Origin of the sequence: Saccharopolyspora erythraea NRRL 2338 (assembly GCF_000062885.1) — a bacterium.
GTDB classification, from domain to species: Bacteria; Actinomycetota; Actinomycetes; order Mycobacteriales; family Pseudonocardiaceae; genus Saccharopolyspora_D; species Saccharopolyspora_D erythraea.
The window spans coordinates 1,833,419-1,948,231 of record NC_009142.1 but is presented as its reverse complement, the minus strand read 5'-3'; the positions used below and the strand labels follow the sequence as shown (position 1 = coordinate 1,948,231).

At 71.8% G+C, this 114,813-nt stretch carries 102 protein-coding genes, 1 pseudogene and 1 riboswitch (2 of these 104 only partly in view); of the genes and pseudogenes, 45 read left to right on the top strand and 58 right to left on the bottom strand.

Features of this window, described 5'->3' with window-relative positions:
- Positions 1-96, top strand: partial view of a hypothetical protein gene (locus SACE_RS08700; RefSeq protein WP_009947370.1) — the end only. Its footprint begins 204 nt before the window's first position; the window shows 96 of its 300 coding nt (coding positions 205-300); its start codon lies beyond the left edge, outside the window; it ends in the stop codon at positions 94-96.
- A gap of 8 nt (positions 97-104) precedes the next feature.
- Here the strand turns inward: SACE_RS08700 and SACE_RS08695 are convergent, their stop codons facing one another.
- The 4 genes from SACE_RS08695 to SACE_RS37475 are packed head-to-tail and all read right to left on the bottom strand — an operon-like array spanning position 105 to position 2,950.
- Entirely contained in the window at positions 105-863 is a 759-nt protein-coding gene (locus tag SACE_RS08695) for an SDR family oxidoreductase (protein ID WP_009947372.1), read from the bottom strand.
- 48 nt (positions 864-911) lie between these two features.
- Positions 912-1,844 carry an RNA polymerase sigma-70 factor gene (locus SACE_RS08690; RefSeq protein WP_009947373.1) on the bottom strand — a complete coding sequence of 311 codons (933 nt, stop codon included), beginning with the start codon at positions 1,842-1,844 and terminating at the stop codon, positions 912-914.
- Positions 1,845-1,853: 9 nt separating this feature from the next.
- A complete protein-coding gene (locus SACE_RS08685; RefSeq protein ID WP_009947376.1) occupies positions 1,854-2,552 on the bottom strand; it encodes a maleylpyruvate isomerase family mycothiol-dependent enzyme in 699 nt (232 codons plus the stop codon).
- A gap of 26 nt (positions 2,553-2,578) precedes the next feature.
- The gene (locus SACE_RS37475; RefSeq protein WP_143538095.1) at positions 2,579-2,950 is read right to left on the bottom strand and encodes a hypothetical protein; all 372 of its coding nucleotides are present in this window, start codon (positions 2,948-2,950) and stop codon (positions 2,579-2,581) included.
- 262 nt (positions 2,951-3,212) lie between these two features.
- Here SACE_RS37475 and SACE_RS38265 point away from each other — a divergent pair, with 262 nt between their 5' ends.
- Complete coding sequence (locus tag SACE_RS38265; protein WP_009947377.1) at positions 3,213-3,368, top strand: hypothetical protein; 156 nt, start codon at positions 3,213-3,215, stop codon at positions 3,366-3,368.
- Positions 3,369-3,405: 37 nt separating this feature from the next.
- Here SACE_RS38265 and SACE_RS08680 read toward each other — a convergent pair whose 3' ends face one another.
- The 4 genes from SACE_RS08680 to SACE_RS08665 all read right to left on the bottom strand — a co-directional run bounded on the left by SACE_RS08680 (position 3,406) and on the right by SACE_RS08665 (position 9,327).
- Positions 3,406-4,599, bottom strand: a complete 1,194-nt coding sequence (locus SACE_RS08680; protein WP_009947378.1) for an erythromycin esterase family protein — start codon at positions 4,597-4,599, stop codon at positions 3,406-3,408.
- An 85-nt stretch (positions 4,600-4,684) separates the two neighbouring features.
- Positions 4,685-7,516, bottom strand: a complete 2,832-nt coding sequence (locus tag SACE_RS08675) for a vitamin B12-dependent ribonucleotide reductase (RefSeq protein ID WP_009947379.1) — start codon at positions 7,514-7,516, stop codon at positions 4,685-4,687.
- A gap of 160 nt (positions 7,517-7,676) precedes the next feature.
- The gene (gene nrdR / locus SACE_RS08670; RefSeq protein ID WP_011873464.1) at positions 7,677-8,246 is read right to left on the bottom strand and encodes a transcriptional regulator NrdR; all 570 of its coding nucleotides are present in this window, start codon (positions 8,244-8,246) and stop codon (positions 7,677-7,679) included.
- A gap of 808 nt (positions 8,247-9,054) precedes the next feature.
- Positions 9,055-9,327 carry a LysM peptidoglycan-binding domain-containing protein gene (locus SACE_RS08665; RefSeq protein ID WP_009947381.1) on the bottom strand — a complete coding sequence of 91 codons (273 nt, stop codon included), beginning with the start codon at positions 9,325-9,327 and terminating at the stop codon, positions 9,055-9,057.
- A gap of 405 nt (positions 9,328-9,732) precedes the next feature.
- On the opposite strand from SACE_RS08665, the gene lexA reads away from it, so the two are divergent.
- From lexA to istB, 5 genes and pseudogenes are all read left to right on the top strand, one after another.
- A complete protein-coding gene (gene lexA, locus SACE_RS08660) occupies positions 9,733-10,455 on the top strand; it encodes a transcriptional repressor LexA (RefSeq protein WP_011873463.1) in 723 nt (240 codons plus the stop codon).
- Between the two features lie 984 nt (positions 10,456-11,439).
- A pseudogene (gene istA / locus SACE_RS08655) lies at positions 11,440-12,399 on the top strand (IS21 family transposase); the annotation flags it as partial.
- A gap of 49 nt (positions 12,400-12,448) precedes the next feature.
- The gene (locus SACE_RS08650) at positions 12,449-13,828 is read left to right on the top strand and encodes an IS256-like element ISSer2 family transposase (RefSeq protein WP_011872920.1); all 1,380 of its coding nucleotides are present in this window, start codon (positions 12,449-12,451) and stop codon (positions 13,826-13,828) included.
- 28 nt (positions 13,829-13,856) lie between these two features.
- Entirely contained in the window at positions 13,857-14,168 is a 312-nt protein-coding gene (locus SACE_RS08645; protein WP_009951672.1) for a Mu transposase domain-containing protein, read from the top strand.
- Positions 14,168-14,977: an IS21-like element helper ATPase IstB gene (gene istB / locus SACE_RS08640; protein WP_044547211.1), complete on the top strand. Its 810-nt coding sequence runs from the start codon at positions 14,168-14,170 to the stop codon at positions 14,975-14,977. The genes SACE_RS08645 and istB overlap by 1 nt, the downstream gene beginning before the upstream one ends.
- A 170-nt stretch (positions 14,978-15,147) precedes the next feature.
- Here istB and SACE_RS08635 read toward each other — a convergent pair whose 3' ends face one another.
- The 5 genes from SACE_RS08635 to SACE_RS08615 form a co-directional block, all read right to left on the bottom strand.
- The gene (locus SACE_RS08635) at positions 15,148-16,218 is read right to left on the bottom strand and encodes a hypothetical protein (protein WP_009943778.1); all 1,071 of its coding nucleotides are present in this window, start codon (positions 16,216-16,218) and stop codon (positions 15,148-15,150) included.
- Positions 16,215-17,585 (bottom strand): GTPase HflX, encoded by a 1,371-nt coding sequence (hflX, locus tag SACE_RS08630; RefSeq protein ID WP_231850044.1) that lies wholly within the window; start codon positions 17,583-17,585, stop codon positions 16,215-16,217. Before hflX ends, SACE_RS08635 begins: the two co-directional genes overlap by 4 nt.
- A gap of 200 nt (positions 17,586-17,785) precedes the next feature.
- Positions 17,786-18,646 (bottom strand): diaminopimelate epimerase, encoded by an 861-nt coding sequence (gene dapF, locus SACE_RS08625; RefSeq protein WP_009943780.1) that lies wholly within the window; start codon positions 18,644-18,646, stop codon positions 17,786-17,788.
- Positions 18,647-18,655: 9 nt separating this feature from the next.
- Positions 18,656-19,588, bottom strand: a complete 933-nt coding sequence (gene miaA, locus SACE_RS08620; RefSeq protein ID WP_011873459.1) for a tRNA (adenosine(37)-N6)-dimethylallyltransferase MiaA — start codon at positions 19,586-19,588, stop codon at positions 18,656-18,658.
- Positions 19,589-19,646: 58 nt separating this feature from the next.
- Positions 19,647-20,186: a class III extradiol ring-cleavage dioxygenase family protein gene (locus SACE_RS08615; RefSeq protein ID WP_011873458.1), complete on the bottom strand. Its 540-nt coding sequence runs from the start codon at positions 20,184-20,186 to the stop codon at positions 19,647-19,649.
- Positions 20,187-20,698: 512 nt separating this feature from the next.
- Between SACE_RS08615 and SACE_RS08610 the strand changes: the two genes are divergently transcribed.
- Positions 20,699-22,021, top strand: a complete 1,323-nt coding sequence (locus tag SACE_RS08610) for a DUF349 domain-containing protein (protein WP_009943784.1) — start codon at positions 20,699-20,701, stop codon at positions 22,019-22,021.
- Between the two features lie 142 nt (positions 22,022-22,163).
- Here SACE_RS08610 and SACE_RS08605 read toward each other — a convergent pair whose 3' ends face one another.
- Positions 22,164-22,673: an Rv2732c family membrane protein gene (locus tag SACE_RS08605; protein ID WP_044547209.1), complete on the bottom strand. Its 510-nt coding sequence runs from the start codon at positions 22,671-22,673 to the stop codon at positions 22,164-22,166.
- Positions 22,661-24,136 (bottom strand): tRNA (N6-isopentenyl adenosine(37)-C2)-methylthiotransferase MiaB, encoded by a 1,476-nt coding sequence (gene miaB / locus SACE_RS08600; protein ID WP_009943786.1) that lies wholly within the window; start codon positions 24,134-24,136, stop codon positions 22,661-22,663. The genes SACE_RS08605 and miaB overlap by 13 nt, the downstream gene beginning before the upstream one ends.
- Before the next feature lie 328 nt (positions 24,137-24,464).
- Here miaB and SACE_RS08595 point away from each other — a divergent pair, with 328 nt between their 5' ends.
- The 4 genes from SACE_RS08595 to SACE_RS08580 all read left to right on the top strand — a co-directional run bounded on the left by SACE_RS08595 (position 24,465) and on the right by SACE_RS08580 (position 27,711).
- Positions 24,465-25,193, top strand: a complete 729-nt coding sequence (locus SACE_RS08595) for an amino acid ABC transporter ATP-binding protein (protein ID WP_009943787.1) — start codon at positions 24,465-24,467, stop codon at positions 25,191-25,193.
- A 31-nt stretch (positions 25,194-25,224) separates the two neighbouring features.
- The gene (locus tag SACE_RS08590) at positions 25,225-26,124 is read left to right on the top strand and encodes a glutamate ABC transporter substrate-binding protein (protein ID WP_009943788.1); all 900 of its coding nucleotides are present in this window, start codon (positions 25,225-25,227) and stop codon (positions 26,122-26,124) included.
- A 67-nt stretch (positions 26,125-26,191) separates the two neighbouring features.
- Positions 26,192-26,839, top strand: coding sequence for an amino acid ABC transporter permease (locus SACE_RS08585; protein WP_029621434.1), 648 nt, complete (start codon positions 26,192-26,194; stop codon positions 26,837-26,839).
- On the top strand, positions 26,836-27,711 hold the full coding sequence (locus SACE_RS08580) for an amino acid ABC transporter permease (protein WP_009943790.1): 876 nt from the start codon (positions 26,836-26,838) through the stop codon (positions 27,709-27,711). The genes SACE_RS08585 and SACE_RS08580 overlap by 4 nt, the downstream gene beginning before the upstream one ends.
- A 48-nt stretch (positions 27,712-27,759) precedes the next feature.
- On the opposite strand, the gene SACE_RS08575 is transcribed toward SACE_RS08580, so the two are convergent.
- Positions 27,760-28,623, bottom strand: coding sequence for an SAM-dependent methyltransferase (locus SACE_RS08575; protein ID WP_009943791.1), 864 nt, complete (start codon positions 28,621-28,623; stop codon positions 27,760-27,762).
- A 258-nt stretch (positions 28,624-28,881) separates the two neighbouring features.
- A complete protein-coding gene (locus SACE_RS08570; protein WP_009943792.1) occupies positions 28,882-29,502 on the bottom strand; it encodes a transporter substrate-binding domain-containing protein in 621 nt (206 codons plus the stop codon).
- Positions 29,503-29,711: 209 nt separating this feature from the next.
- Between SACE_RS08570 and edd the strand changes: the two genes are divergently transcribed.
- On the top strand, positions 29,712-31,571 hold the full coding sequence (edd, locus tag SACE_RS08565; RefSeq protein ID WP_009943793.1) for a phosphogluconate dehydratase: 1,860 nt from the start codon (positions 29,712-29,714) through the stop codon (positions 31,569-31,571).
- Between the two features lie 43 nt (positions 31,572-31,614).
- A complete protein-coding gene (gene eda / locus SACE_RS08560) occupies positions 31,615-32,250 on the top strand; it encodes a bifunctional 4-hydroxy-2-oxoglutarate aldolase/2-dehydro-3-deoxy-phosphogluconate aldolase (RefSeq protein ID WP_009943794.1) in 636 nt (211 codons plus the stop codon).
- Between the two features lie 444 nt (positions 32,251-32,694).
- On the opposite strand, the gene SACE_RS08555 is transcribed toward eda, so the two are convergent.
- From SACE_RS08555 to recA, 3 genes are all read right to left on the bottom strand, one after another.
- A complete protein-coding gene (locus tag SACE_RS08555; RefSeq protein ID WP_011873454.1) occupies positions 32,695-33,363 on the bottom strand; it encodes an HAD family hydrolase in 669 nt (222 codons plus the stop codon).
- A gap of 110 nt (positions 33,364-33,473) precedes the next feature.
- Positions 33,474-33,974 carry a regulatory protein RecX gene (locus tag SACE_RS08550; protein ID WP_009943796.1) on the bottom strand — a complete coding sequence of 167 codons (501 nt, stop codon included), beginning with the start codon at positions 33,972-33,974 and terminating at the stop codon, positions 33,474-33,476.
- A 1,051-nt stretch (positions 33,975-35,025) separates the two neighbouring features.
- Positions 35,026-36,066 (bottom strand): recombinase RecA, encoded by a 1,041-nt coding sequence (gene recA / locus SACE_RS08540; RefSeq protein WP_009943797.1) that lies wholly within the window; start codon positions 36,064-36,066, stop codon positions 35,026-35,028.
- Between the two features lie 272 nt (positions 36,067-36,338).
- Here recA and SACE_RS08535 point away from each other — a divergent pair, with 272 nt between their 5' ends.
- On the top strand, positions 36,339-37,196 hold the full coding sequence (locus SACE_RS08535) for a DUF4383 domain-containing protein (RefSeq protein WP_011873453.1): 858 nt from the start codon (positions 36,339-36,341) through the stop codon (positions 37,194-37,196).
- 43 nt (positions 37,197-37,239) lie between these two features.
- Here the strand turns inward: SACE_RS08535 and SACE_RS08530 are convergent, their stop codons facing one another.
- A complete protein-coding gene (locus SACE_RS08530) occupies positions 37,240-37,434 on the bottom strand; it encodes a DUF3046 domain-containing protein (protein ID WP_029621436.1) in 195 nt (64 codons plus the stop codon).
- A 39-nt stretch (positions 37,435-37,473) separates the two neighbouring features.
- Between SACE_RS08530 and SACE_RS37465 the strand changes: the two genes are divergently transcribed.
- Positions 37,474-37,614 carry a hypothetical protein gene (locus tag SACE_RS37465; RefSeq protein WP_009943801.1) on the top strand — a complete coding sequence of 47 codons (141 nt, stop codon included), beginning with the start codon at positions 37,474-37,476 and terminating at the stop codon, positions 37,612-37,614.
- Between the two features lie 27 nt (positions 37,615-37,641).
- Here SACE_RS37465 and SACE_RS08525 read toward each other — a convergent pair whose 3' ends face one another.
- Positions 37,642-39,489: an Hsp70 family protein gene (locus tag SACE_RS08525; RefSeq protein WP_009943802.1), complete on the bottom strand. Its 1,848-nt coding sequence runs from the start codon at positions 39,487-39,489 to the stop codon at positions 37,642-37,644.
- 123 nt (positions 39,490-39,612) lie between these two features.
- Here SACE_RS08525 and SACE_RS08520 point away from each other — a divergent pair, with 123 nt between their 5' ends.
- The 8 genes from SACE_RS08520 to SACE_RS08485 all read left to right on the top strand — a co-directional run bounded on the left by SACE_RS08520 (position 39,613) and on the right by SACE_RS08485 (position 51,489).
- Positions 39,613-40,107 carry a DUF3291 domain-containing protein gene (locus tag SACE_RS08520; RefSeq protein WP_011873451.1) on the top strand — a complete coding sequence of 165 codons (495 nt, stop codon included), beginning with the start codon at positions 39,613-39,615 and terminating at the stop codon, positions 40,105-40,107.
- A 34-nt stretch (positions 40,108-40,141) separates the two neighbouring features.
- On the top strand, positions 40,142-44,704 hold the full coding sequence (locus tag SACE_RS08515; RefSeq protein WP_009943804.1) for an ATP-dependent helicase: 4,563 nt from the start codon (positions 40,142-40,144) through the stop codon (positions 44,702-44,704).
- Between the two features lie 175 nt (positions 44,705-44,879).
- A complete protein-coding gene (locus SACE_RS08510) occupies positions 44,880-45,470 on the top strand; it encodes a TetR/AcrR family transcriptional regulator (RefSeq protein ID WP_009943806.1) in 591 nt (196 codons plus the stop codon).
- Positions 45,467-46,645 (top strand): FAD-dependent oxidoreductase, encoded by a 1,179-nt coding sequence (locus SACE_RS08505; protein ID WP_009943808.1) that lies wholly within the window; start codon positions 45,467-45,469, stop codon positions 46,643-46,645. The genes SACE_RS08510 and SACE_RS08505 overlap by 4 nt, the downstream gene beginning before the upstream one ends.
- Positions 46,646-46,813: 168 nt before the next feature.
- On the top strand, positions 46,814-47,209 hold the full coding sequence (locus SACE_RS08500; protein ID WP_011873448.1) for a hypothetical protein: 396 nt from the start codon (positions 46,814-46,816) through the stop codon (positions 47,207-47,209).
- A gap of 243 nt (positions 47,210-47,452) precedes the next feature.
- The gene (locus SACE_RS08495) at positions 47,453-48,580 is read left to right on the top strand and encodes a PLP-dependent cysteine synthase family protein (protein WP_009943810.1); all 1,128 of its coding nucleotides are present in this window, start codon (positions 47,453-47,455) and stop codon (positions 48,578-48,580) included.
- Complete coding sequence (locus SACE_RS08490) at positions 48,580-49,830, top strand: MFS transporter (RefSeq protein ID WP_009943811.1); 1,251 nt, start codon at positions 48,580-48,582, stop codon at positions 49,828-49,830. The genes SACE_RS08495 and SACE_RS08490 overlap by 1 nt, the downstream gene beginning before the upstream one ends.
- A 354-nt stretch (positions 49,831-50,184) precedes the next feature.
- Positions 50,185-51,489: a phosphodiester glycosidase family protein gene (locus SACE_RS08485; RefSeq protein WP_011873447.1), complete on the top strand. Its 1,305-nt coding sequence runs from the start codon at positions 50,185-50,187 to the stop codon at positions 51,487-51,489.
- A gap of 890 nt (positions 51,490-52,379) precedes the next feature.
- Here SACE_RS08485 and SACE_RS39040 read toward each other — a convergent pair.
- Entirely contained in the window at positions 52,380-53,273 is an 894-nt protein-coding gene (locus tag SACE_RS39040) for a maleylpyruvate isomerase N-terminal domain-containing protein (protein WP_011873446.1), read from the bottom strand.
- The gene (locus SACE_RS08475) at positions 53,270-53,722 is read right to left on the bottom strand and encodes an SAV_6107 family HEPN domain-containing protein (RefSeq protein ID WP_009943814.1); all 453 of its coding nucleotides are present in this window, start codon (positions 53,720-53,722) and stop codon (positions 53,270-53,272) included. The genes SACE_RS39040 and SACE_RS08475 overlap by 4 nt, the downstream gene beginning before the upstream one ends.
- A gap of 307 nt (positions 53,723-54,029) precedes the next feature.
- On the opposite strand from SACE_RS08475, the gene SACE_RS08470 reads away from it, so the two are divergent.
- Positions 54,030-54,605, top strand: coding sequence for a GNAT family N-acetyltransferase (locus tag SACE_RS08470; RefSeq protein ID WP_009943815.1), 576 nt, complete (start codon positions 54,030-54,032; stop codon positions 54,603-54,605).
- Between the two features lie 331 nt (positions 54,606-54,936).
- On the opposite strand, the gene SACE_RS08465 is transcribed toward SACE_RS08470, so the two are convergent.
- Positions 54,937-56,613: a DUF885 domain-containing protein gene (locus SACE_RS08465; RefSeq protein ID WP_009943816.1), complete on the bottom strand. Its 1,677-nt coding sequence runs from the start codon at positions 56,611-56,613 to the stop codon at positions 54,937-54,939.
- Positions 56,614-56,692: 79 nt separating this feature from the next.
- Between SACE_RS08465 and SACE_RS08460 the strand changes: the two genes are divergently transcribed.
- The gene (locus tag SACE_RS08460) at positions 56,693-57,388 is read left to right on the top strand and encodes a DUF3153 domain-containing protein (RefSeq protein WP_009943817.1); all 696 of its coding nucleotides are present in this window, start codon (positions 56,693-56,695) and stop codon (positions 57,386-57,388) included.
- 42 nt (positions 57,389-57,430) lie between these two features.
- Here the strand turns inward: SACE_RS08460 and SACE_RS08455 are convergent, their stop codons facing one another.
- Positions 57,431-58,429, bottom strand: coding sequence for a helix-turn-helix transcriptional regulator (locus tag SACE_RS08455; RefSeq protein WP_009943819.1), 999 nt, complete (start codon positions 58,427-58,429; stop codon positions 57,431-57,433).
- 122 nt (positions 58,430-58,551) lie between these two features.
- Between SACE_RS08455 and SACE_RS08450 the strand changes: the two genes are divergently transcribed.
- Positions 58,552-59,589, top strand: a complete 1,038-nt coding sequence (locus SACE_RS08450) for a hypothetical protein (protein WP_029621438.1) — start codon at positions 58,552-58,554, stop codon at positions 59,587-59,589.
- Positions 59,590-59,765: 176 nt separating this feature from the next.
- Here the strand turns inward: SACE_RS08450 and SACE_RS08445 are convergent, their stop codons facing one another.
- The gene (locus SACE_RS08445) at positions 59,766-60,215 is read right to left on the bottom strand and encodes a phosphatase domain-containing protein (RefSeq protein WP_009943822.1); all 450 of its coding nucleotides are present in this window, start codon (positions 60,213-60,215) and stop codon (positions 59,766-59,768) included.
- 65 nt (positions 60,216-60,280) lie between these two features.
- Positions 60,281-61,165, bottom strand: coding sequence for a methylenetetrahydrofolate reductase [NAD(P)H] (gene metF / locus SACE_RS08440; protein WP_011873442.1), 885 nt, complete (start codon positions 61,163-61,165; stop codon positions 60,281-60,283).
- A gap of 179 nt (positions 61,166-61,344) precedes the next feature.
- On the opposite strand from metF, the gene SACE_RS08435 reads away from it, so the two are divergent.
- Together SACE_RS08435 and crtI are read left to right on the top strand one after the other, a co-directional pair.
- A complete protein-coding gene (locus SACE_RS08435; protein WP_231849950.1) occupies positions 61,345-62,472 on the top strand; it encodes a polyprenyl synthetase family protein in 1,128 nt (375 codons plus the stop codon).
- Positions 62,472-63,938 (top strand): phytoene desaturase family protein, encoded by a 1,467-nt coding sequence (gene crtI, locus SACE_RS08430; protein ID WP_009943825.1) that lies wholly within the window; start codon positions 62,472-62,474, stop codon positions 63,936-63,938. The genes SACE_RS08435 and crtI overlap by 1 nt, the downstream gene beginning before the upstream one ends.
- 24 nt (positions 63,939-63,962) lie before the next feature.
- On the opposite strand, the gene SACE_RS08425 is transcribed toward crtI, so the two are convergent.
- Both SACE_RS08425 and SACE_RS08420 read right to left on the bottom strand, forming a co-directional pair.
- Positions 63,963-64,577, bottom strand: a complete 615-nt coding sequence (locus SACE_RS08425) for a VanZ family protein (RefSeq protein WP_143538094.1) — start codon at positions 64,575-64,577, stop codon at positions 63,963-63,965.
- A gap of 403 nt (positions 64,578-64,980) precedes the next feature.
- Positions 64,981-65,346 carry an Rv2175c family DNA-binding protein gene (locus SACE_RS08420; protein ID WP_173401304.1) on the bottom strand — a complete coding sequence of 122 codons (366 nt, stop codon included), beginning with the start codon at positions 65,344-65,346 and terminating at the stop codon, positions 64,981-64,983.
- A 127-nt stretch (positions 65,347-65,473) separates the two neighbouring features.
- Here SACE_RS08420 and pknB point away from each other — a divergent pair, with 127 nt between their 5' ends.
- Positions 65,474-67,486, top strand: a complete 2,013-nt coding sequence (pknB, locus tag SACE_RS08415; protein ID WP_009943830.1) for a Stk1 family PASTA domain-containing Ser/Thr kinase — start codon at positions 65,474-65,476, stop codon at positions 67,484-67,486.
- Positions 67,487-67,710: 224 nt separating this feature from the next.
- Complete coding sequence (gene mptB, locus SACE_RS08410) at positions 67,711-69,276, top strand: polyprenol phosphomannose-dependent alpha 1,6 mannosyltransferase MptB (protein ID WP_009943831.1); 1,566 nt, start codon at positions 67,711-67,713, stop codon at positions 69,274-69,276.
- Positions 69,277-69,385: 109 nt separating this feature from the next.
- Here the strand turns inward: mptB and SACE_RS08405 are convergent, their stop codons facing one another.
- The 7 genes from SACE_RS08405 to SACE_RS08375 form a co-directional block, all read right to left on the bottom strand.
- Positions 69,386-70,774 (bottom strand): class II 3-deoxy-7-phosphoheptulonate synthase, encoded by a 1,389-nt coding sequence (locus SACE_RS08405; RefSeq protein WP_009943833.1) that lies wholly within the window; start codon positions 70,772-70,774, stop codon positions 69,386-69,388.
- 155 nt (positions 70,775-70,929) lie between these two features.
- On the bottom strand, positions 70,930-72,159 hold the full coding sequence (locus SACE_RS08400) for an acyltransferase family protein (RefSeq protein WP_021341806.1): 1,230 nt from the start codon (positions 72,157-72,159) through the stop codon (positions 70,930-70,932).
- Between the two features lie 254 nt (positions 72,160-72,413).
- Positions 72,414-73,091 (bottom strand): response regulator, encoded by a 678-nt coding sequence (locus tag SACE_RS08395; RefSeq protein ID WP_009943835.1) that lies wholly within the window; start codon positions 73,089-73,091, stop codon positions 72,414-72,416.
- The gene (locus tag SACE_RS08390; protein ID WP_009943836.1) at positions 73,088-74,341 is read right to left on the bottom strand and encodes a sensor histidine kinase; all 1,254 of its coding nucleotides are present in this window, start codon (positions 74,339-74,341) and stop codon (positions 73,088-73,090) included. The genes SACE_RS08395 and SACE_RS08390 overlap by 4 nt, the downstream gene beginning before the upstream one ends.
- Positions 74,342-74,469: 128 nt before the next feature.
- Positions 74,470-75,495 (bottom strand): 6-phosphofructokinase, encoded by a 1,026-nt coding sequence (locus SACE_RS08385; protein WP_009943838.1) that lies wholly within the window; start codon positions 75,493-75,495, stop codon positions 74,470-74,472.
- 117 nt (positions 75,496-75,612) lie between these two features.
- Positions 75,613-76,113 carry a polyadenylate-specific 3'-exoribonuclease AS gene (locus SACE_RS08380; protein ID WP_009943839.1) on the bottom strand — a complete coding sequence of 167 codons (501 nt, stop codon included), beginning with the start codon at positions 76,111-76,113 and terminating at the stop codon, positions 75,613-75,615.
- A 43-nt stretch (positions 76,114-76,156) separates the two neighbouring features.
- Complete coding sequence (locus SACE_RS08375) at positions 76,157-76,918, bottom strand: lysophospholipid acyltransferase family protein (protein ID WP_009943840.1); 762 nt, start codon at positions 76,916-76,918, stop codon at positions 76,157-76,159.
- 521 nt (positions 76,919-77,439) lie between these two features.
- Between SACE_RS08375 and SACE_RS08370 the strand changes: the two genes are divergently transcribed.
- Entirely contained in the window at positions 77,440-77,916 is a 477-nt protein-coding gene (locus SACE_RS08370; RefSeq protein WP_009943841.1) for a hypothetical protein, read from the top strand.
- A 213-nt stretch (positions 77,917-78,129) separates the two neighbouring features.
- On the opposite strand, the gene SACE_RS08365 is transcribed toward SACE_RS08370, so the two are convergent.
- From SACE_RS08365 to SACE_RS08340, 6 genes are all read right to left on the bottom strand, one after another.
- Positions 78,130-79,083 carry an ROK family glucokinase gene (locus SACE_RS08365; RefSeq protein WP_011873436.1) on the bottom strand — a complete coding sequence of 318 codons (954 nt, stop codon included), beginning with the start codon at positions 79,081-79,083 and terminating at the stop codon, positions 78,130-78,132.
- Positions 79,077-79,478: a hypothetical protein gene (locus tag SACE_RS08360; protein ID WP_011873435.1), complete on the bottom strand. Its 402-nt coding sequence runs from the start codon at positions 79,476-79,478 to the stop codon at positions 79,077-79,079. Before SACE_RS08360 ends, SACE_RS08365 begins: the two co-directional genes overlap by 7 nt.
- Before the next feature lie 5 nt (positions 79,479-79,483).
- Complete coding sequence (locus tag SACE_RS08355; RefSeq protein WP_009943845.1) at positions 79,484-80,686, bottom strand: ArsA family ATPase; 1,203 nt, start codon at positions 80,684-80,686, stop codon at positions 79,484-79,486.
- Positions 80,687-80,705: 19 nt separating this feature from the next.
- The gene (locus SACE_RS08350) at positions 80,706-81,149 is read right to left on the bottom strand and encodes an SRPBCC family protein (RefSeq protein WP_009943846.1); all 444 of its coding nucleotides are present in this window, start codon (positions 81,147-81,149) and stop codon (positions 80,706-80,708) included.
- Positions 81,150-81,259: 110 nt separating this feature from the next.
- Positions 81,260-82,048, bottom strand: a complete 789-nt coding sequence (locus tag SACE_RS08345) for a metallophosphoesterase family protein (RefSeq protein WP_009943847.1) — start codon at positions 82,046-82,048, stop codon at positions 81,260-81,262.
- 25 nt (positions 82,049-82,073) lie between these two features.
- On the bottom strand, positions 82,074-82,466 hold the full coding sequence (locus SACE_RS08340) for a polyketide cyclase / dehydrase and lipid transport (RefSeq protein ID WP_193755447.1): 393 nt from the start codon (positions 82,464-82,466) through the stop codon (positions 82,074-82,076).
- 312 nt (positions 82,467-82,778) lie between these two features.
- Here SACE_RS08340 and SACE_RS08335 point away from each other — a divergent pair, with 312 nt between their 5' ends.
- Positions 82,779-84,587 carry an AMP-dependent synthetase/ligase gene (locus tag SACE_RS08335; protein ID WP_011873434.1) on the top strand — a complete coding sequence of 603 codons (1,809 nt, stop codon included), beginning with the start codon at positions 82,779-82,781 and terminating at the stop codon, positions 84,585-84,587.
- 65 nt (positions 84,588-84,652) lie between these two features.
- On the opposite strand, the gene SACE_RS08330 is transcribed toward SACE_RS08335, so the two are convergent.
- The 3 genes from SACE_RS08330 to SACE_RS08320 all read right to left on the bottom strand — a co-directional run bounded on the left by SACE_RS08330 (position 84,653) and on the right by SACE_RS08320 (position 89,027).
- Complete coding sequence (locus SACE_RS08330; RefSeq protein ID WP_231849949.1) at positions 84,653-85,969, bottom strand: basic secretory family protein; 1,317 nt, start codon at positions 85,967-85,969, stop codon at positions 84,653-84,655.
- Positions 85,970-86,097: 128 nt separating this feature from the next.
- Positions 86,098-87,054 (bottom strand): C40 family peptidase, encoded by a 957-nt coding sequence (locus tag SACE_RS08325; protein WP_231849948.1) that lies wholly within the window; start codon positions 87,052-87,054, stop codon positions 86,098-86,100.
- Positions 87,055-87,160: 106 nt separating this feature from the next.
- A riboswitch (cyclic di-AMP (ydaO/yuaA leader) is annotated at positions 87,161-87,314 on the bottom strand.
- Positions 87,315-87,713: 399 nt separating this feature from the next.
- Positions 87,714-89,027, bottom strand: coding sequence for an NYN domain-containing protein (locus SACE_RS08320; protein ID WP_231849947.1), 1,314 nt, complete (start codon positions 89,025-89,027; stop codon positions 87,714-87,716).
- 487 nt (positions 89,028-89,514) lie between these two features.
- Here SACE_RS08320 and SACE_RS08315 point away from each other — a divergent pair, with 487 nt between their 5' ends.
- The gene (locus tag SACE_RS08315; RefSeq protein ID WP_011873432.1) at positions 89,515-91,233 is read left to right on the top strand and encodes a DEDD exonuclease domain-containing protein; all 1,719 of its coding nucleotides are present in this window, start codon (positions 89,515-89,517) and stop codon (positions 91,231-91,233) included.
- Between the two features lie 84 nt (positions 91,234-91,317).
- Positions 91,318-92,106 (top strand): maleylpyruvate isomerase family mycothiol-dependent enzyme, encoded by a 789-nt coding sequence (locus SACE_RS08310; RefSeq protein WP_009943854.1) that lies wholly within the window; start codon positions 91,318-91,320, stop codon positions 92,104-92,106.
- A 121-nt stretch (positions 92,107-92,227) separates the two neighbouring features.
- On the opposite strand, the gene qcrB is transcribed toward SACE_RS08310, so the two are convergent.
- From qcrB to ctaE, 4 genes are all read right to left on the bottom strand, one after another.
- Positions 92,228-93,886: a cytochrome bc1 complex cytochrome b subunit gene (gene qcrB / locus SACE_RS08305; protein ID WP_009943855.1), complete on the bottom strand. Its 1,659-nt coding sequence runs from the start codon at positions 93,884-93,886 to the stop codon at positions 92,228-92,230.
- Positions 93,883-95,013 (bottom strand): cytochrome bc1 complex Rieske iron-sulfur subunit, encoded by a 1,131-nt coding sequence (gene qcrA, locus SACE_RS08300; RefSeq protein WP_009943856.1) that lies wholly within the window; start codon positions 95,011-95,013, stop codon positions 93,883-93,885. The genes qcrB and qcrA overlap by 4 nt, the downstream gene beginning before the upstream one ends.
- Positions 95,010-95,816: a cytochrome bc1 complex diheme cytochrome c subunit gene (qcrC, locus tag SACE_RS08295; RefSeq protein WP_009943857.1), complete on the bottom strand. Its 807-nt coding sequence runs from the start codon at positions 95,814-95,816 to the stop codon at positions 95,010-95,012. Before qcrC ends, qcrA begins: the two co-directional genes overlap by 4 nt.
- Before the next feature lie 64 nt (positions 95,817-95,880).
- Complete coding sequence (gene ctaE, locus SACE_RS08290) at positions 95,881-96,492, bottom strand: aa3-type cytochrome oxidase subunit III (protein WP_081468251.1); 612 nt, start codon at positions 96,490-96,492, stop codon at positions 95,881-95,883.
- A gap of 148 nt (positions 96,493-96,640) precedes the next feature.
- Here ctaE and SACE_RS08285 point away from each other — a divergent pair, with 148 nt between their 5' ends.
- From SACE_RS08285 to trpD, 3 genes are all read left to right on the top strand, one after another.
- Entirely contained in the window at positions 96,641-97,036 is a 396-nt protein-coding gene (locus SACE_RS08285) for a hypothetical protein (RefSeq protein ID WP_009943860.1), read from the top strand.
- Between the two features lie 98 nt (positions 97,037-97,134).
- Entirely contained in the window at positions 97,135-97,545 is a 411-nt protein-coding gene (locus SACE_RS08280; RefSeq protein ID WP_009943861.1) for a hypothetical protein, read from the top strand.
- A gap of 28 nt (positions 97,546-97,573) precedes the next feature.
- Positions 97,574-98,620, top strand: coding sequence for an anthranilate phosphoribosyltransferase (trpD, locus tag SACE_RS08275; protein WP_037303213.1), 1,047 nt, complete (start codon positions 97,574-97,576; stop codon positions 98,618-98,620).
- 165 nt (positions 98,621-98,785) lie between these two features.
- Here trpD and SACE_RS08270 read toward each other — a convergent pair whose 3' ends face one another.
- From SACE_RS08270 to ctaC, 3 genes are all read right to left on the bottom strand, one after another.
- Positions 98,786-99,070, bottom strand: coding sequence for an Lrp/AsnC family transcriptional regulator (locus tag SACE_RS08270; protein ID WP_009943865.1), 285 nt, complete (start codon positions 99,068-99,070; stop codon positions 98,786-98,788).
- Between the two features lie 142 nt (positions 99,071-99,212).
- On the bottom strand, positions 99,213-99,611 hold the full coding sequence (locus tag SACE_RS08265; RefSeq protein WP_009943866.1) for a cytochrome c oxidase subunit 4: 399 nt from the start codon (positions 99,609-99,611) through the stop codon (positions 99,213-99,215).
- A gap of 43 nt (positions 99,612-99,654) precedes the next feature.
- Positions 99,655-100,587, bottom strand: a complete 933-nt coding sequence (gene ctaC / locus SACE_RS08260; RefSeq protein WP_009943867.1) for an aa3-type cytochrome oxidase subunit II — start codon at positions 100,585-100,587, stop codon at positions 99,655-99,657.
- Between the two features lie 351 nt (positions 100,588-100,938).
- Here ctaC and asnB point away from each other — a divergent pair, with 351 nt between their 5' ends.
- Entirely contained in the window at positions 100,939-102,867 is a 1,929-nt protein-coding gene (asnB, locus tag SACE_RS08255) for an asparagine synthase (glutamine-hydrolyzing) (protein ID WP_009943868.1), read from the top strand.
- Positions 102,868-103,457: 590 nt separating this feature from the next.
- On the opposite strand, the gene SACE_RS08250 is transcribed toward asnB, so the two are convergent.
- Both SACE_RS08250 and SACE_RS08245 read right to left on the bottom strand, forming a co-directional pair.
- Positions 103,458-104,135: a class I SAM-dependent methyltransferase gene (locus tag SACE_RS08250; protein ID WP_009943869.1), complete on the bottom strand. Its 678-nt coding sequence runs from the start codon at positions 104,133-104,135 to the stop codon at positions 103,458-103,460.
- 55 nt (positions 104,136-104,190) lie between these two features.
- Positions 104,191-104,847 (bottom strand): hypothetical protein, encoded by a 657-nt coding sequence (locus SACE_RS08245; protein WP_009943871.1) that lies wholly within the window; start codon positions 104,845-104,847, stop codon positions 104,191-104,193.
- A gap of 161 nt (positions 104,848-105,008) precedes the next feature.
- Between SACE_RS08245 and SACE_RS08240 the strand changes: the two genes are divergently transcribed.
- From SACE_RS08240 to SACE_RS08220, 5 genes are read left to right on the top strand one after another with little or no spacing between them, the layout of a single operon-like run.
- Complete coding sequence (locus tag SACE_RS08240; RefSeq protein WP_011873426.1) at positions 105,009-105,680, top strand: ATP-binding cassette domain-containing protein; 672 nt, start codon at positions 105,009-105,011, stop codon at positions 105,678-105,680.
- Positions 105,681-105,701: 21 nt separating this feature from the next.
- Complete coding sequence (locus tag SACE_RS08235; protein ID WP_231849946.1) at positions 105,702-106,676, top strand: ABC transporter substrate-binding protein; 975 nt, start codon at positions 105,702-105,704, stop codon at positions 106,674-106,676.
- Positions 106,669-107,451: an ABC transporter permease gene (locus tag SACE_RS08230; RefSeq protein WP_011873425.1), complete on the top strand. Its 783-nt coding sequence runs from the start codon at positions 106,669-106,671 to the stop codon at positions 107,449-107,451. The genes SACE_RS08235 and SACE_RS08230 overlap by 8 nt, the downstream gene beginning before the upstream one ends.
- Positions 107,451-108,977, top strand: coding sequence for an FAD-dependent monooxygenase (locus SACE_RS08225; protein WP_009943876.1), 1,527 nt, complete (start codon positions 107,451-107,453; stop codon positions 108,975-108,977). The genes SACE_RS08230 and SACE_RS08225 overlap by 1 nt, the downstream gene beginning before the upstream one ends.
- A 34-nt stretch (positions 108,978-109,011) precedes the next feature.
- Positions 109,012-109,923 carry a glutaminase gene (locus SACE_RS08220; RefSeq protein ID WP_009943877.1) on the top strand — a complete coding sequence of 304 codons (912 nt, stop codon included), beginning with the start codon at positions 109,012-109,014 and terminating at the stop codon, positions 109,921-109,923.
- Between the two features lie 201 nt (positions 109,924-110,124).
- Here SACE_RS08220 and SACE_RS08215 read toward each other — a convergent pair whose 3' ends face one another.
- The 3 genes from SACE_RS08215 to SACE_RS08205 form a co-directional block, all read right to left on the bottom strand.
- Positions 110,125-110,976: a M23 family metallopeptidase gene (locus tag SACE_RS08215; protein WP_009943880.1), complete on the bottom strand. Its 852-nt coding sequence runs from the start codon at positions 110,974-110,976 to the stop codon at positions 110,125-110,127.
- 108 nt (positions 110,977-111,084) lie between these two features.
- The gene (locus SACE_RS08210; RefSeq protein WP_011873423.1) at positions 111,085-112,665 is read right to left on the bottom strand and encodes a glycoside hydrolase family 13 protein; all 1,581 of its coding nucleotides are present in this window, start codon (positions 112,663-112,665) and stop codon (positions 111,085-111,087) included.
- A 112-nt stretch (positions 112,666-112,777) separates the two neighbouring features.
- Complete coding sequence (locus tag SACE_RS08205; protein WP_009943882.1) at positions 112,778-113,803, bottom strand: LacI family DNA-binding transcriptional regulator; 1,026 nt, start codon at positions 113,801-113,803, stop codon at positions 112,778-112,780.
- A 202-nt stretch (positions 113,804-114,005) separates the two neighbouring features.
- Here SACE_RS08205 and SACE_RS08200 point away from each other — a divergent pair, with 202 nt between their 5' ends.
- Positions 114,006-114,813, top strand: partial view of an extracellular solute-binding protein gene (locus tag SACE_RS08200; RefSeq protein WP_009943884.1) — the 5' portion only. The gene runs 431 nt beyond the window's last position; 808 of the gene's 1,239 nt are visible here — the first part of the coding sequence; the start codon lies at positions 114,006-114,008; its stop codon lies beyond the right edge, outside the window.

Here is a 114,813-nt window from a genome sequence, read left to right as displayed (position 1 = left end):
CACCCGCTGGCCAAGAAGGTCGGGGCGTGGCCGTCGGTGTTCACGGTGACCGCTGCGACCGCGGTCGCAGCGGGTGTGCTGGCGCGGAAGCGGTAGGGCGGCCTTCACGTCCGGGCGGCCAGGTAGTCGGCGAAGGTGACGCGACCGACGGCCCGCTCGGGCGCGAGATGTCCGCCGCGCCGGTACGCCGCCGAGATCGCGCCCGGTACCCGCACCGGCAACACCAACCGGCGGCGGCCGGTCGCGCGCAGGTACTCCCGCGTCAGGTCGCGGTGCGAGCGGATCTCCGGTCCGCCCATGTCCGGCACGCGCCCGGCGGGTTCGCCCACCGCCAGCTCCGCCAGGCGTACGGCCACCTCACCGACGTCGACCGGCTGGAAGGCGGCGCCGCCGAGCGTCAGGTTCACCGGTGAGCGCGCCTGCAACGACGCGATCCTGGCGATGAGGTCGTGGAACTGCGTCGTGCGCAGGATCGTCCACGGCAGGCCGGATACCGTGAGCATCCGCTCGACTTCCAGCTTCGCCCGGTAGTACGGCAACGGCACCCGGTCGACGCCGACGATCGAGATGTACACGATGTGGGGATTTCCGTGGCGCCGTGCGGCGTCTACCAGAGTCCGCGCGGTAGCGACGTCCGCACGTCCGAGCGTGGTGGCGCAGTGGACGATCGCGGCGACTCCCGACACCGCGGCATCCACGCCGGTTCCGCGCCGCAAGTCACCGGTCACCCGTTCGAACAAGCTCTGCTCGGGACTGCTGCGACGACTCAGCACGCGGACGTCACGACCCGCGTCGAGCAGCTCGCGCACCACCACCCTGCCGAGTGTGCCGGTGCCTCCGGTGACCAGGATCGGTTCTCGCACAGGTCTTTCCTCCCGGACGGCCGGGTTCCGCGACCCGGTGAAAATCGGTCACCTGTGAGAACCGGGCGACACCGCGGGATGTGACACGGCAGCGGACTGACGAGCGATGAACGCCAGCTTGTCCGGGTTCGCGATGATGCGCAGGGCGCTGATCCGCTCGGCGGAGAACTCCGGTACGAGCACCCCGCGCACAGCGCCGTCGACCAGCGCGAGTACCGCGGGGACGCCGTTCACCTCGTCGAACACGACGTCCACGCCGGCGGCGAACCGGGTGAGCCCGCCGGCGAGATAGCGGGCGACCCGGTCGCGTCCCAGCACCGGGCGCCGGGCCGTGCCGACCCGTCCGCCGCCATCGGCCCACGACATGACGTCCGCGGTGAGCAGCTGCTCGAGACCGCGGAGGTCGCCTGCGCGAGCGGCCGCCATGAACCGCGCGACGAGATCTCGCCAGCGCGCCCGGTCCTCGTCGGAGATCTCCGATGCCGAGGCAGCCTCCGCGTCTTCGAGCGACGCGCGTGCACGGCGGTGGATCTGCCGCGAGTTGGCCTCGGTGGTGCCGAGGACCTCGGCGACCTCGCGGTGGCCGTATCCGAACGCCTCCCGAAGGACGTAAACGGCACGTTCGGCGGGCTTGAGGCGTTCGAGGAGGACCAGCAGCGCCAGCGACACCGATTCCCGCTGCTCCGCCGTTTCCAGTGGTCCCAGCGCGCCGGTCGTCGTCAGCACCGGTTCCGGCAGCCACTGACCGACGTAGCGTTCGCGGCGCACCCGCGCGGAGGACAGCCGGTTCAGCGCGAGGTTGGTGACAACCTTGGCGAGCCAGGCCCACGGGTTCCGCACCGCCGCGCGGTCCGCGCCCTGCCACCGCAGGAAAGCGTCTTGGACGACGTCCTCAGCGTCCTGGGCCGAGCCCAGCAACCGGTAGGCCAGCCCGAACATGCGCGGGCGCAGCGCTTCGAACTCGTCGGTCTCCGGAGCCACCGGTGCGCCTCACGGCCAAGGGCCGAGCTGCGCGACCGCACCGCTGCTGCTGACCAGCGGTCCCGTCGGCGTACGGCCCGCCATCCACGCGGTCAAGTCGGTGAGCGCGCCGCGCACCTCGACCGGCTCGCCGCTGCCCCACTGCCGCCGCAGGTCGGAGTCGTCGGGGCGGAGGGTCAATGCCATGCCATCCGGTACCCGGGGAGCCAGGAAGTCCAGGGCGTGCGCGCAGAAGTCCGGGGACCAGTCGGCGACCCCGCGGCCGAGTGCCAGATCGGCGGCGTGGATCTCGACCTCGCGCCACCTGCAGTGCAGGACGTCGAGAAGCACGCCGTCGCGGTAGGTCACCGGACGCTGCCAGTCTTCGGAGTCCACCTGCTTCCAGGCGTTGTCGAGCTCATCGGCCGACTCGACGACCGCAGCACGCAGATCGGCCGCCGACCGTCCGGCGCCTGCCTCGATCGACGCGTTCCGCGCAGGACGGCCGCCCTCGTAGACCTCGACGAGGCGTCCCCGCAGCGCGTGTTCGGTCACCCGGGTGAACGCGCGGGCCAGGTCGGCGAGATGGGTGAGGACGTGGCCGCGCGACCAACCCGGCAGCGCCGAGTCGCCGCGCGCCTGCGCGTCGGTGAGCTCTTCCACGAGCGCGGCGATGCGGGCGTGGCCCTCGCGGACCTCGGCGACGACGTCTTCGGTGCTCAGGGACATCCGGGCTCCTGTTCAGCCTGCCGCCTTCACGAGTGGGCGGTGCATCCGAGAATAGCGATCAGTGGGGCCTGCCCGGTGCGGTTTCCGGTTCCTCCATCACGATCAGCGTTCGTCCACAGTGTCCTCATTGGCGTTTCGCCGCTCGGGCGAGCAGATAGCGCAGGGATCAGATGGTGCACGGGCACGAGGAGCGGCCAGAGGAAGCGGCTGGCACGGCGGTGGTGCTCGACGAACGTGGCTTGAACGACCGACGCCGGCCGCACGCGCAGCACGAGGTTTGCCCGCAGTCCGACGCGCCACTCCACTTCGAGGCGGATGCACTCCGGCTCGCTGTCCGCGATCCGCCACACCGCCACGTGCGCCGGCGAACCGCGCCGACCGAGCTTCGCGCCGAACAACCTCCAGCCGAACCGGACGAACGCCCTGACCGGCGCCGGAGCCCCTTCGAAGGCGTCGCGAATCCACCGTTGCGCGTCGGCCTGCCCGGCCTCGCCGACGCTGAGCCGACGTGTCCCGCGCGAACCTCTACCGCTACTTCACCAGCAAGCGCGACCTCTTCGCCGCGGTCTACCGGCGAGCGGCCGACGACCTGCTGGCGCGGACGAAGGTCGACCTCACCCGCCCGGTGGCCGAACAGGTGTCGACCTGCCCCAGGAGGTCGTGTCGGCCACCCTGCACGCCGGGCTGGTGTTCGTTCGCTCCATCTGCGTGGAATGGCTGGCGCACGAGAGCTTCTCACGATCGGAGCTGCGCGAGCTGTGCATCGGCGCGCTGTTCGGCGCCCTGCATGCGGTTGGCGGGGTTCAGCGGAGCTGACCGCTCCCAGTCGTCACGGTCGAGCAGCCCTTGCGGCTCAGCGTTCGGTGGGGTTGGCCGGACGGTCGGCCGCGCCGTGGGCTGGGGTGATCTGACGGACGTGGACGATGGCGTCAAACGCCTGCCGAGGGTCGAGGTCGACCAACACGTTCTGGGCGCACATGGCCGTGGCCGCGGCGATGGTCTCCGGCGGGATGCGGCGCAGGTCCACGAGGTGGTGCGGGAGCTCGGCCGCGTCCAGGACCGCGTCCAGGGAGTGGGGTGGCGGTGCGGATGCACCGTCCGGAGCGGAGAAGCGCCTGGACGGGTCTGCACCGAGGTCGAGATCGGGCACGGGCCCGGCCCCGCGGGTGGTGCCGATGACGACCAGGTCATCGCCCAACACGGGTGTCAGGAGGCTTCCGATCGGAGCGGTGCCGTCGAAGGACACCGCGCGTTGCAGGTGGACGTTGTGGGCGCCGACAACGATGCGGTCCTCCCGGTCGAGGATCCACCGGAGGTTCTCGGCCATGACCTCGTTGCGCAGGTTGCGGCCGGGGGCCGGGTAGAGGCCGTGCGCGAGGAACTCGACCACCCGCTGCGCGCCGCGGGCGCACTGCAACGCGAGATCGTCGCCGACCGCGCTCGCCCGCGCGGCGAGCTCGCCGATTCCGCGGGCAAGCCCTGCCGGCGCACCGGTCGCACCTCGCGCGTCCGGGGAGGGCGCACCGGTGGGTTCGCCCAGATCAGCGGCGGCCAGCAGTTCCCGATCCCCGGGCATGGGATCGAGTCTTGCGAGACAGGCAGCAACTCCGGGACCTGGGTTGGCGCACCAGCCCGGCACATCCATGCCGTAGAAGCCCACCGTGTGCCTGCCGGCGGCGTTCCAGTCCCGCATCCACCGCAGTTGGGCGTGCATCTCCTCACACCGGCCGAACGCGTAGGTGATGCCGCGGCGTGCGATCTCGGCGAGATCGCCGAGCCCTCCGCGCACCCAGTCGTCGACCAGCAGGCCCTCCGGCAGGCCTGACTCCAGGACGAACGCGGAGAACCCGAGCTCCCGCACGAGGAAACGCAGCACGCGGTCGCGCAGCCGGTAGAACTCAGAGGCGAAGTGCACGCTCTCGCCGAGGCAGACCACTCGCGCGTCGCCGACCACATCCCGCAGCACCTGCAGGTCCGAGTCGTCACCAGCGGCGGGGTCCAGGGTGTGCAACGGGAACACGACATCACGGATCGACGCTGCCGCCATCGCCCAGTCCAGTCCTTCCAGGCCGATGCGAGAGGGGAGCCGGCCAGATCGGCGGACTCCCCTCACACCGCACGTTATCCGGCTGTCAGCTGCAGCCGGAGGTCGAGCCGCAGCCCTCGCACAGGTAGCAGGAGCCCGACGGGCGCATCTTCGTGCCGCAGGTCATGCACAGCGGAGCGTCCGCGGCCTTGCCGAGCCGCAGCTCCAGCAGCTCGGTCGAGCTGCCGACGCGCTTGTCGTCGTCACCGTCCTCCTCGGACTCCCGGGCCTCCCTGGCCGAGGAGTCCACCGTGGACCGCAGCGTGTCCAGGTCGACGCCGTCGTCGTCCGAGGAACCGGACTCGTCGTAGCCGTTGACCTGCGCGGTGCGCTCCTCGATGGTGAAGATGCCCAGCTGCGCCCGCTTCTCGTACGGCAGGTAGTCCAGGGCCAGCCGCCGGAACAGGTAGTCCAGCACGCTGCTGGCCATCCGCACGTCCGGGTCGTCGGTCATGCCCGCCGGCTCGAACCGCAGGTTCTGGAACTTCGAGACGTAGAACTCCAGCGGGATGCCGTACTGCAGACCCACCGAGATCGACATCGAGAAGGCGTCCATCACACCGGCCAGGGTCGAACCCTGCTTGCCCAGCTTGACGAAGATCTCGCCGAGACCGTCGTCGGGGTAGGAGCCCGCGTGCAGGTAGCCCTCGGCACCACCGACGGTGAACGACACCGTCTGGCTCGGGCGCTTCTTCGGCAGGCGCTTGCGGACCGGGCGGTACTCGATCTGCTTCTCGACCGCCTTCTCCGACTCGCCCTTGTCGCCCTTGCCCGCCGACAGCGGCTGGCCGACCTTGCAGTTGTCGCGGTAGATCGCCAGCGCCTTCAGGCCCAGCTTCCAGCCCTCGAAGTAGATCTCCTCGACGTCGGCGACGCTGGCCGACTCCGGCATGTTCACCGTCTTGGAGATCGCGCCAGACAGGAACGGCTGCACCGCGGCCATCATCCGAACGTGGCCCATGGGAGCGATCGAACGCTGGCCCATCGCGCAGTCGAAGACCTCGTAGTGCTCCGGGCGCAGCCCCGGCGCGTCGACGACGTGGCCGTGCTCGGCGATGTACTCGACGACCGCCTCGATCTGCTCCTGCTGGTAGCCCAGCGCCTTCAGCGCCCGCGGCACCGTCTGGTTGACGATCTGCATCGAGCCGCCGCCGACCAGCTTCTTGAACTTCACCAGCGCCAGGTCGGGCTCGATACCGGTGGTGTCGCAGTCCATCATCAGGCCGATGGTGCCGGTGGGGGCCAGCACCGACGCCTGCGCGTTGCGCCAGCCGTCGCGGGCACCGATCTCCAGGCCCTCCTGCCACACCTTCGTCGCCAGCTTGTGCACCGCGACGTCGTTCTTGTGGTAGGTGCGCACCAGGTCGTTGGCCGCCGCGTGCTTGCGCATGACCCGCTGGTGGGCGTCGGCGTTGCGGGCGTAGCCCTCGTACGGGCCGACCGCACCGGCCAGCTCCGCCGAACGCTTGTAGGCGGTACCGGTCATCAGCGAGGTGATCGCCGCCGCCAGCGCCCGGCCGCCGTCGGAGTCGTAGGCGTGGCCGGTGGCCATCAGCAGCGCGCCGAGGTTGGCGTAGCCGATGCCGAGCTGGCGGAACTTGCGGGTGGTGTCGCCGATCGCCTCGGTCGGGAAGTCGGCGAAGGAGATCGAGATGTCCATCGCGGTGATGACGAACTCGACGGTCTTCTCGAACAGCTCCGCGTCGAAGGTCAGGTCCTCGCGCAGGAACTTCATCAGGTTCAGCGACGCGAGGTTGCAGCTGGAGTTGTCCAGGTGCATGTACTCCGAGCACGGGTTGGACGCCGAGATCCGGCCCGTCTCCGGCGAGGTGTGCCAGTCGTTGATGGTGTCGTCGTACTGGATGCCCGGGTCGGCGCACTCCCACGCGGCCTTGGCGACCTTGCGGAACAGCTCCCGCGCGCCGACCGACTCGATGACCGAGCCGTCGGTGCGCGAACGCAGGCCGAACTTGCCGTCGCTCTCCACCGCGCGCATGAACTCGTCGGAGACCCGGACCGAGTTGTTGGCGTTCTGGTACTGCACCGACGCGCTGTCGGCGCCGCCGAGGTCCATGTCGAAGCCCGCGTCCCGCAGCGCGCGGATCTTGTGCTCCTCCTTGGCCTTGGTCTCGATGAACTCCTCGATGTCGGGGTGGTCGACGTCGAGCACGACCATCTTCGCCGCCCGCCGGGTGGCGCCACCGGACTTGATGGTGCCGGCGGAGGCGTCCGCGCCGCGCATGAACGACACCGGCCCCGAGGCGGTGCCACCGGAGGACAGCAGCTCCCGCGACGAACGGATCCGGGACAGGTTCAGGCCGGCGCCGGAACCGCCCTTGAAGATCAGGCCCTCTTCCTTGTACCAGTTGAGGATCGACTCCATCGTGTCGTCGACGGAGAGGATGAAGCAGGCCGAGACCTGCTGCCGCGAACTGGTCCCGACGTTGAACCACACCGGGGAGTTGAAGCTGAACACCTGGTGCATCAGCATCCAGGTCAGCTCGTGCTCGAAGATCTCCGCGTCGGCCTCGGTGGCGAAGTAGCCGTGCTCCACACCGTTGCGGACGTAGGTCTTGACCACCCGGTCGATCAGCTGCCGGAGGCTGTTCTCACGCTTGTCGCTGCCCACCGCGCCGCGGAAGTACTTGCTGGTCACGATGTTGACCGCGTTCAGCGACCAGAACTCGGGGAACTCGACCCCGCGCTGCTCGAAGTTGACCGAGCCGTCCCGCCAGTTCGTCATCACCACGTCGCGGCGCTCCCACGTCACCTCGTCGTAGGGATGCACCCCCTCGGTGGTGTAGACGCGCTGCACCCGGATGCCCTGCTTCCGGGCACCTGTGTCCGGCTCCCCCGCAGCACCGACGGTCTCTGTCATGACCTGACCCTCTTCCTTGTCGCTCACTGGTCGTGCGTTGCCCCCGTCCGGGCTCCCCGTCCGGTTCGGTCGCGTCTCACTGTCGCGTCGCGCCCCACCGAGGGGCGCCGACCGCCGCCGGAGTCCCGCCGCCCCTCGGCGGGATGTCCGTCGGCGTGGCTTACTCACTGCTCTTCTCCGCCTTCACACCTTCGGGATCACCCGATCCAGCTGCCTGCCCGTTCCCCGCCTTGCTCTCGGGGCCGCCTTGGGCGGCTTCGGGACCCTCCGGGAGCCGCGCGGCTCCGCGCAGCGACCGCAGATCGGCGATCTCCTTCTCGAAGTCCTCCACCGAGGAGAACGCCCGGTACACGCTGGCGAAGCGGAGGTAGGCCACCTCGTCCAGCTCGCGCAGCGGTCCGAGGATCGCCAGCCCGACCTCGTGGCTGGGCAGCTCCGACACACCCAGCGAGCGCACGGTGTCCTCCACCTGGTGCGCGAGCTGCTGCAGCGCGTCTTCCTCCACCGGACGGCCCTGGCACGCCCGGGCGACGCCGCGGACGACCTTCTCCCGGCTGAAAGGCTCGGTGACGCCGGAGCGCTTGACCACCGAGAGCACGAGCTCCTCGATCGTGGTGAACCTGCGGCCGCAGCCAGAGCAGGACCGCCGTCGCCGGATCGCCTGGCCGTCCTCGACTTCCCGGGAGTCGACGACCCGCGAATCATCACCACGGCAGAATGGGCACCGCACCGGCACTCACCCCCCTTCCCCAGTACCACGCGCGCACGCCCGGAAGCGGTGCGCGACACTCACTGTCCGTGGACGGACAGATACCCCGCAGGCCCAACCTGTGGAGTAAACACATCGACGTAACTACTAGATGTTGTGGTCGACTCTAAACCTGCCCGAACGGCGAAGCAAACCGGGGTGACCTTCGCGCGACGGCCCGGCGAACAACGCCGACGACCCGGGGGAACGACCTGGAGGGGCGGTCCGGCGGGGGTCGCAGCGGCGGCCCGGAGGGGCGGGCCCGAGGGGCCGAGACAGTGGCCTGGAGGGCACCGAAGCGGCACCCCGGAAGGAAGGCGCGGGGGACCGACGCGGCGACCCGGGGCTCCGAGGCGGCGGCCGCAGCGGGGACCCGCAGTGCCGGATGGAGCGCGACCGAGGGCCCCCGGCGGAGGCCGGCAGGCGGCTCGCGGAGACTGGATCCCGGAAGGCGAACCGGCGCCGTGGAGCTCGGGCCCGATGGGGACCGCGAGAGCGGCGCGGAGGCAGACACCCGAGTGACTTGACGGTCGCGTACGAGGACGGCGCATCGGCGCTTGAGCGCCTGTGGACGGCCAGCCGGGACTGAGCGCGGAGTTTGCGAATCCGTCATCGGCACGGGCAGGGAACCGCGAACCCGCACTCGCCGACGCCCATCCGCCTGGCGAAGCTGGGCGCTACGACAGGGCGTTTCTGATCGAACTCCGAGCAACCGCACAGGCTGATCGGAACTGACGCTCCTCCTGTGCGCGACACACGTTCACGTGACACCCGATCGGGCGCAAAACCCTCACGGTCTTTCCATCGGCACCACCAGGGGCCGACCCACCTCCGCCGTCACGCCGTTCAGCCCGTTCATCTGCGCGATCCGGTCGACGACCAGGCGAGGGTCGCTGGCGGGCGCGAACCTCTCCGCCAACCCCCAGAGGGTGTCGCCCGTCCGCACCTGCACGACGGCGGTGCCGGCCGGCACCGGCTCATCACCCATCCCGCTACCGGGCCCGACGAGACCGACCAGCAGAACCATGAGGAACGTGAACGCACCGACCGAGGCCAGGCACATCCACTCCCCCGCGAGCCGAGACCCGCCCGCGGCGCGCGCACGCGGGAGCCGCCCAGTCCGAGAACGGCGGTCGTGGCGCGGTACGCCACGCCACCGGACGACAGCACGCCCCGATTCCGGCGGCGCACCACCCTCCTGACCAGCAGTTCGACCTTCGGCCGAGCGTGTCCGCGCCGTCGCATCGAGCAACACCGCCATGGCGCCTCCCGCACACGTTGATCAAGATCGAATGGATGTTCGATCGAACCTGCGTGCGATTGTGTACCAAGAGTGCCGCCAAAAGCGAGCCTTTCGAGCCAAAATTAACTCGAACAGGTGTTTGATCTCTGCCTATGTCCCGTCTACTGTGGAAACTGACACCAGCAAGGCGCAATCGACCCGCGAACACGAAACCTGGAGGCAGTGGTGGCGAGTGATGCGACCGGTTCGATCAAGGGCGCCGTGCGCGACGTCGACAGCGCGGAGGCCGACGTGCACACGCTGCCGGAGCAGCCGAACGGCACCGAGGAGCTCAGCGAGCGGCAGCTGAAGGTGCTCGACGCCATCCGCGACTGGATGCGCGACCACGGTTACCCGCCGAGCGTCCGCGAGATCGGTGACGCCGTGGGGCTCACCTCGACCTCTTCGGTGGCCTACCAGCTCCGGGTGCTGGAGCGGAAGGGCTACCTGCGGCGCGACCCGCACCGCCCGCGCACCGTCGGTGTGCTGGTGGCGGGCGGCGAGCAGAACGGCGGAGACCTGGGCGCTCAGACCAAGCCGACCTACGTGCCGGTGGTCGGGCGAATCGCGGCGGGCGGTCCGATCCTCGCCGAGGAGTCGATCGAGGACGTCTTCCCGCTGCCGAAGGAAATCGTCGGCGAGGGCTCGCTGTTCCTGCTGCAGGTCGTCGGCGACTCGATGATCGACCTGGCGATCACCGACGGCGACTGGGTGGCGGTCAGGCAGCAGCCGGACGCCGAGAACGGCGACGTCGTCGCGGCGATGATCGAGGGTGAGGCGACCGTCAAGACGTTCAAGCGGACCGAGGACCACGTCTGGCTCGTTCCGCACAACCAGGCCTACGAGCCCATCCTCGGCGACGACGCGACCATCCTGGGCAAGGTCGTCGCGGTCCTGCGCAGGCTCTGACGACCGCGGCCGTGCCGGGCACCGGCGGGTGCTGTGGGGGCCTGGCGGGGTGATGCCGGGCGGGTCGGTTGGCTGTCGGGCCGGTCGGCCGACGGGGCGGTGGATGGCGGGGCGGAGCTGAGGGGGCGGGGCTTCGCTGGGTTGGCTTGGGGCTGGCTTGGCGGAACCTTGGCCGGCTGAGGCTGGACTGAAGCTGGCTTGGCTGCACGAACTTGCAGCGGCTCGGCCGAATGGAGCTGGGGCGGGTTTCGCAGCGACTTGGCTGAACAGACCCGGGCGGACGTGGCAGCGGCCCGGCTGAACAGAGCTGGGGGGTCTATCTGGCACTGGGGCTGGGCTGGTCCGCATCGAGTTTGGCGGCGGCTCGGCTAAGGCGACCTCGGCGGCTTTCAGCGGCTCGGCTAGATAGAGCTGAGCTGGGTTGGCGGCGACTCGGCCGAGTCAAGCTGGGGCGGGTTCGGCAGCGACTTGGCTGAGCGGAGCTGGGCGGGTTTTCAGCTCGGCCAAACGAGCTGGGGCGAAATTCTACCTGGAGCTGAGCTGGGCCTCAGTTGGGTTTGGCGGCGGCTGAGCTGGGCTGACGCTGGGGGAATGCCGGTTTACCTGGGCTGGGAGTAGCTGGGTTGGGCTCGCTGGGTGGCTTTGGCTGGGGTTGACCTTCAGCGGCTCGGATCCGCTGGCCGGTGGGCAATGCTTTGTGGCCTTGTCATCGGAGCCGGCTGCGGAGCGCAACGCGCATGTTGCGACCTCGTGGGCATCGTTCGGTCCCGCGCCACTCTCTCGGCAGCGGCTTATGGACTTGCTGTGCCGGGCTAGCAGCGCCTATGAAGCTGCGCAGCAGCGGGCGAGCGCTCCCAGCTGGTGCAACTGCATCACGGTGCCGTGGTGGTACTGAGAGGTGCCGCGGTGGCGCGTGTCGCGGACGGGTGAATCCTGACCCGGTGTGGGCGGGCGAAATCGGACCCACTCCCTGACAAGTAGGGAGTGATCAGCGTGGAGGACTGGGCAGAGATCCGTCGGTTGCATCGGTGTGAGGGCATGCCGATTCGGGCGATCGTCCGGAAGCTGGGTGTCGGGCGGAACACGGTGCGGCGGGCGTTGGCTTCGGAGGGGCCGCCGCGGTATCAGCGGCCGTCGAAGGGCTCGGTCGTGGATGCGGTGGAGCCGCAGATCCGGGCGTTGTTGGCGGAGTGGCCGACGATGCCGGTGCCGGTGATCGCCGAGAGGATCGGCTGGCTGCGGGGCCTGACGGTGCTCAAGGACCGGGTGCGGGAGTTGCGCCCGTTGTTCCTGCCGCCTGATCCGGTGTCGCGGACGGTGTATCAGCCCGGTGAGCTGGCCCAATGCGACCTGTGGTTCCCGCCGGTCGATATCCCGCTGGGGTTCGGGCAGGTGGGGCGGCCGCCGGTGCTGGTGATGGTGTCGGGCTATTCGCGGGTGATCGCCGCGAGGTTGATCCCGTCGCGGCAGGGCCCGGATCTGCTGGCCGGGCACTGGGCGCTGTTGTCGGGGTGGGGGCGGGTGCCCAAGACGCTGGTGTGGGACAACGAGTCCGCGGTCGGGTTCCGCAAGGCCGGGCGGCCGGTGCTGACCGAGGCGATGAACGCTTTTCGCGGGACGCTCGGGATCGCGGTGATCCAATGCCGGCCGGGTGACCCGGAGGCCAAGGGTCTGGTGGAGCGGGCCAATGGCTATCTGGAGACCTCGTTTCTGCCCGGCCGCAGCTTCACCTCACCGGCTGACTTCAACGCGCAGCTGGCCGGCTGGCTGACGCGGGCCAACCGCCGCCACCACCGCGTCCTGGGATGCAAACCGACCGACCGGTGGGAGCACGACCGGCACGCCATGTTGGCCTTGCCGCCGGTGGCCCCGGTGGTGGGTTGGCATGCCGGTATCCGGCTGCCGCGTGATCACTACGTTCGGTTGGGCGCCAACGACTGGGCGTGTCAGGTGGGTTGTGTACAAGATCCGATAGTTGATGGAGTACGCACCGATGGGCACGCGTGATTCGCAGCAGCAGGAAGGACATCCGTTCGGGACGGCCGCACAGCCCTCGTCAGCGCGGGACGCGGTCAATGAGATGATCGAGGCAGGCCTGCTCGATGGGGTGATGGACACCGTCGACCGGGGCGGGCTGGCGTTGACCGGGCAGGGCGGGTTTTTGCCCGAGCTGGTCAAAGCCGTGCTCGAGCGGGGTTTGCAGACCGAGATGGCCGATCACCTCGGGTATGACAAGGGGGATCCGGCCGGGCGGGGCAGCCCGAACTCCCGCAACGGTGCCAGCGGTAAGACGATCTCGACCGAGGTCGGCGAGGTCGATCTGGAGGTGCCCCGCGACCGGGCGGGCTCGTTCGAGCCGCGGCTGGTGCCCAAGGGGTCGCGGCGGGCCGGCGGCCTGGACGAGATCATCATCTCGCTGTACGCGGGCGGGATGACCGTCCGCGACATCCAGCACCACCTGCAGCGCACCTACGGCACCGAGCTCTCCCACGAGACGATCTCCAAGATCACCGACACGGTGCTCGAGGAGGTCACGGCCTGGCAGTCGAGGCCGCTGGAAGAGATCTACCCGATCATCTACCTGGATGCCCTGGTGGTGAAGGTGCGTGACGGCCACCAGGTCCGCAACCGCTCCGCCCACATCGCCGTCGGTGTCGATCTCGACGGCGTCAAACACGTCCTCGGGATCTGGATCCAGGCCTCCGAAGGGGCGAAGTTCTGGGCCGGGGTGTGTGCCGAGCTGCGCAACCGCGGCGTCAAAGACGTCCTGATCGTCTGCTGCGACGGCCTGCCCGGGTTGCCGGAGGCGATCGAGGCGACCTGGCCGTCCTCGACGGTGCAGACCTGCACGGTGCATCTGATCCGGGCGGCGATGCGGTTCGTCTCGTATCAGGACCGCAAGAAGGTCGCTGCGGCGTTGAAACCGATCTACACCGCGCCCACCGCCCAGGCCGCCGAGACCGCCCTGCTGGAGTTCGCCGAGTCCGACCTCGGCCGCAAGTATCCGGCCGCCGTGCGGACCTGGGAAAACGCGTGGGAACGGTTCATCCCGTTCCTGGAGTTCCCGCCCGAAGTCCGCAAGATCATCTACACCACGAACTCGATCGAGTCACTGAACTACCAACTCCGCAAGATCATCAAAAACCGCGGGCACTTCCCCTCCGACGACGCGGTGATCAAGCTGTTGTGGCTGGCCATCCGCGACATCGAAGACAAACGCGCCCGACAACGCGACAAACAACGCGGACTACCCACCCACCAGCGCAACGCCCCCGCACGCCTGGTCGAAGGCGCCACCGTCCAAGGCTGGAAACAAGCCCTCGGCGCACTCGCCCTGCACTTCCCCGACCGCCTCGACCCCTACCTCAACTGACCCACCCAAAGTCCTATACACAAACCACTTGACAGGCTCCAACGACTACTCGGTGCACCCGTCGGCGATCGGTCACCGCGTCGAGATCACCGGCGATCTCGACACGGTGACCGTGACCTGCCAGGGCCGCCTGGTCGCCCGGCATGACCGGTGCTGGGCAGTGCACCAGAGCATCACCGATCCCGATCACGCCACCGCCGCGGCCAGGCTGCGTCACCAGGCCTGCCGGGCCAGCCTGCGTCCGGTCGACACACCCGTCGAGCACCGCGAGCTGGCCGACTACGACCGCGCACTCGGCCTCGACACAGCCGCCACCGCCGAGGGCCAAGGGGTGGCGTGATGCCCGGCAAACCCACTACCACCAGCAGCAACAGTCGCAACGTGGCTTCCGAGATCGCCTACTTCGCCCGGGCATTGAAGGCACCGTCGCTGGCCGGGGCGGTCGAGCGGCTGGCTGAACGAGCCCGGGCCGAGGACTGGTCCCACGAGGAGTTCCTGGCGGCCTGCCTGCAACGCGAGGTCGCCGCCCGCGAATCCCACGGCGGCGAGGGCCGCATCCGCACCGCCCGGTTCCCGAGCAGGAAGTCGCTGGAGGAGTTCGATTTCGATCACCAACGCTCCCTCAAACGCGACACGATCACACATCTCGGGACACTGGACTTCATCGCGGGCAAGGAAAACGTGGTCTTCCTCGGGCCTCCCGGCACCGGCAAGACCCACCTGTCGATCGGACTCGGGATCCGGGCCTGCCAGGCCGGACACCGCGTCTCGTTTGCCACCGCCGCCGGGTGGGTAGCCCGGCTCGCCGAGGCCAGCCACGCCGGACGACTCCAGCAGGAACTGGTCAAACTCGGCCGGATCCCGCTACTGATCATCGACGAGGTCGGCTACATCCCGTTCGAAGCCGAAGCCGCGAACCTGTTCTTCCAGCTGGTCTCCGCCCGCTACGAGAGAGCCAGCCTGATCGTCACCAGCAACAAACCCTTCGGCCGCTGGGGCGAGGTCTTCGGCGACGACGTCGTCGCCGCCGCCATGATCGACCGCCTCGTGCACCACGCCGAAGTCATCTCACTGAAAGGAGACAGCTACCGCCTCAAAGACCGCCAAGACCTCGGCCGCGTGCCCGCGGCCACCAACACCAACGACTAAACATCAACAACCAGGGTGGGTCCATTTTCAGCCGCCGCAGCCGGGTCCACATTCGGCCGCCGTTGACAGCGCGGTGCCATTACGGGCGTCGGATGACGGTGGCGATGGCGCTACAAAGCACGTGCCGGTGGTGTTCGTGCCACTGGCGGCGGACCGCCGCAGGATCCGCACTACTGTTTGCGGCGGGCTCTGCGGGTCAGGAAGACGAGGACGCCTGCCGCGCCGAGGCACAGGAGCAGCAGTTGGCCGTTCGACAGGTCTGCCCCCGTCGTCGATGGCGGCGGTACGGGTGGGGAGGCGTTGTCGCCGCTGCCTTCGCCGCCGCCGTCGCGTGTGGGGGTGGGTGGCGTGTCGGGTGGGTGGTTCCGTGCCAGGTCGGCCGCTCCCGCGAGTGCACGCACGGGCTCGCCCGTTCCTTCCGACGCCGTGAGGAGCGTGCCGTCGGGTTCCCAGGCGATGGCCTCGCCCTGGGGTTCGCCCGGCACCGACACGCGCACCGGCGGGCGCGCGAACGCCGCCGCCAGGTCGCCGTCCGGGGCGTCGAAGAGGTACAGCTCGGTGTAGGTGCGGATCGCCGCCACGGTGCCGTCGCGGCTGGCAGCACCGCCGGTGACCAGCACCGACCCGATGCTCCCCGAAAGCGGTCCGCCCGGCGTGTTCGTCGAGCGCAGCGAGATCGTGCCCACCCGTTCCATCGGCACGGTGCCGCCCGGAGCCAGCGCCCCGGCCGGCCGGTACACACCCGCCGGGCCGATGGGCTCCTTCGTCACGATGTAGGGCACGCCCGCGCGGTCCAGCAACAGCGCCTCGGCGTCGCGCGGGCCGTTCGGATAGGTCAGCCGGTACAAGGTCGAACCGCCGCGGGGCGACAGGGCGTGCAGAGCGATGGAGTCGCGGTCGCGGTCGTTGTCCCCGGTGTCGGCCAGCCAGAGCGTGCCGTCGGCGCCGAGGGCGAGGTCCTCGACGTCGTACGGGTTCGCCGACCCGGTCCGCACGTCGCGCACCGAGCAGTCCGCCGGGTCGAGTACGTAGACCTCCAGCGAGCTGCCGCCGTCGTTCACGGCGTACCAGGACCGGCCGTCGGAGGCCAGGCCGGACAACTCGTCGAGGTCGGAATCACCGACGCGGCACCGTTCCCGCGGCTCGGGAACGGGCTGCGCCTGAGCGCTCGCCACCGCGCCGGACGGCATCGCCAGCAGCAGTGCGACCGCGGCCGCACCGCCCCAACGGGCCGACCTCACCCAGCGCCCACGAACGGCTTCAGCGCGCTGGCCAGGTCGGAACGGACCTTCGCCCGCAGCCGGGTGCCCTCGGCGGTGTGCTCCTCGTCGACCAGTTCCCCTTCGGAGTGCACCCGCGCCACCAGCTCACCGCGCGTGTAGGGCACCAGCGCGTCGACGAAGACCTCCGGCCGCGGCAGGCGGTCGGCGATGATCTCCCGCAGCGCCTCGACGCCCTCACCGCTGTGCGCGGAGACGAACACCGCGCCGGGCAGCAGCCTGCGCAGCTCGGCCATCCGCGTCGGAGCCACCGAGTCGATCTTGTTGACGACCAGCAGCTCCGGCGGGACCGGCGCCCCGTGGTCCTCGGCGATCTCGGTGAGCACCTCGCGGACCGCCGCGACCTGCTCGTGCGGCGCCTGCTCCGCGCCGTCGACGACGTGGACCAGCAGGTCCGCCCCGGTGACCTCCTCCAGCGTCGAGCGGAACGCCTCGACCAGCTGGTGCGGCAGGTGGCGGACGAAGCCGACCGTGTCGGTGAGCGTGTGCGGCCTGCCGTCGGGGGTGTCCGCGCGGCGGGTCGTCGGGTCCAGGGTGGCGAACAGGGCGTCCTCGACCAGCACGCCCGCACCGGTCAGGGCGTTGAGCAGGCTGGACTTGCCCGCGTTGGTGTAGCCGGCGATGGCCACGCCGGGCACGGCGTTGGCCTCGCGACGGCCCCGCTTGGTGCCGCGGACCGTGCGCATCGCGGCGATCTCCTTGCGCAGCTTGCTGATGCGCTTGTGGATGCGCCGCCGGTCGGTCTCCAGCTTTGTCTCACCGGGACCACGGGTTCCGACACCGCCGCTCGCGCCGCCGGCACGGCCACCGGCCTGCCGGGACATCGCCTCACCCCAACCGCGCAGCCGCGGCAGCAGGTACTGCAGCTGCGCCAGCTCGACCTGGGCCTTGCCCTCCTTGGAGCTGGCGTGCTGGGCGAAGATGTCCAGGATCAGCGCCGTCCGGTCGATGACCTTGACCTTGAGCTTGTCCTCCAGCTGCCGGAGCTGGCCGGGCGAGAGCTCACCGTCGCAGATGACGGTGTCGGCGCCGGTGGCGACCACGACCTCGCGCAGCTCGCGGACCTTGCCCGAGCCGACGTAGGTGGACGGGTCGGGGCGATCGCGGCGCTGGACCAGCCCCTCCAGCACCTCCGAGCCCGCCGTCTCGGCGAGCCTGCCGAGCTCGGCCAGCGAGTCCTCGGCGTGCTGGGCGTCGCCCTCGGTCCACACACCGACCAGGACGACCCGCTCCAGGCGCAGCCGCCGGTACTCGACCTCGGTGATGTCGGCGAGCTCGGTGGACAGGCCGGACACCCGCCGCAACGAGTTGCGGTCGGCGAGCTCCATTTCACCCGTGGAAGGTTCCTCGGCGAGGATGGCTTCGTAGACGTCGGCTTCTGCCTGGCCGAACGCGGAGTCGTGGGGCACGGCCCCGTTGCTCTCGGCGGGGTGGAAGTCGGCGGACCTGATTGCGGATTTCTTCATATCAAGCCCATTGTCCCACGCCACGCGACTTGATTTCAGCCTTCGGACGTGGGAACCGCCGGTCACGCCAGTTCCCACCACAGCGCGTCGAGCCGGCCCGCGGCCACGAGCACGGCCGGTCCGGTGAGGGTGGAGGTCTGCTCGGTCACTTCCACCTCGACCGTCCCACCAGGCACGTCGACGATCCGGTGCCCCGTGGTGGCACCGTCGGCGTCCAGCGCGGCGACGGTGGCGGCGACGGTCCCGGTGCCGCAGGAGCGGGTCTCGCCGACGCCCCGCTCGTACACGCGCATCCGCACCCGGCCGGGCCCGGTGCGCTGCACGAACTCGATGTTCACCCCTTTGGGGAACACCTGCGGGTCGAACGGCGGCTGCGACGACAGGTCGAGGCCGTCGAGGTCCGCTTCGGTCACGCAGGCCAGGTGCGGGTTGCCGAGGTCGACGGCGACGCCGGGGAAGTTCTCCTTGCCGACCGCGGTGCGCGACCGGCCGAACAGGGCGGCGGGTCCCATGTCCACGGTCACCCGGCCGTCGGCGCGCGTCACGACCGGCCGCACACCTGCCCGGGTGCCGACCGGGATCTCCCCCGGTTCGGCCAGCCCCGCGTGGACCAGGTAGTTGGCGAAGACCCGGACGCCGTTGCCGCACATCTCGGCGACCGACCCGTCGGCGTTGCGGTAGTCCATGAACCACACGTCGCCCGGGACGGAGTCCGGCGCGTCCTCCAGGGCCGCGGTGCGCACGACGCGCAGCACGCCGTCGGCGCCGAGCCCGCGCCTGCGGTCGCACAGGGCCTGCACCCGGGAGTCGGTGAGCTTCAGCTCGCCGTCGGGGTCGGGCAGGATGACGAAGTCGTTCTCGGTGCCGTGGCCCTTGAGGAACAGCGGTCCCTCGCCGAACTGGGCCCCATCGGAGTAACGCACGCCGCCAGTCTACGTATCCAGCAGCGCCCGCACGTCGCCTGCCAGGCCCGGCCGGGCGGCGTCGAACCAGTGGATGCGCTTGTCCCGCCGGAACCACGAGCGCTGACGCCGGACGAACCTGCGGTGCAGCTTCGCGGTCTCGGCCGCGGCGGCGGCCATGTCGCCCGCACCGTCGAGCTCGGCGAGCACCTGCTGGTAGCCGAGGGCGCGGGAGGCGGTCCGGCCGCGCCGCAGGCCCTGCTTCTCCAGCTCGCGGACCTCCTCGACCAGGCCGTTGTCGAACATCCGCGTCACCCGCAGGTCGATGCGGTCGTCCAGCTCGGCGACCTCCCGGTCCAGCCCGACCAGCACCGCGCCGTAGCGGGGCGGGCCGGGCTTGGGCAGGTGCGCGGAGAACGGCCTGCCGGTGATCTCGATGACCTCGAGCGCGCGGACCAGGCGCCTGCCGTTGGTGGGCAGGATCGCGTCGGCGGCCACCGGGTCCAGCTCCCGCAGGCGCCGGTGCAGGACGGCCGCGCCGTGCAGGTGCAGCTCTTCCTCCCAGCGCGCCCGGACCTGTTCGTCGGTGCCGGGGAAGGCGAGGTCGTCCAGCACGGCCTGGACGTAGAGACCGGAGCCTCCGACGAGCAGCGGCGTGCGGCCCGCTTCCAGCAGCTCCTCGACGGCGTGGCGGGCGTGGCGCTGGTAGGCGGCCACCGAGGCGGTCTCGGTCACGTCGAGGACGTCGAGGAGGTGGTGCGGGACGCCGCGCCGCTCGGCGGTCGTCAGCTTGGCGGTCCCGATGTCCATGCCCTTGTAGAGCTGCATGGCGTCGGCGTTGACCACCTCGCCGCCGAGCTCCTCGGCGAGGTCGACGGCCAGCTCCGACTTGCCGGTGCCGGTGGGCCCGACGATCGCCAGCAGGCGCGGCGCGGACCCTCGGGATGAGGACACTGTGGACACAACTCGACCTTAGAACCTGTGGGGACGTAGTACTCGGGGCGGCGTCGGCGACTCCGCGCTAGAGCCGCGACCAGACGGCCACGTGGTAGGTCACGCCGAACGGCACGTCCGAGTAGAGCAGCTTGCCCCGCCACCGGCCGTCCTCCGCCGCTCCGGCCAGCGCGTGCAGCGCCGCCCGCCCCTCGACGCCGACCTGCGCGGCCACGGTGGCGTCCAGTTCCAGCAGGCGGTCGGCGTCGGCCTCGGCCAGAGCGGTGCGCAGCAGTTCGTCGACCGGCTCGGCGCGCTCGTGGGGCGGGTTCGGCGAGCGCTCCGTGCGGCAGTTCGTGCCGTCGGCCAGCACCAGCAGGCCCACCGGGTCCGGACCGGCGGCCAGTTCGCGGCCGTACTCCCGGCACCGCTGCGCATCGAGGTCCGGCGCGAGCAGGTGGGCCGTCGCCCGTGCCGCACCCGCCTGGGCACGCAGCCAGCCGGTGACCAGCGCGGGCAGCGGCAGCAGCGGGTCGGCACCTCCGGCGGGCGCCTGCGCGGCGCTCAGCGAGACCGGCACGTCGACCCCGAAGGAGGCGAAGGTGCCGGTCGTGGCGGGTCCGAGCACCGCGGGACCGAAACGATCTACGCCAACCGCCACCCATTCGGCCGCGACTTCCGTCAGACTGGACACGGCGCGCAAGCAGGCGCCCCGCAGTTGTGCTGTTTCCGCTCCGGACCGCACGGTCAGTTCCGGAATCAGCAACGGCGGGTACGGCACCACAGCGACACGGGTGATCACACCTGTCCACGGTAGAGGTCACGGACGAGAGTGAGCGGAGCAGGGACTCGGCGATCGGGCGACGCCGTGGCAGCGGCTTGTCGCCACCACCGTCTGCGACCTCGGACCCGGGCGATCACAATGAACGCCGTGCGGGTCACGAGTCCGGTTCGCCGCTTCGGCGCCCGGGGCGCAGCAAGCGCGCCTCGAGGTACCGGTTCGCGCCGCCACCTGTTTGAATGCGCCAGCGGAGGCCGGACCGGCAACGGGTTCGGGTCGACGCTTGCTGGGCCCCGCCGCGGCGGGGCGCCCGTGCTCGACACGGGCACCGGAGCGGGCACGCAAGGAGGAAGCCGGCCATGACGCACCAGGACACGACCCCGGAGACCGCCGCCAACAAGGCTGCGGACTCGACCACCGGCAAGGCCGGTACAGCCGGCACCGCGCCCGCAGTGCCTGCCGCGTCCGCCGATCCCTCGAAGTGGGGCCGGGTGGACACCGACGGCACGGTGTACGTCCGCACCCCCGACGGCGAACGCGCCGTGGGTTCGTGGCAGGCCGGTGACGCGGCGGAGGGGCTGGCGCACTACGCGCGCAAGTTCGACGACATGCTCACCGAGGTGGAGCTGCTGGAGACCCGCCTGGGCACCCACGCCGGGGAGCCCAAGCACACCCTGACCAGCGCCCGCCACCTGCGCGATGGCCTGGCCGAGGCCGCCGTCGTCGGCGACCTCGATGCACTGGCCGCGCGGGTCGACCACGTCGTGGCCAGCGCCGAGCGGGCCGTCGAGCACGCCAAGGTGGAGAAGGAGCAGGCCAGGGCCGACGCCGTCGCGCGCAAGGAGGCGCTGGTCGTCGAGGCCGAGCAGATCGGCGCCGAGGCCACCCACTGGAAGAGCGCGGGCGACCGGCTGCGCGCCATCCTCGATGAGTGGAAGACCGTCCGCGGCGTCGACCGCAAGACCGACGAGCAGCTGTGGCGGCGCTTCTCCAAGGCCCGGGACGCCTTCAACCGCAGGCGCGGTTCGCACTTCGCCGACCTCGACCGCCAGCGGGCCGCGGCCAAGTCCCGCAAGCAGGAGCTGGTCGACGAGGCCGAGTCGCTGACCGAGTCCACCGACTGGGGTCCGACGGCCAGCCGCTACAAGCAGCTCATGGCCGACTGGAAGGCGGCGGGCCGGGCGCCGCGCGAGACCGACGAGGCGCTGTGGCAGCGCTTCCGCGCCGCGCAGGACCGGTTCTTCGCCCGCCGCTCCGAGGCGTTCAACGAGCGCGACGCCGAGTTCGCCGAGCACGCCAAGCTCAAGGAGGAGCTGCTGGCCGAGGCCGAGCAGATCGACCCGTCCGCCGATCTCAAGGCGGCGCAGAACCAGCTGCACCGCATCCAGGAGCGGTGGGACGAGATCGGCAAGGTGCCCCGCGAGCGGATGCGCGAGCTGGAGGGCAGGCTGCGGGCGGTGGCCGACAAGGTCAGGTCCGCCTCCGACGCCCAGTGGCGCCGCACCGACCCGGAGGCCCAGGCCAGGGTCGACCAGTTCCGCGACCGGGTCGAGCAGTTCGAGGCGCAGGCCAGCAAGGCCCGCGCGGCCGGTGACGAGCGGCGCGCGAAGAAGGCCGACGAGCAGGCCCAGCAGTGGCGGGAGTGGCTGTCGGCCGCGGAGCAGGCGCTGGCCGACCGCTGATCCGCGCCGAGGTGCTTCGAGTGCGACCGCCGAAGGCTCGGGAGTCCGTCTGAACTGATCAAGAAGGTCGATGTCCCGTCCGGCGGGACACCGCGCGCGAAAAGGCCCCGGAGCGATCCGGGGCCTTTTCACAGCTCGGGGGTCAGTCGCGGGACCAGACGATCCGCAGCCACTGGATGGCCAGCACGAACATGCACACCACGGCCAGGACGAGCCCGATGCCGGGGCCCGCGTTGGGCACGGTCTGGCGCGACCAGATGGCGATCACGCCCTCGAACGACACCACCACCCCGGCCAGCGCGGCGATCCAGGCGATCGCCCAGCGCCTGGTCACCAGCGCCAGGGCCCCGACCGCGATGCCCACGATGGTGGAGTTGATCGAGAACAGCCTGGGCAGCAGGCCGACGTGCAGCGCGGGGTCGGCCTGGCCGACCAGCACCTGCCAGCCCGCCGCGCCGCCGACCCACGGCAGCACCGAGCTGAGCACGAGCACGAGCATCACCCCGGCGATGACCAGGGCGCGCGAGCCGGGGTCGAACCTGCGCAGCAGCTCCCGCTCGGTCCTTGCCAGCTCCGCACCCGCACCGGCGGTCTCGGACACGTTCTCCTCCTCTTCCGGGTGCCGCGGGTCGCGCTCGCTCAACACGCACATCCCTGCTGCGCGGCGGGCTGCGCGGGCGGGGCGCCGAAGGAGGGCAGGCCGAGGCTGACGCCGGAGGTCTTCGGGCGCACGCCCTCTTCCCAGTGGTCGCCCGCGCGGGTGCGGCGGTGCGCGGTGATCTCGGAGTCGGCGACCAGGTGGTGCGGCGCCGCACGGGTGATCGTGGTGTGCACGACGTCGCCGGGCCGCACCTGCCCGTCGACGGCGCCGACCGGGGTGAAGTGCACGAGCCTGCCGTCGCGCGCCCGGCCGCTCAGCCGGTGGGTCTCGGTGTCCTTGCGGCCCTCGCCCTCGGCGACCAGCAGCTCGACGGACCTGCCGACCAGCTCCTTGCCGACGTCCCAGGAGATCTGGTTCTGCAGCTCGATCAGCCGGTCGTAGCGCTGCTGGACGACCTCCTTGGGCAGCTGGCCCTCCATCTCGGCCGCCGGGGTGCCCGGCCGCTTGGAGTACTGGAAGGTGAAGGCGCTGGCGAAGCGGGCCTCGCGCACGACCTGCATCGTCGCCTCGAAGTCCTCCTCGGTCTCACCGGGGAAGCCGACGATGATGTCGGTGGTGATGGCCGCGTCGGGCATGGCCTCGCGCACCTTGCGCAGGATGTCGAGGTAGCGCTGCGAGCGGTAGGAGCGGCGCATCTGCTTGAGCACCCGGTCGGAGCCGGACTGCAGCGGCATGTGCAGCTGGTGGCAGACGTTGGGCGTTTCGGCCATCGCGGCGATGACGTCGTCGGTGAAGTCGCGCGGGTGCGGCGAGGTGAAGCGCACGCGTTCGAGCCCCTCGATCTCACCGCAGGAGCGCAGCAGCTTGCCGAAGGCGAACCGGTCGCCGAACTCCACGCCGTAGGCGTTGACGTTCTGCCCGAGCAGCGTCACCTCCAGCACGCCCTCGGAGACCAGGGCCTGCACCTCGGACAGGATCTCGCCCGGCCTGCGGTCCTTCTCCTTGCCGCGCAGCGCAGGGACGATGCAGAAGGTGCAGGTGTTGTTGCAGCCCACCGACACCGAGACCCAGCCGGAGTAGGCCGACTCGCGGCGGGCGGGCAGCGTGGAGGGGAAGACGTCGAGGGACTCCAGGATCTCGACCTCGGCCTCCTCGTTGTGCCGCGCGCGCTCCAGCAGCGTCGGCAGCGAACCGAGGTTGTGGGTGCCGAAGACGACGTCGACCCAGGGCGCGCGCTTGACGATCTCGCCGCGGTCCTTCTGCGCCAGGCAGCCGCCGACGGCGATCTGCATGCCGGGGTTGCGGTCCTTGGCGGGACGCAGGTGGCCCAGGTTGCCGTAGAGGCGGTTGTCGGCGTTCTCCCGCACCGCGCACGTGTTGAACACGACCACGTCCGGGTCGACGTCGGTGCCCGCGCGCACGTACCCGGCGTCCTCGAGCATGCCCGCGAGGCGCTCGGAGTCGTGCACGTTCATCTGGCAGCCGTACGTGCGGATCTGGTAGCTGCGGGTCACACCCAACCTTCTCTCACGCTGTCGGACTCACGATCGAGGTGGCGCCGGTCTCGGCGGGTCCACCACCGCTGGAGCCGCGCGCCGCGTCACTCCGGTGGTCCACGCCCACCGGGTCCTCCCGGGCCCTGTTACCCAGGGTAGAGGCGTTGCCGGAGACGGGTGAAAGCGGCTCGCCCAGCAGCGCGGACACGGGGTGTAACCGAGTTGCAATCTGCGTTGACCCGTTCCATCTGGACTATCCCCGCCGGGCGGCTTAGGTTTCGGCCATCGTGTCCGAATCCCACGCCCAGCAGGAGAACGAATGACCGCAGCCGCGACGGATGCGCCGATGATCCGGATGTCCGCGGTCGACAAGCACTTCGGGGCGCTGCACGTGCTGAAGGGGATCACCCTGGACGTGCCGCGGGGGCAGGTCGTGGTCGTGCTCGGTCCCTCCGGCTCCGGCAAGTCGACCCTGTGCCGCACGATCAACCGCCTGGAGCCGATCGACGCGGGCTCCATCGCCGTGGACGGCACGCCGCTGCCGGCCGAGGGCCGCGCGCTGGCGGCCCTGCGCGCCGACGTCGGCATGGTGTTCCAGCAGTTCAACCTCTTCGCCCACAAGACGATCCTGGAAAACGTCACGCTCGGGCCGACCAAGGTCCGCGGGCTGGCGAAGGAGCAGGCCCGCAAGGAGGCGATCGGCCTGCTCGAGCGGGTGGGCATCGCCGACCAGGCCGACAAGTACCCCGCGCAGCTCTCCGGCGGCCAGCAGCAGCGGGCGGCCATCGCCCGCGCGCTGGCGATGAAGCCGAAGGTCATGCTGTTCGACGAGCCGACCTCGGCGCTGGACCCGGAGATGGTCAACGAGGTCCTCGACGTCATGACCAGCCTGGCCGCCGAAGGCATGACCATGCTGGTCGTGACGCACGAGATGGGCTTCGCGCGCCGCGCGGCCCACCGGGTGCTTTTCATGTCCGACGGTGAGGTCGTCGAGGACTCCACTCCCGAGAAGTTCTTCAGCGCGCCCGAGAGCGACCGCGCCAAGGACTTCCTCGGCAAGATCCTCACCCACTGAGACGGACGATCTCCAGAGAGGGGAAACCGACATGCGAGCCAAGGGTTTGCGGTTGGGGGCGGTGCTGGCGACGACGCTGGCGCTGGCCCTGACCGGGTGCGGGCGCGAGGGCGCACCGGGCGGTGGTGAGCCGCAGGTGCAGCAGAACGTCGCCCAGAACGTGCAGGTGCCGGGCTCACCGACCTTCGACCGGATCAAGCAGCGCGGCCGGGTGACCGTCGGGGTCAAGGAGGACCAGCCTGGCCTGGGGTTCCGCGACCCGGTGACCGGCCAGTACTCCGGTTTCGACATCGAGATCGCCCGCCTGGTGGCCGCGCAGCTCGGGCTGGACCCCAACACCGCGATCGACTACAAGCCGATCCCGAGCACCGCGCGGGAGCAGGCGCTCGCCACCGGTGAGGTCGACTACTACGTCGGCACCTACACCATCAACGACAAGCGCAAGGAGCAGGTCGGCTTCGCCGGCCCGTACTTCATGGCCGGCCAGGACGTGCTGGTCCGCAAGGACAACACCGACATCACCGGCCCGGAGACGCTCAAGGGCAAGAAGGTGTGCTCGGCGACCGGGTCGACCCCGATCCAGCGGGTCAAGGAGCAGCAGCTCACCGAGCCGCAGAACATCGTGGAGTTCCAGCGCTACTCCGAGTGCGTGCAGCAGCTCCTCGACGGCCAGATCGACGCCGTCACCACCGACGACGCGATCCTCAAGGGCTACGCCGCGCAGGACCCGGACAAGCTGAAGGTCGTCGGCAAGACCTTCTCCGAGGAGCCCTACGGCATCGGGGTCGCCAAGGACGACATCGCCCTGCGCAACAAGATCAACGACGTCCTGGAGCAGGCCGCGAAGAGCGGCGAGTGGAAGCGCGTCTACGACGCGACCCTCGGCAAGTCCGGCACCGGCGCCGAGCCGCCGCCGGTCGACCGCTACTGACCCGTCAGTCGGGTGCCCGGAGCCGGCCGGTTCCGGGCACCCGATTCCGTCCTGGAGCAACAAGTTGATCGACATCTTGGTGGAGTACGGGGACGTCCTCGCCAGGGGATTCCTGCGTACGATCGAGCTCTTCCTGCTGGCTGGAGTCGGTTCCCTGGTCCTCGGCACGCTTCTGGCCACGCTGCGGGTGAGCCCGGTGCCCGCGCTGCGCGCGGTCGGCACCGGCTACGTGACCCTGCTGCGCAACACCCCGCTGACCCTGGTTTTCTTCTTCTTCGTCTTCGCCTACCCGAAGCTGGAGCTGCTCCAGTTCCCGTTCTTCACCGCCGCGGTCATCGCCCTGACCGTCTACACCTCGGCCTTCGTCTGCGAGGTGCTGCGGTCCGGCATCAACACCGTGCCGGTCGGCCAGGCCGAGGCGGCGCGTTCCATCGGTCTGGGCTTCGCCCAGTCGCTGACCAACGTGATCCTGCCGCAAGCGTTCCGCGCGGTGGTCCCGCCGATGGTCAGCGTGCTGATCGCGCTGCTGAAGAACACCACCGTGGCCGCCGGTTTCAGCGTCAACGAGGTCGGCTCGGTCATCCCGTTCCTCAACGAGGAGGGCGAGCCGACGATCAACGCCTTCGTCTGGATCGCGGTCGGGTTCCTGATCCTGGTGATCCCGCTGACGCTGATCCAGCGCGGCTTCGAGAAGCGCTGGAGCGTGGCCCGATGAGCAACGTCCTGTTCGACTCCCCCGGGCCGCGCGCGATCACCCGCAACCGGCTCATCGGCGCGATCAGCATCGTGGTCGTGGTCGGCGCGGTGGGCTACGTGCTGCTGCGCTTCTACCAGACCGGCCAGTTCGACGCGAGCAAGTGGGAATGGCTGCTCTACGAGCAGATCCAGGTCGAGCTGGTGCGCGCGCTGGGCAACACCGTCGGGGCGTTCGCCACCGGTGCGGTGCTGGCGCTGGCCTTCGGCGCGGTCTTCGCCCTCGGGCGGCTCTCCGACCACGCGTGGCTGCGGGTGCCGTGCGCCGGGATCGTGGAGTTCTTCCGCGCGATCCCGCTGGTCATCCTGATCTTCTTCCTCTACTACGCGGCGCCGGGGCTGGGCGTGAACTTCGGCCAGTACTGGTCGGTGGTGCTCGGGCTGACCCTCTACAACGGCTCGGTGCTCGCCGAGGTCTTCCGGGCCGGGGTCAACGCCCTGCCGAGGGGACAGACCGAGGCGGCGTACTCGATCGGCATGCGCAAGAACCAGGTGATGCGGTTCGTGGTGCTGCCGCAGTCGGTGCGCATGATGCTGCCCGCGATCATCAGCCAGCTCGTGGTGCTGCTCAAGGACAGCGCGCTCGGTTTCCTGATCACATACCAGGAGCTGTTGTACTACGCCCGCTACCTCGGCGGCGTGCCGACGCTGGACCGGCCGATCATCCCGGTCAGCATGGTCGTGGCGGCCCTCTACATCTCGATGTGCCTGCTGCTGACCTGGTTCGCCAACTTCCTCGACCGGCGAAACCGCCGCGGCAAGAAGACCCGGGTCATCGCCGCCCCGGCGGAGGACCGGCTCGCCGCGACCGGCGGGGCGCCGACCGGCGAGTGACGGCTGGGGCTCGGACCGCCCGGTCCGAGCCCCGCTCGCGCCGTGGCGTCAGTCGCGCTGCGCGGTGACCATCTCGCCCGCCGCCCCCAACTGCTGCGCGCGGTCGCTCAGGGGCCGCCGGAAGCCGGCGGCGAGGTCGCCGACCGGGTCGCGGTGCACCCTCCAGCCCCGCTGGGCCAGCACGTCGCCGGGGTCGGGGCGGTCCTCCAGGCTGAACAGGCCCTTGAGGTCGATGCCCCACTCCCGCGCGGTGTCGTCGAGGTCGGCGCCCAGCAGCGCCGACCTGGCCAGCGCGATGCTCTCGATCGCGATGCGGCTGCCCCGGGCGGACAGGTCGTGCACGGTGGCCAGCAGGTTCGCCTCTGCCTCCGGCGGCAGGTAGGGCAGCAGCCCCTCGGCGAGCCAGGCCGTGGGCAGCGCGGGGTCGAACCCGGCCTTGACCAGCGCGGACGCCCAGTCGTCACGCAGGTCCACCGCCACCGCGTGGCGTTCGCAGGAGGCGCGCACGCCCTCGGCGGCCAGGGTGCCGTCCTTGAACTCCAGGACCTTGGGCTGGTCGATCTCGAAGACCCGGAAGCCTTCCGGCCACTCCAGCCGGAACGCCCTGGTGTCGAGCCCGGAGGCCAGGACGACCGCCTGGCGGGTACCAGCGGCGCAGGCCCGGGCGAACCATTCGTCGAAGAAGCGGGAACGGACGCTGACGTAGTCGGTCATCTCGTGCCACAGGGCGCCGGCCTCGCCGCCGTCCCCCGACATCGGCACCGGCGGTTGCGCCGCCCGGATCAGCGGTTCCGCGTACGGGTCGTCGATCAGCCGGTCGTCGCGCCGGCTTTCCCGAGCACGGGCGACGGCGACCGCCAGCGCCGTGATGCCGACGCCGGAGACGATGTCCCACTGCTCGTTCGCAGACATTGATCTCCTCACCTCGTTGTGTTTCCCCAGGCTAACTAAATGGTTGCGCTAAACAACTAGATGTGACGAGGTCGATCGTCGTGCAATTCCGTCAAGCCGGTCGATTCCGACGCGACAGCTTTGGTCAACGAAAAACGCCTGCGCAGAGCGCTATTCACCGAGAAAAAATCACAGAGGAGAACAGCCATTGATAATTGCCAGGGGTCGCTGCGGCAGCGATTCCAGGCGTTGTTCGCGGAACCGATTCTCCCGGGTGCACTACGGTGCGGGCCTGGCCCGGACGCCGCTCGGCGCCAGCGCGGTGTCGTAGGCCCGCTGCCAACGCCCGTCGGCGACCGCGGCGTCCAGGATGCGGTCCAGCTCCTCCCCCATCGCGTCGTCACCCGGGTTGAAACCGACGTAGTGCTCGACCTCCGCGCCCGGGCCGCCGACGACCGCGTACGGGCCCGCGCCGGCGAACTGCGGCGCACCACGATCGAACCCACCGAGCTGGACGTCGACGCTGCCCGCGGTCATCGCGTTGGCCCGCAGGTCCGACGGCAGCCAGCGGTAGGAGATCTGGGTGCGCGGGTCCAGGCCCATGCCCGCGGCGAGGATGCCCGCGACCTCCACGTCGAAGCCCTGGTACTCCCCCGCGCTGACGCGGCGCACCATGTCGGGCGCGTCCGAGCGCAGGCCGACCAGCAGCTTGCCGCGCTGCTTGATCTTCTCGACGGTCGGCGAGCCGTCCAGGTCCACCGAGCCGTCCGGCGGCGCCGCCGTGCTGGTCGGGGCGGGCGGCAGCGGCTGCGGGACCACGGCGTTCGGTTGCGCCCCGCCACCGCAGGCCGACAACGTCGCGCAGGCCGCAAGCACGGCCGCGAGCACCCGGATGCGCATGTGCTCCCCCTCGCTCGATCGGACTCCACCACATCATGGCCGATCTTGCCGCCGCCATGCGGGCGAACCGGCGTGACGAAGATCGAGTACTGAATCGGTTTTTGAAATCAGCGTCACACCCGTTAGTGTGGCTGCAGTCACGGCTCGACAGAGGCGCCAACGTCGTCGCCCTCGATCGTCACCACCACCAGCGCTCCAGGAGGCGACGAATGACGGCGAACGCGCCCATTCATCCTGTCGTTGAACAGGTCACGCAGCGGATCGCGGACCGCAGTGCGGCCAGCCGCGGCGGATACCTCGACCGGATCCGCCAGGCGGCCTCGGAAGGCCCGGTGCGCGCCGGGATGCCCTGCAGCAACCTCGCCCACGGCTTCGCGGCGTGCGGCGGCGCGGACCGGATCGCGATCCGCGGCGAGACCAAGCCCGGTGTGGCGATCGTGTCCGCCTACAACGACATGCTCTCGGCGCACCAGCCGTTCGCCGAGTTCCCCGAGTGGATCAAGGACGCGGTGCGCGAGGCCGGCGGCGTCGCGCAGTTCGCGGGCGGGGTGCCCGCGATGTGCGACGGGATCACCCAGGGCCGCACCGGCATGGAGCTGTCGCTGTTCTCCCGCGACGTCATCGCGATGGCCACCGGCGTCGCCCTGTCCCACGAGATGTTCGACGGCGCCCTGCTGCTCGGCGTGTGCGACAAGATCGTGCCCGGTCTGCTGATCGGCGGGCTGGCGTTCGGGCACCTGCCGACCCTGCTGGTGCCGGCGGGCCCGATGCCTTCCGGCCTGCCCAACCGGGAGAAGAGCCGCATCCGGCAGTTGTTCGCCGAGGGCAAGGCCACCCGGGACGAGCTGCTGGAGGCCGAGTCCGCCTCCTACCACTCCCCCGGCACCTGCACCTTCTACGGCACCGCCAACTCCAACCAGCTCGTTGTCGAGGTCATGGGCCTGCACCTGCCCGGGGCGAGCTTCGTCGCGCCCGGCACGCCCCTGCGCAAGGCCCTCACCGAAGAGGCCTCGCGCCGCGTCGTCCAGATCTCCCGCGGCGAGGACTACACCCCGATCGGCGAGATCATCAGCGTGAAGACGATCGTCAACGGCGTGGTCGGCCTGCTGGCCACCGGCGGCTCGACGAACCACACGCTGCACCTGCCCGCGATCGCCGCCGCCGCGGGCATCGAGCTGACCTGGGACGACTTCTCGGACCTGTCGGCGGTGGTGCCGTCGCTGGCCCGCGTCTACCCCAACGGTTCGGCCGACATCAACCACTTCGCCGCCGCGGGCGGGGTGCAGACGCTGGTCGGCGAGCTGCTCGACGCCGGACTGCTGCACCCCGATGTCCGGACGGTGGCCGGCCCCGGCCTCGACCGCTACCGGCAGCAGCCGTTCCTGGAGGACGGCGAACTGGTCTGGCGCGACGCCCCGAAGCGCAGCCTCGACCCGGACGTGCTGCGCGGTGTGGACGAGCCCTTCGCTCCCGAAGGCGGCCTGCGCGTGCTCGACGGCAACCTGGGCCGCTCGGTCATCAAGGTGTCGGCGGTCAAGCGCGAGCACCGCGTGGTCAACGCCCCCGCGCGGATCTTCGACGACCAGCACGACTTCACCGCGGCGTTCAAGGCGGGCGAGCTCGACCAGGACGTCGTGGTCGTCATCCGCAACCAGGGCCCGCAGGCCAACGGCATGCCGGAGCTGCACGGGCTCACCCCCGCGCTGGGCGTGCTGATGGACCGCGGCCACCAGGTCGCGCTGGTCACCGACGGCCGCATGTCGGGCGCCTCGGGCAAGATCCCGGCGGCGATCCAGCTCACCCCGGAGGCCACCGCGGGCGGGCCGCTGGCCAAGCTGCGCGACGGCGACATGGTCCGCCTCGACGCCGAGCGCGGGACCCTCGAGGCGCTGATCCCCGACGACGAGCTGCACGCGAGGACCCCCGCCCCAGGCGCGGCCGCCACCCAGTTCGGCACCGGCCGGGAGCTGTTCACCGCGTTCCGGACCGCCGTGGGCCGCGCCGACCAGGGCGCTAGCGTGTTCGCCGGCGCCCAGGCGGCCCGCACGCCCAGCGACCTGCCGGCATGACGACCGAACCCGGCACGAAGACCAAGCACCGAGGACTCTCACGATGAACAAGGCGATCAACACCGCAGCCGACGTACTGACGCTCAGCCCGGTGGTGCCGGTGGTGGCGCTCGACGACCCCGAGCACGCCGTGCCGCTGGCGGAGGCGCTGCTGCGCGGCGGCATCAGCACCATCGAGGTCACGCTGCGCACCCCGGCCGGTCTGCCCGCGATCGAGCGGATCGCGGCCGAGGTGCCCGACGTGGTCGTCGGCGCTGGCACGGTCACCGAGCCCGGACAGGCCGAGCTGGTGGCCAAGGCGGGCGCGCGCTACGTCGTCACGCCCGGCAGCACGCCGAAGCTGCTCGACGACGTCGAGAGCGCCGGCATCCCCTACCTGGCGGGGGTGAGCACCGTGTCGGAGGCGATGGCGCTGGCCGAGCGGGGCGTCACGGCGATGAAGTTCTTCCCCGCCGAGCCCAGCGGCGGCGTGCCGTACCTGAAGGCGATCGCGGGGCCCCTGCCCGGCCTGCGGTTCTGCCCGACCGGCGGGATCAGCGTGGAGACCGCGCCGAAGTACCTCGCGCTGGCCAACGTCGGCTGCGTCGGCGGCTCGTGGCTGACGCCGAAGAAGCTGCTCGACACCGGCTCGTGGGGCCAGGTCGAGGCCCTGGCCCGCCAGGCCTCCGCCCTCGGCTGAGGCCCCGCAGGGGCTCGCTTGTGTGCGGGGCCGGGTAAGCGGATCGCCCGGCCCCAGCATGCGACCGCAGGCCTCAGGCTTCAGGTCCGGAGCCGGGAAGGCTCTCGAGCCCGTTCGGTTTTCGGCGCGAGGCTTCCGCCTGCGAGGTTTCCGCCCGCGAGGGGTTTCCGTCCGCCCCGGGGTCCACCCGCTCAGAGTCCGTTCGCTCGGAGTCCGTTCGCTCAGGCTCCGTTCCTCAGGCTCCGTTCCTCAGGCTCCGTTCCTCAGGCTCCGTTCCTCGGAGCCCGCCCGCTCGGAGTTGCCCCGGTCCGCCCTCGGAATCACCCCGGTCCGCCCTCGGAATCACCCCGGTCCGCCCTCGGAGTTCCGCCGGTCCGCCCTCGGAATCACCCCGCGGCTGGTTCTCCCGACGGGCTTGCTCCGCCGCCCGCGTCGCCCGCTCCGTCAGTTCAGGAGGGCCAGTGCCTCCGGGATCGAGTCGACGACCGGGAAGTCGGTGCCTTCCAGCTTCGAGCGGCTCATCACGCCGGTCGTCACCAGCACGCAGGATGTACCCGCGTGCCGGGCCGCTTCGGCGTCGTCGACGACATCGCCGATCAGGACGACGTCGGCCGGGTCCAGCCGGAGTTCGGACAGGTGCCGTTCGAGGTGGGTCGCCTTCGAACCGCCGCCGATCTCCGCGCGCAGACCGTCCATCCGCGCGAACAGCCCGTGCAGGCCGAGCTGCGTCACCAGCGCCACCAGCTCCTCGTGGAACCACATCGACAGCAGCGACTGCGTACGCCCGGTCTCCCGCCAGTCCTCGAGCGCGTGCGGGACACCCTTCGCCAACCCGCACGTGTGGAGCAGCTCCCGGTAGGCGTCGTGGTACAGCACGTCGATGCGAGCCCAGTCCTCGTCGCTGAGGGAACGCCTCAGCAGGCGCTCGTAGCACTGGAGCAGCGGACGGCTGAAAACGGCGCGCCACTCGTCGATGTCGATGTGCTCGCGCTCGAAGGCCGCGCACACCTCGTTCACCGCCGACACCACGGCGTGGTTGTCGTCGAGGAGAGTTCCATTCCAGTCCCAGACGATGTGTCGCGGGCTCCTCGGCTTATCGGCAAGACTCGTCATGGTCGGTGACTCTACGATGCCGCCACGACAATCCGGTACCGGCGTCTCAATCGTGAGAACGCGCGACCGCACTCGATGTTCTCGGTCGGCGGGGCCGATGCCCAGCCAGGTCAGAAGTCGTCGGGAGGATGGCCGTCTGCGGCGGCGTCTTCGGAGTTCGAACCCGAGCGTTCCAGTTCTTCCTTGGCCACGCGGTACGCGAGCCCTTCGGAATAGCCCTTGCGCGCCAGCATTCCGACCAGCCTGCGCATCTTCGCCGTGTAGTCGGCCGAACCCAGCGATCGGAGCTTGCGCCGCACCAGCTCGCGGGCGCGCTCCACCTCGACATCTTCGTCCATAGTGGACAAAGCGGCTTCGACCAGGGTCTCGTCAACGCCCTTGCGGCGCAGCTCGAAACCGAGCGCCCTGCGTCCGAGCCCCTTGTTGCGCTGCCTGGCGTGCACCCACGTCTCGGCGAACGCGGCATCGTCGATCAGGCCCGCATCGGCGAACTTCTGCAGCACGTCGTCGGCGACGTCTTCGTCGATCTCCTTGCGCAGCAACGCCTGCCGCAGCTCGGACCGACTGCGCGCCCGAGCGGCCAGCAACCGGTAGACGGTGTCGCGGGCCACCTGCTCAGGCGACTCGGACCGGCCCGGCGACTCGGACCCCTTTGAGCTGGCGGACTGCTCGGGCGAGCCGGTCCGTCCAGGCAAACCGGTACGTCCGGGCGAGTCGGAGTGCTCGGACGCGGCGGAATCCTCGGCCGAGTCGGACTCGCCGTAGGCAGCCGACTGCTCGGAGGCACGGGAACTCCGGGACCTGCCAGACCGCCGGGAAGAGCCTGAGCGCTGGGACAAGCTGGAACGCTGAGTCGAGCCGGAGCGCTGGGAACCCCGAGCACGCTTGGGCTCGTCCGGATCCGCTGAGGAAACCGACTCCTCGTTGGCGGCCTCAGCAGCCTCGGCGGAGATCGCCGACCGCCGACGCTTGCGCCCACCAGGGGCTGCGCCACCGCCCGCAGCCGACAACGCCGAGGCGGTGACCACCCCAGGCACCCGCCCGGCCACCGGACCACCGGCAGCCGTCACCTCATCGACAGCCGCGCCTTCGGCGACGGTGTCGCCGCCGGTGTCATCGCCATCGAGGCCGCCGGTCGCGGGACTCACGCCCGCAGCACCCACTTCGGCGCCATCCGCAGTGTCTCCACCCACTGTGCCCTCACCCAGAACCAGGCATGCCCAGCCACGGTCGCTTCCAGATCCACCCGTTCCCCGATCGGCCCCGGCAGCCCGGCACCCCAATCAGCCCGGCCCCGGACCGCCTGGCACCCCGAGCAATCCAGCAGCCCGGCATCCCAACCGACCCGTGCCCCCAGACGGCCCGGCACCCCGAACATCCCGGCCACCCGGCAACCCAATCAGCCCGGCCCCGGACCGCGAGCAATCCAGCAGCCCGGCATCCGAACCGACCCGATCCCCAGGCCGCCCGACACCCCAAGCATCCCGACCGCCCGGCAACCCAACCGATCCGTTCCCAGACCGCCCGGTGCCGCGACCGTTCCCCGGCCCGCCCGGCACCTCGGATCCCCGGACCGCCCGACACCCCAAGCATCCCGACCGCCCGCTCCCCACCCCGCCCCGCCTCCGGCGGCCCGGTGGGGAGCCGAGGAGCGGCAGAGGCTCAGAAGTCGACCGGTGCCGGGTCGGCGGTCTCGGCGTCGACCTGCGCTCCGATGCCGAGCTTCTCCTTGATCCGCTTCTCGATCTCGTTGGCGACGTCAGGGTTCTCGCGCATGAACTTCCGGGCGTTCTCCTTGCCCTGACCGAGCTGGTCGCCCTCGTAGGTGTACCAGGCACCGGACTTGCGGATGATGCCCTGCTCGACGCCCATGTCGATCAGCGAGCCTTCGCGGCTGATGCCGATGCCGTAGATGATGTCGAACTCGGCCTGCTTGAACGGCGGCGCGACCTTGTTCTTGACGACCTTGACGCGGGTGCGGTTGCCGACCGCGTCCGAGCCGTCCTTCAGCGTCTCGATCCGGCGGACGTCCAGACGCACCGACGAGTAGAACTTCAGCGCCTTGCCACCGGTGGTGGTCTCCGGGGAGCCGAACATCACGCCGACCTTCTCCCGGAGCTGGTTGATGAAGATCGCCGTGGTCTTGGCGTTGTAGAGCGCGGAGGTCAGCTTCCGCAGCGCCTGGCTCATCAGCCGCGCCTGCAGACCGACGTGGCTGTCGCCCATCTCGCCCTCGATCTCGGCGCGCGGCACCAGCGCGGCCACCGAGTCGATGACGATGATGTCCAGCGCGCCGGAGCGGATCAGCATGTCGGCGATCTCCAGCGCCTGCTCACCGGTGTCGGGCTGGGACACCAGCAGCGAGTCGGTGTCGACCCCGATCGCCTTGGCGTACTCCGGGTCCAGCGCGTGCTCGGCGTCGATGAACGCCGCCGTGCCGCCCAGCTTCTGGGCGTTGGCCACGGCGTGCAGCGCCACCGACGTCTTACCGCTGCTCTCCGGGCCGTAGACCTCGACGATCCGGCCCCGCGGCAGGCCACCGATCCCCAGCGCCACGTCCAGCGAGATCGAGCCGGTCGGGATGACCTCGATCGGCGCGCGCGTCTCGTCGCCGAGCCGCATAACCGATCCCTTGCCGTACTGCTTGTCGATCTGTGCGAGGGCGAGCTCTAGCGCCTTGCCCTTGTCGGGTGTCGCTGCCATCGGGGGTCCACCTCGGTCGAAGTCGAACGTCGTCTCTGCGTCAGCACCGACGCTACGGGTCGGGACCGACAATTCACCCGCGGGGCCGCCGCCTGCGCATCGCCCGATCCCGCTGCCGCCATACTAGACGAACGGGTGTTCGATCTAGGTACCGACACGCCAGTCGCGCTACTCGTTCGAGTGAACGTGTAAGGAGTGCGGCGAATGGGGACTCTGTTGTCGACAGATCAACGTGGTCGACAGGTCAACGCAGCACCCGGGGAGGCGCCGCGATGAGAATGGATCGTTATCTGCCGCCGGACCACCCGCTCAGCAAGATCTACCGCGTCGGCGCCGCCATCTTCGGCGCGGGGCTGCTGGCCTTCGGCGTGCTGGGGCTGGCCAACCAGCTCCCCTTCCTGAGCACAGAGGGTGCCGTGCTGCTCGGGTTGTCCTCCAACGGGCTGCTGTCGGTGATCTCGATCCTCGTCGGCGCGATCCTGGTCGGCGCGGCGGTGTGGGGCGGCGCGATCGCCTCCACCACGACCACCGTGATCGGCGTGCTGTTCTTCGTGTCCGGGCTGGCCAACCTGGCGGTCATGGAGACGCCGTTCAACCTGCTGGCGTTCCGCTGGCCCAACGTCATCTTCAGCCTGGTCGCGGGCATGCTGCTGACCTTCCTGGGGACCTACGGCCGGATCGCGGGCCGGCTGCCGGAGGACAACCCGTACTACCGCTACCGCCACCACGAGCCGCCGCCGGACGAGGAGCCCGTGGAGGAGGTCACCAACGAGGTCCCGTCGGCGTCCGACGACGAGCTGACCGAGGCCGAGATGGCCTTCGCCGAGGGGCATCCGACGCCCAAGCAGGAGCGGATGGTGCGCGCCGACGCCTGGCGGCACCAGCAGGAGGAGCGCCGCCGCGCCTACCAGCACTACGCGGAGAGCGGCCGCACCCCGGACCAGGAGATCAGCGCGCAGAACCTGTGGGCGGACTTCCCGGCGGAGGGCAAACCGACCGCACCCGGTGAAGGCGAGAGCGCACCCGGTGTGGGCGCCCCCGGCGAAGGCGCGCCCGCTGACAGCACGCCCCCGCGGACCAGGCCCGGCGTGGGCACGCACCGCCGGACCGGTATAGCGCGGGAACCGTAGGCCGCGACGCGCCAGGGGCCGACTCGAGGTGCCGACCAGCGGCTCAGCGCCGCTCGGGCGGCACCTCGAACGCGTCGCAGACCGCCGTCCAGACCTCCTTCGGCGGCATGCCGGCTTCCAGGGCCTCGTCCGCGGTGCGTCCGCCCAGCGACGACAGCACGTGGTCCTGGGCGAGCATCTCGGCCCTGGTCGGTCCGAACTCGTCCGCCATCCAACGGCGGAAAACTGTGTGGCGCATCGTCGCCCAGCCTACGACCGGTCGTGGCATGGTGGAGCCGTGTTCACCACCGCACTGCTCGCGCAGGCAGATCCGACGGGGTTGTCCAGCCCACTGGGCAAGCTCGTCATCGCGGCGGGGCTGCTGGTCGTGATCGTGCTGGCCCTCCGCTTCCTGTGGGAGCGCCGCAACCGGCGCTGAGCCCCCGCGGTCGCGGCGGCGCGCCGGTCAGTCGGTGCCCGGCTGGATCCTGCGCTCGAACTCGTCGGCCACCTGGTTGGGCGCGAGCCGCTGGTCCTTGTTGGGCACGAGCACCATCCCCACCAGCGGCCTGTCGTCCACGGTGAAGACGAGCGTGCCGAAGGTGTCGCTGGTGACGGCGCGGTACTCGCCGGACAGCCCGTTCCCGCTCCAGTCGGCCCGCACCTGGTCGCTGGTGACGCCGTTGAACTCCAGCAGCAGGTCGGCCCGCTGCTTCGCCTTCTGCATCGAGTCGAGGTGGGTGTAGACGATCGTCGTGCCCTCGTTGGGGTTGCCGATCGAGCAGGACGCGACGGCGCCGCCGAGCTCTCGCAGGCCGGGCATGATCCGCTGCCACCCCGGCGCGCAGTTGGTCGTCTCGGGCACGTCGCCTGCCAGTTGCAGCATGCACTTGTCGAAACCCTTGGTGTCGCGGGTTTCCGAGGGCGCCCGGCACTCCGAGGCGCTGGCGGCCTGGGCCCCTCCGCCCGAGGTCAGCACGATCGACACGACCGCCACGATCACCGCGACCAGGGCGACCGCGCCGAGGCCGACCAGCATGTTGCGCGAGACGGTGCGCGGCTGCTTGGCGCCGTGGCCCTGCTGCCGCACCTGCCGCGGGTAGGGCTGCTGCGGCGGCATGACGGGCGCGAAGGCCGTTCGGACGGTCTCGGGCTCCTGGTAGCCCGGTCGCGGCCCCTGGTCGCCGACGCCCTGCTGGGCGGCGGTGAACGTCGAGCCCAGGTCCTGGGTGTTGAGGGCGGTGCCGTCCCGCGAGACGTGGTGCGCGCCGAGCGCCACCGCGGTCTCCGGCTGGTCGAGGCTGGTGGCCACGATCCGCAGCTGCTCACCGATCAATGTCGCCACCAGCGGCAACCGGCTGGAGCCGCCCACCAGGTACAGCCCGGCGAGGTTCTCCGGCGCCATCCCGTTGGACCGGACCACCGAGGCCACCATCTCGACGCTGCGCAGCATGCTCGGCCGCACCAGCGCCTCCAGCTCGCCGCGAGTGACCAGCACGTCCTCGAACGGCTCCGGCATCGGGACCTCGGTCTGGACGTGCCGGGAGAGGGCCTCCTTGGCGGCCTTGACGTCCTCGCGCAGCGCGCGCTGGGCGCGGCGGTCGGCGGTGGACTCCGGCCGCAGCAGGCGCTGCCACCGCTGCGGGTCCTTGTTGGAGACCTGGCGTCCGACGTGCTCCAGCAGCGCCTGGTCGACGTCGAGGCCGCCGAGGTCGGGCAGGCCGTCCTCGGCCAGCACGGCGAAGCCGCTCTGGGTGGCGCCGACCACGGCGCAGTCGAAGGTGCCCGCGCCGAGGTCGTAGACGGCCAGCGCCTGGCCGGGCGCGAGGGATCGGTCTGGGAACGAGGCGAAGTGCGCGGCGGCGGCCACCGGCTCGGGCACCAGGACCAGGTTGCTGCCGAAACCGGCGAGCCGGGCGGCCGACAGAAGCACGTTGCGGCGCGTCGGACCCCACTGGGCGGGGTGGGTGAGGCGCACCTCGTCGGGCTGCGCGCCGCCGAGCTGGCGGGTCGTCTCCTCGGCCACCCGGTGCAGCACGGCGGCCATGGCGTCGGTGACGGTGATGATCGACTCGCCGAGCAGCAGCGTGCCCTCGTCGACGCGGCGCTTCGGGTTCGGTTCGAACCGCGACGGGTCGAGGCGGGCCCGCCGTTCGGCCTCGCGTCCGACGATGATCGCGCCGTCCTCGGCGGCGAACACCGCCGAGGGCATGGTCGCCGACCCGTCCACCTCGACCACCCTGGGTGGCCTGCCGTGCGCCGAGAGCACCGCGACGGTGTTGGAGGTGCCGAGATCCACCGACAGGACGCGCACCGGATGCCTCCTACTGCTGTTGTTGCCGGGCGCGTGCAAGGTCATCGCCCGGCCGAGATGTTGCCATGCCGCTACACCCGAAAGGCGGTGATCCCCGCAATTGGCCGAACTAGTCTCACGTCCATGACTGATCACCACCTCGCGCAGGTCAACATCGCGCTTCCCGTGGCCCCTATGGACAGTGCCGAGCTCGCCGGGTTCGTCGCGGCGCTGGAGCCGGTGAACGCGGCGGCCGACGCCGCGCCCGGTTTCGTCTGGCGGCTGCAGACCGAGGACGGCGACGCCACCGCCGTCCGCGGCTTCGGCGACGACCGGATCATCGTCAACATGTCGGTGTGGGAGTCGGTGGAGGCGCTGGCCGACTACGTCTACCGCGACCCGGAGCACGTCGCGGTGCTGCGGCGCAGGCGCGAGTGGTTCCCGAAGATGGCCGAGGCGCACACCGTGCTGTGGTGGGTGCCCGCCGGGCACCGGCCGACGGTGGCCGAGGCCGAGCAGCGGCTGGCGCTGCTGCGCGCGAACGGTCCGTCACCGGCCGCGTTCACCTTCCGCGAACCGTTCCCCGCTCCGGGCGGTGCGCAGGTCAGCGCAGACGACGACTGGATGTGCCCGGCCTGACGCGGGTGTCGGGGGCCTGGTCCAGCATGGGGGTGTGACCGACGTGCTGGACCGCTTCTCCCCCGCGACCCGGGACTGGTTCCGCGGTGCCTTCGACGCGCCGACCGAGGCCCAGTCCGGCGCGTGGGAGGCGATCGCCGACGGCGAGCACGCGCTGGTCATCGCCCCGACCGGTTCGGGCAAGACGCTCGCGGCGTTCCTGTCCGCCCTCGACCGGCTGGCCGCCGAGGGCCCGCCGGGGGACCCGAAGCAGCGCTGCCGGGTCCTCTACGTCTCGCCGCTGAAGGCGCTGGCGGTCGACGTGGAGCGCAACCTGCGCGCTCCGCTGGCCGGCATCCGCCAGGCCACGCAGCGCCTCGGCGGCGAACCGCCCGACATCACCGTCGGCATGCGCACCGGGGACACCCCCGCCGACCAGCGCCGCTCGTTCGCCCGCACACCGCCGGACGTCCTGGTCACGACACCGGAGTCGCTGTTCCTGCTGCTGACCTCGGCGGCGCGGGAGTCGCTGCGCGGGGTGGAGACGGTGATCGTCGACGAGGTGCACGCGGTCGCGGGCACCAAGCGCGGCGCGCACCTGGCGCTGTCGCTGGAGCGGCTCGACGAGCTGCTCCCGCGTCCCGCGCAGCGCATCGGCCTGTCGGCCACGGTGCGGCCGGTCGACGAGGTGCGCGCCTTCCTGGCCGGTGGCCGCCCGGTCCGAACGGTGCAGCCCGCCAACGTCAAGCAGGTCGAGGTGCGGGTCGAGGTGCCGGTGCCGGACCTGGCCGAGCTGGGCGGCGCCGACGACGACCAGCACCCCTCGATCTGGCCGTCGGTGCAGACCCGCGTGCTCGAACTGATCCGGCAGCACCGCTCGACGATCGTGTTCACCAACTCCCGGCGGCTGGCCGAGCGGCTGACCGCCGGCATCAACGAGCTCGCGGCGGAGGAGGCGGAGGAAGAAGACGAGCCGATGCAGCGCTTCCCCGCCGAGGCCGTCGGCGGCTCGGGGATCACGCGCGGTTCGGCGGCGACCGTGGCGAAGGCCCACCACGGGTCTATGTCGAAGGAGCAGCGGGCGGTGGTCGAGGAGGAGCTCAAGTCCGGCCGGCTGCCGTGCGTGGTGGCGACCTCCTCGCTGGAGCTGGGCATCGACATGGGCGCGGTCGACCTGGTCGTGCAGGTGGAGACGCCGCCGAGCGTCGCGTCGGGCCTGCAGCGGATCGGCCGGGGCGGGCACCACGTCGGCGCCGTCTCGCGCGGGGTGGTTTTCCCGAAGTTCCGCGGCGACCTCGTCGGCTGCGCGGTGACCGCCGAGCGGATGGCCGACGGGCTGATCGAGGCGCTGTCCTTCCCGCGCAACCCGCTCGACGTGCTGGCTCAGCACGTGGTGTCGATGGTGGCGATGGACACGTGGTCGCTGGAGCGGCTGGCGACCGTGGTGCGGCGTTCGGCGTCCTTCGCCGGGCTGCCCGACTCCGCGCTGCACGCGGTGCTGGACATGCTCGCAGGCCGCTACCCGAGCGAGGAGTTCGGCGAGCTGCGCGCGCGGATCGTGTGGGACCGGATCAACGACGAGCTGCGGGCCAGGCCGGGCGCGCAGCGGCTGGCGGTCACCTCCGGCGGCACCATCCCCGACCGCGGGCTGTTCGCGGTCACCACCCCCGGCGACGACGCCGCGGGCAAGGGCGGGGTGCGGGTCGGCGAGCTCGACGAGGAGATGGTCTACGAGTCGCGCGTCGGCGACACGTTCCTGCTCGGCACGTCGTCGTGGCGGGTCGAGGACATCACCCACGACCGCGTCGTGGTCACACCCGCGCCGGGCGAGCCCGCCAGGATGCCGTTCTGGAAGGGCGACTCGCCGGGCCGTCCGCTGGAGCTGGGCCGGGCGCTGGGAGCGTTCGTCCGGGAGCTGACCGCGGCCGGCCCGGAGGCCGCGCGGAGCCGCATCAGCGAGGCGGGGCTGGACCAGTGGGCCGGGGACAACCTGCTGAGCTACCTGGACGAGCAGCGGCGGGCCACCCGCCACGTGCCCGACGACCGGACCATCCTCGTGGAGCGGTTCCGCGACGAGCTCGGCGACTGGCGGATGGTCGTGCACTCCCCGTTCGGCGCCAAGGTCAACGGACCGTGGGCGCTGGCGATCGGGGCCCGGCTCCGCGAGCGCCGCGGGATCGACCCGCAGGTCGCCTCCTCCGACGACGGCATCGTGGTGCGGCTGGCCGACGCGCTCGACGACGCCGGGACCGAGATCCTGCCCGCCGCCGAGGACGTGCTGCTCGCACCGGACGAGGTGCAGCAGGTCGTCACCGACGAGGTGGGCGGCTCGGCGCTGTTCGCGGCGCGCTTCCGGGAGTGCGCGGCTCGCGCGCTGCTGCTGCCGCGCCGCGACCCGCGGCGCCGCTCGCCGCTGTGGCAGCAGCGGCAGCGGGCGGCGCAGCTGCTGTCGGTGGCCGCGCAGTACGAGCAGTTCCCGATCGTGCTGGAGGCGATGCGCGAATGCCTCCAGGACGTCTACGACGTGCCGGGGCTGACCGAGCTGATGTCGCAGGTCGCCGCGCGCAAGGTGCGCGTCGTGGAGGTCGAGACGCCGACGCCGTCGCCGTTCGCGCGCAGCCTGCTGTTCGGCTACATCGGGATGTTCCTGTACGAGACCGACGCCCCGCTGGCCGAACGCCGCTCGGCCGCGCTGAGCCTGGACTCGACGCTGCTGGCCGAGCTGCTGGGCTCGGAGGCGCTGCGGGAGCTGCTCGACCCCGAGGTGGTGGCCGAGGTCGAGTCGCAGCTGCAGCGGCTGGCCCCCGAGCGCCACGCCCGCGACTCCGAGGGCGCGATCGACCTGCTCAGCTTCCTCGGCGACCTGTCGACCGCGGAGGCCGCCGAGCGCGGTGTCCGGCCGGAGTGGTTGGAGGACCTGCACGCCCAGCGCCGGGTCCTGCGGGTGCGCATCGCGGGCGAGGAGCGCTGGATCCCCATCGAGGACGCGGGCAAGGTCCGCGACGCGCTGGGGGTCGCGCTGCCGGTCGGGGTGCCCGAGGCGTTCACCGAACCCGTCGCCGATCCGCTGGCCGACCTGGTCATCCGCTACGCCAGGTCGCGCGGACCGTTCACCGCCGACGCCGCCGCGCACCGCTTCGGCCTGGGCGTCGCGGTGATGCACGGCGTGCTGGACCGGCTCACCGGAAGCGGCAGGCTCATCCGCGGTGAGCTGCGTCCGCTGGAGGCCGGTGGCGGGCGGTCGCTGGAGTACTGCGACGCCGAGGTGCTGCGCCGGATGCGGCGGGCGTCGCTGGCCCGGCTGCGCGCGGAGGTCGAGCCGGTCGAACCCGCGGCTCTGGGACGGTTCCTGCCTTCGTGGCACGGGATCGGCGCGCGGCTGCGGACCGCGCCCACCGTCGACGACGTGTTCTCGGTCGTCGAGCAGCTCGCGGGCGCACCGGTGCCCGCCAGCGCGCTGGAGTCGCTGGTGCTGCCCGCGCGCCTGCCCGGCTACTCGCCCGCGCTGCTCGACGAGCTGACCTCGACCGGCGAGGTGGTGTGGGTCGGTTCGGGGTCGCTGGCGGGAGGCGACGGCTGGATCGCGCTGGCACCCGCCGACGTCGCGGACCTGCTGCTGCCCGACGTGCCGGAGGAGCGGCCGGACTCGCCGCTGCACCGGGCGATCGTGTCCACGCTGGAAGGCGGCGCGCAGTTCTACCGCCAACTGGCCGACCGCGCCGGCGCGATCCTGCTGGAGCAGGGGGAAGCGGCACCGGACGACCAAGCGGTGACCGCCGCGCTGTGGGATCTGGTGTGGGGGGGCTCCGCGACCAACGACACGCTCGCGCCGTTGCGCGCGCTGGTGTCGGGGCGCGGCGCCACGCACAAGCCGCGCCGCAGCGCACCGCGAGGCCGGTACGCGCGGCTGCGCGCCGGCCGCCCGGCGATGCCCAGCCGCACCGGGCCGCCCGCCGTGTCGGGCCGGTGGTCGCTGGCGCCGCCGCCGTCGAGCGAACCGACCCGGCGGGCGCATGCGCGCGCCGAGGCGTTCCTCGAACGGCACGGCGTGCTCACCAGGGGCGCGCTGGACACCGAACGCGTTACCGGCGGGTTCTCGGCGGTGTACAAGGTGCTGCGGGCCATGGAGGAGTCGGGGCGGTGCCGCCGCGGCTACGTCGTCGAGGGGCTCGGCGCGGCGCAGTTCGCGGTGCCGGGCGCGATCGACCGGCTGCGCGCGTCCTCGCGCACCGAACGCCCGGACGAAGACCCGCAGGCGGTGGTGCTCGCCGCGGCCGACCCGGCCCAGCCGTACGGGGCGGCGCTGGAATGGCCCGCGGCCGTCTCCGACACCCGGCACCGGCCTGGGCGCAAGGCGGGCGCGCTGGTCGTGCTCGTCGCGGGTTCGGCGGCGCTCTACGTCGAGCGCGGCGGCAAGTCCCTGCTGTCGTTCACCGAGGACGAGGACGTGCTGCGGCTGGCGGCGGCCGGGCTGGCGCGGGCCGTCCGGGAGGGCTGGCTCGACCAGCTCGCGGTGCAGCGCGCCGACGGGGAAGGCGCGCTCGGGTCCCGGATGGCGGAGATCCTCACCGAGGCCGGTTTCCGCGCCACCCCCAAGGGACTCCGGCTGCGCGCGTGAACGCGGCCCGCGCGTAGTCGCTGGGCTTGGCGCGTTCGCGGGCATGGCGGGTTGAGGCGCGCGAATTCCTGAGCAGGGCCCGGGACCTTCGGTCAGCGATTCCCGCCTCTACCTGCACACTTGCAGCCTTGGACGCTCGCCCAATACGATCGACCAAGACGACTGGAGACAGGCCATGGTGAACACCGCGGCGGAACGCGGGCGGGAAGTGCGGCGGCGACTGACCGGCGCGGCCGTCGAGCTGATCGCCGAGAAGGGCTGGACCGGCGTGCACACCCGGGTCGTCGCCGAGCGCGCCGGAGTGGCTCCCGGGCTGGTGCACTACCACTTCGCCTCGCTGCAGGCACTGCTCACCGAGGCGGCGGTCGGTGTGCTGCGCGAAGCGGTCGCGGGCATGGGGCCGCTGTTCGACGCCGCCACGACACCGGACGACCTGCTCGACGCGATCCTCGGGACGCTGGAGCGCTACGCGTCCGACGATCCGGCCTCGCTGCTGGTGAGCGAGGCCTACCTCGCCGCGACCCGGGACCCGGAGCTCAAGCGCGCGGTGGCCGAGGTCGTCGACGACTTCCGGCGCGACCTCACCGACTGGCTGCGCGCCCGCGGCGAGGCGACCCCACGGGAGACCGCGATGGTGCTGGCCGCCGCCGTAGACGGCGTCGTGCTGCACCAGGCGCTCAGCGGCGACCTGACCGCGGCTACGGCCCGCCCCGTCCTGCGCCGGATGTTCCGCTCCGCCCACCCGCCCGAGGAGGGACAGCCGTGAAAGCCGTGATCTGCGGTGCTGGGATCGCCGGACTGGCGCTGGCGAACCGGCTGCACGCCCACGGCTGGGACGTTGTCGTGCTCGAGAAGGCGCCCGGCCCGCGCGAGACCGGCTACATGATCGACTTCTTCGGCCCCGGCTACGACGCCGCGGAGGCGATGGGCCTGCTGCCGCGGCTGCGCGAACTCGGTTACCGCGTCGAGGAAGTGAGCTACGTCGACGAGACCGGCCGTCGGCGTGCCGGTCTAAGCACCTCCAAGCTGACCAAGGCGGTCGGCGGACGGCTGTTGAGCATCATGCGCCCCGATCTCGAGCGAGCCCTGCGGGAACAGCTCCCCGACCAGGTGGACCTGCGCTTCGCTACCGCGCCGGAGCACATCGACAACGACTCCGACCGGGTGCGGGTCACCCTGCCCGACGGGAGCGTGCTCGACGCCGATCTGCTCGTCGGGGCCGACGGGATCCACTCGTCGGTGCGCGCCGCGGTTTTCGGGGCGGAGGAACGGTTCCTGCGCTACCTCGGCTTCCACACGGCCGCGTTCCTCTTCGACGATCCGCGCGTGCACGCCGAGGTGAACGGCCGGTTCTGCCTCACCGACACGCTCGGGAGGCAACTGGCCTGCTACGGCCTGCGCGACGGGCGGGTCGCGGTGTTCGCCGTGCACCGGGCAGCCGATCCGGCGCTGCCGGACGACGCGCGTGCCGCCCTACGCGATGTCTACGGTTCGCTCGGCTGGGTCGCGCCCCGGGCTCTCGCGGCGTGCCCACCGTCCGACCAGGTGTACTACGACCAAGTGGCGCAGATCGAATCTCCACAATGGACCAAGGGTCGGGTGGTGCTGCTCGGCGACGCCTGCCAGGCGGTGTCGCTGCTCGCCGGCCAGGGCGCTTCGCTGGCGATCGCCGGGGCCTACGTGCTGGCCGAACAACTCGCCCGGGCAGGCACCATCGACGCCGCGCTCGGCGAGTACGAGCGGCTGTGGCGTCCGGTCGTGGCGGAGAAGCAACGCGTCGCGCGCAGCAGTGCCCGCTGGTTCGTCCCGGACACGCGGACCCAGCTCGCCGTGCGACGCACCGCCCTCCGCCTGGCGGGCCTGCCGGTCTTCGACCGCTACCTCTCCGGCGCGCTCGCGGGCAAGCCGACGAACGTCGTCCGGCAGCTCGGCGCCCGCTAGCGGCGACCACAGTGGACCGGCACTCTCCACAGTGCTGTGATCCGGCGCTCAGGGAGGGCCCATAGCGATTTCCTTGTCAGGCAACCATTCGCGCACACCTGTTCGTGCGGCTACCGGTTGCCGGGCCGAAGTGGCAGCCCGCCACAGCACGTGGATAGACTCGTCATCGTGCGCGCCACTGGAAGCACCGCGAGGAACCGATCGGCCATCCGGCTGTTCGTGGTCCTGTCCTTCCTGGGTTCTTTCCTCGCCGCGCACGTCACCTTCGGCGAACCGCACGAAGCGGTGGCGGCACCGGCGCAGAACGTCTCGACGCACTGCGCCCCGCAGCACGAGCACGACCCGCACGTGCACACCGCGCACGGTGAGATTTGCTTCGCAAGCTCACGCGACCTGCAACACGCCGAACTTCCCGCACCGGTCTGGTCACCCGCCGTCGAGGCCGTCGCCGCCGATGATCTGCGAGTCCACGACGCCGGCTGCACACGGGAATCCCCGGTCCCGGTCTCGCAATCGCGGTCCGGCCGGGCACTGCTGACCCGGGTCTGCATCACACGAGTCTGATGAGCGCGCGCTCCCGCCACCGCTGAGCAGCGGTGGCCGACACCGGGCCGTCGATGGCTCACCTCTTCTTCCTGTTCCTCGCGCGGTGAAACCGCCTGCACGCACGGATTGCCCTGCGGCGCAAGGCGATGCCGCATGCCCGCAAAGCGGCGCAAGACCAACGCGGCCATGCCGCCACGCGCCCGCATGGCCGGCGCCGCGTGCTCGCACGGGGATGCCGCGCTCCTCCTGGAAAGGACATTCGTGGAAACACTGACCCCGCACGCCCAGATCCCGTCGCAGACCGGGCTCTCACCCGCTCAGCTCACCGCCGCGGCCGCACCCTGCCGCCGCCCGGCCGCCGCGGTCGGCGGCACCCCTGTGCTGTGGATCGACCAGCCCTTCAACCGGTCCGGCAGCGGTTTCTGGGCCAAGCTCGAAGGCTTCAACCCCGGCGGTATGAAGGACCGTCCCGCGCTGCACATGGTCGAGGCGGCACGCGCCCGCGGTGAGCTGGCTCCCGGCGGCACGATCATCGAGTCGACCAGCGGCACCCTCGGACTCGGCCTGGCGCTGGCCGGCGCCACCTACGGGCACCCGGTCACGCTGGTCACGGACCCGGGCATGGAGCCGATCATGCGCACCCTGCTCGCCGCCTACGGGGCCACGGTCGACGTCGTGACCGAGCCGCATCCGACCGGCGGCTGGCAGGAGGCGCGCCGCGAGCGGGTCCGCGCGCTGCTCGCGTCCAACGACGGCTCGTTCTGCCCCGACCAGTACAACAACCCCGACAACGTGGCCGGATACCGCTCACTGGCGCTGGAACTCGTCGCGCAGCTCGGGCGGATCGACGTCCTGGTCTGCTCGGTCGGCACCGGCGGGCATTCCGCCGGGGTGTCCAGGACGCTGCGGGAGTACTTCCCGCACCTGAAGCTGGTCGGGGTCGACACCACCGGGTCGACGATCTTCGGCCAGCCCGCCCGCAAGCGGCTGATGCGCGGGCTCGGCTCCAGCATCCATCCGAGCAACGTCGACCACCAGGCGTTCGACGAGGTGCACTGGGTCGGCGCGGCCGAGGCGGTGTGGGCGGCGCGGCGGCTGGCGGCAGCGCACTGCACCAGCGGCGGCTGGAGCGTCGGGGCGGTGGCGCTGGTGGCGGGCTGGCTGGCGCGGACCGAGCCGTCGGAGGCCCGCATCGCCGCGGTCTTCCCGGACGGACCGGAGCGCTACTTCGACACCGTCTACAACGACGGCTACTGCCGTGAGCACGGCCTGCTCCTGGACACCGCACCGGTCGAACCTGAGCGGATCGCCGATCCGTTCAGCGTCAAGGTCGAGCGCTGGACGCGATGCCGGACCGTGCTGGACCCGATTCGGTTCGGGAGGTCCTGATGCGGCTGCTGACCCGCTTCCGGTCCTTCCCGGCGCCCGTGCGGATGCTGATGCTCAACCAGCTCACCATCAACCTCGGGTTCTACATGCTCATCCCCTACCTCGCCGCTTACCTGGCCGGGGACCTGGGCTTGGCGGTGTGGGTGGTCGGCCTGGTGCTGGGCGTCCGCAACTTCGCCCAGCAGGGCATGTTCCTGATCGGCGGCACGCTGGCGGACCGCTTCGGCTACAAACCGCTGATCGTGGCCGGATGTGCCCTGCGCACCGGCGGATTCGCGCTGATCGGCCTGGTCGACAGCCTGCCAGCGCTGCTGGTCGCCTCGGCGGCGACCGGGTTCGCCGGGGCGCTGTTCAACCCCGCCGTCCGCGCGTACCTGTCGGCCGAGGCCGGTGACCGCCGGGTCGAGGCGTTCGCGCTGTTCAACGTCTTCTACCAGACCGGCATCCTGCTCGGGCCGCTCGCCGGGCTGGCGCTGACCGGAGTCGCGTTCGAGATCACTTGCCTTGCGGCGGCCGGGATCTTCCTTGTGCTGACCGTGTTGCAGATCCGCTCGCTGCCGCAACGCACCGGCGCACCCGCGCGGGGGCGGACATCGGTGCTGGCGGAATGGCGGACGATGCTCGGCAACGGCCCGTTCGTGCTGTTCTCGCTGGTGATGACCGGCAGCTACGTGCTGAACTACCAGATCTACCTCGCGCTGCCGCTCGAGGCGCGGCGGCTGGCCGGTGACGAGCGGACCGCGACCGCGGCGGTGGCGGTGCTGTTCGCCGTGTCGGGCGTGCTGGCGATCGCGGGGCAGGTGCGGATCACCGCGTGGTGCCAGGAGAAGTTCAGCCCCGGCACGTGCCTGGCGGGCGGACTGGCGCTGATGGGGTTGTCGTTCCTGCCGCTGCTGGCCGGTGCGGCGCAGCCGGGTCAGTCCACTGTGGCCACTTTCGGCCCGCTGGTGCTGTCGGCGGCGATGCTGTCGCTGGGCACGCTCGTGGTTTTCCCGTTCGAGATGGACACCATCGTCCGCTTGTCCGGCGAACGCCTCGTGGCCAGCTACTACGGCCTGTACAACACGGTGTGCGGGGTGGGGATCATGCTCGGCAACCTGCTGACCGGCAGCGCCCTCGACGTGGCGCGGGGCGCCGGACTGCCCTGGCTGCCGTGGAGCGCTCTCTGCGCGCTCGGGTTGGTGTGCGGCGGTCTGCTGTGGCGGCTGCACCGGTCGCGGCGCTGGAACGCGCAGTTGGCCGCCGTGTGACGCGGCGCGGGCCCGCTGGATGGGCGCCCGTCCGGGCGCTCTCCGGCGGGCCCGTCGCGGCCCCCGGGAGCACTCCAGCGGGCTCGTCGAATGGGCGTCCTTCTGGCGTCCTCCAGTGGGCTCGTCAAATGGGCGCCCTTCCGGCGTTCCAGTGGGTTCGCCGAATGAGCGACCTCCGTGCGTGCTCCGGGAGGGTTCTCCAGCGGCTCGCCGGTGGGCGGCCCCAGGCGTTTCCGCGGATTCGTCGAGACTGAACAAAACTGGCCACAATTTCGTCAACTGTTCACCACCGCGCATTCACCGGGGAATGATCTGCTCCCGGAACGCCCGTCCCCGGCCGAAAGGTGCTGCACGGTGACCCCGAACTCCACCGCAAGACGGCGCACGGCCGACGGCCCGACAGGACGTCGCAAGGTCTCCGGCCCGGCACGGCGACGGCTGGCCGCGGGACTGGCCGTGGTGTGCGGTCTCGCTCTCGTCCAGAGCAGCACGGCCGCGGCGGCCCCGGAGCCGCTGGCCTCCGACGTCCTGTTCTCCGGCGAGGAGCAGGTCGCGCCCGGGGTGACCTTCCGCTCGTTCACGTGGGAGACGGGCCACGGGTCGACCCAGGGTTACGTCCTGGAAGCCGACCTCGCCAACCCGCTGGTCGATCTCGGCCTGCTGCACCGCAAAACCGTGACCGAACCGACCGCGATCTCCGCGCTCGCCGACGGCCAGGGTGCGGTGGCCGGGGTCAACGGGGACTTCTTCAACAACACCGACGAACACGAAGGCGTCGAGCCGACCGGCTCCGCCGTGGGCGCCGAGATCGCCGCGGGCGAGGCGCGCAAGGGCGCGGTGCCCGACGGGCAGCGGTTCGGTCCCGGACTGCCGGAGGGCACCTCGACCGAAGACGTCTTCGGCCTGGGCAGCGACCGGACGGCGCGGGTGGCGAGCGTCCGGCTCGAAGGCAAGATCGAAACCGGCCACGGCGTCCTCGGCGTCGACGGGCTCAACCAATACGCGATCCCGGTCGGCGGAGTCGGGGTCTTCACCGAGGCGTGGGGGACGACCTCGCGCGTCAGGGCCACCTGCGGCACCGACACCGACCGCGGCGCACCGTGCAGCGACACCACCATCGAGATCGTCGTGCGCGACGGCAAGGTCGCCGAGGTCCGCCCCGAACCGGGCGCGGGAGCCATCGCCGCCGGCGACTTCGTGCTGGTCGGCCGCGAAGACGGCGTCGGCGAGCTCGACGACCTCAAGCCCGGCGACCCGGTGTCGGTCGACTACCAGCTCGCTCCGGTCGGCGTGCCCGAGTTCCGGTTCGTGGTGGGCGGGTTCCCGATCCTGCGCGACGGCACGGCGTTGCCCGGCCTGGACGACCAGGCCCTCGCGCCGCGGACCTCCGCCGGGGCCAGCGCGGACGGCAAACGCGTCTACCTGGTCGCCATGGACGGCCGCTCCCAGGTCAGCGCCGGACTCACCGTCAGCGAACTCGCCGACCTCCTCAAGCGCTCCGGCGCCGACGACGCCGTGAACCTCGACGGCGGCGGCTCCACCACCCTCGTCGCCCGCGAAGCAGGCGCCCAGCACGTCACCGTGCGCAACAACCCCTCCGACGGCCGCGAACGCCCCGTCGCCAACGGCATCGGCATCTTCAGCGGCGGCGGGCGGTAGCCGCGTGCGGAGCGCGGCGCTCCGGCGCCCGGGGAGGGCGCTGCAGCGGAGCGCGAAGTGCGAGCGGCAGCGCGTGGAGCGGGCAGCGCGCGGAGCGGGCGCCCGCGAGGGCGCTGCGTCGGAGCGCGAGCGGCGGTGGGCGGAGCCCGGCAGGGCGACGCGAGCCTGCGTGCGGCGAGCGCAGTGGGACGCCCGGCAGGGCGGCGCTCCGGGCGCACGGAGGCGAAGCGCCGGGCGCAGTGCGAAGCGGGTCGGCGCGAAGCGGAGCGAGCCCGCCGGAGCGCGAAGCGCCGGCGCAGCGAAGCTGGAGCGGCGGCACGGGTGTGGGACGGCGCCGAGCGGATGCGCGAAGCGAGGTCGATGCGCGAGCGCCGGACCGGGTGCATGTGCTGCGGAAATCGTTTCGGCAGGCGCGTTCCCGCCGTTCCGCTCCCCGCCGTTCCGTGATTGCCGCGCCGCAGAGCCGCGCGCCTCTGCTCACGACTCCGCCTGCTCGCCCGCCGTGACCGCCCGGCGAGGCCCATGTCCGCTAGTCAGCGGTCCACTAGCCAGTTCGTGCCCCCAGTCAGGTCCATGTCCGCTAGCGAGCCCTCGTCCACTAGCCAGTCCGTGACCACCCAGCCACGTCCATGCCCGCTAGCCAGCCCTGATCCACTAGCCAGCCGTGACCACCCAGCCACGTCCATGCCCGCTAGCCAGCCCTCGTCCACTAGCCAGCCGTGACCGCCCAGCCAGGTTCCATGCCCGGGCGTCTGGCCTGCGCGACCGCCAGCCAGGTCGCCAAGCCGCCGGCATTCGCCCCGCACACCGCACTTCCCGCCCCACCGGCCGCCGTCCGCTATCCGCCGCCCAGCCCGGTCTCCCCCCGGCCCCTCGCCGCACCCGCACCTTCAACGGGTCGCCAGGCGCAGGAGGCCCCAGAGCTGGGCGATGGCGTCCGGGTCGCCGTCGGCGGTCACCGCACGATCCGGGAGTCGACCCCAAAGCCACAGGTAGACCGCCGGGGGCTCGCCGCTGAGCACCGCGCTCACCTCGGAGTCGACGGAACCGCCGCAGCCGTCGGAGCCCTTCGCACCGAAGCCACCCGGGCCACTGGCACCGAAGCCCCCCAGGACACCAGCCGGGCCCGCACCAGGACGACCCGCGCCCGTACCGGGCGCTGACGGCTCGTCCGTCGGCGACCAGACCTCGATGTCCTGCGGTGTCGCCGACACCCGCCACGACCGGCCCGCGGCCTTGACGACGACCGAGCAGGGCCGGGTGGGGCTGATGCCGAGCGCGCGCAGCCGGTAGCCGAACCACAGCCGCAGCACCTCGTCGATGCCGTCCAGCGCGAGGGCGGGGTCGATCGGGGTCATCTCCACCCCGGCCGCCGTCTGCACGTCGACCCGGTGAACCGTCGTCGCGTGCAGAATCCGCCGCAGCCAGAAACCCACGGTGTGGTCGTGCGGCCACCACGTCGCGCAGCGCTCCTGCGGCGACCTGGTGCCGAACTCGGCGAGCAGGTCGGCCAGCCTCGCGGTGAACCGGCCGGTGAGCTCGCGCAGACCCGCCTGCCGAGGCGGACCCCAGTTGCGCGCCGCGCTCTCCGACGCGCCCATCCACGACAGCGCGTCCTCGCACAGATCGCCCAGGTGCCCGACCGACTGCCCCAGCGTGCGCCCGGACGCACCGGAAACCGGCAGGTCCGCGTGCGCGTCGTGGGTGGCGGCGGTGAGCAGCTGTCCCTCGCTCGCGAGCAGGTCGAGCATTCGCCCGTGATCGACCATCGCGCAGGCCATCATCGAATCACCCCCGAAAGACTTCGCGCGACGATGTCCAGGAACTCCTCGGACCGCCGCAGCAGCTCGTCGGCATCGCCGGCGGTGATGCCCGGGATGCCCGCCTCGGCCGCTGCGCGGCGGTCCGACTTGGCCGCGTAGAAACCGGCCCAGTCACGTAACTCCGGTGCGGCGTCGGTCAGCAGCCGCCACACGCTGGTCGGGCGGGAGCGCTCCCGCTGCCAGGAACGTGCCACGACCACGGCGGTCGCGGCGCGCAGCGCGGCGATGTGAGCGGCGATGTAGCGCTCGGCGGGCTTCTCCGTCCGCTCGGCTTCGAGCAGGCACGCCCTGGCCTGCACCAGCAGCGAAAGCGATCCGGCAGGCGCCTGGGCCGCCGGGGCCGGTGCCGGCCAGTGGTCGTCCGGGGAGCGTCGCGGGGCCGGTATCGACAGGTGAGCTGAGAGGGACATCGGCGTTCTCCTCGAGGTCGAGTGCACGACGGGACGAGCACGTCCGTGTATGCGCGCTGCCGTGGGGAAGCCGGCGGTGCCCGGCGGGAGGGTGCTTCCCCCACTCTCCCGCCGGGCGGTGTCCGAACCGCGCGATGGCGACATCCTGGGAGGGGATATCGAACCTCAGTTCGAACAAGTCCAGATTAGCCGGTGGCCAGGATCGACTCAAGCACTGCGCCGTAGCTCACCTGTTCGAGTGGTGGGATCGGCGGTGATCACCCGCCCGGACACACGCGGAGGGCGCCTGACCCTTTAGTGTCGGCGCGTGACAGCCGCGCCCTCCCCCCGCCACGACCGGGTCGCCGAACTCTCCGCCGACCAGCTCCGGCAACGCCTCGGCGAAGCCATCGAGATCTACGTGAACGCGATGGGCTACCCGCCGTCGACCGCGCAGCAGCGCGCCCCGATGTGGTCGGCGCACATGCTGCGTCCCGGCTGGCGCTGCGTCGGTGCGTTCAACGAGCGGGACGAGCTGGTCGGCATCGGTTACGGCTACCTCGGCAACAGCGGCCAGTGGTGGCACGAGCAGGTCCGGCGCGGCCTGCTGGCCAAGCACGACGACGAGGCCGTCGAGACCTGGCTGCACGACTACTTCGAGCTGACCGAGCTGCACGTGCGCCCGGACAGCCAGGGCGGCGGCCTCGGCGAGGAGGTCCTGCGCAGGCTGCTCGACGGGGCGCCCGGCGGCAAGGTGCTGCTGTCCACGCCGGAAGGCCCGACGCGGGCGTGGCGGCTGTACCGCAGGGTCGGGTTCCAGGACGTGCTGCGCGACTACCACTTCACGGGCGACCCGCGCCCGTTCGCGGTCCTCGGCCGCCCGCTGCCGCTCGACCCGCGCTAGCGGGCGGACGGAGACCCGGCCGCACGGCGGACCGGCACGGCGGACGGGGCCGAAGTCGATCGGCTCCGCGGCCGGTGCGAATGTCATCGACGCGGTACGCCGCGCACTCACGGCCGCCGCTGGCGCCGTACCCCGCGCATTCACCGCAGCCGGTGCGACGCCATCGGCGCACCGCGCACTCACGGCCAGCGGTGCGACGTCAGCCGCACCGCACGCCGCGCACTCACCGCAGCCGGTGCGGCACCCTGTGCACCGCGGCCGGTACCGGCGCATCGGCACCGGCCGCGGTCTACTGCGGTCCGCCCCGGCCACCGGCGCGGACCGCGCGGTGTCAGAGCCTGGCGAGCTGCTCGCGCAGGGTGTCCAGGCCCATGGCTCCCATCCGCAGCGCGTCGCGGTGGAAGTCCTTGAGGCTGAAAGCGTCGCCGTGGCGCTTCCTGGCGTCCTCGCGGGCCGCCAGCCACAGCCGCTCGCCGAGCTTGTAGGACGGCGCCTGCCCCGGCCAGCCGAGGTAGCGGTCCACCTCGTCCCGCACGTGCGCCGGGTCCTGGATGGTGCGGGTGAGCAGGAACTCCAGGCCGAGCTCCGGCGTCCACCGCTCGCCCTCGTGGAAGCCGGTGCCCGCGGGGATCTCCAGCTCCAGGTGCATGCCGATGTCGACGACCACCCGGGCGGCCCGGAAGAGCTGGTCGTTGAGCATGCCGAGCAGGTTCCCGTCGTCGTCGAGGTAGCCCAGCTCGCGCATCAGCCGTTCGGCGTAGAGCGCCCAACCCTCGCCGTGCCCGGAGACGAAGCACGCCAGCCGCTGGAACTTGTTCAGCCGTCCGGACTCGTGCACCGACGTGGCGACCTGCAGGTGGTGGCCGGGCACCCCTTCGTGGTACACGGTCGAGACCTCGCGCCAGGTCGGGAACTCCTCGCGGTCGGCGGGCACCGACCACCACATCCGGCCCGGGCGGGAGAAATCGTCGGTCGGACCGGTGTAGTAGGCGCCGACACCGCCACCGGGCGGCGCGATCTTGCACTCAAGGGTCATCAGCCGGTCGGGGATGTCGAAGTGCTTGCCGCGCAGCTCGCGCAGCGCCTCGTCGGAAAGCTGCTGCATCCAGTTCTCGAACTCGCGCCGGCCGCGCACCTGGTAGCGCGGTTCGGCGTCGAGGAGCGCGGCGGCCTCGGCCAGCGTCGCGCCCGGCTTGATGCGGTCGGCCACCTGCTTCATCTCGGCCTCGATGGACGAGAACTCGCCCCAGCCCCACTCGTAGGCCTCCCGGAGGTCGAGCCGGGCACCGGTGAAGTAGCGCGACCAGAGCCGGTAGCGCTCCTCGCCGACGGCGTCCTTCTCCGGCGCCTCCGGGAGCAGTTCCGTGCGCAGGAAGCGCGCGAGACCCGCGTACGCCTCGGCCGCGGCACCGGCCGCCGAGTCCAGGTCGGCGCGCAGCGCCTGGTCCACCTCGGCGCGGGAGACCATCGCGGCGAAGAACGACTCGCCGTCCCGCCCGGACCAGGTCTCGCACTGCTCGGCGACCTTGTTGACCTGGCGGGCGGCCGCGACGTTGCCCCGCGCCGCCGCCTCGCTCAGCCCCGCGCGCAGCCCGTCGACCGCACCCGGCATCGCGGCCAGCCGCTTGGCGATGGTGCGCCAGTCCTCCGCGGTCGAGGTCGGCATCAGGTCGAAGACCTGGCGCAGGTCCTGCACGGGGCTGGCGATCACGTTCAGCGCCGCCATGTCCGCACCGACGTCGTGCAGCTCCAGGTCGAGGCCGACGCGCTCGGCGAACACCGCCTGCGCGATGCGCTCCCCCTCGTCGGCCGGTGTCGCGGCGGAGACCTCCGCCAGGCACCGCTGGGCCAGCTCGGCGCGGGCCTGGTGGCCCTGCGGCGAGTAGTCGGTCAGCTTGTCGTCCCCGCCCGGAATCCCCAGGTAGGTTCCGGCGATCGGGTCGAGCGCGGCCAGCTCGTCGACGAACCGGTCGCTGATCTCGTGCACACCGTTGTGGTTCGATCCCATGCCGGAAACGCTATCCCGCTGCGCCAGCCGGATTCCGCACGCACGGCGGAAACCCGCCGGGGATGGGAAGATCGGTGATGTGCGGGGAAGAACCGTCCGCGCGGCCGGCCTCCGGATGCGCGCGGCGCTGCTGCTGGTGATCGGGCTGAGCGCGGTGCTGCTCAGCGGGTGCCTGCACGCCAGGGCGTCCCTGAGCATCGACAACGAGGACCTCGTGTCGGGTGAACTCCTCGTCTCGACCCAGACCCCGGACGGCCAGGTGCCGTTCCGGCTCGAGCCACCGCCCGACCTGGCCGACAGGGTCAGCGTGGAGCCGTACTCGGCGGACGGGCGGGTGGGTTCGCACCTGTCGTTCCAGGGCCTGACGTTCGAGGAGCTCGACCGGCTGGCCAAGGCGCTCAACCCGTCGGACTCCCGCTACCGGCTGCAGCTCAAGCGCAGCGGTTCGCTGGTGATCCTGGACGGGGCGGTGGACCTGACGCCGCTGTCGGGCACCGACTCGGCGTTCACCGTCGAGCTCAGCGCGCCGGGCGAGATCACCAACACCAACGGGCAGGAGACCGCGGGCATGGTCACCTGGCACCCGGAGGCGGGCGAGCTCAACGAGCTGTCGGCGACCTACCAGTACTCCGGTGACCAGGACCAGGCGTGGCTGACGTGGGCGCTGCTGATCGGCGGCGTGGCGCTGGGGGCCGCGGTCCTGGTCGGCGTGCTCGCGCAGCAGTCGCACGAACGGGCGCACCGGCCCAACGACGAGCGCAGAACGAGCCGGTAGGGCCACGGCGGACCGGTCGAGGCACGCCGGCGGACGCCGGGGTCAGCCGCCTTGCGGGGCCGGAAAGCCAGCCGCGGCGGCGTACCGGTGGGACAGCTCGGCGCACGCGGCGACGAGCTCGGGCGGGCCGATCACCTCGATGTCGGCGGCGAAGGTGCCGACCAGCGCGGCGAGACCGATCCACGACCACGCGCCGAGGACGAGGCGGCAGCGGTCCGGTCCGAGTGCCTCGACGACGGGACCGCCCGGTGCCCAGCGGGCGACGACCTCCGCCGGTGCGTCCAGCACGACCTCACCGCGGCACGGCCAGTGGCCGGGCACGTCACCGCGGTCGAACTGGCTGGTCACGAAGGCTGCTACGTCGCCACCCGGCAGTTCCCGGCGGGCGAACCGGCGTCCGGTCGCGGTGGGTGCGGAGACGCGGTCGACCCGGAAGGCGGCCCAGCCGGGGAGTCCCTGATCCCATCCGACCAGGTACCAGCGGCCGCTCCAGATGACGAGGTGGTGCGGTTCGACCCGTCTCGACGGCTGCCGCTCCTCGCCGGGTCCGGAGTGGTCGAGGTAGTCGAACGCCAGCACCTCACCGCCGCGCACCGCCGTGCCCAGCGAGAGCAGCAATCCGGAGTCCACCCGCGGGGCGGCCAGCTCCCACGGGTTGGCCAGCGGGGTCACCCGCATCGCGTCGATCGCGTGCCGCAGCCGCGCGGGCATCACCTGCCGGATGGTCGCCAGCGCCCGCGCGGCCGCCTCGTCGATGCCGGAGACCGTGGTCGGCGCGGTCCGCAGCGCGACCGCGACGGCTACGGCCTGCTCGTCGTCGAACAGCAGCGGCGGCAGCCGCGACCCGGCGTCCAGCCGGTAGGCGGCGCCCGGTCCCCTGGTGACGTGCACGGGGTAGCCGAGATCGCGCAGGCGGTCGACGTCCCTGCGCACGGTCCGGCGGCTGACCTCCAGCCGCGCCGCGAGCTCGTCGGTCGGCCACTCGCGCCGGGCCTGGAGGAGGGACAGCAGGAGCAGCAGCCGCGCGGAGGTCTCTGGCATTCCCCGATCCTGCCCCGGGAAGCGGCCAGAACCTGGCCACTTCCGCCGGAACAGTGGGTCGAGCCGCCTCATCGCGCTCCGGCGGAGGCGGACTGTTCCCACGACTCGGATTCGAGGTACCGATGCCACCTGTCGCAGTCCACTTCAACGGTGGGGTGAACCTGCCCGACACCACGACCGTCCTTCGCACGCTCGCCGAACGGGTGCCACGCGGATTGCGCAGGCTACCCGACGGGGAGACCGGTGAACGCGCGCAGTGGATCGGCTACCAGCGGCCGCGGCTGGAGGCCACACCCGGTCTCGAGCTCGTCGCGGGCGAGCCCGGCGCGGAGGGCCCGTACGGAGGCGGTCCGACACTGCGCGTCTCCGACGCGACCGACCCCGACCGGATCGCGTGGCCGGAGATCGGCTACGCGTCCGAGTACCGGGCTTCGTACGCGACGTTCCGCGAGCTGCGCGCCGAGGGCGTCGTGCCGGCGGACGTGCGGTTCCAGGTCGAGTACCCGACACCGCAGGCGGTGAGCCAACTCTTCCACCCGGCGGACAGGCCGCGTATCACCCCGTCCTATGAGCGCGCGTTGCTCGCCGACCTCGACCGGATCCTGGCCGCGGTGCCGCACCGAGACCTGGCCGTGCAGTGGGACGCGGCGGTGGAGACCGTCACCGCCGACCTTGCTCCGGAGACCCTCGACGAGCATTCCGGGCAGCTCGCCGGCCTCGTCGACCGCGTGCCCGGCGACGTGCACGCCGGAGTGCATCTCTGCTACGGCGACGCCGGGCACGAGCACATGGTCGAGCCGGAATCGCTCGCCACGCAGGTGCGGCTCGCCAACGCCGTCGTCCGCCGCGCCCGCCGGCCGCTGGACTGGCTGTCGTTCACCGTGCCGCAGTACCGGGCGGACGAGGCGTACTTCGCGCCTCTCGCCGACCTGCGGACCGGGCCTGGGACCGAGCTTTTCTTCGCCCTCGTGCCGTACCACCCCGAGGAGCAGGCTGCGGGGACGACCGAGGCGCAGGTCGCACTGGTCGACCGGTACCTGCCGGGCGGCAGCGGGCCCTGGGGCATCTGCACCGAATGCGGCATGGCCAGGGCGGATCGCGCGGACGTTCCGCGACTGCTCGACCTGCACCGCGAGATCCTCGCCCAGCACTCCGCGTAGGAGAGGTCCGAGGTGGCCGGGTCGCGGCGCTTGGGGGAAGAGCCCTGCGACCCGGCCGGACGGCCCGGTGTCCCTTGGAGAGGAGGACGGACGCCGGGCCGAGCCACCGAGATCCACAACGGCGCCGGCCAGGAGCGCATTCCCGATGGCGTTCCGATAGCCGCAGCGCGCCCAGGTCAGCCGGGCCAGCCCGGGACGACGGAGACGGGAATCGCCGCCTCCCGCCACAGCGCGATCACGGCGGGGTTGTCGTCGATCGCGTGCCGGACGTCCCAGCGGCGCCGGATGCCCGCCAGGATGTCGCGCTTGACCTCGACGTCGGGCCGGTAGTCGCCGTCGCGGCGCATGAACAGGGCGTCCGTCGGCACGTCGTGCAGCGCCAGCCACATCGAGGTCAGCCGCTCCCACCGGCGGGAGCGGCTGGTGACCACGACGACGTCGCGACCGAGCGCGGCGTGTTCGCGCACCTCGGCGACGACGCCGGGGTTGGGCGGGCAGTCGATCGAGGCGGCGTGGAAGGCGGCGAAGTCGCGTTCCGGTCCGGTGACGTGGTGGCGGATGCCGCTCACGTCGACCAGCGTGCCGTCCATGTCGGCGATCACGGCGGGCCGGGACACGTTCACCATCTCCTGGTTCGCGCCACCACCCCATTGTGGAGGGCGCTCGGCGGCTTCCCCGGCGGCGCGTGTGCTCAGGCGCGGGCGGGCAGCAGGCCCAGGTTGGACACGACCTCCCGCGTGGCCTTCGAGCGGTTGAGCGTGTAGAAGTGCAGCGCGGGCACGCCCTCGGCGATCAGCCGTTCGCACAGCTCCGTCGCCAGCACCACGCCTTCGGCGCGGAACGCCGCGGCGTCGTCGGCCAACGGCTCGAGGCGTTCCAGCACGGCGGGCGGCACCGGCGCTCCCGACAGCTCGCCGAACTTGCGCAGAACACGCGGCGTGGTGATCGGCATGATGCCCGGCAGCAGCGGCACGTCGCAGCCCCGCTCCGACATGCGGTCGCGCAGCCGCAGGAAGTGCTCCGGCTCCAGGAAGAGCTGCGCGACGGCGAACTCGGCCCCGGTCTGGATCTTGCGCACCAGGTGCTCGACATCGGTGTCGAGGCAGGTCGAGCGCGGGTGTCCGTGCGGGAAGGCCGCGACGCCGACGCAGAAGTCGCCCAGCTCGCGCACCAGCCGCACCAGCTCCTCGGCGTAGGTCAGGCCCTCCGGGTGCGTCACCCACTCGCCGTTGGGGTCGCCCGGCGGGTCACCGCGGATGGCCAGCACGTTGCACACGCCGACGGCGGCGTACCAGCCGATGACGTTGCGCAGCTCGGCCACCGAGTGGTTCACGGCGGTCAGGTGCGCGACCGGCGTCAGGGTGGTCTCCTGGGCGATCCGGCCGGTGGTGCGGATCGTGCGGTCGCGGCTGGAGCCGCCCGCGCCGTAGGTCACCGACACGAACGCCGGGTCCAGCGGTTCGAGCTCGCGCACCGCGCGCCAGAGGATGCGCTCCTCCTCGTCGTCGCGCGGCGGGAAGAACTCCACCGAGAACCCCGTGCGCCCGCCTGCCAGCCGGTCCACCACCGCCGTCATGGGGAAAGCGTAAGCGGCACGAGCGCTGCCGCTGGAGTCGTGGTCCCCGCCACGGCCAGGGCAGCAGCCGGCCGGAGCTCGCCGCCGAGCGTCGCTACGCTCCGGGTTCGCGCTGGTCACAGCCCGCACACGAGCAGGGTGGACGGGATGCCGCACCCGCCATCGAAGAGGATGGTGAGGTGCCTGTACCGCATTTGGCCCGTGAGCAAGCCACCGCCGAGGACGCCGTCGTGGAAGCAGATCTGCCCGGTCGGGTGCAGGAGACCCTGGCCGACTACCTGCGGACCCGCCGTACCCAGAGCCGCGAGCTCGACGCGGCTTTCGCGACGGCGGTGGACGAGCTCGTGCGTTTCGTCCTGGGCGGCGGCAAGCGCATCCGCCCCACCTTCGCGTGGTGGGGGTGGCGCGCCGCGGGCGGTGCGGCCGACGGTCCCCAGGCGCAGGCGATGCTGCGCGCCGCGAGCTCGCTGGAGCTGCTGCAGGCGTGCGCCCTGGTCCACGACGACCTGATCGACGACTCCGACACCCGCCGCGGCAACCCGACCGTGCACCAGGCGTTCGCCGCGCTGCACCGGCACCAGCGCTGGAACGGCGAGGACCGGCAGTTCGGCATGGCCGCCGCGATCCTGCTCGGCGACCTGGCCCTGGCGTGGGCCGACGACATGCTGCACGCCTCCGGCCTGCCGCCGGAGGCCATGGCGCGCGGCCTGCGCCCGTGGCGGGCGATGCGCACCGAGGTCCTCGCCGGCCAGTACCTGGACCTGCTGGGTCCGGTGCGCGGTGACGAGACGCCGCAGGCCGCGCTGCGCATCGACGAGCTGAAGTCGGCCTCCTACACCGTTCAGCGCCCGCTGGAGCTCGGCGCGGAGCTCGCGGGTGCCGACGAGACGGCGCTGGAGGCTCTGCGGCGCTTCGGCAGCGACATCGGCGTCGCATTCCAGCTCCGCGACGACCTGCTCGGCGTGTTCGGCGACCCCGAGGTCACCGGCAAGCCCGCGGGCGACGACCTGCGCGAGGGCAAGCGGACCCTGTTGATCGCCGAAGCCCTGGAAAGCGCCCAGGGTCAGGGCGACCAGGACGCCCTCGACCTGCTGCGCGGTGTGCTGGGCGACGAGAACCTGGACGAGAAGCGCGTCGAGCAGAGCAGGGAGGCCCTTCGGCGGCTGGGCGCGGTCGACGCCGTCGAACGCCGCATCACCGAGCTCACCGGCACCGCGATGGCCGCGCTGCACGGCGCCGGGCTGGCCGAGCCCGCCGCGTCGCGGCTGGCGGAGCTGGCCGTGGCGGTCACCGACCGGAACCGCTGATGCGGCGCGTCAGCGGTCCCGTGGACCACGTCCTGGTGGTCGGGGCGGGGCTGGCGGGACTGTCGGCGGCGCTGTACCTGGCCGGCGCCGGACGCCGGGTGACCGTGGTCGAGCGCGAGTCCACCCCCGGCGGCCGGGCGGGGACGCTGCGCGTCGACGGCTACCGGATCGACACCGGCCCGACCGTGCTGACGATGCCCGACCTGGTCGACGACGCCCTGGCCGCGGTCGGCTCGTCGCTGCGCGAACGCCTCGACCTGGTGCCGCTGCGGCCCGCGTACCGGGCCCGGTTCGCCGACGGGTCGGCGCTGGACGTGCACACCGACGCGGAGGCGATGGAGGCGGAGGTCCGCCGCTTCGCGGGCGCGGCGGAGGCGGCCGGGTACCGGCGGCTGCGGCGCTGGCTGACCGAGGTGTACCGGGCCGAGATGCGGCGGTTCATCGACGCGAACTTCGACTCGCCGCTGGACCTGGTGTCGCCGGAGCTGGCGCGGCTGACCGCGCTCGGCGGGTTCGGCAGGCTCGGCCCGGCCATCGGCCGGTACCTGCACGACGAGCGCCTGCGGCGGGTGTTCTCGTTCCAGGCGCTCTACGCCGGCCTGGACCCCCGCCGCGCGTTGGCGCTGTACTCGGTCATCTCCTACATGGACACCGTCAACGGCGTGTGGTTCCCGCGCGGCGGGATGCACGCCGTGCCCGCGGCCATGGCCGACGCCGCGCGCGAGGTCGGTGCGGACTTCCGGTACGACACCGAGATCACCGGCCTGGAACGCCGCGGCGACCGGATCACCGCCGCGACCACCGCGGCCGGGGAGCGGATCAGCGCCGACGCCGTGGTCATGACCCCGGACCTGCCGGTCACCTACCGCCTGCTGGGCGCAGCCCCGCGCCGGCGGCTGCGCTGGTCGCCGTCGGCGCTGGTCCTGCACGCCGGCACGACCCGCAGCTGGCCCGGAACCGCCCACCACACCATCTCCTTCGGCGCGGCGTGGGACCGCACGTTCACCGAGATCATCCGCGACGGCACGCTGATGTCGGACCCGTCGCTGCTGGTCACGCGGCCCACCGCGACCGACGCGTCGCTGGCACCGCCGGGCCGCGAACTGCACTACGTGCTCGCGCCGTGCCCCAACCTCGCCGCCGGCCGGATCGACTGGGAGCGGATCGGCCCCGCCTACACCGACGAACTTTTCGCGGTCCTCGAGCGCCGCGGTTTCACCGGGTTCGCCGACTCGGTCGAGGTGCGGCGGCTGGTCACCCCGCTGGACTGGGCGGCGCAGGGGCACGCCGCGGGCACGCCGTTCTCCGCCGCGCACACCTTCGCCCAGACCGGCCCGTTCCGGCCGCGCAACCTGGTTCGGGGGCTGGACAACGTGGTGCTGGCCGGTTCGGGCACCACGCCGGGCGTCGGCGTGCCGCCGGTGCTGATCTCCGGCAGGCTCGCCGCCCACCGCATCACCGGGTGACCGGGCGCTGCCGGGTCACTCTCGTCAGCCGCCGTGAGGGCGGGCGTACTGGGGCCGCAGCGCGGCGGCGCGTGCCCGCGCGGCCTCCGGCCGCGGCTGCGGGACCCGGAAGTCGGCCCACCAGCGCCGCGAGAGCAACGCCCCCGCCAGGCCGCCCGCGGTGTTGAGCAGGACGTCGTCGGCCGAGACCACCCGGCCGGTCAGCACCGCGTACTGCACCAGTTCGATGCAGCAGGTGGTCGCGAGGACGACGAGCGCGGCCTTCGCACAGGAGTCGACCGCGGCCAGCCGCAACGGCAGCAGCGCGCCCAGCGGCAACAGCAGCAACAGATTTCCGAGCAATTGCAGCCACGGTGCGATATCGCCGGGCTCGGCGTGCACCGCCACCCCGAGATCGGTTCCCGGTACCAGTCGAACGGCGTTTTCCACCACCACCGGCTGCGGAATTACCACCAAATGGACCACAAAAAGCGTCGAATAGACCAGAGCCACGTCGACGACGGAAATGCGAATCGCGTGCTGCACCCGCAACCAGCGACAACGCACTAGCACGGCGACGACCGCGACAACAACCGCCAGCGGGAACATGAAAAGCGTAGTATGGATCACACCGCCGAATGCCGCATCGAACTGGCGCACGTCCCGATGCCTCCCAGCCGGACTTCGAATTGCCAGACCTGACCCCTAGAACACATTCCAACAGCCGGATGTGACATCACGTTTGAATCACGGGATAAACGAGGTTAATTCCACTGGAAGTGCACCGGGGCAGCAACACGGAACCACGATCGCGCGACCGCGGCTGCGGGTGCGGGCACACTTCCGGTCGTGCCGGATCCGCGGTTGCGCTGCGCAAACGCGTTCGCGGCCACGGCAGTTTTCACCCGTGCGCGGCCACACCATCAGGCGTGCCACCGGGCACGGAATTCAACAGGCAGGACGAAGACCGGACCGGCGGATGGCCTTACCGGCGCATGGTCGAGTGGCAGGCGTACGAACGCCTGCGGTTCAGCTCAGCCGGGCGGTGTCGCCGCGGCGCTGGTCAGAAGCCCATCGCCTGGGCGCGGCGCTTGACCTCGCGGCCGCGATCGCCGCGCAACGCGTCGATCGGGGTGCCGGGCAGGGAGTCGTCGGCGGTGAACAGCCAGCTCAGGATCTCGTCGGCGTTGTAGCCGTTGTCCTTGAGCAGGGTGATGGTGCCACCGAGGCCCTTCACCACCGCGTCGCCTGCGAGGAACGCCGTCGGCACGCCGAGCACGCCATCGCGGCGCACGGCGAGCAGATGACCGTCACGAATCAGCTGGTGCACCCGGGTCACCGGCTGGCCGAGTCGCTCCGCGACGTCGGGCAGCGGGATCACCTCCACATCGGGAGCGAGCACATCCGGGGCGGCAGGGATCGCACTCACACCCCACACGATGCCACATCGGCGACGCAGATGCCGTGCACCGGACGGGTCACGTCCTCTCCTACCATCGGCTACGTGACACATGGCGACCCCCACGCGCCGCCCGTCGAGCGGCGGCGGACCAGACATGACGCCTGAGACGACACGGCCCGGCCGGGGCACCAACCTCGTCGGGGCCATGCTGGAGCGCCGCTACCGGGTGGACTCGCTCATCGCCCGGGGCGGCATGTCGGCGGTCTACCGCGGCCTGGACACCCGCCTCGACCGGCCGGTCGCGCTCAAGGTGATGGACCCGCAGTACTCCGGCGACCGCTCGTTCGTCGCCCGCTTCGAGCTGGAGGCCCGCTCCGCGGCGAAGCTGCACCACCCCGACGTCGTCGCGGTCTACGACCAGGGCGTGGACCGCGAGATCGACGGTGACCAGGTCTACCTGGTGATGCAGCTCGTCGAGGGGTGCACCCTGCGCGACCTGATGCGCGACCAGGGCAGGCTGTCGCTGCCGATGGCGCTGAGCGTGCTGGAGCCGATGCTCTCGGCGCTCGGCGCCGCGCACCGCGCCGCCATGGTGCACCGCGACATCAAGCCGGAGAACGTGCTGATCGGACTGGACGGTTCGGTCAAGGTCGCCGACTTCGGGCTGGTCCGCGCCGCGGCGTCGGCGGGCACCACCAGCGGCAGCGTGATCCTGGGCACCGTGGCCTACCTCTCGCCGGAGCAGGTCACCACCGGCGCGGCCGACAGCCGTACCGACATCTACTCCGCCGGTGTCGTGCTCTACGAGATGCTGACCGGCGAGCCGCCCTACGTCGGCGACACGGCGCTCTCGGTGGCCTACCGGCACGTCAACGACGACGTCCCGGCGCCGAGCGAGCGGGTGCCGGAGCTGCCGCCCGCCATCGACGACCTGGTGCTGCGCGCGACCCGCCGCGATCCCGCGGTGCGGCCCGCCGACGCCGCGTCGTTCCTCAGCGAGGTGCGGCAGGTGCGGGCGAACCTGGGCATCGAGCTGGTGGGCGTGCCCGTGCCGGCCAGCGAGGAGAAGACGGCGCGGGTCGCCGTGGACAACGGCCCGCCGACCGACCAGTTCCCGGCCGTCCCGGCGGCGCCCGGCGCGACCAGCGGCCCGCAGGGCACCCGCGCGTTGCAGCGCCCGGGCCCTGACGCCGACGAGACCCAGGAGATGGCCGCGGTCCGCGCCGAGGCGCCTGCGCCACCCGCGTCGGCCCGCACCCGGCACGCGGACGAGCGGCGGCGCGGTTCGCGCGTCTTCGGCGCGTGGGCCGGTGCGGTGGTCGTGCTGGCCGCGCTGATCGGGCTCACCGCGTGGTGGCTCGGCACCGGTTCGAGCGTCGAGGTGCCGCGCGTGGTCGGCCAGCCCGAGGCCGTCGCCCACCAGGTGCTCTCCCAGGCCGAGCTGTCGGTGTCGGTGGTCCGCGAGCACCACAACACCGTTCCCGAGGGCACCGTCATCAGCTCCACGCCCAAGGAGGGCACCAAGACCGTCACCGGCAAGGAGGTCCAGCTCGTCGTGTCGCTGGGCCGTCCGAAGGTGCCGTCGATCGCCGAGGGCGCGACGGTCGAGGAGGCCAAGAGCGCGCTGCTCGACGCCAAGCTGCGGCCGGAGCTCAACGAGTCGGTCAACCGCTACCACCCGAGCGTGCCGGAGGGCCAGGTCATCGGCGTGCAGCCGGGACCGGGGACGGCGCTGGACATCAGCTCCCCGGTCACGCTGATCGTGAGCAAGGGCCCGCAACCGGTGGACGTGCCCGACGTGCGCGGGATGACCAGGGACAACGCCTTCGCCACGCTGCGCAACGCCGGTTTCGAGCCCTACGAGGCGGCCCGGCGGTTCGACGCCGACGTGGAGGCCGACCACGTGATCGGCACCGATCCGGCCATCGGCACCGAGGTGCTGCTGACCGGCACGCCCAGGGTCGGGGTGGTGCTGTCCAACGCCGTCACGGTGCCGGACTTCAGCCAGTTCACCGTGGACCAGGCCAAGGCCGAAGCCGCGCGGCTGGGGCTGAACCTGGAGGTGCACCAGTGGTGGCAGCGACCGGACGCGGTGATCTTCGGCCAGCTCCCGTTCGCCGGGAAGCGCGTCGAGCCGGGCACTTCGGTCCAGGTGAGCGCTTTCTGACGGTGTCAGCGGCGCGGCGGCGGCTTCGCTGACCGCGCCGCTGACACCCCTCGGAAGTGATGTCGACCTCGTCGCGGCACCGGCCCGCTGCCGCGCCACAGTCGGAAAAACCACTGCTACCTGCGAAAACCTCCGCTCCGGCGGAGGTTTTCGGCCGTCATCGCCGACATGACGGGGGAAACCCGCCGCTAACGCCAGGGCGTTGTGGAAGTATTAACCGCACGATGCCTCCGAGTGTTTCCACCTCGTCGGCGCAGCAGCGTTGGTCCGGCTGGACCGAACTCGTCGCCGCCGACGTCATCGACAACGGCGGCCGCGGCCTGCGCGGTCCGCTGCCGTTGCGCACGATCGCACTGGGTGCGATCGGTTCAGTCCTGCTGCTGGCCGGCTCGTTCGGCGCCGCCGGTGTGCTGGTGCACGACCCGATCCTGGGGTCGGGTCCGCTGTCGGCCATGCGCTACGGCCACGGCAAGGACCTGGCGACCGCGGTGGTCTACCTCGGCTTCGGCCTCCTGGTGTGGGCGTGGGTGCGGCTGGGACGCGGCGTGCTGGCCAGGCTGGTCGACTCCCGCGGTGTCCTGCTGGCCACCGCGGCGTGGCTGGCGCCGATGTTGGCCGCACCGCCGCTGTTCACCCGCGACGTCTACAGCTACCTGGGTCAGGGCCTGCTCGCACTGCACGGAATCGATCCCTACGCCGTCGGACCGTCGGCGCTGACGGGGCCGATCCCGGACAACGTGCACCCGACGTGGCAGACGACACCCGCGCCGTACGGCCCGCTCTTCATGGGCGTGGCCAAGGGCGTGATCCTGGTGGCCGGGGACGGCATGATCTCCAGTGTCATCGTGATGCGGCTGGTGCTGCTGTGCGGGCTGGGCATGTTGATCTTCGCACTTCCGGGTCTGGTTCGTCACCTGGGGGGGCGATTGCCGGTCGCGCTGTGGCTGGCCGCGGCCAGCCCGATGACCGTCGTTCACCTGGTCGGTGGACCGCACAACGACATGCTGATGATCGGCCTGCTCGCGGTCGGCACGCTGCTGATCCTCGACGGCAAGCACGCGGGCGGGCTGGCGCTGGCGACCATGGCGATGGCGATCAAGGCGACCGCCGGGCTCGCGCTCCCGTTCCTGGTGTGGGTGTGGGCGTCGCACCTGGCCGGCCCGCGCTGGCAGCGCTTCGCGCGCGCGGTGGTGCCCGCGCTGGCGCTGTTCGCGGTGGTCTTCGGCGCGTGCATGGCGCTGGCGAAGGTCGGTTTCGGCTGGCTGCCCGCGCTGTCGGCGCCCGGGATGATCGTGAACTACCTGTCGACCCCGACCGCGCTCGGGCAGGCGGCGTTCGGCATCGCTTCGCTGTTCTTCGACGCCGACTACGGCGCGTTCGTCTCCGCGGGCCGCTCGCTCGGTTCGGTGGTGCTCGCGGGCATCCTGGTCTGGCAGTGGTGGCAGGCCCGCGACGGCGGCACTGAGGCCGTGCGCCGGGCGGCGATCGTGCTCTTCGCCGGTGCGCTGCTCTCGCCGGTGGTGCTGCCCTGGTACCTGACGTGGGGCATGGCGCTGGCCTGCGCTCTGCCGTGGAGTCCGCGCGCGCTGTCGTACGTCGTCGGCGCGTCTGTCGCCCTGGTGCTCGCCTACTCCCCCGACGGCGAGCAGGCGATGTACAACTGGCCGCTGGTGGCGGTCGGCATCTGCGCGGCCTTCCTCGGGGCGCTGTCCCTGGTGCGCTTCGACCCGCTGGGGTTCAGTCCCCTCTTCCGGCGGGCGACGCAGGTGGAGCAACACCTGCCGCGGTAGCGAGGCGCTCGACCTCGACGCGCCGGATCCGTCCGAAGAGGACAGACTCCTCCGCGCAAGAGAAAGGCCCGGGGCCGCTGGTGCCCCGGGCCTTCCGCGTTGCCGATGCTCAGGTGCGCAGCATCTCCGCGACGAGGAACGCCAGCTCCAGCGACTGCTGGGTGTTCAGGCGCGGGTCGCAGGCCGTCTCGTAGCGGCCGGCCAGGTCGGTGTCGGAGATGTCCTGAGCGCCGCCCAGGCACTCGGTGACGTCCTCACCGGTCAGCTCGATGTGGATGCCGCCGGGGTGGGTGCCGAGCCGGTGGTGCACCTCGAAGAAGCCCTGCACCTCGTCGACGACGCGGTCGAAGTGGCGGGTCTTGTAGCCGGTGCTGGCCTCGTGGGTGTTGCCGTGCATCGGGTCGCACTGCCAGATCACCTGGTGCCCCGATGCGGTGACCTTCTCCACGATGGCGGGCAGCACGTCGCGCACCTTGCCGTTGCCCATCCGGCTGACCAGGGTCAGGCGGCCCGGCTCGTTGTTCGGGTCGAGGCGCTCGACGTACTCGACGGCCATCTCCGGCGTCGTCGTCGGGCCGATCTTGAGCCCGATCGGGTTGGAGATCAGCTCGGCGAAGGCGATGTGGGCGCCGTCGAGCTGGCGGGTCCGCTCACCGACCCACAGGAAGTGCCCGGACAGGTCGTAGAGCCGCGGCTGCGGCCTGCTGTTGTCCAGCCGCAGCATCGCGCGCTCGTAGTCCAGCACCAGCGCCTCGTGGCTGGCGTAGAAGTCCACCGAGTGCAGGCTGGAGTCGTCGACGCCGCAGGCGCTCATGAAGCGCAGCCCGCGGTCGATCTCGGCCGCGACGGACTCGTAGCGCTCGCCCGCGGGCGAGTTGAGCACGAAGTCCTTGTTCCAGTCGTGGACCTTGGTGAGCCCCGCCATCCCGGCGCCGGTCATCGCCCGCGAGAGGTTCATCGCGGCGGAGGCGTTGGCGTAGGCGCGGATCAGCCGCGACGGGTCGTGCCTGCGCGCTTCCTCGGTGGCGACCAGCGAGTTGACCATGTCGCCGCGGTAGGACGGCAGGCCGAGGGCGTCGGTGTTGCTCGACCGCGGCTTGGCGTACTGGCCCGCTATCCGGCCGACCTTGACCACCGGCATGCTCGCGCCGTAGGTGAGCACCACCGCCATCTGCAGCAGCGTGCGGATGTTGCCCCTGATGTGCGGCTCGGTGTTGTCGGCGAAGGTCTCCGCGCAGTCCCCGCCCTGCAGCATGAACGCCTGCCCCTGGGCCACGGCGGCGAGCTGCCTGCGGAGCCGGTCCACCTCCGACGGCACGGTCACCGGCGGAACGCTCTCCAGCACCTTGCGGACGCTGGCCGCCTGCGCCGCGTCGGGCCACTGGGGCTGCTGCGCGGCGGGCCGGGCGAGCGCCTCGTCGAGCTGCGAGCGCAGCTCCGGCGGCAGCGGCGGCAGTTCGGGAAGCTCATCAACCGGTACGTCAACGGTCCAGTTCACAGGCTCCAGGGTAGGCGCTGGACGCCAGCGGTTTTCAACCGGACCGACGTCCCGGCATGCGGGACGGCAGTTGTTCTTGAACGAACCAGTGCGGAGGCGGGTCGACGGCCACCCGGTCGTGAACGGGACCGCTCTCACGACCGGATGACCGGGGTTCACGCCGACCGCGTGGCGAGCGCGAAACTCCGCCTCGCCGGCAGGGCGTCGGGGCGCGGCCGCACGAGTCCGAGCGACGCGGCCAGCAGCGCGGCGCCGACCGCGGCCGACACCGCGGTGAAGCCCGCGACCAGGACCACCACGACGCCGGTGATCGCGGTCAGAACGCCGAGCGCCGCTGCCCCGGCTGACGGCGCACCGGCACCGGCGGCCCGGCGCTCGACGCCGCCCACCACGGCCGCCACCGCGCGGACGATCAGCGCGATGCCCGCGATCCAGGGCAGCCGGGTGAGCCACCACCCGGCGCTGAACACCTCCGGCCACGGCGCCCGCGCCACCAGCAGCACGGCGGCCAGCAGCACCAGCGCGGGCATGTGCCAGAGGTAGACGGTCAGCGAGCACCTGCCCATGGCGTCCGCGCACTCCCGCGGCCGGGGCCGTTCCAGCCAGCGGCGCAGCCGCGGCGCGGCGAGGGCGACCAGGCAGATCTGGGCGACGCCGAGCAGCACCAGGCAGACCGTCGGCGGGTTGAGGTTGGTGTACATGTTCGCCGAGTAGAGGCCGCCCGCGGTGATCACGAGCAGCAGCGCCAACGCGCCGGCCGCTCCTCCCGCCGACCACGCGCGGTCGCGGAACCAGCCGTCGGCGTAGCAGAAGCCGATCTGTTGGACGGTGAGCCAGACGAAGGCGAGGTTGGCGAACCCGGCGGCCGGGGCGGCCGACGCGAGCACGTCCACCGCGAGCACGAGCGCGAGCAGTCCGCCCAGGGTCCGCAGCGGCGCGTTCTCGTGCGCCCGCACCAGGACCGGGACCAGCGCCGAGACGCCCAGGTAGACGCCGAGGAACCACATCGGCTGGCCCATCCGGTAGCCGACCTGAGCGAGCAGGTCGGCCGGCGCGCCCGCCAGCCCGGCCACCGCCAGACCGGCGCCGACGACCGCGAAGGCCAGCAGCGCGGGTCGCGCGAGCCGCTCCAACCTGCCCCGCACGAATTCGAAAGCGCTCCGACCCTGGTCCCGCATCCGCCGCCACTGCGTTATTCCGGCGAATCCGCCGACGATGAAGAACAGCGGCATCACCTGGACGAACCAGCTCGCCGGGACGAACCACTCGGCTTCGTCCATGGCGTTGACGATGTGAATTCCACCGGCGTCGACCGTGATTCCGGCCATCAGCGCGTGCAACACCACAACGACGACCAGGCAACTCGCTCTGACCAGGTCGAGCACCGGATCCCGCCGCGAAACGCAATTCGCCGGGAGCGATTTGTGCGCGCCGGAAGAAGGCGCGGATGAACTGCGCACGAAAGACCCGCTTTCCCCAGGATGAATGCGCCCGATCGCTTTTCGGGCACGGGGAAAGCGTATTGCGCGGAAAGCGGTTGCCGCGTCCGTCGCGCGAGCGCTTCGCGAGGCAGTACCGGGGTAGGGGGTGTCGCCGCGGGCTCATCCCGCGGAGCCATGCGGCAGCGCAGGCCGCGCGGTCAGGACGATCTGCCCGAGGACACCAGTCCGGTCTCGTAGGCCACGACGACGGCCTGCACCCGGTCGCGCACCCCGAGCTTGCCGAGGATGCGGCTGACGTGGCTCTTCACCGTCTGCTCGGCGATGAACAGGGCGTCGGCGATCTCGGTGTTGGACAGGCCCCGGGCCACGTGCACCAGGACCTCGCGTTCCCGGTCGGTGAGCACGTCCAGGCGCGGCGGGTTGGTGATCGGCGGTGCGGCCGTGCGGGAGAAGTGCTCGATGAGCCGCCGGGTGACGGTGGGGGCCAGCAGCGCCTGACCGCCCGCGACGACGCGCACCCCCGCGATCAGGTCCGCGGGCAGCGCGTCCTTGAGCAGGAACCCGCTGGCGCCCGCTCGCAGGGCCTCGTAGACGTAGTCGTCGATGTCGAAGGTCGTCAGCATCAGCACGCGCGGGACGTGGGTGATGTGCGCGGGCGGGTCCAGCAGCCTGCGGGTCGCCTCGATGCCGTTGAGCACCGGCATGCGCACGTCCATCAGCACGACGTCCGGACCGTGCTCGTGCGAGAGCGCGACGCCGCGCTCGCCGTCGTCGGCCTCCCCCACGACCTCCATGTCCGGCTGGGCCGCCAGCAGCGCGGCGAACCCCGCGCGCACCATGGCCTGGTCGTCGACCACCAGCACCTTGATCGTCACCGCTGACGCCGCTCCTTCGCGCTGTCGTCGCCGGTTCCCATCGGGAGGACGGCGTGCACCTCGAAACCGCCGTCGCCGGTCGGCCCGGTGCGCACCGAGCCGCCCAGCAGCGCCGCTCGCTCCCGCATCCCGACCAGGCCGTGCCCGCCTCCGGATGCGGGAGCAGCGCTGCCGCGGGCGGGCGCTTCGTTGCGCACCGAGATGGTCAGCTGCCCGTCCGCGTGGCCGAACCGCAGCTCCGCGCGCGTCCCGGGCGCGTGCCGGGTCGCGTTGCTCAGCGCCTCCTGCACGATCCGGAACGCCGCGACGCCCGCGATGTCGCTGACCGCCTGGTCGCCGAGGACCTCGACGCCGTGGGCGTCGATGCGCATCCCCGCTCGCCGGGCGCCCTCGACGAGCTCCGGGATGCGCGAGAGCCCCGGCTGCGGGGCCAGTTCTCCGGCGGCTTCCTCGTCGCGGAGGACGCCGAGCAGGCCGCGCATCTCGGTCAGCGCCTGGCGCGAGGAGGCCGCCATCGACTCGAACTCCCCGACCAGTTCCCCGTCCATCCCCGGATACCGGTACCGCGCGGTGCTCGCCTGCACGTTGATGATCGACATGCTGTGCGCGATCACGTCGTGCAGCTCCCGCGCGATGCGGGTCTTCTCCTCGACGAGCACCCGCCTGGCGTGCTCCTCCGCGCTCACCTCGCGCTCCCGCAGCAGTTGGGCCCGGATCGCCTGCCACTGCTGCACGACCAGGCCGAGCACGAGCAGCCCGCCGGAGACCGAGGCCAGCACCGCGATGTTGGCGGTGACCCCGGCCGGCGTGCGCGGCACCAGCGCCGCCGCTGCCGCCGCCACCGCGACACCGCCCAGCCAGGCGCACAGGCCGGCAGGCCAGTCGGCGCGGAGGGCGAGCACGAAGACCAGCAGGATCTGGGTGAGCAGCGCGGTCACCGAGTACGGCCACGCGGCACCCACGTCGTCGCTCCCGGCCACCGCCAGCAGGAAAGCGCCGACCACCGAGGCGACGACCGCCGCCCAGGGCCGGAAGACGGCGAGTTCGACCGAGGCGACGTGCAGAACGGTCAACGGGAACGCGACCAGCAGCGGGATGCCGTAGAGGGTGACGTTCACCGGGACGCCGACGGAGATCAGCGCGGCGGTCGGTACCGCGAGCAGGAGAGCGGCCTGGGCGATCGGCTTGAGCCGGTTCAGCCGCGAGAGGCCCCCGGTGCCGGACCGGCGAGCGCGCTTGGTCCTGGCCACCGCTGACTCCGTCCCCCATCGGACCACCCCGACGGGGGATGGCCGGGTCCGACTATAGCCGGTGGATCACCAGCGGAGCCGGGATCGCGGGCGGCGGCGCGGTCCGGCGCACCGCCGCCCGGCGCGGATCATCCGAACAGGACCTCGGCCTCGGTGTAGCGCTCCAGCGGCACGGTCTTGAGCTCCGCGGTGGCCTCGCTCAGCGGCACGCGGACGATGTCGGTGCCGCGCAGCGCGACCATCTTGCCGTAGTCGCCGTCGCTGACCGCGTCGATCGCGTGCAGGCCGAAGCGGGTCGCCAGCACCCTGTCGTAGGCCGTCGGGGTGCCGCCGCGCTGCGTGTGCCCGAGGACCACGGCCCTGGACTCCTTGCCGGTGCGCTGGGCGATCTCCTCGGCGAGCCAGGTGCCGACCCCGCCCAGGCGCACGTGCCCGAAAGCGTCCTTCTCACCCGTCAGCAGCACCTCGCCACCGCCCTCCGGGACGGCGCCCTCGGCGACGACGATGATCGGCGCGTACTGCCGCTCGAACCGGCGCTCGACCCACTCGCACACCCGCTCGACGCTGAACCGCTTCTCCGGCCCGAGGATCACGTTCGCGCCGCCTGCCAGGCCCGAGTGCAGCGCGATCCAGCCCGCGTGCCGTCCCATCACCTCCACCACCAGGGCGCGGTGGTGGGACTCGGCGGTCGTGCGCAGCCGGTCGATCGCCTCGGTGGCGATGTGCACGGCGGTGTCGAACCCGAAGGTGTAGTCGGTGGCGCCGAGGTCGTTGTCGATGGTCTTGGGCACCCCGACCACCGGCACCCCGTCGTGGGTGAGCCGGTCGGCGACGCCGAGGGTGTCCTCGCCGCCGATGGCGACGAGCGCGTCGACCCCGTGCTCCTGCATGGTGGCCTTGATCCGGGTGACGCCGTCGTCGGTCTTGTAGGGGTTGGTGCGGGACGAACCGAGGATGGTGCCTCCGCGGTTCAGGATCTCCTCGACCCGGTCCAGCCCCAGCGGCATCGTCAGCCCTTCGATCGGCCCCAGCCATCCGCTGCGGAACCCGAGGATCTCGTGCTCGTAGACCGAGATCCCCTTGCGGGTCACCGCGCGCAGGACCGCGTTCAGCCCCGGGCAGTCACCTCCGCCGGTCAGAACTCCGACACGCATTCCAGTCGGCATGTGCTCGCCGCCTCCTCGTTCGAACCCGCTCGCTCGGGTGATTTACGTCTCCCCGCCGGTGCGAGCGTTTCACGAACTGGATCGGTGCAGCAAGTAGGGGTGCGGTCACAGCGGGTATCCGCGGCGGCGCTGCACCTCCTCGATCACCTTCCAGCGCTCGAGGTTGTGCCTGGCGTCGGCCAGCGCGTCGTGGGCGTTCTCCGGTGCGGCGGGCAGCTTGGGCTTGCCCACGTCTTCCCAGCGCTGCCGCAGGTCGCGGGTGAACTTCGGGATCCGCGACGGCAGCGCGGGCATCGCGCCCCACAGCTGGGCCAGCGCGACGTGGTCGTAGGCGGCGTACCAGGCCCACAGCTCGATGTCGGCGCCGCGGGCGGTGAGGAAGGAGTACAGGTCCTCGCGGATCCGCGCCCGCGACCGCCAGGCCGGGTCGGTGGCGGGCGGGAGCTGCGGGAGCACGTTCTGGCGAACCCACTGCCCCGCGCGGCTCGCGTCGAACTCCGTGGACACCGCGTAGAACTCGCGGCCGGACTCGTCCACCATCCCGATCGACACCAGCTCGATGGTGTGCCCGTCCTCGATGAACTCGCAGTCGTAGAAAAACCTCACCGGCAAAGCCTAGGCTCCGCCGGGGCGCCCGCGCCGACCCCCGTCAGCCCGCCTTGCTCTCGGGCACCCGGTCGCGCTCGCGGGCGGGAGCGGTCGTGGACTTCCAGCCCGCGACGTGCTTGCCCTGGGCCGCCAGGTCGTCCTTGGCCTTGGCGGCGTAGATGTCGACGTACTCCTGCCCGGAGAGCTCCATCAGCGCGTACATGATCTCGTCGGTGATCGAGCGCTCGACGAACCGGTCGCCCGCCAGACCCTCGTAGCGGGAGAAGTCCAGCGGTTCGCCGACCACGATCCGGACCTTGTACGGACGCCACATCTTCGACCCGATGGGGTTGACCTTGTCGGTGCCGAACATGGCGATCGGGACCACCGGGACACCGGCCTCCAGCGCCATCCGCGCCACGCCGGTCTTGCCCTTGTAGAGGCGGCCGTCGGGCGAGCGGGTGCCCTCGGGGTAGACGCCGAGCAGCTTGCCCTCGCCGAGCAGCCGGACACCGGTGTCCAGCGCGGCCTGCGCCGCTGCGCCGCTGGAGCGGTCGATCGGGACCTGCCCGACGCCGGAGAAGAAGTACTTCTTGAGCTTGCCCTTGACGCCCTTGCCGGTGAAGTACTCGCGTTTGGCCAGGAACGTGACCCGGCGCGGCATCATCAGCGGCATGTAGAACGAGTCGGCGACCGCGAGGTGGTTGCTCACCAGGATCGCCCCGCCGGTCGACGGCACGTTCTCGACGCCCTCGATCTTCGGTCGGCAGAACAGCTTCATGAGAGGGCCGAGCAAGATGTGCTTCATCACCCAGTACAGCACTGCGCCGCTGCCTCCCTGAGAAGTTGTCTTCAGCCTGGCCGAGCCCGGTCGTCCGCGCGGTCCGGTCAGCACTGACGGATCCGGGCACGGCGGTCCTGGGCGGCCGAGTCCCCCCGCTCAGCCTACGGAGCCGGAACTCCCCGCACAATGCGGGCCGCCGCAGACCGTCCCACACCGCCGCGTCGCGTGCGACGATGAGTCGGTACGGCATGCGGATGCGGTTGGGAGGCTGGGGTGCCCGTACTTCGCGGGGGCGAACCGCTGGTCGAGGGTTCGAGGGACAACGGAGTGCCGCGCTGCCAGGGGGTCGGCGGCGACCCGGGGCAGGTGCAGGGATCGCGTCAGGCCGGCGGTGTGCGATTTCTCCTGTCGCGTCCGGACTCGGAGTCCGCCTTCCGGACACCGGCAGGCGGACATGCGTCCTCGCACGTGAAGGCATCGGATCACGACGCGTCGACGGTGCCGCCCGGTAGCGTCGGGTTCGTCCACCGGATCCATCGCGAGCGCTCCGAGGTAGCTGCATGAACACCCGGCACGACAGGTCCGATGGACCCGACGACATCGACGCCGCCTTCGCGGAGATCGTCGCCGGCCTCGAACGCGAGGGCGGGGTGGTCAAGTGGCCGGACTCCGGCGACGACAGCGGCCAAGCCGCCGAGAAGGCCACCCGCGAGGAACCCGCGTCCGCCCCGGACGACACCTCCGACGACACCGCGCAGGGTCCGCGGGACTGGGCACCGTCGGCCGAGCCCGAGGACGAGGGGCATTACGAACCGCCGGAACCGCCGCCGCTGCCCACCCCGCGGCCGTCCACGCTCGGCGGGATCGTCGTGATCGCGATCGGACTGCTCCTGCTGCTGGTACCGGCGCTGGCGGGCATCGGCAGCTCCTCGGCGCTGCCGATCGGCCTGATCGCGGTCAGCGCAGGCATCATCTGGCTGCTGCTGCGGATGCGGCAGGGACCGCCGACTTCCGGCGACGACGGCGCCCGCCTCTGAGAGCCCGTTTTCGACCTCCGAAGCGGCGCAACCGCTTGGGCCGCTCTCGCGACCGGCACCGCCGCGGGTTCTCAGGCGTTCTCTGGCGAGGACAGCTTTTTCGCAGCGTATGGGTGATGCGTCGGAAAAAGATCCCTGAGCCAGACGGCGCCTGAGGTTCCGCCACCGACACCGCCAACAAGGTGAGTTCGGATGGAGCCGGAACCGGGCTGGTCAGCGGCCGGTGACCTGGTGGGCGACGACGTGCTCGCGGGCGAGGGTCGCCGCCCCGACCATGCCCGCGTCGTCGCCGCGCTTGGCCACCGCGATCCGCGCCAGCGGGCGGTGCCCCGCGCCGGTGAGCGCCTTCGCGTAGTGCTTGCGCGCCTCGCCCAGGAACAGGTGCGCCGACCCGGACACCCCGCCCGCGATGACCACGACCTCCGGGTCGTAGACGTCGGCGACCAGCGCCAGTCCCTCGCCGAGCCACCGCGCCAGCTCCCGCATCGCGCGACGCGCGAGCGGGTCGCCCTCCTCGGCCGCGCGCGCGACCCGCACCCCCGTCAGCGGGGTGCTCTCGTCCAGCAGCGGACCGGCCGTGCCGTCGCCCCGTTCCTGCAACTCCCGCACCGTGCTGACCAGCGCGGTACCGCTGCAGTAGCGCTCCCAGCAGCCGCGCTTGCCGCACGGGCACGGCCGCCCGTCCGGGACCAGCCGCAGGTGGCCCAGCTCGGGCGCCACACCGTAGGCGCCGCGGAAGACCTCGCCGTCGATCACCAGCGCCCCTCCGATGCCGGTGCCGAGCGCGACCAGCGCGGCGACCCGCGCACCGGCCGCCGCGCCGAAGCGCTGCTCGGCGATGGCCGCGGCGTTGGCGTCGTGCTCCAGCACCACCGGCAGCTCGACCCGCGCGGCGATCCGGTCGGCGACGGCGACGTGGCGCCAGGCCAGGTGCGGGGCGAAGCGCACGACGCGGCGGTCCTCGCTCACGAAGCCGGCCACCGCCAGTCCCACGGCCGCGACCGGGTGCCTCAGCGCCAGACCGCGCACCACGTCCGCGATCGCCGAGTCCAGTTCCTCGCCGGTGTCCGGGGTCGGCACGCGCAGCGTGTCGAGCACCGCGCCCCGCGGGTCGACCACGCTGGCCCGGACGCTGGTACCACCGACGTCAACGCCAACGGTCAGCAACCTGATCCGGCCCCGTTCTCGCTGAAGACGCGCCCTCCGACGCGCCGGACGTCGATCCGCTGCACCTTCGTGGCCGCCGCCTCCGGCTCGCCGCCGGGCTCCGGCGCGGTGCCGGTCGCGGCCTCCGTCGCGGGTCCCGGCGAGGGGTGGCCGGAGTGCTCGGCCAGCGCCTCGCGCAGCGCGTGCACCAGGTCCGCAAGCTTCGCGGTCAGCTCCGGGCGCTCCCCGCGGGCGATGGCGACCACCGCGCACACCGGGCACCAGCCGCAGCCGCCCTCGCAGGGCACACCGCTCTCGCCCACACCGCGCAGGTAGTCCTCCGCGCGCACCGCGAGACCGTCCAGCAGCAGGCGCAGCTCCTCGGCGACCTGGTCACGTCCTGGTTCCTCTGCCATCTCGCTCACCGCATCCACTGGTCCGGATCGGGCCGGAAGCCGATCGTCAGCCCGTCGTCCCCGGCGACCGCGGAGGTGACCACGCAGCGGCGCAGGACGGCGGGCAGCGCGATCAGCCTGCGCCTGCCGTCGACGGTCACGGCTATCTCGTCGGCGATGCGCGCGAGGTCGAGCTCGGCGTCCTCGTGCAGCGGCAACGCGATCCGCAGGGAGTACTCGGAGTCCAGCGCGCGCCCGCCGCCGGTGACCTGCATGTCGGGGATGTCCTCGCCGGCCGCCAGCGGGTCGCTGCCGCCGTAGAGCTCGTCGGCGAGCTCCCGCAGCGCCTCGACGCCGACCGGCTCGGCCGCGCGGTGCTCGACCGTGCGCAGCGGCACGTCGGTGGCCGCGCGCACCGAGTCGAGCACGGCTTCCTGCTCGCGCCTGCGGGTCCGCATCCAGTTCGCGGCCTCGCCGCGCGCCGCGCCGGGGTTCGGCACCAGGCGGTTGGCGACCAGCCCGTCCACGCGGATCCGCTGCAACGCCAGCGCGGTCAGCGTCCGGCGGGTCTCGGCGGCCACCACGCTCTCCGGCGTCAGCACCAGCCGCACGCCCGTGCCGGGGTCGGCCAGCATCTCCCGCAGCGCGGTGAGGCGTTCGGCCAGCCTGCTCAGGGCTTCTGCGGCGGCGTCCCAGCGCTGGACGTTCTCGCTGCCCGCCATGCCGGCAAGCATGCCGCGCACGACCCTGCGGTGCGCGGGGAACAGTCGCTCCAGGTAGCCGGACACCGACTCCGGCAGCGCCAGCAGCCGCAGCGTCTCGGCGGTCGGTCCACAGTCGACGATGACGGCGTCCCAGAGCCCGCTGGCTGCGAGCCGGTGCACCTCGGCGAGCGCGAGGAGGTCCTCGACGCCGGGCAGCAGCGTCAGCTCCTCCGCCTCCAGCTCGGCGATGCCCGCCGCCAGCAGCATGGTGCGCAGGTGCTCCCTCAGCTCGGCCCAGTTCTTGTCGACCAGGCCGCGGGTCTGCACCTCGGCGGCGTGCATGCCCAGCGGGATCTCGCGGGGTTCCGGGCCCAGCGGCACGCCGAGCGCGTCGGCCAGCGAGTGCGCCGGGTCGGTGGACACGGCCAGCACCCGCTCGCCGCGCGCGGCGAGGCGTGCCGCGGTCGCGGCGGCCAGCGTGGTCTTGCCCACGCCGCCCTTTCCGGTGAACAACAGGATGCGCAAAGGGCCGTCTTCCGGTGCGTCAGCGGGAGGTCTCGACGCGGCGCTTGAGCTCCTTCAGCGCCGTGTCCATGATCATCTTCTCCGCCTTGCGCTTGAACATGCCGATCATCGGGATCGCCAGGTCCACGGCAAGGCTGTAGGTCACCTCGGTGCGGGAGTCGCCCTGCGGGTCCAGCCGGTAGCTGCCGCGCTGCGCCTTCTGCACCTGCCCCTCGGAGAGGGTCCAGCTCACCGATAACCCGTCTTCGGCCCAGTCGTAGACGTTGACGTAGGTGTCCTTGACCACACCGGCGTCCAGCACGAACCGGACCTTCTCGGCGCGCCCGCCCGTGGTGGTCGACAGCACCTCGGTTTCCTTGACCGCCGCCGCCCATTCGGGGTACGCGGCGAAATCGGAGATCACCGCCATGATCTCCGCGGCGGGAGCTTCGATCACGATGGACTGGGTGGACTGATCGACCATGCACCGCAGGTTACAGGGCGCGACGCGCCACGTCGCGTGACGCGCGTCGTGGCACCGGCGCACACGCGCGGAAGTGGGTCCCGGGATCGCCGCGACGGGGGCGGCGCGGGTCACCACTCCAGCACGTACGGTCGCCCGGTTCGCTTGAAGTGCCCGACGTTGACGCATTCGGTGCGCCCGATGCGGACCCGCTGCGCCAGCGGCTGGTGCACGTGCCCGAACAGCGACCAGCGCGGGGTGTCGGTGCGGATGCGGCGCAGCAGCGCCGCCGAACCGTGCTCGGGACGCCTGGCCACGACGTCGTAGAGCAGCTCCGGGACGGCGGGCGGCAGGTGGCTGCACAGCACGTCCACCGGATCCAGGGCGGCGAGCGCGTCGTCGTACTCCTGCTCCGGCCGCAGGTAGGGCACCCACGGGGCGTGCTTGCGCAGCACCGCGCCCTCGGGCAGCAGGGTGCCGCCGATGAAGCCGAATCGCAGGCCCCCGATCAGCGCGCTCCGGCCGTCGAGGACGTGGATGCCCTCGCGCTCGAACTCCGGCCACAGCCGCGGGGCGTCGACGTTGCCGGGAGTGGCGTAGGTGGGCGCGGTCATCGCGCCGAACAGCTCGGAGTACTGGTCGCGGACGGCGTCCTCGACGACCTTGGCCGGGTCGGACAGGCTCTCCCACAGCGACCGCGCGTAGGCCGAGATCTCCTTGCCGCGGTGGCCGCGGCGCAGCTCGGCGAAGCGCGCGACCTTCTCGGGCCCGAAGACCGCGCCGAGGATGCCCTTGTCGTGGTCGTGGTAGTCGACGAAGTCGATCAGGTCGCCGAGCACGACCAGCGCGTCCGCGCCGTCGCCCGCGCGCTTGAGATCCTCCACGTTGCCGTGGACGTCGGAGACCACGTGGACGCGCAACCCAACTCCATTCCGCAGCGCCTGCTCAGTGCACCTGATCCGAAACTAGCGCCGGCGGGCAGCCCGGCGCACGACCCGATTCGAGCTGATCCTTCAGCGCGAACGCCACCGCGCGGGCCGCCAGCCGGCGGCGCCGGGCCTCGGCGGCGGCCGACCGGCGGACACCCGCGGGCAGGTCGGCGCGCAGGAAGTAGTGCAGCACCGTGCCGTCGAGCACCGGCTCGAGCCACACCTCCATCGTGCCGGTCAGCGGGCCCGCGACGCTCCAGCGCACGCCCTTGGCGCCCCTGGCCTCGTCGACGCGCAGCACCAGGTCGGGCCAGTAGCGCCGGTGCTGCGCCGGGTCGGCGAAGCGCTCGGCGACCGCGCCCGGCGTGGCGGCGATGAAGACCTCGTCGGAGACGTCGATCGCGGGCATGCCCACAGCCTGCCATCCCGCCCGGCGCGTGCGGACGCCGTCCCGCCGGGTGAGCCGGCGGGACGGCAGCGGGTGCGACGGCGCGGATGCGAGCCGCGCCGACCGGGGCGCGGCGGCGAGGGGCTCACCTGCCCCATCGGTGCGGTGACGGTGCCCACGCAACGCCAGCGACCTGGGCTGCCGCGTGGCAAGCTTCCGGAAGGATCAACGACCCCCACCATGCGCCGGGGGTGGCGAAACCGGGACTACCGCTCGGTAACTATCGGCGTTAGGTTGTGCCCCGACCAAAGGCGTGTTTTCGGAGGTTTCGACGTGCGAGAGTTCAGCGTCCCAGCCACAACGACGGTGGCAGACGACGAGAACCTCACCGACATGGTGTGGGCCAACGCGGAACGTTTCGGTGGCACCGTGAGCTTCCGGCGCCGGGTGGACGGCACCTGGATCGACGTCACCGCCGCGGACTTCGCCGCCCAGGTGCTGGCCGTCAGCAAGGGCCTGATCGCCGCCGGCCTGCAGCGCGGTGACCGGGTCGCGCTGATGTCGAAGACCCGCTACGAGTGGACGCTGCTGGACTTCGCCATCTGGGCCGCGGGCTGCGCGACCGTGCCGATCTACGAGACCTCCTCCGCCGACCAGGTCGAATGGATCCTCACCGACTCCGGTGCCAAGGCCGTCGTCCTGGAGACCGCTGCCCACCGCGCCGAGGTCGACTCGGTGGTCGACCGGCTCTCCGAGGTCGGCCACGTTTGGCAGATCGACGGCCCGACCGACGGCGGCGCGGCGGGCGCGGTGGACGAGCTGACCGCGCTGGGCTCCGACATCGACGACCGCGAGGCCCACCAGCGCCGCCGCGAGGTCGGCGCCGACGAGCTCGCGACGCTGATCTACACCTCCGGCACCACCGGTCGCCCGAAGGGCTGCGAGCTGACCCACCGCAACCTGCTGGCCGAGGCGCGCGCCGAGATCCACGCGTTCCCGCAGCTGATGCAGCCCGGCAACTCGATGCTGATGTTCCTGCCGCTGGCCCACGTGCTGGCCCGCGCGGTGGCCATCGGCTGCATCTACGGCCGGACCACGCTCGGCCACACCGGCGACGTCAAGGACCTGATCAGCGACCTCGGCTCGTTCCGGCCGACGTTCGTGCTGGCGGTCCCGCGGGTGTTCGAGAAGGTCTACAACACCGCCAAGCAGAAGGCGCACGCCGAGGGCAAGGGCCGGATCTTCGACCTCGCCGAGGAGACCGCCGTGGCCCACAGCAAGGCCCACGACGACGGCGGGGCGGGCATCGGCCTGCGGCTCAAGCACCTGGTCTTCGACAAGCTCGTCTACGGCAAGCTGCGCGCGGCGCTCGGCGGTCGCTGCATCGCCGCGGTGTCCGGCGGTGCGCCGCTGGGCGAGCGGCTGGCGCACTTCTACCGCGGCATCGGCGTCGCCGTGCTGGAGGGCTACGGGCTCACCGAGACCACCGCCGCCGCGACGGTCAACGTCGAGAACGCCTTCAAGATCGGCACGGTCGGCCGCCCGGTCGCGGGCACCACCGTCCGCATCGCCGAGGACGGCGAGATCCTGATCAAGGGCGACGTGGTGTTCCGCAGCTACTGGAACAACCCGACCGCGACCGAGGAGTCGCTGGAGGACGGCTGGTTCCACACCGGCGACCTCGGGTCGCTGGACGACGAGGGCTTCCTGCGGATCACCGGCCGCAAGAAGGAGATCATCGTCACCGCGGGCGGCAAGAACGTGGCACCGGCGGTGCTGGAGGACCACCTGCGGGCGCACCCGCTGATCAGCCAGTGCATGGTCGTCGGTGACAAGAAGCCGTTCATCGGCGCGCTGGTCACCATCGACCCGGAGTTCCTGCCGTCGTGGCTGGCCAACCACGGGCGCAAGGAGACCACCACCGCCGCCGAGCTGGTCGACGACCCGGAGCTGCGCGCCGAGGTGCAGAAGGCGATCGACGAGGCCAACAAGGCGGTCTCGCGGGCCGAGCAGATCAAGCAGTTCCGCATCCTGCCGGAGGACTTCACCGAGGCCACCGGCGAGCTCACGCCGAGCATGAAGCTCAAGCGCAACAAGGTCGCCGAGAACCACGCGCGGACGATCGAGTCGATCTACGCCTGACGCGCGCATCTCGATCCCGGCCGGTCCGCACCCGAGCGGACCGGCCGGGTCGTCTCCGGCCTCGCTCAACCGAAGGTGCGGACCAGGTGCTCGCGCCAGCCGGCGAGGAGCTGCGCGGTGCTCATCCCCGCCACCTCCCGCAGCGCGACGTCCACCGCGCCCGGTGAGCTGGAGCCCGCGACGCGGCGGTAGAGCAGCACCAGCCGCTGCTCCCCCACCCGGCCCGCCAGGTAGCCGACGACCGACCACGCCTGCTGGTAGGCCAGGTCCAGCCGCCGCCCCGCCAGGTGGAAGTCCCGGTCCGACGGCAGGTCGGCGGGCGGCCCTCCACCGCGGACCTGCCGCGCCAGCTCCGGCGCCACGTGCTCCGGCGCGATCCCGCTGTCGCGGTAGCCGACGTAGTCGGCGAACCCCTCGAGCATCCACATCGGCGCGCCGTCGGCGGTGTCGGCGCGGGCGGCGACGTGGGTGATCTCGTGCCGCAGCACCACACCCAGCGCGGTGTCGGAGAGCCCGGCGGCGGTCATCGGGTTGAGCACGATGCGCGGCCCTTCCACGCGCCGGGCCGAGGTGTCCACGCCGTCGGCCACGGCGACCGCCGCTATGCCGTCGACGGCGAACTCGGCGCCGACCAGCGACCGCAGCTCGTCGCCGGTGCTGGGCAGCAGCACCGCGACCCGCCGCGCCCAGTCGGTGCCCCAGACCCGGCTGACCCGGTCGGCCGACTCGTCGAGCATGCCGGCCACCCGCTCGACCAGCTCGCGGTTGTCGTCGTGGCCGACGACCAGTCCGGCCGCGGTGGTCGCGGTGCGGCACGGCGCGAAGTCCCAGGGACCGCGCCAGGTCGTGCGACCGCGGGTTTCCAGCGCGTCGTCGGAGGTCAGGTACCAGGAGTCGCCGCGGCGGACGAACAGGTAGCCCATCGTGCGGCGGGTCGGCACGGTGTCGACGGCTTGCAGCGCGTATTCCAGGCTCACCCGGGGCGCCCAGACCTCGTCGCCGGGAACCGGCGGCAGAGGCGCCGACGGCAGCACGTCGGCGGCGTCGAGGTGGTAGGACCAGCGGGCCAGCGGCACGTCGGCGAGGTTGTGGAACAGCGCCCGCTGGCGGTCGTGGAAGTCGGTCGGCGCCTTGGGGTCCACTGAGGACAGGAACGCGAGCTCGTCACGCGCCCGCAGAGCGGCGGCGCGCTCCTCCAGCAGTGCGCTCACCGCGGCGGTGCGGGAGTCCGCGGGAGCCTTCGGCGGCCGTCCGGCCAGGCGTTCCGGCCCGGGGCGCGGCGGACTGCCGTCACCGGGCAGCGCGAGCACCGACAGGCCGGAGACGACCGCGGCGGCTGCGGCCGCGGCCACCCACCCGCGCAACGTCCCATGGCCTGGCACAGCGCGGATCGTAGGCCGGGGCGGGGGCCGCAGCCCGCCGCGATCACCCGGTATCGCAGGCCGCGGAACCCCCTGTCACACGAAAGGGACCGGCACGATGCCGGTCCCTCCCGATGGAACTGCGGTCGTCAGCCGACGACGCGGCGGATGCCGTTGACGTCCCCGATGCTCTTGTAGTCGGCGACCTTCACCACGTCGCCCGTGGTGGGCGCGTGCACCGCCTTGCCGTTGCCGATGTACATCGACACGTGGCTCTGGCTGTCGTAGTAGAAGATCAGGTCGCCGGCCCTGAGATCGCTGGCCGACACGGAGCGGCCCTCGGTCTTCTGGGTACCGGTGCTGCCGCCGATGCTGACGCCGGCCTGCTTGTAAGCCCACTGCATCAGGCCCGAGCAGTCGAAGTTGCTCGGTCCCTTGGCGCCGTAGACGTAGGGCGAACCGGTCTTGCTCAGCGCCGCGCGCACCGCGGCGGCGGCCGCGCCCGCACCGTCGATCGGGCCGTTGTAGCTGGTCTCGCCGTCGCCCTTGAGCGACTCCTGGTCCTCGCCGCTGAGCTGGTTGTAGCGCTGCTCGGCCTTGTCGATCGCGGACCGCATCTCCGTCTCCTTGCGGGCGAGGTCGCCCGCGAGACGGCCGGCGTCGACCTCGGCCTGCACGGCGCGGTTGCGGGCGTCGTGCGCCCGCGACTCCGCGGCCTCGGCCTGGTCGACGGCGGCGGAAAGCCGCTTCACCGCGTCGTTGTTGTCCTTGGCCAGCACGTCCAACGCCGACGCGCGGTCCAGGAAGTCGTCCGGGGACTCGCTGACCAGCAGCGCGGAGAGCTTGTTCAGCCGGGCGCCCTGGTAGGAGGCGTTGGTGAGCCGGTCGACCTGGCCGCGGAAGCGCTCTTCCTCCGCCCGCGCCTGGTTCGCGACCTGCTCGGCCTGGGCCGCCTCGGCGTTGGCGCGGCCGAGCTCGGCCTTCTTGGCCTCGTGGTCCTCTTCTGCCTTCTTCTTCTCCTCGGTCAGCCGCTCTGCCTGGTGCGTGAGCTCACGAACCTGCTTTGCGGCGTCCGATGCGTTGTCGGGAAGCGGGGGGTCCGCCATCGCCGGCGCGGTCGACATGCCAACGGCAGCCGCGACCGCGGTTGCGGTGAGTGCTCCGCGCAATGAGCGCTTCAGTCGGTGCGACGCCACGTCGCGCACTGCTCCTTCGTCTGCTCCGACCGCCTGCCGGGTGAGCTGACGGGTTCGGGCTCGAAGCTGCCCTACCAGCGGGCATGCTCCGCACACCCGGACCGGATTCACCCCACGGGTTGGTTCCCCGGCTCGGCTCCCCGACAAAGCCGATTCGGCGGCGACCCGCGGAGCCGCCCGGTCTGGGAAGCTGATCGCCGCGAAGTCCCGGTTAGGTTACGAAAGGTGAGCCGCCCCGTCCAGAAGTGGGGCCACAAATATGTGAACCAGAGCGCAAGGTATCTAACGGAGGAGATTCGTGTGCTCACGGTAGCGTTACCAGCGGGGCTTCTACCTGGCCTTGTGATTGCGCTGCCAACGCTTGCGGGAGCGGGCTTCCCGTGCTGTCACCGGCCTATGAGATCGGCCACTCGCCCAGCGGTAGCGATCCGGCGCCGAACCGCGAGCCCGTGACCACCCGCCTGCCCGGACCCCGCGCCGAACGGGCTGTTCGGCGAAATCCCCCTGGCCGCGGCGGAGACACCGGCTCCGCGTCCGGACTCCCAGCGCCGGCACCGGAACCCGGCTGGTCAGACGCGGTGGAGCCGGGACAGCAGGATCGCCGACGGCACCGCGTAAGCACCGCGACGGCGCACCGACTCGACGACCGCGCGGTCCGACGTCGCCACCACGAGCTGCCTGCCCTGCGGCTCGGCCGCGACGAGATCGCGGATCACGTCGTCGGCCTGCACACCGGGTTCGCTGAACAGCACCCGCACCCCGCGCGGCCCGGCCGCGGGCACCGCGAGCACGTCGGCACCGTCGAAGACCAGCGTGACCTCGGCGCCGGTGCGCGCGGCCAGCGCCGCGAGCTGGTGCGCGAGCCGGTCGCGCTGGTCGGCCAGCGGCAGCTCGGGGTAGCCGGTCTTGGTGACGTTGTAGCCGTCGACGATCAGGTGCACCGCCGGCAGCGCCAGCAACCGGTCCAGCGCAGCCACGTCCTGCACCTGGCCGGTGGCACCGGAGTGCGACCGCACTCGCTGCACGACGTCGGCCGGACGCGGCCCGCTGCCGGTCGCGCCGAGCTCCCTGCGCAGCCCGCCGAGCGCGCCGTCCAGCGTCTCCAGCAGCAACGCCAGCCGCACCTCGTCGCCCTGGCGCGCCTCCCGCGCCGAATGGCGCGCGGTCTCGGCGTCGGCCGCCGCTCGGTCGGCGCGCAACCGCTCCTCCCTGGCGCGGGCCAGCTCGCGGTCGCGCTCGGCGGCGATCTCGGCGATCGCCGCGTCGGCGTCCTCGCGCACCCGTTCCAGGTCGGCACGCGCCGCCTCGGCGTCGTCCTTGGCCTCCTTCAACCGCACGCCCTGTTCCCGCAGGCGCTTGCGGAGCCGGTCGGCCTCCGCGCTGTTCTGCCCGCACGCGCGCTCCACGGCCACCTTCGCCTCGGCCAGCTCCGCCCGCAGCCGCTCGGCCTCGGCGGCGAGCTTCTCCGCCCGCGTCGCCGCGGAGTCGCGCTCTCCGCGGAGCTGACCCTGCTCGGTGCGCAGCGCGACGAGCTCGACGTAGTGCGCGGCGACCGGGGACTCCTGCAGGACGGCGGCGGCCGCGACGACGACCGGGTCGTCGTCGGTGAGGCTCAGCGCTTCGGGCCGCTCGCCCCGGCACCAGTCGACGACCGCGGTCCGGAAGACCGCCGAGTCGCGCAGCGCGGCGATCAGCGCCGCCTGGCCGAGCTTGGCGCGCTTGGCGGGCGCGAAGCGAACCACAGGGCGCAGCTGGGCGGGCACGTCGGCCGCGCGCATCTCCCCCAGCGCGTCCGCGGCCAGCTCGGCCAGCCGGGAACGCAGCGGCCCGGCCAGCCCGTCCCAGTCGACCCGCACGCCAGGGGTCTGCTGTGCACTGTCCACAGCAGACTCGTCAGGTGCGGGGGACTGCTCCCCGGGCGTCGGTGGTGCCACCCCCACAGGCTAGTCGCAGCAGCGGGCTGCAAGCGCATCCACCGGGCCGCCGCCACCCGCGTCCGGAGTTTTCCCCGCTCGGGCAGGGCGCCTCCGGCACCGCCGCGCGGTGGACGCGGCCGGTGATCGCGCGGTCGCGGCCGGTGTCGACGGGACCGGGTGCTGATCACGACCGGTTCCGACCAGCCCGCGGGCGGTGATCGCGATCCGATGCCGAGCGGCCCACCAACGTGATCGCGATCCGGCGCCGAGCGTCCCACCAACGCTGATCGCGATCCGATGCCGACCCTCCCGCCAACGGTGATCACGACCGGTGCAGCGAACTTGCGGGCGGTGATCGCGGCATCGCGATCGGTAGCGCCGCTGCCGCGCGGTCGTGTGCCGCACGCGGCGCCGCGGACGGCGGTGTCGTGGTGTCCCGCTAGCGTGATCACCGATGACCGCCCACGCCCAGCTCAGCTTCGACGAGATCGTCCCCGAGGTCGAGGTCCCGCTGAACGAGGTCACCTTCGTGGTGGTCGACCTCGAGACCACCGGTGGCAGCAACGCCCAGGACGCGGTCACCGAGATCGGCGCGGTCAAGGTGCGCGGCGGCGAGGTGGTCGGCGAGTTCCAGACGCTGGTCGACCCGGAGCGCGACATCCCGCCGTCGGTGGTGACCATCACCGGCATCACCGAGGCCATGGTGCGCGACGCGCCGCGCCTGGACTCGGTGCTCCCGGCGTTCCTTGAGTTCTGCCGGGGCAGCGTCCTGGTGGCGCACAACGCGCCCTTCGACACCGGTTTCCTGCGCGCGGGTTGCGAGCGGCTCGGCCTGCGGTGGCCGAAGCCGAAGGTGGTGTGCACGGTCCGGCTGGCCCGCCGGGTGCTGACCAGGGACGAGACGCCCAACTACCGGCTCGGCACGCTCGCCGGCGTGCTGGGGGCGCGCACCGAGCCGGTGCACCGGGCGCTCGACGACGCCCGCGCGACCGTCGACGTCCTGCACGCCCTGCTCGAGCGGCTCGGCCCCATCGGGGTGCGCACGCTGGAGGACCTGCTCGGGCACCTGCCGGACGTCACCCCGCTGCAGCGGCGCAAGCGCGGGCTGGCCGACGCGCTGCCCAACGCATCCGGCGTGTACCTGTTCCGCGGGCCCAACGAAGAGGTGCTCTACGTCGGTACCGCGACCGACCTGCGCAGGCGCGTGCGGCAGTACTTCACGGCGGGCGAGAAGCGCAGCCGGATCAAGGAGATGGTCGGGCTCGCCGAACGGATCGACCACGTCGTCTGCGCCCACCCCCTGGAAGCGGAGGTGCGCGAGCTGCGGCTGCTCGCCGCGCACCAGCCGCGCTACAACCGGCGGTCGAAGTTCCCGCAGCGGGCGTGGTGGGTCGTGCTCACCGACGAGCCGTTCCCCCGGCTCTCCGTCGTGCGCACGCCGCGGCCGACCGCGCTGGGCCCGTTCGCCTCCCGGCGGGCCGCCGCCGAAGCCGTGGACGCGCTCCAGGAGGCCACCAAGGTACGGCGGTGCACCGAACGCATCCCCGCCAGGGACCCGCGCGGGCGTCCCTGCGCCCTCTACGAGCTCCAGCGCTGCGCCGCTCCCTGCGCCGGGCTGCAGAGCGCCGAGGACTACGCGCCGGAGGTGATCGCCATCAGCGACGTCGTCGCGGGGCTCGGCACCGGCGTGCTGCACCGCCTGCGCGCCGAGCTGGAGCGCCTGTCGCGGGCGCAGCGGTTCGAGGACGCCGCCGTGCACCGCGACCGGCTCGCCGCGCTGGTGCGATCCCTGGACCGCGGACAGCGGCTGTCGGCACTGGCCGCCGTTCCGGAGCTGGTCGCCGCCCGGCCCGACGGACGCGGCGGCTGGCACCTGGCCGTGGTCCGCCACGGCAGGCTGGCCGCCGCGGGCACCGCGCGCCGCGGCGTCCCGCCGATGCCGGTGGTCGACCTGCTCCAGGCGTCGGCCGAGACCGTCACCGAAGGGGCCGGGCCGCTGCGCGGCGCCTCGCCCGACGAGGTGCGCGTCGTCCACCGCTGGCTCACCACCGGCGGCACCAGGATGGTCCGCTGCTCCCAGCCGTGGGTGGAGCCCGCTCGGGGCGCGGGCGCGTGGCACACCTGGCTGGAACGCGCCGTCAGCGGTCGCACGCCCTACGCCGCCGTGGACTGAGCCGAGTTCGGGCCCTGGCCCTTGCCCGGACCGCCGCCGAGGTCTTCCATGGAGGTGTCTGGGGGTCGATCGGGGGACAGAACCATGACCACCATCGTCCGGGCCCACGACGTGGCGCGCACCGATCACGACCACGCCGCCGATCTCCTGCGGCCCGAGGTCGACGCGATGCGCGACCTGCTCGGCGCGCTGACGCCCGAGGAGTGGCGGCGGCCGACCGAGTGCACCGGCTGGACCGTGCACGACGTCGTCGCCCACCTGGTCGGCAACGCCGAGAACGCGCTCGACACCGAGCTGCTCGCACAGCGCGTCCGGGAGGGCACCACCAGGTACGCGGGCCGCCCGCGGCTGGACGCCATGAACGAGGTCGCCGTCGACGCCTGGCGGGACCGGCCCGACGACGAGCTCCTCGCCGAGTTCGACCGGCTGTGGCCGCAGGTGCTGCAGGCGCTGCCCGAGATGCCGGAGCAGGCGCGCGAGCTCCGGTTCGACACCGGCTACCCGGACGTGCCACCGGTGTCGCTGGGCTACGTCGTCGACGTCATCCTCACCCGCGACATGTGGATGCACCGCGTCGACATCTGCCGGGCGACCGGGCGCACGTTCGCGATGCACCACCACGACCGCGGCGTCGCCGAGCAGGTGCTGCGCGACCTCGACGACGAATGGGCCGGGCCGCCCTTCGTGCTGGAGCTCTCCGGCCTGGTCAACGGCGACTGGCGGATCGGCGACGACGCCCCGGAGGCCACCGTCGAGGGCGACGCCATGGAAGTCATGCGCGGCCTCTCGGGCCGCACCTCGCCCGACCTGACCGTGATGCAGGGCGACAGCGGCGTCGCGGACCCGGTCAGGGCGGCGCGGGTGCTGTTCTGACGGCTGCACGCGGACTCCGACGGCTGCACCGACGCGGAGCGACCGCCACCCTGCTCACCGCGGTCCGCACACGCGAAGAGGGCCCCGGCATCCGTGCCAGGGCCCTCTCGCTCGAACCAGGTCAGTCGACCTTGGGCTTGCCCGAGATCAGCTCGCGCTGCTCGCGCTCCTCGCGCTCGCGCTCGGCGTCCTCGTGCAACGCGCGCTCCAGCGCCTCGGTCTCCTCCTGCGGGTCCGGCTTGAGCAGGCTGCCCGGCACCGGGTGGCCCGCCGCGCCCAGCTTGTTCATCTTCTTCGGCACCGGAGCGCCCTGGTAGGGCAGCTCCTCCGGGTGGCCGTGCTCGTCCACCGGGCCGAGCGGCTGGTGGATCTCGATGAACTCGCCGTGCGGCAGCCGCTTGATGATGCCGGTCTCAACGCCGTGCTCCAGCACCTCGCGGTCGGCCCGCTGCAGACCCAGGCAGATCCGGTAGGTCACCCAGTAGGCGATCGGCGGGAGCAGCAGCAGGCCCAGCCTGCCGAACCACGTCATGGCGTTCAGCGAGATGTTGAACTGGAACGCGATGACGTCGTTGTTGCCCGAGATCATCAACACCATGAAGAACGACAGCGCCATCATGCCGAGGCTGGTGCGGACCGGCACGTCGCGCGGACGCTGCAGCAGGTTGTGGTGGGCGTCGTCCTTGCTCAGCTTGCGCTCGATCGCCGGGTAGGCGATCAGCACGGTGAACAGGATGCCCATACCGATGGCACCGGCGAAGAACACCGGTGGCACCGTGTACGGCCCGAGGTAGAGCTCCCACGCGGGCCAGACGCGCAGGATGCCGTCGGCCCATGCCAGGTACCAGTCGGGCTGCGAGGCCGCCGACACCTGCGAGGCGTTGTACGGGCCGAGGTTCCAGATCGGGTTGATCTGGAACAGCCCGGACATGATCGCCAGGACACCTGTGACCACCGCGAACAGCGAACCGCCCTTGACCGCGAAGGTCGGCATGATGCGGATGCCGACGACGTTGGTCTCCTTGCGCCGCACGCCCGGGAACTGGGTGTGCTTCTGGTACCAGACCAGCGCCAGGTGCGCCGCGATCAGGCCGAGCATGATGCCCGGGATCAGCAGCACGTGCAGCACGTACAGCCGCGGGATGATCTCCATGCCCGGGAACTCGCCGCCGAACAGCGCCCAGTGCAGCCAGGTGCCCAGCAGCGGGATCGAGAGCACGATGCCCGACAGGGTCGCGCGGATACCGGTGCCCGAGAGCAGGTCGTCGGGAAGCGAGTAGCCGAAGAAGCCCTCGAACATGCCCAGGATCAGCAGCAGGGCGCCGATGGTCCAGTTGCTCTCGCGCGGCTTGCGGAACGCACCCGTGAAGAAGATGCGCGCCATGTGGGCCATCATCGAGGCGACGAAGATCAGCGCGGCCCAGTGGTGCAGCTGCCGGATGAACAGGCCCCCGCGCACCTCGAACGAGATGTCGAGCGTGCTGGCGAAGGCCTTGGACATCTCCACGCCCTGCAGGTTCCGGTAGACGCCGTCGTAGACGACCTCCTCCATCGAGGGGTCGAAGAACAGCGTCAACCAGACACCGGTCAGCAGCAGCAGGACGAAGCTGTAGAGGGCGATCTCACCGAGCAGGAACGACCAGTGCGTCGGGAAGACCTTGTTCAGCTGGCGCCGCATGCCCTTGGCGAACCGGAAGCGCTGGTCGAGTTCGTCCGCGGCCGTGGCCGCCTTCTTGTAGACGGCACTCTCCGATTTCGTGGGCGTCGTGATCGAACTCATGCCTTGCGCTCCCAATACGCCGGGCCGACCGGCTCGATGAAGTCGTGCTTCGCCACAAAATATCCCTCTTCGTCCACCGTGATCGGTAGCTGGGGCAGGGATCGGGTCGCCGGGCCGAAGACCGGCTTGGCGTAGGTGTTGACCACGTCGAACTGCGACTGGTGGCAGGGGCAGAGCAACCGGCCGGTCTGCTGCTCGAACAGCGAGGTCGGGCAGCCGACGTGCGTGCAGATCTTCGAGTAGGCGTAGTAGTCGCCGTAGTTGAAGTCCTCCTGGCCCTTGCGCTTGATGGGCGCGCTGCCCGGGCGCAGGCGGATCAGCATGACCGGGGCGTCACCCTTGCGGAACGCCGCGCTGAGCGCGTGCTCGTCGTGGCGCTCGGACTCGCGGAACGGGTAGACCGTCTCGAAGCCGCCCGCGTCGATGTCTTCCGGGCGCACCAGGGAGATGTCGTGCGAGTTTCCGGTGCTGCGGCGCAGGTAGACCTTCTCGCCGTTCTCCGACATCCACGGGGTGTGCTGCAGCGAGTCCGGGCCCTCGTTGGCCCACGGGTTGCGGACGAACCCGCCGATGGCCACCACGCCGGCGCCCAGGCCCAGCGCGCCCGCGCCGAAGCCCGCGGTGCGCTTGATCATCGACCGGCGGGCGATGCCGCTGCGGTCGCCGGCGTCGGCCAGCAGCGCGGCCGCCGTCTGGCGGTCGATCTCCTCGGACGGGTGGCCGTCGTGGCGCTGCTGCACCGCGACCTCGTGCGGGATGAACTTCTTGGCGTAGAGCACCGCGCCGAAGCCCACCGCCAGCACCGACAGGCCGAGGAAGGTCCCGACCAGCGGGGTGTAGAGCGAGTAGATGAAGTACTCGCGCGGCTGGGTCAGCGGGTCGGCGTAGCCCCAGGGCCAGAAGATGAACGCGGCCAGGAAGGCCAGTGCCGACAGGCCGGCGAGCATGAACCACGCGGCGACCGCGCGCTCGGCGCGGCGCTCGGCGCGGGTGTTCTTGACCGGCCAGCGGTCGCGGTACTCGACGAGTTCGACGTCGTCGAGCTCGACCCCGAGCCGGACCTTCTCGTCGCGGCTCATCTCGGCCAGCTCGGCCTCGGTGTATTCCCTCTTCTGCTGCTCACTCATGCCCTGGCTCCGATCCACAGGGTGATGCCGATCAGCGCGCCGATCCCGACCACCCAGGCGATCACCATCTCGGATGCCGGCCCGTAACCACCCAGGTCGTTGCCGCCCGGGTTGTTGTTGCCGTTGCTCACCGACTTGACGTAGGCGATGATGTCCTTCTTCTCCTCCGGGGTGAGCTGCCGGTCGGAGAACTTCGGCATGTTCTGGGGCCCGGTGAGCATCGCGTTGTAGATGTCCTGCTCGGTCGCCTCGTGCAGGTTCGGCGCGTACTTGCCGGACGACATCGCGATGCCGCGGCCCGTGAAGTTGTGGCACGAGGCGCAGTTGAGCCGGAACAGCTCACCGCCCCGAGCGGGGTTGGCGCCCCAGAGCTGCTCGCCGGTCTGCTTCGGCGACTCCGGTCCACCCCCGTAGGTCTGAACATACGCCGCCAGGGCGTCGATCTCCTCCGGCGAGAACTTCGGGGGCTTGCGCATGGCCTGCGCCTCCTGGCGGACCATCGGCATCCGGCCGGTCGCGACCTGGAAGTGCACCGCCGCCTCGCCGACGCCCACCAGGCTCGGCCCGCGGTCCTGCACGCCCTGCAGGTTGGAGCCGTGGCAGCTGATGCAGGCGTTGCTGTAGAGCTGTTCGCCCTGCCTGACCAGCGCCGGGTCCGCCGCGGCGTGCGCGGTCTGGGGCTCGGGGGTCAGGACGGTGTAGAGCCCGCCGGCGCTGATCAGTGCGATGCCCAGCGCCAGCGCACCGGAGATCCGCCGACGTAGCTTCGAGCCCGCGCGGTTCCGTTTCTTGATGGTGGTCATGAGTGCGGCAACCCTTGCTGTCAGGTTCGGGGTGTTTCGGAAACGACCTCGTCTGCGAAGACGGTCAGGGGACGAGGTAGATCACGGCGAACAGCCCGATCCACACGATGTCCACGAAGTGCCAGTAGTACGACACGACGATGGCCGCGATGGCCTGCGCCGGGGTGAACTTGCTGAGCCTCGTCCGGACGATCAGGAAGACGAACGCGATCAGCCCGCCGATGACGTGCAGCCCGTGGAAGCCGGTCGTCATGTAGAAGACCGTCCCGTAGGCCGACGAGGCGATCGTCGTGTGGTGCTCGGTGATGAGCTGGTAGTACTCACCCGCCTGCCCCAGCACGAAGACCGTTCCCATGATCAGCGTGATGACGTACCAGCGGCGGAGTCCGTAGACGTCTCCGCGCTCGGCCGCGAACACGCCCCACTGGCAGGTGAACGAGGACGCCACCAGGATGATCGTGAACGGGAGGGCGTACGGGAGGTTCAGGTGGGTGGGCGGTGGCGGCCACTCGCCCTCGTTCTGCGCCTTCACCGTGAAGAACATGGCGAAGAGCCCAGCGAAGAACATCAGCTCGCTGGCCAACCAAACGATGGTGCCCACGCTGACCATGTTCGGGCGGTTCAGCGAGTGCACGCGTTGACTGATTGAGGGCGCTGCCGTTGTCACGCGACGCATTATGTCTTGCACCTTTTCCGGTTGCCTCGTCGGGTCCGCGCGTGTGTCGACGGGTGATCGGATTGCGACCTGGGAGTAACACAACGTGAAGGCCATCCGCAAAGCTCTAACCCGTCTGAGTGGTCGCTTCCGCGCCCGGAAGCAGCCCGTGATCAGCATCGACGACCCCGGGCTGCGGGTCGTGGTCAGCGCGTTCGACGAGGCGGAGGCGGCGTCCTCGGCGTTGGGCCGTTCGGCCCAGTGGCGCGCGGACGAGCCCGCGGTCCTGCGCCACCACCTGGTGGTTCCCGAACACGAGGTGGCCACCGCCCAGGAACTGCTCGCACCCGACGGCTGGACGCTTCGGACCGGTGGCGAGGTCGCTGAACAGGGCGAACACTTCGATGCTGAGGGGCCGGGCACCGTGGTCGCGCTCCGTGTGCAGGTCCTCGACGCGTTGCATTGCTCACAGGAGAGCTCGCGGATGGCCGGCCTCGCGCAGCGGCTGGGCGGCCGGGCGCTCGGCTGGGACGCGCTGCAGCCCGCCCCGCCCGAGGCCGGTTGATCGAATCCGCCCAGGTGACTACTCCTCGGGTCCGCGCAGCCGATAGCATCCGGGAACGATCCGCCCCGGCCGTCGCCGAGCCAGCGAGGGAGCACGTGATGAACGCACCGACCACGACCGTTCTGGTGTTCAGCCACAAGCCGGAGGTCCGGGAGGCGATCATCACCGCTATCGGGCGCAGGCCGGCTCCGGACCTGCCCCGCGTGCACTACATCGAGGCCGGCACCGTCGCCGACGTGCTCAGCGAGGCCGACGCGGGCACCGCCGACCTGGTGATCCTCGACGGCGAGGCCCAGCCGACCGGCGGCATGGGCGTGTCCCGCCAGCTCAAGAACGAGATCGAGCCCTGCCCGCCGATCATCGTCGCGGTGCGCCGCAAGGACGACCGATGGCTCGCGACCTGGTCGCAGGCCGACGCCGTCATCGTGCACCCGCTCGACCCCATCTCCGCCGCGGAGACGGTCGCCGAGGTGCTGCGCACCCATGCCCGGCCGCCGGCCCGGGCGTAACCGGAACGGAACTGAGATCGTGGGAACCATGGCTGGAAGCTGGGCAGCACTGCTGGGGCACCTGGTGGCCGGGAACGACCTCTCGGCCGAGGACACCGCCTGGGCCATGGACCTGGTGATGACCGGGGAGGCCACGCCCGCGCGGGTGGCGGCCTTCGTGGTCGCGCTGCGCGCCAAGGGCGAGACGCCCGCGGAGGTGCGCGGCATGGCCGATGCCATGCTCTCCCATTCGCGCCCGCTGGAGATCCGGCGCCGGGCGGTGGACATCGTCGGCACCGGCGGCGACCGGTCCGGCAGCGTCAACATCTCCACGATGGCCTCGATCGTGGTGGCCGCGGCCGGCGTCCCGGTCGTCAAGCACGGCAACCGCGCGGCGTCGTCGAAGTGCGGCACCGCCGACGTGCTCGAGGCGCTGGGCGTGGCCATCGACCTGCCGCCCGAGGGCGTGCGGCGCTGCGTGGAGGACCTCGGCATCGGCTTCTGCTTCGCCCCGGTGTTCCACCCGGCGATGCGCCACGCCGCGGGCCCGCGCCGCGAGATCGGCATCCCCACCGCGTTCAACGTGCTCGGCCCGCTGACCAACCCCGCCCGCCCGTCGGCCGGTCTCATCGGCTGCGGCGACCAGCGGATGGCGCCGGTGATGGCCGAGGTCTTCGCAGCCCGTGGCGGGTCGGTCCTGCTGGTCCGCGGTGACGACGGCATGGACGAGATCACCACCACCACGACCACGACGGTGTGGGTGGTCCAGGGCGGCACCGTGACCGAGGAGAGCATCGACCCCGCCGAGTTCGGCATCGGCTACAGCACGCCCGCCGAGCTGCAGGGCGGCGACGCCGAGGTCAACGCCGAGGTCGTGCGGCGCCTGGTGGCCGGGGAGGCCGGGCCGGTGCGCGACGCCGTGCTGCTCAACGCCGCGGGTGCGCTGGCGGCCTTCGAGGGCCCGGGCACCGACCTGCGCGGCAGGCTCGGCGCGGACGTGGAGCGCGTCGCGGCCGCGATCGACTCCGGCGCCGCGGCCGACCTGCTCGACCGGTGGGCGAAGCGCTCCACCGAGATCATGCGCGAGAGCGAGTGAGGTCCCGGGCCGCGGCCCGGACTCGCAGTACGGCCCAGCGCCGCCGGAGAACACCCCGGATGCCCGCGCACCCGGAATGTGTCGCGGAAGTGCGCATCGAACGCTCAGGCGAGCTGTGAGGGCCCGCAACGGCCCTCACCCGCGGCCATCACCCGCGGTGCGGGCTCACTCGTCCTCCATGCCGAGGGAGAAGCCGGCCTCGGTGTCCTGGCGCGAGTACGAGCGGAACGCGATGTGGGTGTCGGTGTCGAGGACGCCGGTGACCTTGTTGATCCGGCCGGGGACGATGTCGGCGACCTTCTCGTGGTCGCTGACCCGCAGGACGGCGATCAGGTCGACGTCGCCCGCGCAGGAGTACACCTCCGCCACGCCCTCCAGGTCGGCGATTTCCTGAGCGGCCTCGGTCAGGCGCTCGGCGGCGGTCTGGATCAGCACGATCGCGGTGATCACTGGGGAACCCTCCTGCTGCGGCACTGCGGTAGTCGAGATCCTAGAGCCTCCGGGTCCGGCGGGCCGGGGCGCGTGGCGGCCCGCCGCGAAAGCCGAAGGCCCCGGACCGTTCGGTCCGGGGCCTCGCCCGTGTGCTCTCGGATCAGTCGTGGTTCGGTCCGGTGTGGTACTCGAAGACCAGGCCCGCGACCATGATCAGGACCACCGCGACGGCGATCACGATCATCCACACGTGGAAGAACGCCAGCGCGACACCGGCGAACGCCGCGGCCGCCGCCAGGCCCACCGGCCAGTAGCTGCCCGGGCTGAAGAAGCCCAGCTCGCCAGCGCCGTCGCTGATCTCGGCGTCGTCGTTGTCCTCCGGACGGGGCTCGATGCGCCGGGCCACGAACTGGAAGTACGTGCCGATCAGCAGCGACAGCCCGCCGACCAGGATCAGCGCCACCGTGCCCACCGGCTCCTTCGCCCAGAACCCGTAGACGATCGCCGACAGGAAGAAGAAGAAGGTGATGTAGTTGAAGATCTTCGCTTCGACCTTCATGGAGTCCTCGCTCTCACGCCGTACGCCCTGCCGAGGGCACTCCTCAGTTGGCTGTCCCGATGCCCGAGGGCTTGCCACCGGTGCGCTCGGTGTCGAACGGGACGCCGGTGACAGCCCGCGGGGCGCACAGCTCGCCGCACTTCATCTCCCCGAGCGCCTCGGAGGCGGTGTACGGGCTGCCGGTCTGCGGGTTGATGCGCGTCCGCAGCTGCATGTACTGGTCGAACTTGTCCTTCGAGAGCGCGCGGACCTCGAAGTTCATCATCGAGTGGTAGGTGCCGCACAGCTCCGCGCACCGCCCGACGAACGAACCCTCGCGGTCGATCGTGTTCTGGAAGACGTTGTCCTGGTTGTTCTTGTCCGGGTGCGGGAAGGTGTCCCGCTTGAAGTGAAACTCCGGCACGAAGAACGAGTGGATGACGTCGGTCGACGACAGGTGGTACTCGACGCTGGAGTCGGTCGGCAGGACCAGCAGCGGGATCTCCTCGCTGCTGCCCACGGTCCGCACCGGCTGCCCGTCCGGCGTCTTGTAGCCCGGGTAGTTGAACTCCCAGTTCCACTGGAAGGACACCACGTTGACCTTGACGTCCGGGTTGGCCGGTTTGGCCAGCACGTAGTTCTGGGTGACCGCGGTGAAGTAGAACAGCACCACGACCATCACGAACGGGATCGCCGAGTAGATGATCTCCAGCGGCAGGTTGTACTGGAACTGCCTGGGCAGCTCCTCGCTCTTCTTGCGGTGGAAGGCGACCGACCAGAAGATCAGCCCCCACACGAGCACACCGACCGCGAGAGCCGCGATCACAGACCAGGTCCAGAGCTGGCGCATCGACTCGGCCTGCGGGGTGACACCCTGCGGCCAGCCGAACCGCAGGACCTCGTTGGTCGTGCAGCCCGTTGCCGCGACACCTACCAGGCCGATCAGCCCAGTGACCTTGACCAGCCGTGGCACTCGGGTCCCCTCCTTCAGGCCCACTGCGCGACGCCTCCTCGCTGCGAAACTCACCGATCCGGCATGCGCGCCCGCCCGTCCCCCGCAGGGGGGAGCCGATCCACCGCCGGAATTCTGCGGCGAAGCCTAGCCCAGCAGTAGCCGCGATACTGCTCCGGGGTCGCTCCGCAGGGTCACCCGCGCGCGCCTTGGAGAGCGAGATCACCTGCGGTGGGTCCCGGGCGCTGTCCTCCCGGCGGAGTGTGGCCCCCGCGCGTGCGGGCGGCAACCGGCGCAACGGCATACTGGGCATCCCGATCCGGGGACTTCCCGACCTTCGGGGTTCCCCGCCGGGGAGCGAACCCACACCGCCGACACGAGAGGTGCCCGAGACACGTGTGCGGCCTGCTTGGACTGGTCTGTCCCACCGAAGAGAACGCCGGTCACGCCCGCGACGCCGTGGCCACCGCCCTGCGGTGCCAGCGGCACCGGGGTCCGGACGAGAGCGACACCTGGCATGGCGGTGAGCTGGTCTTCGGCTTCAACCGGCTGTCGATCATCGACCTCGAACACTCCCACCAGCCGCTGAGCTGGGGGCCGCCGGAGAACCCGGGCCGCTACACCGTGCTGTTCAACGGCGAGATCTACAACTACCTCGAACTGCGCGCGGAGCTGGTCGACCGCTTCGGCGCCCGGTTCAGCACCGACGGCGACACCGAGGTCATCGTCGCGGCCTACCACTACCTGGGCACCTCCATGGTGGGGCGCCTGCGCGGCATGTTCGCCTTCCTGGTCTGGGACAACGAGCGCAAGGTCGTCTTCGGCGCCCGCGACCCCTTCGGCATCAAGCCGCTGTTCTACGCCCAGGGCCCCGGCGGCATCGCCTTCGCCAGCGAGAAGAAGAGCCTGCTCAGCCTGGCCAACACGCTGCGGATCACCGAGGACCTGGACCACCGGGCGATGCAGCACTACCTGGTGCTGCAGTACGTGCCGGAGCCGGAGTCGCTGCACCGGCAGGTGCGCCGCATCGAGTCCGGCACGTCGTTCACCGTCGCCCCCGGCGGCCAGCTGGTCACCGAGCGCTACTTCCAGCCGAACTTCACCTCGCGGCCGCTGCGCAGCGACTCCGACGCCAAGCGCCTGCACGACGAGATCGTCGACGTGATGCGCGACTCGGTCGCCAAGCACATGCGCGCGGACGTCACGGTCGGCGCGTTCCTGTCCGGTGGCATCGACTCGACCGCGATCGCCGCGCTGGCCAAGGAGCACAACCCGAACCTGATCACCTTCACCACCGGGTTCGAGCGCCAGGGCTACTCCGAGGTCGACGTGGCCGCCGAGTCGGCGGCGGCGATCGGCGTCAAGCACGTGGTCCGCACCGTCTCCGCCGAGGAGATGATGGAGACGCTGCCGCTGATCGTCTGGTACCTGGACGACCCGGTGGCCGACCCCGCGCTGGTGCCGCTGTGGTTCATCGCGCGCGAGGCGCGCCAGCACGTCAAGGTGGTGCTCTCCGGCGAGGGCGCCGACGAGCTGTTCGGCGGTTACACCATCTACCGCGAGCCGCTGTCGCTGGCGCCGTTCGAGAAGGTGCCGGGCGCGCTGCGCAAGGCGATGGGCAAGGTCTCGACCGCCATCCCGGAGGGTGTGCGCGGCAAGGACCTGCTGCGCCGCGGCGCCCTGAGCCTGGAGGAGCGCTACTACGGCAACGCCCGGATCTTCCGGGACGACCAGCTCCGCAACGTGATGCGCGGCTTCGACCCGGGGGTCTCGCACAAGGACGTCACCGCCGCGGCCTACCGGACCTCCTCCGGCTGGGACCCGGTGACCCGGATGCAGCACGTGGACCTGTTCACCTGGCTGCGCGGCGACATCCTGGTCAAGGCCGACAAGATGACCATGGCCAACTCGCTGGAGCTGCGGGTGCCGTTCCTGGACCCGGAGGTCTTCCGGGTCGCCAGCACGGTCCCGCTGGAGCAGAAGATCACCAGGGAGACCACCAAGTACGCGCTGCGCCAGGCGATGTACCAGGTGGTGCCCGCGCACGTGCTCAACCGCCGCAAGCTGGGCTTCCCGGTGCCGATCAAGCACTGGCTGCGCGACGAGATGCACGACTGGGCGCGCAACATCATCCAGCAGTCCCAGACCGACCACCTGCTCAACCGCACGGCGGTGCTGCAGCTGCTGGAGGAGCACCGCTCCGGTGTGCTCGACCACAGCCGCCGCCTGTGGGCGCTGCTGGTGTTCATGCTCTGGCACGGCATCTTCATCGAGGGCCGGCTGTCGCCGGAGGTGCCCGAGCCGCACTACCCGGTCAAGCTCTGAGGCTCTGCCGGGGCTTCGACGAGGAGGGGCGTTCCCGCTGGGAGCGCCCCTCCTGCTCTTGCGCGGTGCCGACCACGGGTGACGACCGGATTCGCCGGAATGCCGCGGCATTGCCTCCGATCTGGCCTGATGGGCCCGGTTCCGGCGCCGCGAAGCTGGGTGCATGCCAGCAGGGCGAGCGATTCCCGTCACTTGCACCGCCGACGGCTTCGACCACCTCGTCACCGAGGACGCGATGACCGAGGGGATGCGGCGGGGTGACGGGCGGTACCGGGCGCTGTGCGGGCACGTCGTGCTCGCGGCGCTGATGGTGTGCCCGCCGGGCGCGCGATGTCCGCGCTGCCAGGCGCGCGTCGCGCGGCCCGGACGCCGGAAGCGGCGGCTGTTGCGGTTCCCCGGGCGCCGCCGCGAGCACCGGGAGGAATGCCGGCCGAGCCGGGCGCCCCGAGGGGACCGGTGCGGGCGAGCGGCCCCTGTCCCCGCCCGCACCGGTCGCGCGGCCCCGAAAGCCGAAGTCCACCGATGTGACAGCGCTCGCGTGCGCGCGGTTCCCGGCGTCGCCCGATCGGCTGAGCGGGCGACATCGCGGGCTACGAGGTGCTCGAGGCCGGCCGGTCGGAACGCCGGAACTCGGCGCGCCAGCGGACGACGGCGGGGTCCGCTTCGGCTGGGATCGCCTCGATCCGCGCCGCCTGGAGGTCTTCCCCGGAGAACGACTCGACCTCGGCGCGGGTGAGCGGCCACGGCGGCCCCTCGACCGGACCTTCGCCCCGCGCCGATGCGATGACCAGCAGGGTCCCGCCCGGCGCGACGAACCGCCGGACCGCCGCGATCGCCTGGCCGCGCAGGGTGTCCGGCAGCGACTGGACGGTCAGGCTTTCCACGACCAGGTCGTACGCGCCCGCCCGTTCGCCGGGCGGTTCCAGCAGGTCGGCGACGGCGTAGTGGACCGGCGAGCCGGGGAAGCGCCGCCTGGCGCCGTCGACGGCCGTGGCCGAGACGTCGAAGGCGTCGGTGCGGAAACCGAGGCCCGCGAGGTGTTCGGCGTCCGCGCCGTACCCGCAGCCGACGACGAGCGCGCGCCTGCCCTCGCCGCGCAGTCCGGCGGACCACTCGGCGAGCAGCTGGTGCGGAGCTCCGCGGTCCCACGGCACGGCGGTCTCTCCGCGCTCCGCCTGCGCGTAGAGGCGTTCGAACCATCCCGTCGGATCGTCACTGGAAAGCGACTCGGCCGCGAGCCTGCGCGTGTGTTCCTCGATGTCGGCCATGGGACCTCTCCTGTCGCGGCGCGGAGCCGGCGTTCTCGTGCGCCGGTTGCGGAAACTACTGGTGCGGGTAGGGCGTCTGGGGAGCCCAGGCCCGGACGGGCTGCTGCTTCTTCATCTTCGCCTCGGCGAGGAACCGCCCGGTGGACGGCAGCAGCGCGAAGACCAGCGAGCCCACCAGCACCAGCGTCCTGACCGCGACGGGGATCAGATAGCTCGGGTAGGTGAGCGGTTCGGCGCCGTACTCGACCAGCGTGCGGATCACGCCGTAGGTCTGGTACAGCAGCAACAACGCCCACGCGCCGACGAGCAGCCACCGCCCCACCGGCGTCTTGACCAGGCAGAGCAGCACGAAGCCGACGAGCGCCACCACGAGCTCCAGCAGGGGCAGCACGGCCACGATTCCCACCACGGACCAGTAGTCCAGGAAGCCGATGCGCACCATGCCGTACACCGTCGACCCCAGCGATACCAGCGCCACGAGGATTCCGAGGATGCCGGCGAGGTAGGCGGTCGCGCCGCCTGCCGGCCGCCTCATCCCGGCCATGCCCGGGACTTGCGGCCCGGCCTGGAACTGCTGGCCGTACTGGAACTGCTGGCCGTACTGGCCCTGCTGGCCGTACTGGCCCGCCTGGAACTGCGGGGCGTACTGCCCCGGTGCGCCGTCCTGGCCCGGCTGCTGCGGGTTCTGCCCATGCGGCGGATGTGGTTGCACGGACGGGGACTTTACCCGCGCACAGCCGCCAGAAGTGCCGCGTTCGCGCGACTTCGCCGCACGACGCGGGTCGGGGTTGCTGCACGTGCCCCACCGATCTCGTCGACGATCACCCGCTTGTTGTAGTAGGACTCTAGAGCTTAGATCGCTACACTCGCCACGTGCCAGCAAGGGAAGGCTCGCCTAAACAACAGGATGCCGAAACCGTTCTGTCGCTGGAGCGGGTTTCGGTCGAGCGCGGCGGCCGGGCCGTGCTGAGCGAGGTCACCGCCGAGGTCCGCGGGGGCGAGGTCCTCGCGGTCTTCGGCCCCTCCGGCGCGGGCAAGACCTCGCTGCTGCGGGTGGTGGCGGGGTTGCTCGCCCCGTCCGGCGGCTCGGTGCGGACCCCGCCGGGACGCCTCGGCTACGCCTTCGCCGAGCACCGGCTGCTGCCCTGGCGCACCGTCCTGCAGAACGTGCTGATCCCGCTGGGCCGCCGCGAAGGCCGGACCGCGCGCGAACGCGCTCTGAGCCTGCTCGACGAGTTCGGTGTCGGCGGCACCGCCGACCGGCGCCCGGCCGAGCTCTCCGGAGGGATGCGCCAGCGGGTGGCGCTGGTGCGCGCGCTGGTGGTCCGGCCCGCGCTGCTGCTGGCGGACGAACCGCTTTCGGCGGTCGACCGCCAGGCACGCCGATCGGCCGCTGCGGCCGCACGCAGACACCTCGGCGGCGCCGCCGCCCTGTGGGTCACCCACGACCCGGAAGAAGCCGCCGCCGTGGCCGAGCGCGCACTGCTCATCGGCACCGGCGGGCGGGCACGACTCGTGCCGACCAGCCGGCTCGGCTCGGCCTGACCTTCGAAAGCAGAGGTACCGGTGAAACGTCGGACGTTCATGCGCACCGCGGCGCTGTCCCCGCTGCCCGCCGTGCTCGGCGCCTGCGCGAGCGGCGCGCGGCCGCAGGCGGACGCACTGCGAATCGTCAGCGTCGCCAACGTCGTCGCCGAGGCCGCGTTGACCGGCCTCCGGACGGGTCGCGCGGCACTGCCCGGTGTCGGCTCGGTGCGGATCAGCCGGGCCAGGACGCCCGACGAGCTGCGGGCAGGTTTGGTCGGCGGTCAGGTCGACGTCGCGGTGCTGCCCTCGACGGCGGCGGCGAACCTGGCCGCCAAGGGCGTCGACGTGCGGGTGCTCGGGGTGCTGGACCAGGCGTTGCTGGCCGGGATCGGCCGCACCGGGGCGGGGACCGCACCGTGGGAGGCGCTGCGCGGCGCGACCGTCGACGTCGCGTTCCGCGGCGACGTCACCGACGTGCTGACGCGGCTGCTCGCCCGAGCGGGCGGCCTGCGCCCGGACGTGGACGTGCGGTTCCGCTACCACGCGCAGCTCCCGGAGGCGGTCGCCGAGTTCGCGGTGGGCGAGGCGGACTTCGCGGTGCTGCCCGAGCCCTCGGCCTCGCTGGCGCTGCTGCGCGCCGCCGAGGCCGGCAGGCCGGGCACCAGGTTCCTCGACCCGGCCGCCGAGTGGCGCGCGGCCACCGGGAGCACGTCGCTGCCGCTGATGGCGGTCGCCGTTCGCGGCGACCTCGCGGCGCGGCGCCCCGAGGTGATTCGCGCGCTCCAGGACCACCTGCGCGCGGCGACCGCGAACGCCGCGGCCTCGGCCGAGGCGGTGGCCGCCGAACTCCAGCTACCGCCGCAGGTGGTGTCCGAGCTGCTCGGCCGCGGCGGTACCGGCTTCCGCACGGGTGTGCAGGCGCGGGCCGACCTCGACGTCCTCTACCAGCGGCTCCTGGCGCACGCGCCGGAGACGATCGGTGGCCGGTTGCCCGGGGACGGTTTCGGTGTCTGAGCGTCGCGGGCGCCGCCTGCGCCTCAGCGGCGCCGCCGTGGTGGGCGCGGCGGTGCTGGCCGGTTGCTGGCCGGCCGTCGCGTGGCAGCAGCCGGAGATCCTGGTGCCGTCGCCGGCGGAGACCGCCGCCGCCCTGCTCTTGCTCGTGGAGAGCGGCGAGCTCGCGGCGCAGCTCTGGACCACGCTGAGCCGGGCCGCGGTGGGCGTGGCGATCGGCATCGCGGCGGGTGCGCTGTGGGGCCTGGCCAGCGCCTCGCGCCGCTGGATCGACGAGGCCGGGCGGCCGCTTCGCGGGCTGCTGCTCGGCCTGCCGCCGGTGATCCCCGCCGTGCTGGGCACGGTGTGGCTCGGCGACGCGGGCGCGGTGGCCGTTCTCGTGGTGGTCGTCGTGACGGTGCCGACCGCGAAGGTGACCGTGGCCGAGGCGGCCCGCGCGATCGACGCCGACCTGCTGGAGATGGCCCGGGTCTACCGGCTGCCTCCGGCCGCGCGGCTGCGGCACCTGCAACTGCCCGCGCTGGTCCCCGCCCTGCGCTCGGCGGCGTCGCTGTGCGGGGCAGGCGGACTGCGCGTGGCGATCATGGCCGAGCTGCTGGTCGCACCGGACGGCGTGGGCGCGGCCGTCGCGCAGGCGCGCGGGAACCTGGCCACCGCCGAGGTCTTCGCGTGGGCGCTGGTCGCGGTCGCCGCCGCGCTGGTCACCGACTGGCTCGTCGCCCGTCCCGCTCGCCGCGGCGCCGCATCCCGCGCCGCAGAACCCGTTGGAGCCCGATGATGAACGACCAGGTCCTGATCGCGGGCGGCGGCCCCACCGGCCTCACGACCGCACTGCTGCTAGCCCACTTCGGGGTGTCCTGCACCGTCGTCGAACGCCGGTCGGAGCCGTCGTCCACGCCGAAGGCACGCGCGGTCACGCTGCGGTCGATGGAGATCTTCCGCGCGCTGGGCGTGGCCGACGAGATCAGCGCCGCGGCGCTGGCGTCGGAACGGATCCGGCTGCCCTTCACCTTCGCCGCCACCCTCGCCGACGCCCGTGCCGGGCACACCGACCAGACGGCGCGGCGCGGCGCGCGGGCGGAGCTGAGCCCGTGCACCACGGTCGTGTGTCCGCAGGACGTCGTGGAAGGCATCCTCCTGGCAAGGGTGCTGGCCGACTCCCGCATCCGGTTCCTGCCGGGCACCGAGGTTGCCGGCGCCCGCGGTGACGACGACGGCGTGGAGGTCCGCACGCCCGGTGGGCAGGTGCTGCGAGGCCGCTACCTCGTCGGCGCCGACGGCGCGCACAGCGCCGTGCGGGAGGCGTTCGGCGGTCCGGCCGAGCTCGATCCCGCCGATCCTCCGGTGGCCAACACGCTCGTGCTCTTCGAGGCCGACCTCGGCGCCCTGGTGGCCGGGCTCGGCAGCACGATCTACTTCCTCGACCACGGCGGCGTCCGCGGTTTCCTCCAGCCCGCCGCGCAGCCGGGCCGGTGGACGTTCAACCAGATCCACGACGACGCCGACCCGCTTGCGCGCACCGACCCGGCGGGCGCGGTCCGGACCGCCGTCGGGGCCGATGTCGCGATCGACGTCCTGGAGACCGCCGACTGGACGATGCGCAGCGCGGTGGCGCCGTGGTTCGGCGACGACCGGGTCTTCCTGGCCGGAGACGCCGCGCACCTGGTGTCCCCCTTCAGCGGTTCGGGACTGAACCTGGGCGTGCAGGACGCGGACAACCTGGCGTGGAAGCTGGCCGGCGTGCTGCGCGGTCAGGCCGGGGCCCGGCTGCTCGACACCTACGAGCAGGAGCGGCGGCCCACCGCGGAGCGGCACGTGGAGCGCGACCGCGCGGCGGTGGCGACCGTCCGCGCCGACCCGGGCTGGCGGCGCTGGCGAACCGAGCTGCCCGCCCGGCGCAAGGACGACGCCGCCCTGCTGGGCGATCCGTACCGGTCCGACGCCGTGCTGCTCTGCGGGCGGCAGGACGCGCCCGCGTCCCCGGGGCGGCGTGCCCCGCACTGCTGGCTCGACGACGGCCGGACGTCCACCCTCGACCTCGCCCGGCACGGGTTCGCGCTCGTCAGCCCCGACCCGGCGTGGACCGCGCCCGCGGCGGAGGCAGCTGCGCGCGCCGGTGTCGAGCTGGCGGTCGTGCCCGGCGGCGCCGACCGCGACCGCGTCGCCGCCGCCTACGGCCTGACCGACGGTGCGACGCTGCTGCGGCCGGACGCCACCGTCGCCTGGCGCTGCGAGCACTTCCCGGTCGATCCGCTGCGCGCGGTCTCCGACGCGCTCGGCTCGGTGCTCTCGGCCGGCCGCTGAGCCGTCCCCCCACGCGGTCCGACACCATGCTCTCGTGGAGATGTCATCGCTGCTCGAACGCATCACCGACCAGATCGCCCCGCTGCGCGGCAGCGGGGAGGTCGCCGACTACATCCCCGCGCTGGCCCGGGCGGATCCGGACCGGTTCGGCATCGCGGTGGCCGAGGTGGACGGCGGCGTGCACGGCGCGGGCGACTGGGAGGCGCCGTTCTCGATGCAGAGCATCTCCAAGGTCTTCACGCTCGCGATGGTGCTCGCCGAAGGCGACGACACGCTGTGGCGCCGGGTGGGGCGGGAGCCGTCGGGCAACCCGTTCAACTCCCTTGTCCAGCTCGAGCACGAGCGCGGAATCCCCCGCAACCCCTTCATCAACGCCGGTGCGCTGGCGGTCACCGACCAGCTCATCTCGCTCACCGGCGACGCGGTCGGCAATCTGCTGGAGTTCCTGCGGACCGAGAGCGCGAACCCGGCGCTGCCGATCGACGACGAGGTGGCGATCTCGGAGCGGGCCCACGCCGACCGCAACCTGGCGCTGGCGCACTTCATGGCGTCCTACGGCAACATGCGCAACCCGGTGGACGACGTGATCGACCAGTACGTCCGGCAGTGCTCGATCGCGATGAGCTGCCACGACCTCGCCGAGGCCGGGCTGTTGCTGGCCCGGCACGGGGTGCGCCGCGACGGCAGCGGGTACCTCAGCCGCAGCCAGGCCAAGCGGATCAACGCGATCATGCTGACCTGCGGGACCTACGACGCCGCCGGGGAGTTCGCCTACCACGTCGGGATCCCGGGCAAGAGCGGCGTCGGCGGCGGCATCCTGGCGATCGTGCCGGGCCGCTGCGCGGTCGCGGTGTGGAGCCCCGGCCTGGACCGGCGCGGCAACTCGGTGGCGGGCGTTGCCGCCCTCGACCACTTCACCACGCTGACCGGCTGGTCCGTCTTCTAGCAGGTCTTTGAAGCGGCGCAGCCGCTTGGCCCACCCCGCAACCCGCACCGCCGCGGGTTCTCAGGCGTCCTCTGGCGAGGACAGCTTTTTCGCAGCGTATGGGCATACGTCAGAAAAAGGTCCCGGAGCCAGAGGACGCCTGAGGTTCCGCCACCGGAACCGCCACGCAAGGCGAGTTCAAGGACAGCAACGAGGTTCTGCCTAGCCGCAGTGCTCGAACGGGCTGGTGTAGGACTCCGAACCGACCGAGCCGCCCCACTTCACGCAGGTGGCCTCGGCGACCTTGCGCACCGGGCCCGCGTAGTAGGTGAAGTTGCCGCTGTCGGTGACCCGCGCGGTCCCCTCGACCTCCAGGAACGCCGAGGTCGCCGTCGCGGTGCCCAGCGACCTGGCCTTCAGCGTGACCACGCAGTTGCCGGCGTTGGACGCGTTGTAGAGCAGGTAGGTGGTGCCCGCGCCGCCCAGCGCCTGCTGGTCGATCACGCTGTAGCCGGCGCCGCACACCTCGGTCGGCGTGTAGGGGTTGCCGCTGCAGTTGTTCTTGCTGGTGAAGTCGGTGTGGCCGTAGTACGGGACCGCGACGCCGTTGAGCTTGGCCTTCTGCGCGGTGCCGTTGAGGCGCTGTTCGTAGTGCAGGTGGGGCCCGGTCACGCCGCCGGTCGCACCGGCGGTGCCGATCTTGGCGCCGAGCGCGACCTGCTGGCCGACCGAGACGGTCTGGCTGTTCAGGTGCGCGTAGCGGGTGGTCCAGCCGGCACCGTGGTCGATCTCGACCCATCGCCCGTAGCTGGTGTCGCCCTCGTTGGCCACCCTGGTGATCTTGCCCGCGGCGGATGCGAGCACCGGCATGCCGGTGATGCCGCTCTTCTGGAAGTCGACCGAGTTGGGCGGGTTGTGGCCGCTGAACGTGGCCGCGGTGACGGTGACACCGCAGGCGAAGGGCACCTGGAAGTTGGGCGCGGCCGACGCGGGCGTCTGCCCGATGCCGACCACGCCCAACCCCGCGAGCGCCAGTGCCGCGGCGCCGACGGCTAATCGCCGCAAGATGGTCATCGACTACCTCCTCGTGTGCAGGGGGTATCGATGTGACCACGCCGGTCCGGCAAGAAATAGACCTATTGGGAGGATTCTCGGTGAATCCTTCCCCGCCGGGCCTCCCGCTCAGCCCGCCAGCCAGACGGCGGTGTCGCCCGGTAGCACACCCGACCAGTCGGCGCCCGCGTCGCTGCGGCACAGCAGCCGTCCCGGCAGGTCCAGCGACACCGGTTCGGAACCGAAGTTCACCGCGCACACCAGTCCGGGACCGCGCCGGAAGGCAAGGACGCCCGAGGGGGCATCCATCCACTCCAGACCGTCCGAGCCGAGCTCTCGCCGCAGCGCGAGCGCCTTGCGGTAGGTCGACAGCACCGAGTCGTCGCGCTCGCGCTGGGCCTCGACCGACAGCTGCGCCCAGCCGGGCGGGACGGGCAGCCAGCTCCCGGCCGGACCGAACCCGAACGGCGCGTCGGCACCCTCCCACGGCATCGGCACGCGGCAGCCGTCGCGGCCCCGGTCTGTGCGCCCGGAGCGCTCCCACACCGGGTCCTGCAGCACCTCCTCCGGCAGGTCCAGCACCTCCGGCAGCCCCAGCTCCTCCCCCTGGTAGACGTAGACCGAGCCCGGCAGCGCGAAGCTGAGCAGCGCCGCCGCCCGCGCCCGGCGCAGGCCGGTGGCGCCGTCGCCGTAGCGGGTCACCGGGCGCTTGACGTCGTGGTTGCCCAGCACCCAGGTCGTGGTGGCCCCGACGGCGTCGTTGGCCGCGAGCGAGTCGTCGATGACCGCGCGGAAGCCGTCGGCCGACCACGGCGACTCCAGCAGCGCCATGTTGAACGCCTGGTGCAGCTCGTCGGGGCGCACGTAGCGGGCCAGGCGCTGACTGGTCGGGGCCCACGCCTCGGCCACCCCGATCCGGGCGCCCTCGTAGGAGTCCAGCAGCTCGCGCCACTCCCGGTAGATGCCGTGCACCTCGTCCTGGTCGAAGTAGGGCAGCTCGGCCCGGCCGAGCAGGGAGATCTGCTGGTGCAGCCCGGTGTCGGGCAGGTCGGGGTGCTTGATCATGCCGTGGGCGACGTCGATCCGGAAGCCGTCGACCCCGCGGTCCAGCCAGAACTCCAGCACCTTGGCGAACTCCGCGCGGATCTGCGGGTTGCGCCAGTTCAGGTCGGGCTGCTCGGGGGCGAACAGGTGCAGGTACCACTGGCCGTCGGGGACGCGGGTCCACGCCGGACCGCCGAAGATGGACTCCCAGTCGTTGGGCGGCAGCTCCCCGCTCTCGCCGCGCCCGTCGCGGAACAGGTACCGCTCCCGCGCCGGGTCGCCCGGCCCGGCCTCCAGCGCCTCGGCGAACCACGGGTGCGCGTCGGAGGTGTGGTTGGGCACGACGTCGACGATCACCTTCAGGCCCAGCGAGTGCGCCCGCGCCAGCAGGTCGTCGAAGTCGTCGAGCGTGCCGAACATCGGGTCGACGTCGCAGTAGTCGGCGACGTCGTAGCCGCCGTCGGCCATCGGCGACGGGTAGAACGGCGTGAGCCAGACCGCGTCCACACCCAGCTCCACCAGGTACGGCAGCCTTGCGCGCACGCCCGCCAGGTCGCCGATCCCGTCGCCGTCGGCGTCGGCGAAGCTGCGGACGTAGACCTGGTACACCACCGCGTCGCGCCACCAGTCGGCGGCCGTTCCGCGCACTCCCGCACCCCTGAGCACCAGTACCCCTTCCCACGGTTCCCGCCGATGTGGCGGTGGCGCTCCGGCCGCGCGCACGCGCGTGGAGGCCGGAACTCCGACTTCTCCTGCAAGCGATTCGCCGCCGCCGCGGTCAGCGCGGGGCGGCGGTGGACTCCCGCACCACCAGGTTCGGGCGGAACATCCGGCTGAAGCTCGTCGTCGCGCGGCCCGGCTGGTCCGGGTCGAGGCGGCGGGAGAGCTCGTCCACCGCCGCGGCGGCCATCTCCTCGATCGGCTGCGCCAGCGTCGTCAGCGCCGGCTGGCAGTAGGAGGCCAGCGCGATGTCGTCGAAGCCGACCACCGACAGGTCCTCCGGGGTGGCCAGTCCGCGCCGCTTGGCCTCGCGCATCGCGCCGAGCGCCATGACGTCCGACGAGCACATCACGGCGGTGGGGCCCGCGGTTTCGAGCAGCTCGGCCATGGCCTGCGCGCCGCCCTCCGCGCCGAACGGCGCGTGCGCGACCAGCCGCGGGTCCGGGGCGATGTCGGCCTCCTCCAGCGCAGCGGCCCAGCCTGCGCGCTTGAGCCGCGAGGGCACCGCGCGGGCGGGACCGCTGACGAAACCGATCCGCCGGTGCCCGAGGTCGAGCAGGTGGCGGGTGGCGGTGTAGCCGGCCAGGTGCTCGTCGACGGCGACGTCGGGCACGTCCAGCGTCGGCGCGCCGCCGTTGACGAAGACCATGCGCACGCCGTCGGCCAGCAGCTTCTCGTAGTAGCTGCGGCTGATCCGCTGCTCGCCCTCGGTGTTGGCGATCTCCGGCGACACGAAGACCATGCCCTCCACGCCGCGGGCGATGAGCATCCGGACGTAGTCCTCCTCGCTCATCCCGACGCGGGTGTTGCACAGCAGCGAGGCGTAGCCCGCGCCGACCGCGCGCGCCTCCAGGGCCTCGGCGAAGGCCGGGAACACCGGGTTGGACAGCTCCGGCACCAGCAGGCCGATTACCCCGGTGCGGCGCAGCGCACCTATGCCGCGCGCGGTGTGCGGCATCTCGTTGAGCACGGCCAGCACGCGCTGGCGGGTGTCCTCCTTGATGCCCGCCCGGCGGTTGAGCACCCGGCTGACCGTCGACACGCTGACTCCGGCAGCCTTGGCGATATCCGACAGACCCGCCACTTCAGATCGATCCTCCTCGCCGACGGCGGTGTTGCGCCCACAATCCTGCACGGTTGCGCAATGTTTTGCAAACGTTGACCTGACACGACCGGCGCGCTCGTTCGGTGAACATCCGAAAAACCTTGACTCTTCTCACGTTTCGGGTATGCAATTTACGGCCAGGTACTCGCAAGTTTTTGCAAAGCTGGGAGGACACCGCCTCATGAGACCCAAGGCCACCGCCACCGTCGCCGCACTCGGCCTGGTCAGCGCGCTCGCACTCACCGCGTGCGGCTCGGGCGCGGGCAACGCCGACCGCGTCGTCTACTGGGACACCAGCAACCCGTCGGAGAGCTCGGTGTTCGCCGAGATCGCCCGCGAATGCGGCCGCACCGGCGGCTACGAGGTCGCCGTGGAGGCGGTGTCGTTCGACCAGGCCCTGAACAACTACAAGACCGCCGCCCAGGGCGGGCAGGGCCCGGACGTGCTGCGCGCCGACGTCGGCTGGGTCGCCCAGCTCGCGCGAGCGGGCCTGATCCAGGACCTCTCCGGCACCCCGCTGGGCACCGACACCGGCGACTTCCTCGCCGGTCCGCTGGAGTCCACCAAGTACGAGGGGCGCAGCTACGGCGTCCCCCAGGTCACCGACACGCTCGCGCTGTTCTACAACAAGCGCAAGCTCGACGAGGCCGGTGTCGCACCGCCGAAGTCCTGGGAGGAGCTGCGCGACGTCGCACCGAAGCTCGGCGGCGACAAGGCGTTCTTCATCAACAACGACGAGTACTACGCGCTGCCGTTCCTCTACACCTACGGCGGCGACATGGTCGACGCCCAGGCGCGGACCATCGAGGTCAACTCCCCGGAGAGCGTCCGCGGGCTGCAGATGGCCAAGGACCTGCTCGACGCCGGGGCCGCGCGCACCGCGCTGGACCAGCCGAACTCCTACGGCAACATGAAGGCCGCGTTCACCTCCGGCGAGGTCGCGATGGTGGTCGACGGCCCGTGGGCGGCCGCGGAGTACCTGGAGTCGC

What these genes read in the sequence shown, in the direction of transcription:
- SACE_RS08685 (WP_009947376.1), bottom strand. Translation starts at nt 2,552, where the DNA reads ATGTCCCTGAGCACCGAAGACGTCGTCGCCGAGGTCCGCGAGGGCCAC.
- SACE_RS08680 (WP_009947378.1), bottom strand. Translation starts at nt 4,599, where the DNA reads ATGGCGGCAGCGTCGATCCGTGATGTCGTGTTCCCGTTGCACACCCTG.
- SACE_RS08675 (WP_009947379.1), bottom strand. Translation starts at nt 7,516, where the DNA reads ATGACAGAGACCGTCGGTGCTGCGGGGGAGCCGGACACAGGTGCCCGG.
- SACE_RS08665 (WP_009947381.1), bottom strand. Translation starts at nt 9,327, where the DNA reads ATGTGCCTGGCCTCGGTCGGTGCGTTCACGTTCCTCATGGTTCTGCTG.
- SACE_RS08650 (WP_011872920.1), top strand. Translation starts at nt 12,449, where the DNA reads ATGGGCACGCGTGATTCGCAGCAGCAGGAAGGACATCCGTTCGGGACG.
- istB (WP_044547211.1), top strand. Translation starts at nt 14,168, where the DNA reads ATGCCCGGCAAACCCACTACCACCAGCAGCAACAGTCGCAACGTGGCT.
- hflX (WP_231850044.1), bottom strand. Translation starts at nt 17,585, where the DNA reads ATGGAGCTCGCCGACCGCAACTCGTTGCGGCGGGTGTCCGGCCTGTCC.
- SACE_RS08610 (WP_009943784.1), top strand. Translation starts at nt 20,699, where the DNA reads ATGACGCACCAGGACACGACCCCGGAGACCGCCGCCAACAAGGCTGCG.
- SACE_RS08605 (WP_044547209.1), bottom strand. Translation starts at nt 22,673, where the DNA reads ATGTGCGTGTTGAGCGAGCGCGACCCGCGGCACCCGGAAGAGGAGGAG.
- SACE_RS08595 (WP_009943787.1), top strand. Translation starts at nt 24,465, where the DNA reads ATGATCCGGATGTCCGCGGTCGACAAGCACTTCGGGGCGCTGCACGTG.
- SACE_RS08590 (WP_009943788.1), top strand. Translation starts at nt 25,225, where the DNA reads ATGCGAGCCAAGGGTTTGCGGTTGGGGGCGGTGCTGGCGACGACGCTG.
- SACE_RS08580 (WP_009943790.1), top strand. Translation starts at nt 26,836, where the DNA reads ATGAGCAACGTCCTGTTCGACTCCCCCGGGCCGCGCGCGATCACCCGC.
- SACE_RS08575 (WP_009943791.1), bottom strand. Translation starts at nt 28,623, where the DNA reads ATGTCTGCGAACGAGCAGTGGGACATCGTCTCCGGCGTCGGCATCACG.
- SACE_RS08570 (WP_009943792.1), bottom strand. Translation starts at nt 29,502, where the DNA reads ATGCGCATCCGGGTGCTCGCGGCCGTGCTTGCGGCCTGCGCGACGTTG.
- edd (WP_009943793.1), top strand. Translation starts at nt 29,712, where the DNA reads ATGACGGCGAACGCGCCCATTCATCCTGTCGTTGAACAGGTCACGCAG.
- eda (WP_009943794.1), top strand. Translation starts at nt 31,615, where the DNA reads ATGAACAAGGCGATCAACACCGCAGCCGACGTACTGACGCTCAGCCCG.
- SACE_RS08555 (WP_011873454.1), bottom strand. Translation starts at nt 33,363, where the DNA reads ATGACGAGTCTTGCCGATAAGCCGAGGAGCCCGCGACACATCGTCTGG.
- recA (WP_009943797.1), bottom strand. Translation starts at nt 36,066, where the DNA reads ATGGCAGCGACACCCGACAAGGGCAAGGCGCTAGAGCTCGCCCTCGCA.
- SACE_RS08535 (WP_011873453.1), top strand. Translation starts at nt 36,339, where the DNA reads ATGAGAATGGATCGTTATCTGCCGCCGGACCACCCGCTCAGCAAGATC.
- SACE_RS08530 (WP_029621436.1), bottom strand. Translation starts at nt 37,434, where the DNA reads ATGCGCCACACAGTTTTCCGCCGTTGGATGGCGGACGAGTTCGGACCG.
- SACE_RS08520 (WP_011873451.1), top strand. Translation starts at nt 39,613, where the DNA reads ATGACTGATCACCACCTCGCGCAGGTCAACATCGCGCTTCCCGTGGCC.
- SACE_RS08510 (WP_009943806.1), top strand. Translation starts at nt 44,880, where the DNA reads ATGGTGAACACCGCGGCGGAACGCGGGCGGGAAGTGCGGCGGCGACTG.
- SACE_RS08490 (WP_009943811.1), top strand. Translation starts at nt 48,580, where the DNA reads ATGCGGCTGCTGACCCGCTTCCGGTCCTTCCCGGCGCCCGTGCGGATG.
- SACE_RS39040 (WP_011873446.1), bottom strand. Translation starts at nt 53,273, where the DNA reads ATGATGGCCTGCGCGATGGTCGATCACGGGCGAATGCTCGACCTGCTC.
- SACE_RS08475 (WP_009943814.1), bottom strand. Translation starts at nt 53,722, where the DNA reads ATGTCCCTCTCAGCTCACCTGTCGATACCGGCCCCGCGACGCTCCCCG.
- SACE_RS08465 (WP_009943816.1), bottom strand. Translation starts at nt 56,613, where the DNA reads ATGGGATCGAACCACAACGGTGTGCACGAGATCAGCGACCGGTTCGTC.
- SACE_RS08455 (WP_009943819.1), bottom strand. Translation starts at nt 58,429, where the DNA reads ATGCCAGAGACCTCCGCGCGGCTGCTGCTCCTGCTGTCCCTCCTCCAG.
- SACE_RS08450 (WP_029621438.1), top strand. Translation starts at nt 58,552, where the DNA reads ATGCCACCTGTCGCAGTCCACTTCAACGGTGGGGTGAACCTGCCCGAC.
- SACE_RS08445 (WP_009943822.1), bottom strand. Translation starts at nt 60,215, where the DNA reads ATGGTGAACGTGTCCCGGCCCGCCGTGATCGCCGACATGGACGGCACG.
- metF (WP_011873442.1), bottom strand. Translation starts at nt 61,165, where the DNA reads ATGACGGCGGTGGTGGACCGGCTGGCAGGCGGGCGCACGGGGTTCTCG.
- crtI (WP_009943825.1), top strand. Translation starts at nt 62,472, where the DNA reads ATGCGGCGCGTCAGCGGTCCCGTGGACCACGTCCTGGTGGTCGGGGCG.
- pknB (WP_009943830.1), top strand. Translation starts at nt 65,474, where the DNA reads ATGACGCCTGAGACGACACGGCCCGGCCGGGGCACCAACCTCGTCGGG.
- mptB (WP_009943831.1), top strand. Translation starts at nt 67,711, where the DNA reads ATGCCTCCGAGTGTTTCCACCTCGTCGGCGCAGCAGCGTTGGTCCGGC.
- SACE_RS08385 (WP_009943838.1), bottom strand. Translation starts at nt 75,495, where the DNA reads ATGCGTGTCGGAGTTCTGACCGGCGGAGGTGACTGCCCGGGGCTGAAC.
- SACE_RS08370 (WP_009943841.1), top strand. Translation starts at nt 77,440, where the DNA reads ATGAACACCCGGCACGACAGGTCCGATGGACCCGACGACATCGACGCC.
- SACE_RS08360 (WP_011873435.1), bottom strand. Translation starts at nt 79,478, where the DNA reads ATGGCAGAGGAACCAGGACGTGACCAGGTCGCCGAGGAGCTGCGCCTG.
- SACE_RS08350 (WP_009943846.1), bottom strand. Translation starts at nt 81,149, where the DNA reads ATGGTCGATCAGTCCACCCAGTCCATCGTGATCGAAGCTCCCGCCGCG.
- SACE_RS08340 (WP_193755447.1), bottom strand. Translation starts at nt 82,466, where the DNA reads ATGCCCGCGATCGACGTCTCCGACGAGGTCTTCATCGCCGCCACGCCG.
- SACE_RS08325 (WP_231849948.1), bottom strand. Translation starts at nt 87,054, where the DNA reads ATGGCGGACCCCCCGCTTCCCGACAACGCATCGGACGCCGCAAAGCAG.
- SACE_RS08315 (WP_011873432.1), top strand. Translation starts at nt 89,515, where the DNA reads ATGACCGCCCACGCCCAGCTCAGCTTCGACGAGATCGTCCCCGAGGTC.
- SACE_RS08310 (WP_009943854.1), top strand. Translation starts at nt 91,318, where the DNA reads ATGACCACCATCGTCCGGGCCCACGACGTGGCGCGCACCGATCACGAC.
- qcrB (WP_009943855.1), bottom strand. Translation starts at nt 93,886, where the DNA reads ATGAGTTCGATCACGACGCCCACGAAATCGGAGAGTGCCGTCTACAAG.
- qcrA (WP_009943856.1), bottom strand. Translation starts at nt 95,013, where the DNA reads ATGAGTGAGCAGCAGAAGAGGGAATACACCGAGGCCGAGCTGGCCGAG.
- qcrC (WP_009943857.1), bottom strand. Translation starts at nt 95,816, where the DNA reads ATGACCACCATCAAGAAACGGAACCGCGCGGGCTCGAAGCTACGTCGG.
- ctaE (WP_081468251.1), bottom strand. Translation starts at nt 96,492, where the DNA reads ATGCGTCGCGTGACAACGGCAGCGCCCTCAATCAGTCAACGCGTGCAC.
- SACE_RS08280 (WP_009943861.1), top strand. Translation starts at nt 97,135, where the DNA reads ATGAACGCACCGACCACGACCGTTCTGGTGTTCAGCCACAAGCCGGAG.
- trpD (WP_037303213.1), top strand. Translation starts at nt 97,574, where the DNA reads ATGGCTGGAAGCTGGGCAGCACTGCTGGGGCACCTGGTGGCCGGGAAC.
- SACE_RS08265 (WP_009943866.1), bottom strand. Translation starts at nt 99,611, where the DNA reads ATGAAGGTCGAAGCGAAGATCTTCAACTACATCACCTTCTTCTTCTTC.
- SACE_RS08250 (WP_009943869.1), bottom strand. Translation starts at nt 104,135, where the DNA reads ATGGCCGACATCGAGGAACACACGCGCAGGCTCGCGGCCGAGTCGCTT.
- SACE_RS08225 (WP_009943876.1), top strand. Translation starts at nt 107,451, where the DNA reads ATGAACGACCAGGTCCTGATCGCGGGCGGCGGCCCCACCGGCCTCACG.
- SACE_RS08215 (WP_009943880.1), bottom strand. Translation starts at nt 110,976, where the DNA reads ATGACCATCTTGCGGCGATTAGCCGTCGGCGCCGCGGCACTGGCGCTC.